The 107,598-nt window shown below is 63.7% G+C and carries 102 protein-coding genes and 1 tRNA gene (1 of these 103 only partly in view); 30 read left to right on the top strand and 73 right to left on the bottom strand.

The window, feature by feature from the left end; translation table 11 throughout:
* Positions 1-411 precede the first annotated feature (411 nt).
* From BUA05_RS09200 to BUA05_RS09145, 12 genes are all read right to left on the bottom strand, one after another.
* Positions 412-1,056, bottom strand: a complete 645-nt coding sequence (locus tag BUA05_RS09200) for an NrsF family protein (RefSeq protein ID WP_072674408.1) — start codon at positions 1,054-1,056, stop codon at positions 412-414.
* A 3-nt stretch (positions 1,057-1,059) separates the two neighbouring features.
* The gene (locus BUA05_RS09195) at positions 1,060-1,584 is read right to left on the bottom strand and encodes a sigma-70 family RNA polymerase sigma factor (RefSeq protein WP_072674407.1); all 525 of its coding nucleotides are present in this window, start codon (positions 1,582-1,584) and stop codon (positions 1,060-1,062) included.
* Entirely contained in the window at positions 1,581-2,042 is a 462-nt protein-coding gene (locus tag BUA05_RS09190; protein WP_245790151.1) for a DoxX family protein, read from the bottom strand. Before BUA05_RS09190 ends, BUA05_RS09195 begins: the two co-directional genes overlap by 4 nt.
* Positions 2,043-2,074: 32 nt before the next feature.
* Positions 2,075-2,788, bottom strand: a complete 714-nt coding sequence (locus tag BUA05_RS09185; RefSeq protein ID WP_178139164.1) for an HvfC/BufC family peptide modification chaperone — start codon at positions 2,786-2,788, stop codon at positions 2,075-2,077.
* 16 nt (positions 2,789-2,804) lie between these two features.
* Complete coding sequence (bufB, locus tag BUA05_RS09180) at positions 2,805-3,695, bottom strand: MNIO family bufferin maturase (protein ID WP_086616537.1); 891 nt, start codon at positions 3,693-3,695, stop codon at positions 2,805-2,807.
* A 50-nt stretch (positions 3,696-3,745) separates the two neighbouring features.
* Positions 3,746-4,033 (bottom strand): BufA1 family periplasmic bufferin-type metallophore, encoded by a 288-nt coding sequence (locus BUA05_RS09175; RefSeq protein ID WP_072674402.1) that lies wholly within the window; start codon positions 4,031-4,033, stop codon positions 3,746-3,748.
* Positions 4,034-4,177: 144 nt separating this feature from the next.
* Positions 4,178-5,578, bottom strand: a complete 1,401-nt coding sequence (locus BUA05_RS09170) for an alpha,alpha-trehalose-phosphate synthase (UDP-forming) (protein WP_072674400.1) — start codon at positions 5,576-5,578, stop codon at positions 4,178-4,180.
* Positions 5,575-7,392: a glycoside hydrolase family 15 protein gene (locus tag BUA05_RS09165; protein WP_084662560.1), complete on the bottom strand. Its 1,818-nt coding sequence runs from the start codon at positions 7,390-7,392 to the stop codon at positions 5,575-5,577. The genes BUA05_RS09170 and BUA05_RS09165 overlap by 4 nt, the downstream gene beginning before the upstream one ends.
* Positions 7,377-8,117, bottom strand: coding sequence for a trehalose-phosphatase (gene otsB / locus BUA05_RS09160; protein ID WP_072674396.1), 741 nt, complete (start codon positions 8,115-8,117; stop codon positions 7,377-7,379). The genes BUA05_RS09165 and otsB overlap by 16 nt, the downstream gene beginning before the upstream one ends.
* 79 nt (positions 8,118-8,196) lie before the next feature.
* On the bottom strand, positions 8,197-8,634 hold the full coding sequence (locus tag BUA05_RS09155; protein WP_072674394.1) for a DUF1330 domain-containing protein: 438 nt from the start codon (positions 8,632-8,634) through the stop codon (positions 8,197-8,199).
* Positions 8,635-8,658: 24 nt separating this feature from the next.
* Positions 8,659-9,165 (bottom strand): GNAT family N-acetyltransferase, encoded by a 507-nt coding sequence (locus BUA05_RS09150; protein ID WP_072674392.1) that lies wholly within the window; start codon positions 9,163-9,165, stop codon positions 8,659-8,661.
* Complete coding sequence (locus BUA05_RS09145) at positions 9,152-10,759, bottom strand: long-chain fatty acid--CoA ligase (protein ID WP_072674390.1); 1,608 nt, start codon at positions 10,757-10,759, stop codon at positions 9,152-9,154. The genes BUA05_RS09150 and BUA05_RS09145 overlap by 14 nt, the downstream gene beginning before the upstream one ends.
* Before the next feature lie 225 nt (positions 10,760-10,984).
* Between BUA05_RS09145 and BUA05_RS09140 the strand changes: the two genes are divergently transcribed.
* A complete protein-coding gene (locus BUA05_RS09140; protein ID WP_072674388.1) occupies positions 10,985-12,127 on the top strand; it encodes an OmpA family protein in 1,143 nt (380 codons plus the stop codon).
* Between the two features lie 77 nt (positions 12,128-12,204).
* Here BUA05_RS09140 and dnaE read toward each other — a convergent pair whose 3' ends face one another.
* The 5 genes from dnaE to BUA05_RS09115 form a co-directional block, all read right to left on the bottom strand.
* Complete coding sequence (gene dnaE, locus BUA05_RS09135) at positions 12,205-15,813, bottom strand: DNA polymerase III subunit alpha (protein WP_072674386.1); 3,609 nt, start codon at positions 15,811-15,813, stop codon at positions 12,205-12,207.
* A gap of 75 nt (positions 15,814-15,888) precedes the next feature.
* Positions 15,889-16,368: a glutathione peroxidase gene (locus tag BUA05_RS09130; RefSeq protein WP_072674384.1), complete on the bottom strand. Its 480-nt coding sequence runs from the start codon at positions 16,366-16,368 to the stop codon at positions 15,889-15,891.
* Between the two features lie 23 nt (positions 16,369-16,391).
* On the bottom strand, positions 16,392-16,679 hold the full coding sequence (locus tag BUA05_RS09125) for a hypothetical protein (RefSeq protein ID WP_072674382.1): 288 nt from the start codon (positions 16,677-16,679) through the stop codon (positions 16,392-16,394).
* A 55-nt stretch (positions 16,680-16,734) separates the two neighbouring features.
* On the bottom strand, positions 16,735-17,427 hold the full coding sequence (locus tag BUA05_RS09120) for an ABC transporter ATP-binding protein (RefSeq protein WP_072674380.1): 693 nt from the start codon (positions 17,425-17,427) through the stop codon (positions 16,735-16,737).
* Positions 17,420-18,673 (bottom strand): lipoprotein-releasing ABC transporter permease subunit, encoded by a 1,254-nt coding sequence (locus BUA05_RS09115; RefSeq protein WP_245790150.1) that lies wholly within the window; start codon positions 18,671-18,673, stop codon positions 17,420-17,422. The genes BUA05_RS09120 and BUA05_RS09115 overlap by 8 nt, the downstream gene beginning before the upstream one ends.
* A gap of 290 nt (positions 18,674-18,963) precedes the next feature.
* On the opposite strand from BUA05_RS09115, the gene purF reads away from it, so the two are divergent.
* From purF to BUA05_RS09100, 3 genes are all read left to right on the top strand, one after another.
* A complete protein-coding gene (purF, locus tag BUA05_RS09110) occupies positions 18,964-20,451 on the top strand; it encodes an amidophosphoribosyltransferase (RefSeq protein ID WP_086616538.1) in 1,488 nt (495 codons plus the stop codon).
* A gap of 3 nt (positions 20,452-20,454) precedes the next feature.
* Positions 20,455-21,171 carry an SDR family NAD(P)-dependent oxidoreductase gene (locus tag BUA05_RS09105; protein ID WP_072674378.1) on the top strand — a complete coding sequence of 239 codons (717 nt, stop codon included), beginning with the start codon at positions 20,455-20,457 and terminating at the stop codon, positions 21,169-21,171.
* A gap of 135 nt (positions 21,172-21,306) precedes the next feature.
* The gene (locus BUA05_RS09100) at positions 21,307-21,654 is read left to right on the top strand and encodes a PilZ domain-containing protein (protein WP_072674376.1); all 348 of its coding nucleotides are present in this window, start codon (positions 21,307-21,309) and stop codon (positions 21,652-21,654) included.
* Between the two features lie 19 nt (positions 21,655-21,673).
* Here BUA05_RS09100 and BUA05_RS09095 read toward each other — a convergent pair whose 3' ends face one another.
* From BUA05_RS09095 to BUA05_RS09085, 3 genes are all read right to left on the bottom strand, one after another.
* Positions 21,674-22,894: a serine hydrolase domain-containing protein gene (locus BUA05_RS09095; protein ID WP_072674374.1), complete on the bottom strand. Its 1,221-nt coding sequence runs from the start codon at positions 22,892-22,894 to the stop codon at positions 21,674-21,676.
* Positions 22,895-22,979: 85 nt separating this feature from the next.
* Complete coding sequence (locus BUA05_RS09090; RefSeq protein WP_072674371.1) at positions 22,980-24,365, bottom strand: cryptochrome/photolyase family protein; 1,386 nt, start codon at positions 24,363-24,365, stop codon at positions 22,980-22,982.
* Between the two features lie 112 nt (positions 24,366-24,477).
* Entirely contained in the window at positions 24,478-25,434 is a 957-nt protein-coding gene (locus BUA05_RS09085; RefSeq protein WP_072674369.1) for a metal-dependent hydrolase, read from the bottom strand.
* A gap of 110 nt (positions 25,435-25,544) precedes the next feature.
* Between BUA05_RS09085 and BUA05_RS09080 the strand changes: the two genes are divergently transcribed.
* The 3 genes from BUA05_RS09080 to BUA05_RS09070 are packed head-to-tail and all read left to right on the top strand — an operon-like array spanning position 25,545 to position 27,452.
* Positions 25,545-26,495 carry an alpha/beta hydrolase gene (locus BUA05_RS09080; RefSeq protein WP_072674367.1) on the top strand — a complete coding sequence of 317 codons (951 nt, stop codon included), beginning with the start codon at positions 25,545-25,547 and terminating at the stop codon, positions 26,493-26,495.
* Positions 26,492-26,986, top strand: a complete 495-nt coding sequence (locus tag BUA05_RS09075) for an RNA pyrophosphohydrolase (RefSeq protein WP_072674365.1) — start codon at positions 26,492-26,494, stop codon at positions 26,984-26,986. Before BUA05_RS09080 ends, BUA05_RS09075 begins: the two co-directional genes overlap by 4 nt.
* A 4-nt stretch (positions 26,987-26,990) precedes the next feature.
* Complete coding sequence (locus BUA05_RS09070; RefSeq protein ID WP_084662559.1) at positions 26,991-27,452, top strand: DUF6194 family protein; 462 nt, start codon at positions 26,991-26,993, stop codon at positions 27,450-27,452.
* A 12-nt stretch (positions 27,453-27,464) separates the two neighbouring features.
* On the opposite strand, the gene BUA05_RS09065 is transcribed toward BUA05_RS09070, so the two are convergent.
* The 5 genes from BUA05_RS09065 to BUA05_RS09045 form a co-directional block, all read right to left on the bottom strand.
* Entirely contained in the window at positions 27,465-27,965 is a 501-nt protein-coding gene (locus BUA05_RS09065) for a tetratricopeptide repeat protein (RefSeq protein ID WP_245790149.1), read from the bottom strand.
* A 62-nt stretch (positions 27,966-28,027) separates the two neighbouring features.
* Complete coding sequence (locus BUA05_RS09060) at positions 28,028-29,206, bottom strand: RsmB/NOP family class I SAM-dependent RNA methyltransferase (protein ID WP_072674361.1); 1,179 nt, start codon at positions 29,204-29,206, stop codon at positions 28,028-28,030.
* A 9-nt stretch (positions 29,207-29,215) separates the two neighbouring features.
* Positions 29,216-30,670, bottom strand: coding sequence for an IMP dehydrogenase (guaB, locus tag BUA05_RS09055; RefSeq protein WP_072674359.1), 1,455 nt, complete (start codon positions 30,668-30,670; stop codon positions 29,216-29,218).
* A gap of 85 nt (positions 30,671-30,755) precedes the next feature.
* Entirely contained in the window at positions 30,756-32,261 is a 1,506-nt protein-coding gene (locus BUA05_RS09050; RefSeq protein ID WP_072674357.1) for a M28 family peptidase, read from the bottom strand.
* On the bottom strand, positions 32,258-33,010 hold the full coding sequence (locus BUA05_RS09045; RefSeq protein ID WP_072674355.1) for a 3-hydroxybutyrate dehydrogenase: 753 nt from the start codon (positions 33,008-33,010) through the stop codon (positions 32,258-32,260). Before BUA05_RS09045 ends, BUA05_RS09050 begins: the two co-directional genes overlap by 4 nt.
* 98 nt (positions 33,011-33,108) lie before the next feature.
* Between BUA05_RS09045 and ypfJ the strand changes: the two genes are divergently transcribed.
* The 3 genes from ypfJ (at position 33,109) to BUA05_RS14355 (ending at position 36,480) form a co-directional block, all read left to right on the top strand.
* Positions 33,109-33,978, top strand: a complete 870-nt coding sequence (gene ypfJ / locus BUA05_RS09040; protein ID WP_072674353.1) for a KPN_02809 family neutral zinc metallopeptidase — start codon at positions 33,109-33,111, stop codon at positions 33,976-33,978.
* Positions 33,947-34,477, top strand: coding sequence for a hypothetical protein (locus tag BUA05_RS09035; RefSeq protein ID WP_072674446.1), 531 nt, complete (start codon positions 33,947-33,949; stop codon positions 34,475-34,477). The genes ypfJ and BUA05_RS09035 overlap by 32 nt, the downstream gene beginning before the upstream one ends.
* A gap of 374 nt (positions 34,478-34,851) precedes the next feature.
* The gene (locus BUA05_RS14355) at positions 34,852-36,480 is read left to right on the top strand and encodes an esterase-like activity of phytase family protein (RefSeq protein ID WP_178139163.1); all 1,629 of its coding nucleotides are present in this window, start codon (positions 34,852-34,854) and stop codon (positions 36,478-36,480) included.
* On the opposite strand, the gene BUA05_RS09020 is transcribed toward BUA05_RS14355, so the two are convergent.
* The 6 genes from BUA05_RS09020 to sdhC form a co-directional block, all read right to left on the bottom strand.
* Positions 36,434-37,468, bottom strand: a complete 1,035-nt coding sequence (locus BUA05_RS09020) for a C13 family peptidase (protein WP_072674351.1) — start codon at positions 37,466-37,468, stop codon at positions 36,434-36,436. The genes BUA05_RS14355 and BUA05_RS09020 overlap by 47 nt on opposite strands.
* 33 nt (positions 37,469-37,501) lie before the next feature.
* A complete protein-coding gene (locus BUA05_RS09015) occupies positions 37,502-38,125 on the bottom strand; it encodes a hypothetical protein (protein WP_143150283.1) in 624 nt (207 codons plus the stop codon).
* Positions 38,126-38,211: 86 nt separating this feature from the next.
* Positions 38,212-38,688: a hypothetical protein gene (locus BUA05_RS09010; protein ID WP_072674347.1), complete on the bottom strand. Its 477-nt coding sequence runs from the start codon at positions 38,686-38,688 to the stop codon at positions 38,212-38,214.
* Positions 38,689-38,761: 73 nt separating this feature from the next.
* Positions 38,762-40,630, bottom strand: a complete 1,869-nt coding sequence (gene sdhA, locus BUA05_RS09005; protein ID WP_072674345.1) for a succinate dehydrogenase flavoprotein subunit — start codon at positions 40,628-40,630, stop codon at positions 38,762-38,764.
* On the bottom strand, positions 40,630-41,016 hold the full coding sequence (sdhD, locus tag BUA05_RS09000; protein WP_072674342.1) for a succinate dehydrogenase, hydrophobic membrane anchor protein: 387 nt from the start codon (positions 41,014-41,016) through the stop codon (positions 40,630-40,632). The genes sdhA and sdhD overlap by 1 nt, the downstream gene beginning before the upstream one ends.
* Before the next feature lie 13 nt (positions 41,017-41,029).
* On the bottom strand, positions 41,030-41,410 hold the full coding sequence (gene sdhC, locus BUA05_RS08995; RefSeq protein WP_072674340.1) for a succinate dehydrogenase, cytochrome b556 subunit: 381 nt from the start codon (positions 41,408-41,410) through the stop codon (positions 41,030-41,032).
* 108 nt (positions 41,411-41,518) lie between these two features.
* Between sdhC and BUA05_RS08990 the strand changes: the two genes are divergently transcribed.
* A complete protein-coding gene (locus BUA05_RS08990) occupies positions 41,519-42,244 on the top strand; it encodes an SDR family NAD(P)-dependent oxidoreductase (RefSeq protein WP_072674338.1) in 726 nt (241 codons plus the stop codon).
* A 263-nt stretch (positions 42,245-42,507) separates the two neighbouring features.
* Positions 42,508-43,392, top strand: coding sequence for a 50S ribosomal protein L11 methyltransferase (locus BUA05_RS08980; protein ID WP_249025671.1), 885 nt, complete (start codon positions 42,508-42,510; stop codon positions 43,390-43,392).
* Between the two features lie 542 nt (positions 43,393-43,934).
* Here the strand turns inward: BUA05_RS08980 and BUA05_RS08975 are convergent.
* The 4 genes from BUA05_RS08975 to recN all read right to left on the bottom strand — a co-directional run bounded on the left by BUA05_RS08975 (position 43,935) and on the right by recN (position 49,909).
* Positions 43,935-45,137, bottom strand: coding sequence for an energy transducer TonB (locus BUA05_RS08975; RefSeq protein ID WP_158093697.1), 1,203 nt, complete (start codon positions 45,135-45,137; stop codon positions 43,935-43,937).
* A 340-nt stretch (positions 45,138-45,477) separates the two neighbouring features.
* Positions 45,478-45,996, bottom strand: coding sequence for a CinA family protein (locus BUA05_RS08970; RefSeq protein ID WP_084662556.1), 519 nt, complete (start codon positions 45,994-45,996; stop codon positions 45,478-45,480).
* Positions 45,996-48,242 carry an NAD-dependent DNA ligase LigA gene (ligA, locus tag BUA05_RS08965; protein ID WP_072674330.1) on the bottom strand — a complete coding sequence of 749 codons (2,247 nt, stop codon included), beginning with the start codon at positions 48,240-48,242 and terminating at the stop codon, positions 45,996-45,998. The genes BUA05_RS08970 and ligA overlap by 1 nt, the downstream gene beginning before the upstream one ends.
* Positions 48,242-49,909: a DNA repair protein RecN gene (gene recN / locus BUA05_RS08960; protein ID WP_072674328.1), complete on the bottom strand. Its 1,668-nt coding sequence runs from the start codon at positions 49,907-49,909 to the stop codon at positions 48,242-48,244. Before recN ends, ligA begins: the two co-directional genes overlap by 1 nt.
* A 56-nt stretch (positions 49,910-49,965) precedes the next feature.
* On the opposite strand from recN, the gene BUA05_RS15105 reads away from it, so the two are divergent.
* Positions 49,966-50,205, top strand: coding sequence for an FAD-linked oxidase C-terminal domain-containing protein (locus BUA05_RS15105; RefSeq protein ID WP_143150285.1), 240 nt, complete (start codon positions 49,966-49,968; stop codon positions 50,203-50,205).
* A gap of 287 nt (positions 50,206-50,492) precedes the next feature.
* Here BUA05_RS15105 and BUA05_RS08950 read toward each other — a convergent pair whose 3' ends face one another.
* From BUA05_RS08950 to BUA05_RS08940, 3 genes are all read right to left on the bottom strand, one after another.
* Positions 50,493-51,659 carry an acyl-CoA dehydrogenase family protein gene (locus BUA05_RS08950; protein ID WP_072674324.1) on the bottom strand — a complete coding sequence of 389 codons (1,167 nt, stop codon included), beginning with the start codon at positions 51,657-51,659 and terminating at the stop codon, positions 50,493-50,495.
* Between the two features lie 230 nt (positions 51,660-51,889).
* Positions 51,890-53,920 carry an NADPH-dependent 2,4-dienoyl-CoA reductase gene (locus BUA05_RS08945; RefSeq protein WP_072674439.1) on the bottom strand — a complete coding sequence of 677 codons (2,031 nt, stop codon included), beginning with the start codon at positions 53,918-53,920 and terminating at the stop codon, positions 51,890-51,892.
* Between the two features lie 13 nt (positions 53,921-53,933).
* Positions 53,934-54,740, bottom strand: coding sequence for an enoyl-CoA hydratase/isomerase family protein (locus BUA05_RS08940; protein ID WP_072674441.1), 807 nt, complete (start codon positions 54,738-54,740; stop codon positions 53,934-53,936).
* A gap of 224 nt (positions 54,741-54,964) precedes the next feature.
* On the opposite strand from BUA05_RS08940, the gene BUA05_RS08935 reads away from it, so the two are divergent.
* Positions 54,965-55,513: a pseudouridine synthase gene (locus BUA05_RS08935; protein ID WP_072674437.1), complete on the top strand. Its 549-nt coding sequence runs from the start codon at positions 54,965-54,967 to the stop codon at positions 55,511-55,513.
* 33 nt (positions 55,514-55,546) lie between these two features.
* Here BUA05_RS08935 and BUA05_RS08930 read toward each other — a convergent pair whose 3' ends face one another.
* The 3 genes from BUA05_RS08930 to BUA05_RS08920 all read right to left on the bottom strand — a co-directional run bounded on the left by BUA05_RS08930 (position 55,547) and on the right by BUA05_RS08920 (position 58,436).
* Positions 55,547-56,692: a cupin domain-containing protein gene (locus tag BUA05_RS08930; protein ID WP_072674323.1), complete on the bottom strand. Its 1,146-nt coding sequence runs from the start codon at positions 56,690-56,692 to the stop codon at positions 55,547-55,549.
* A gap of 11 nt (positions 56,693-56,703) precedes the next feature.
* Positions 56,704-57,033, bottom strand: coding sequence for a DUF6481 family protein (locus BUA05_RS08925; protein WP_072674322.1), 330 nt, complete (start codon positions 57,031-57,033; stop codon positions 56,704-56,706).
* A 608-nt stretch (positions 57,034-57,641) separates the two neighbouring features.
* Entirely contained in the window at positions 57,642-58,436 is a 795-nt protein-coding gene (locus tag BUA05_RS08920) for an outer membrane protein assembly factor BamD (RefSeq protein ID WP_084662555.1), read from the bottom strand.
* 210 nt (positions 58,437-58,646) lie between these two features.
* On the opposite strand from BUA05_RS08920, the gene BUA05_RS08915 reads away from it, so the two are divergent.
* Complete coding sequence (locus BUA05_RS08915) at positions 58,647-59,492, top strand: hypothetical protein (RefSeq protein ID WP_072674318.1); 846 nt, start codon at positions 58,647-58,649, stop codon at positions 59,490-59,492.
* Positions 59,493-60,839: 1,347 nt separating this feature from the next.
* Complete coding sequence (locus BUA05_RS08910) at positions 60,840-61,391, top strand: CC0125/CC1285 family lipoprotein (protein WP_072674316.1); 552 nt, start codon at positions 60,840-60,842, stop codon at positions 61,389-61,391.
* A gap of 150 nt (positions 61,392-61,541) precedes the next feature.
* Here BUA05_RS08910 and lepA read toward each other — a convergent pair whose 3' ends face one another.
* From lepA to BUA05_RS08890, 4 genes are all read right to left on the bottom strand, one after another.
* On the bottom strand, positions 61,542-63,359 hold the full coding sequence (gene lepA / locus BUA05_RS08905) for a translation elongation factor 4 (protein WP_072674314.1): 1,818 nt from the start codon (positions 63,357-63,359) through the stop codon (positions 61,542-61,544).
* 70 nt (positions 63,360-63,429) lie between these two features.
* The gene (locus BUA05_RS08900) at positions 63,430-65,598 is read right to left on the bottom strand and encodes a putative bifunctional diguanylate cyclase/phosphodiesterase (RefSeq protein ID WP_245790146.1); all 2,169 of its coding nucleotides are present in this window, start codon (positions 65,596-65,598) and stop codon (positions 63,430-63,432) included.
* A gap of 81 nt (positions 65,599-65,679) precedes the next feature.
* On the bottom strand, positions 65,680-65,859 hold the full coding sequence (locus tag BUA05_RS08895; protein WP_072674312.1) for a hypothetical protein: 180 nt from the start codon (positions 65,857-65,859) through the stop codon (positions 65,680-65,682).
* 38 nt (positions 65,860-65,897) lie between these two features.
* Positions 65,898-68,615, bottom strand: a complete 2,718-nt coding sequence (locus BUA05_RS08890) for an EAL domain-containing protein (protein WP_072674310.1) — start codon at positions 68,613-68,615, stop codon at positions 65,898-65,900.
* 217 nt (positions 68,616-68,832) lie between these two features.
* Here BUA05_RS08890 and BUA05_RS08885 point away from each other — a divergent pair, with 217 nt between their 5' ends.
* The 3 genes from BUA05_RS08885 (at position 68,833) to BUA05_RS08875 (ending at position 73,551) form a co-directional block, all read left to right on the top strand.
* Positions 68,833-70,530 (top strand): PHA/PHB synthase family protein, encoded by a 1,698-nt coding sequence (locus BUA05_RS08885; protein ID WP_072674431.1) that lies wholly within the window; start codon positions 68,833-68,835, stop codon positions 70,528-70,530.
* A 132-nt stretch (positions 70,531-70,662) separates the two neighbouring features.
* Complete coding sequence (locus BUA05_RS08880) at positions 70,663-71,526, top strand: alpha/beta fold hydrolase (RefSeq protein ID WP_245790145.1); 864 nt, start codon at positions 70,663-70,665, stop codon at positions 71,524-71,526.
* Between the two features lie 258 nt (positions 71,527-71,784).
* On the top strand, positions 71,785-73,551 hold the full coding sequence (locus BUA05_RS08875; RefSeq protein WP_072674308.1) for an N-acyl-D-amino-acid deacylase family protein: 1,767 nt from the start codon (positions 71,785-71,787) through the stop codon (positions 73,549-73,551).
* A gap of 22 nt (positions 73,552-73,573) precedes the next feature.
* Here BUA05_RS08875 and BUA05_RS08870 read toward each other — a convergent pair whose 3' ends face one another.
* The 6 genes from BUA05_RS08870 to BUA05_RS08845 all read right to left on the bottom strand — a co-directional run bounded on the left by BUA05_RS08870 (position 73,574) and on the right by BUA05_RS08845 (position 79,196).
* Positions 73,574-74,656: a DUF2855 family protein gene (locus BUA05_RS08870; RefSeq protein WP_072674307.1), complete on the bottom strand. Its 1,083-nt coding sequence runs from the start codon at positions 74,654-74,656 to the stop codon at positions 73,574-73,576.
* 31 nt (positions 74,657-74,687) lie between these two features.
* Positions 74,688-75,335, bottom strand: coding sequence for a glutathione S-transferase family protein (locus BUA05_RS08865; RefSeq protein WP_072674306.1), 648 nt, complete (start codon positions 75,333-75,335; stop codon positions 74,688-74,690).
* Positions 75,335-76,462 (bottom strand): DNA polymerase III subunit beta, encoded by a 1,128-nt coding sequence (gene dnaN / locus BUA05_RS08860; RefSeq protein WP_072674305.1) that lies wholly within the window; start codon positions 76,460-76,462, stop codon positions 75,335-75,337. The genes BUA05_RS08865 and dnaN overlap by 1 nt, the downstream gene beginning before the upstream one ends.
* Before the next feature lie 160 nt (positions 76,463-76,622).
* The gene (gene fabG / locus BUA05_RS08855) at positions 76,623-77,390 is read right to left on the bottom strand and encodes a 3-oxoacyl-[acyl-carrier-protein] reductase (RefSeq protein WP_072674304.1); all 768 of its coding nucleotides are present in this window, start codon (positions 77,388-77,390) and stop codon (positions 76,623-76,625) included.
* On the bottom strand, positions 77,390-78,328 hold the full coding sequence (gene fabD, locus BUA05_RS08850; protein ID WP_072674429.1) for an ACP S-malonyltransferase: 939 nt from the start codon (positions 78,326-78,328) through the stop codon (positions 77,390-77,392). The genes fabG and fabD overlap by 1 nt, the downstream gene beginning before the upstream one ends.
* Positions 78,329-78,365: 37 nt before the next feature.
* Positions 78,366-79,196 carry an LD-carboxypeptidase gene (locus tag BUA05_RS08845; RefSeq protein WP_072674303.1) on the bottom strand — a complete coding sequence of 277 codons (831 nt, stop codon included), beginning with the start codon at positions 79,194-79,196 and terminating at the stop codon, positions 78,366-78,368.
* Positions 79,197-79,251: 55 nt separating this feature from the next.
* Between BUA05_RS08845 and BUA05_RS08840 the strand changes: the two genes are divergently transcribed.
* The 3 genes from BUA05_RS08840 to BUA05_RS08830 are packed head-to-tail and all read left to right on the top strand — an operon-like array spanning position 79,252 to position 82,525.
* A complete protein-coding gene (locus tag BUA05_RS08840; RefSeq protein WP_072674302.1) occupies positions 79,252-80,679 on the top strand; it encodes a glutamate ligase domain-containing protein in 1,428 nt (475 codons plus the stop codon).
* Between the two features lie 35 nt (positions 80,680-80,714).
* Entirely contained in the window at positions 80,715-80,969 is a 255-nt protein-coding gene (locus BUA05_RS08835; protein WP_084662553.1) for a hypothetical protein, read from the top strand.
* Entirely contained in the window at positions 80,966-82,525 is a 1,560-nt protein-coding gene (locus BUA05_RS08830) for a class I adenylate-forming enzyme family protein (RefSeq protein ID WP_072674300.1), read from the top strand. Before BUA05_RS08835 ends, BUA05_RS08830 begins: the two co-directional genes overlap by 4 nt.
* A 364-nt stretch (positions 82,526-82,889) precedes the next feature.
* On the opposite strand, the gene BUA05_RS08825 is transcribed toward BUA05_RS08830, so the two are convergent.
* Positions 82,890-83,555 carry a hypothetical protein gene (locus BUA05_RS08825; RefSeq protein WP_143736631.1) on the bottom strand — a complete coding sequence of 222 codons (666 nt, stop codon included), beginning with the start codon at positions 83,553-83,555 and terminating at the stop codon, positions 82,890-82,892.
* A 293-nt stretch (positions 83,556-83,848) separates the two neighbouring features.
* Positions 83,849-84,472 carry a TetR/AcrR family transcriptional regulator gene (locus BUA05_RS08820; protein WP_158093698.1) on the bottom strand — a complete coding sequence of 208 codons (624 nt, stop codon included), beginning with the start codon at positions 84,470-84,472 and terminating at the stop codon, positions 83,849-83,851.
* Between the two features lie 46 nt (positions 84,473-84,518).
* Between BUA05_RS08820 and BUA05_RS08815 the strand changes: the two genes are divergently transcribed.
* Positions 84,519-85,436: an alpha/beta hydrolase gene (locus BUA05_RS08815; RefSeq protein WP_072674297.1), complete on the top strand. Its 918-nt coding sequence runs from the start codon at positions 84,519-84,521 to the stop codon at positions 85,434-85,436.
* Between the two features lie 69 nt (positions 85,437-85,505).
* On the opposite strand, the gene BUA05_RS08810 is transcribed toward BUA05_RS08815, so the two are convergent.
* On the bottom strand, positions 85,506-86,141 hold the full coding sequence (locus tag BUA05_RS08810) for a glutathione S-transferase family protein (protein ID WP_072674296.1): 636 nt from the start codon (positions 86,139-86,141) through the stop codon (positions 85,506-85,508).
* 10 nt (positions 86,142-86,151) lie between these two features.
* Positions 86,152-87,111 (bottom strand): DUF808 domain-containing protein, encoded by a 960-nt coding sequence (locus BUA05_RS08805; RefSeq protein ID WP_072674295.1) that lies wholly within the window; start codon positions 87,109-87,111, stop codon positions 86,152-86,154.
* Positions 87,112-87,323: 212 nt separating this feature from the next.
* Here BUA05_RS08805 and rpsF point away from each other — a divergent pair, with 212 nt between their 5' ends.
* The 5 genes from rpsF to BUA05_RS08780 all read left to right on the top strand — a co-directional run bounded on the left by rpsF (position 87,324) and on the right by BUA05_RS08780 (position 91,089).
* Entirely contained in the window at positions 87,324-87,689 is a 366-nt protein-coding gene (gene rpsF / locus BUA05_RS08800; protein ID WP_072674294.1) for a 30S ribosomal protein S6, read from the top strand.
* A complete protein-coding gene (gene rpsR / locus BUA05_RS08795; RefSeq protein ID WP_072674293.1) occupies positions 87,689-87,913 on the top strand; it encodes a 30S ribosomal protein S18 in 225 nt (74 codons plus the stop codon). The genes rpsF and rpsR overlap by 1 nt, the downstream gene beginning before the upstream one ends.
* Positions 87,914-87,926: 13 nt before the next feature.
* On the top strand, positions 87,927-88,544 hold the full coding sequence (gene rplI / locus BUA05_RS08790; protein ID WP_072674292.1) for a 50S ribosomal protein L9: 618 nt from the start codon (positions 87,927-87,929) through the stop codon (positions 88,542-88,544).
* 159 nt (positions 88,545-88,703) lie between these two features.
* Positions 88,704-90,167 (top strand): AMP nucleosidase, encoded by a 1,464-nt coding sequence (locus BUA05_RS08785; RefSeq protein ID WP_281247019.1) that lies wholly within the window; start codon positions 88,704-88,706, stop codon positions 90,165-90,167.
* Between the two features lie 154 nt (positions 90,168-90,321).
* Complete coding sequence (locus BUA05_RS08780) at positions 90,322-91,089, top strand: SDR family NAD(P)-dependent oxidoreductase (protein ID WP_072674290.1); 768 nt, start codon at positions 90,322-90,324, stop codon at positions 91,087-91,089.
* Positions 91,090-91,160: 71 nt separating this feature from the next.
* On the opposite strand, the gene rimK is transcribed toward BUA05_RS08780, so the two are convergent.
* Together rimK and BUA05_RS08770 are read right to left on the bottom strand one after the other, a co-directional pair.
* Positions 91,161-92,066, bottom strand: a complete 906-nt coding sequence (gene rimK, locus BUA05_RS08775) for a 30S ribosomal protein S6--L-glutamate ligase (RefSeq protein WP_072674289.1) — start codon at positions 92,064-92,066, stop codon at positions 91,161-91,163.
* A 24-nt stretch (positions 92,067-92,090) separates the two neighbouring features.
* Positions 92,091-92,534 (bottom strand): ATP-dependent zinc protease family protein, encoded by a 444-nt coding sequence (locus BUA05_RS08770; protein ID WP_072674288.1) that lies wholly within the window; start codon positions 92,532-92,534, stop codon positions 92,091-92,093.
* A gap of 424 nt (positions 92,535-92,958) precedes the next feature.
* Between BUA05_RS08770 and BUA05_RS08765 the strand changes: the two genes are divergently transcribed.
* Complete coding sequence (locus tag BUA05_RS08765; protein WP_211277618.1) at positions 92,959-93,537, top strand: phosphoribosyl-AMP cyclohydrolase; 579 nt, start codon at positions 92,959-92,961, stop codon at positions 93,535-93,537.
* 78 nt (positions 93,538-93,615) lie between these two features.
* Here the strand turns inward: BUA05_RS08765 and BUA05_RS08760 are convergent, their stop codons facing one another.
* From BUA05_RS08760 to BUA05_RS08685, 16 genes are all read right to left on the bottom strand, one after another.
* Entirely contained in the window at positions 93,616-94,368 is a 753-nt protein-coding gene (locus BUA05_RS08760; protein WP_072674287.1) for an alpha/beta fold hydrolase, read from the bottom strand.
* Entirely contained in the window at positions 94,361-95,017 is a 657-nt protein-coding gene (locus tag BUA05_RS08755; protein ID WP_072674286.1) for a 2-hydroxychromene-2-carboxylate isomerase, read from the bottom strand. Before BUA05_RS08755 ends, BUA05_RS08760 begins: the two co-directional genes overlap by 8 nt.
* 7 nt (positions 95,018-95,024) lie before the next feature.
* Positions 95,025-95,597 (bottom strand): hypothetical protein, encoded by a 573-nt coding sequence (locus BUA05_RS14760; RefSeq protein WP_072674427.1) that lies wholly within the window; start codon positions 95,595-95,597, stop codon positions 95,025-95,027.
* The gene (locus BUA05_RS08745; protein WP_072674285.1) at positions 95,594-96,214 is read right to left on the bottom strand and encodes a DUF2238 domain-containing protein; all 621 of its coding nucleotides are present in this window, start codon (positions 96,212-96,214) and stop codon (positions 95,594-95,596) included. The genes BUA05_RS14760 and BUA05_RS08745 overlap by 4 nt, the downstream gene beginning before the upstream one ends.
* Before the next feature lie 5 nt (positions 96,215-96,219).
* Positions 96,220-97,245, bottom strand: coding sequence for an aspartate-semialdehyde dehydrogenase (locus tag BUA05_RS08740; protein ID WP_072674284.1), 1,026 nt, complete (start codon positions 97,243-97,245; stop codon positions 96,220-96,222).
* 79 nt (positions 97,246-97,324) lie between these two features.
* Positions 97,325-99,565 carry a S9 family peptidase gene (locus BUA05_RS08735; RefSeq protein WP_072674283.1) on the bottom strand — a complete coding sequence of 747 codons (2,241 nt, stop codon included), beginning with the start codon at positions 99,563-99,565 and terminating at the stop codon, positions 97,325-97,327.
* A gap of 182 nt (positions 99,566-99,747) precedes the next feature.
* Positions 99,748-100,116 (bottom strand): 50S ribosomal protein L19, encoded by a 369-nt coding sequence (gene rplS / locus BUA05_RS08730; protein ID WP_072674282.1) that lies wholly within the window; start codon positions 100,114-100,116, stop codon positions 99,748-99,750.
* Positions 100,113-100,952 carry a tRNA (guanosine(37)-N1)-methyltransferase TrmD gene (gene trmD, locus BUA05_RS08725; RefSeq protein WP_072674281.1) on the bottom strand — a complete coding sequence of 280 codons (840 nt, stop codon included), beginning with the start codon at positions 100,950-100,952 and terminating at the stop codon, positions 100,113-100,115. Before trmD ends, rplS begins: the two co-directional genes overlap by 4 nt.
* A 282-nt stretch (positions 100,953-101,234) precedes the next feature.
* On the bottom strand, positions 101,235-102,224 hold the full coding sequence (locus BUA05_RS08720; protein WP_072674280.1) for a carbon-nitrogen hydrolase family protein: 990 nt from the start codon (positions 102,222-102,224) through the stop codon (positions 101,235-101,237).
* 22 nt (positions 102,225-102,246) lie between these two features.
* Entirely contained in the window at positions 102,247-103,062 is an 816-nt protein-coding gene (locus BUA05_RS08715; RefSeq protein ID WP_072674279.1) for a TIGR04222 domain-containing membrane protein, read from the bottom strand.
* Positions 103,062-103,607, bottom strand: a complete 546-nt coding sequence (locus tag BUA05_RS08710) for a glycine-rich domain-containing protein (protein ID WP_072674278.1) — start codon at positions 103,605-103,607, stop codon at positions 103,062-103,064. The genes BUA05_RS08715 and BUA05_RS08710 overlap by 1 nt, the downstream gene beginning before the upstream one ends.
* 4 nt (positions 103,608-103,611) lie before the next feature.
* A complete protein-coding gene (rimM, locus tag BUA05_RS08705) occupies positions 103,612-104,112 on the bottom strand; it encodes a ribosome maturation factor RimM (RefSeq protein ID WP_072674277.1) in 501 nt (166 codons plus the stop codon).
* An 8-nt stretch (positions 104,113-104,120) separates the two neighbouring features.
* Complete coding sequence (gene rpsP / locus BUA05_RS08700; protein ID WP_072674276.1) at positions 104,121-104,696, bottom strand: 30S ribosomal protein S16; 576 nt, start codon at positions 104,694-104,696, stop codon at positions 104,121-104,123.
* A gap of 61 nt (positions 104,697-104,757) precedes the next feature.
* Positions 104,758-106,236: a signal recognition particle protein gene (gene ffh / locus BUA05_RS08695; RefSeq protein WP_072674425.1), complete on the bottom strand. Its 1,479-nt coding sequence runs from the start codon at positions 106,234-106,236 to the stop codon at positions 104,758-104,760.
* Between the two features lie 130 nt (positions 106,237-106,366).
* Positions 106,367-106,442 (bottom strand) — tRNA-Ala (locus BUA05_RS08690).
* 86 nt (positions 106,443-106,528) lie between these two features.
* Positions 106,529-106,870 carry a TIGR02300 family protein gene (locus BUA05_RS08685; protein WP_072674423.1) on the bottom strand — a complete coding sequence of 114 codons (342 nt, stop codon included), beginning with the start codon at positions 106,868-106,870 and terminating at the stop codon, positions 106,529-106,531.
* A 184-nt stretch (positions 106,871-107,054) separates the two neighbouring features.
* Between BUA05_RS08685 and aroA the strand changes: the two genes are divergently transcribed.
* Positions 107,055-107,598, top strand: partial view of a 3-phosphoshikimate 1-carboxyvinyltransferase gene (gene aroA, locus BUA05_RS08680; RefSeq protein WP_072674421.1) — the start only. 776 nt of this gene lie beyond the right edge of the window; only the first 544 of its 1,320 coding nucleotides appear in the window; it begins with the start codon at positions 107,055-107,057; the stop codon falls past the right edge of the window.

Raw genomic sequence — 107,598 nt, 5'->3', positions numbered from 1 at the left:
GCCTGGAACAAGCTCATCGACCAGCCTTGGCGCATCATGACCATCGGCCGCCGCAACTGGGCACATGGGTCATGATCTATACAGGTTGGTATAAGGGGAATCGGCCGGAAACACGTCTTCCCAGAGCGCTTCAACGCCTGCAAAATGCCTGTGTTCGTAGGTGACCATATGAACCATGCGTCCTGATAGCGCAGGCATGCCACTCCCGAAAAGGGGGCGCTTCCCGAAGGAAGGCTCTTGTCTCCCTCAAGGGGTGAGCCGCCATTAATGCCCCGCCCCCGATCAGCCGCCCGGTTTTGCAGCCAGACTGACCGGTCCAGGTCTGCACATTGTGTTCGGGGATCATCCAGGCGCAAAAGGCCCCGCTGGGGCCGGGCAGATCTGCGCCACGTTTCAAACGCGGAACCATGCCTACCAGCGCACCAGCGGCGGCACCACTGCGCGACCGAGGCCTGCCATCAGCAGCAGCACAGCGCTGTGCCACAGGCCGATATGGACGATGTCATTATCGGCGCAATGCAACGAGAAGGCGAAGATTCCGAGGCTTCCGGCGGCGACGCCCGTTAGTAACCCGGCCCGGTCGGGCGATGTCGGCGCGCCCTTGCGCAGCCAGCCCACCAAGATGGCGAACACCAGCAGCGACGCGCCGCCGCCGATTATGAGGCATTCAAGACCGTGCGTCAGGCTGTCGCCCGACAGCATTGCGCGCCCGCTGCCAAGGCTGACGATCATCGCCGCCACCGGCAACAAAGCCACCATCGCGGCAGACCAGATCCAGCCCCCGTGATCACTGCCGACCTGCGGGCGGCTCATCACGATCACCGTCACTGCGGCCGCAATCCCCAGCACAAGAAACAGGCCGGTCGCGATCAGAAAGACCGGATCGAACTGGCCGGCCATCAGGTCGGCCCGCATACCGAACACCATGATAACCATCAGCGCTGACACGGCAGCCGCGGCCAGAGAATAGCCCAATCCCTTTGCAAAGCTGAGCGGCTTGACCGGCTTGAGATCGCCGACCAGATTGGCGATCAGGGTGTCGGGATTGTTTGTCATGTGTCAGGCTTTCTCGACCATGTGGGCCAGTTTCTTGAGACCGCGGTGAATATTGACCTTGATCAGGGATTCGCTTTGCCCGGTGGCTTGTGATGCCTCGGCAACGCTCAGGCCTTCGATCTTGACCAGTTCGATGGCCTGGGCCTGTGCGTCTGGCAACATGCCGAGCAACCGGTCAATGCTGATGCGGGCGGCAATTGCCGGTTCTTCATCCTGTCCGGCAAAGTCCGTGACCAGCTCGCATTCGTCAGCACGGTACAGGCGGCGCAGGTGATCCACCCAACGATAGCGCGCAATCGCCGCCAGCCACGGCAGGAACGGGCGCGAGTCATCCCAGGTGGCAAGCTTGTTGTGCAACGCCATCAAGGTGTCCTGCACCAGATCATCAAGCTGCGCCGGGGCAATACGGCGGCTGTAATAGCCGCGCAGCCAACGCTGGCATTCGCTCAACAACGTGGCATAGGCCTGCCGGTCGCCTTTTTGCGACATCACCATCAGACGGGCGAGCGAGGCCTCATCGGCTCTCATGCGGCGCCTCTCATCTTTAGCAGCGCGGCATCAAGGCTTAACTGCCCGCCCCCGCGTGTGATCACGATCAGCGCCAGCGCCGCCCAGACCGCGTGCACCGACCACCACGCCTCGGGATAGACGAAAATCTGGATCACCATCGTCATCCCCAGCAAGGCCAGCGCCGAAAACCGCGTGAACAGACCCAGCACCAGCAGGATCGGGAACACATGTTCAGACACCATGGCCATCGCTGCTGCCAGATCGCTCGGCAATGGGACACCCGAATATTCCTCGGCGAACAGGTAATAGGTGGTGTCGCTAATCGAAAACCAACTGTCTTCCTCGACCTTGGTGCGCCCCGAACGCCAGAAGATCCCGGCAAGCACGATGCGGGTCAACAGCAGTGTGAGGTTCTGCATGGAAGCGCCGCTGACCAAGGCGACAGCGCGATCATAGCTGGACAGAATACCGTTCACTTTGTTCCCCTTGCCCGTCTTGACAGCTGCGATCACGCTGGGATCAGCGCGCCGGCAGTGATGAGGGCAACCAGCGATTGCATGACCGCATCCACTTGCGCTGCTTCATCATCAGAGCTTTCGGTCAACCGTGCGAGAAGGTTACCAATGGTGATCTGATTTTCCGCCATGTTCATGACATCGGCCATCAGCGCGCTGGCCGGGGAGATCAGCACATCGGCGAAAGGCCGGGCAATCAGGATGCTATCCGTCTCGGCAAGTCCGGGAACCTCCGCCCCGATCAGATCATGCACCAGCGGAGCGAACCATCCCGCACGGGCCGCAGGGTGGCGCAGCAGCTGCTGATCAAGCAATGTTTCGGGCGTCAAGCCAGTCAGCGTGTCAAGCACGAGCGGCGCGGCGTCAGCGGCGTGATAGGCTTTTAGCCAAAGCCATTCGAACCGGGCCAGATCAGCAATACCCGCGCTTTCGCCCGCTTCGCGCAGGAACGCGCCAAAGCCCGCGCCAATTTCCGTAAGCGGCGCGGCGGTCGCTCCGGGTTGCTGGATAAATGTTCGGGAGCGCGCATTGAAGCGATCATCCCCCAACACGCTGCGGGTGCGGCCAAAAGTATCCTCCAGCGCCGCCAGCCGGGCATGCGAAATCGTGTTGGCGTGGACCTTCATGCCCGCCAGTACCCGCTCCTGGGCACCGGCAAAAAGCCCATCTGGCAGATATGCCGGCCCGTGATCGAGTGCCTGCATCATCGCCCTCTGGCCGCCATCAAGCCAGCGCATGGGGCCCCTGCGACAGAGCTTGGTCCTGGTGCGCTGTCCGCCCCATGATCGCGCCCGCGACTGCGGCTTCGGTCAGCAGCACGTCGAATGCGGGCACATCACTGTCCCATTCGATCAGCACCGGACGCGGACCGGCGCGCTGTACGAAACGTTCGAACAGCCGCCAGGTTTCGTCCGACACGGCCGAACCGTGATCATCGATCAGCAGCGCGCCATGCGCATGGTCTTCGCGAGAATGACCCGCCAGATGCACCTCGCCCACCAGCACAGGATTGATCGCATCCACCATCGCATCGGCATCCAGCCCGAGATTCGTAGCGGAAACCTCGATATTGTTGAGGTCGAGCAGCAAGCCGCAGCCAGCGCTGGCGCACAGCGCGTGCAGAAATGCAGCTTCGGACATTTCATCATCGGCGAAGGCCAGATAGCGCGAGGGGTTCTCGATCAGGATCATGCGGCCCAGCCGATCCTGCACCCGGACGACCTGCGCAGCGAAGTGATCAAGCGCCGCCTGAGTATAGGGCACCGGCAGCAGATCGGGATAGCGGTTGGAAGCACTGCCGCTCCAGCTCAGGTGATCGGACACAAGCGCGGGCGCATAACGATCACACAGCGCAGCAAGGTGCTCCAGTTCCTCAAGGTTCACCCCATCGGCGCTGCCCAGCGACAGGCCGACCGAATGGAAGCTCAGCGGCACTTTCGCGGCAAAGGCCGACAGCCAGCGGTGCGGCGGGCCGCCCGCGCCGAAATAGTTCTGCGGATGGACCTCGAACCATTGAGGTCGTCCGGCAAGAAAAGGGGTGCTGGCCGATATGGTTTCAAGCGCCTGCACATAGTGCTGGGGCTTGAGGCCGACTCCGACATGGGGGGGTGGCATGGGAGCCATCGGGGTGTTCATATCGACCAGCATCAAGCTTGCCAGCGGGGTCAGCCCTGCTGGGGAACCGGCTTGGTGTTGCCCTTCTTGACGGCGAGCGAGCCGCCTATCTTCACGCACTCGCCCTTGCCCACGAACTTCCAGGCATTGCCCTGATAATCGACAGTAGAGGTGCCGGCGCAGCTGGTGCCCGGCCCGGCGGCGCAATCATTCTTGCCCTTGAGTGCGATGCCGTAGCACTTTTCCTTGGCGCCCGAACTTTGTGCAGTGGCGGGCGAAGCAGCAAGCAGCGAAGCTGCGGCAAGCGAGGCAGCAGCAAGTCCGATGGTGGTTTTCATGAGGTTTCCTTTTCAGATCCAGCGTGTGCCTGATAGGCTCACATCGACCTGTTCGGACCCGCACACCGGATGGTTACAAGCCTGTCGCGGCAAGCTGCAAAACCCGCGACGATCCTTGCCGACCCCTGATCCCGCGTACCAGCATCAGCCGCCCGCTGTTGCCGCCAGATCATCGCAGAAGCGGCGCGTCCAGGTCTGCACATTGTCATCGCGGATCGTCCCGATCATCGTCTCGTAACGCGCCCGGCGCTCGGCCAGCGGCATGTCAAGCGCGACCCGGATCGCGTGGGAGATATCGTCAGGACTATAGGGATTGACCAGCACCGCGCCGGTATCATCCACCGCCAGTTGCTGAGCTGCCCCGGCAAAACGCGACAGTATCAGCACGCCCGGATCATCCCGGTCCTGCGCGGCGACATATTCCTTGGCGACCAGATTCATGCCATCGCGCAAAGGCGTTACCAGCCCGATCTTGGCGGCGCGGAAAAAGCCGTAGAGCTCGGCATGGGAATAGCCGCGATTGACATAGCGGATCGGCACCAGATCAACTTCACTGCGCGCGCCGTTGATCTGCCCGGCCTTCTGTTCGAGCGTCATGCGGATGTCCTGATAGCTTTCCACATCCTCGCGGCTGGGCGGGGCAATCTGGATGAATACCAGATCGCGCACCCGGTCGGGGTGCTGGTCAAAGAAGCGACCGATCCCGTCGATCCTTTCGGGCAGGCCCTTGGAATAGTCGAGCCGGTCGACCCCGATCATCGCCGAGCGGTCGCGGGTAGAGGATAGCAGACGCTGCTCGGCATGGCGGGCCTCCTCGCTCGCGCCCTGTGCCTGAAAATGGTCCCAGTCGATCCCGATCGGATAGGCCCGCGCTATCGCGGTGCGGCCTTCGAACCGGATCGTGCCTGTCGCCTCCTCCACCTCGGCGCCCAGTTCCTTGCGGCAATAATGCAGGAAGCTTTCGCGCCATTCGTCGGTCTGGAAGCCGATCAGGTCATACTCGAGCATCGTGCGCACCAGCCGTTCATGAAATGGCAGAGACACGAACAGCCGTGTGGGCGGCCAGGGGATATGGAGGAAGAATCCGATGCGGTTGGCAATGCCGCGCGCACGCAGCCGTTCGCCCAGGGGCAGCAGGTGGTAATCATGCACCCAGATCAGATCATCAGGTTCAATCAGCGGGCTGACGCAGTCGGCAAAGCGTTCATTGACCCGTTCATAACCCTTGCCGGTCTCGCGCTCGTAACGGGTCAGGTCGAGCCGGTAGTGGAACAGCGGCCACAAGGTCGAATTGGCATAGCCGTTGTAATATTCCTCGATATCGCGGGCTGACAGGTCGATGGTGGCAGTGGTCACGCCGTCGCTGCGCTGCAGGTGGATATTGCCCTCAGGGTCCTCGCTTTCCTGCCCCGACCAGCCGAACCAGATCCCGCCGTGATCCTTGAGCGCCGCATTGAGCGCGCCCGACAGCCCGCCTTGGGCACCCGCGACACCGCGCGCCTTGGGCACCGCCACGCGGTTCGAGATGACAACCAGCCTTTCTATCGGACCTCACTCCATGGTTTGGACAGCAATCCGGCGCAGTTTATCACGCCGACCAGCGAATAGGTCTGCGGGAAGTTACCCCACAGCTCGCCATTATTATAGTCGAGATCCTCGCTCAGCAGCCCCGACCGGGTGGTGTGGCTGAGCATGGTTTCAAACAGACGCCGCGCCTCGTCGCTCCGCCCGGCCAGATGCAGCGCCTCGATCAGCCAGAAGGTGCAGACGTTGAAGGCGGTCTCGGGCGTGCCGAAATCATCCTCGGCGGCATAGCGCAGCATGAAATCGCCGCGTCGCAGCTGTTTCTCGACCGCGGCGAAGGTGGAGAGGAAACGGGGATTGTCGGGCGCGAGGAAACGCAGTTCGACCATCTGAAGCAGACTGGCATCCAGATAGTCGCTTTCGAAGCTGGCACCGTAATGGCCGCCTTCCTCGCCATTCTCGACCCCGGAGTCGACCCACGCTTCAGCCTCGATCTTGTCGCGGATCGCATCCGCGCGGGCCCGCCACAGTGCGGCGCGATCATCCTTGCCGAGCCATTCCGCCGCCATTGCCAGCCGGTCGCACGCAGCCCAGCTCATCACCGCCGAATAGGTGTGGACTTCCTGCCTCGTGCGGAATTCCCACAGGCCGGCGTCGGGCTGATCGTGCATCGCCCAGGCCATCTCGCCAACCTGTTCGAGGCTTTCAAAATCGCGATCATCCGCCATCCGCAGCAACCGATGGTCGAGGAATCCCTGCACCGTGGGCAACACGATCTGGCCATAACAATCATGCTGGATCTGCTTGTAGGCGGCATTCCCGCGCCTGACCGGCCCCATGCCGCGATAGCCCGCCAGCCACGCCGCAGTTGTTTCATCCAGCTCGCATTCGCCCATCACCGAATACAGCGGCTGGATCTGTCCGCCCTCGGCATTGTCTATGATGTTGCGCAGATAGGCGAGATACTTCTCCAGCACATCCAGCGCACCCAGCCGGTTCAGCGCTTGCACCGTGTAATAGGAATCGCGGATCCAGCAGTAACGGTAATCCCAGTTACGTTCGGAATTGGGTGCTTCGGGGATCGAGGTGGTGAGCGCGGCAACGATCGCGCCGGTTTCCTCGTGCTGGCACAATTTCAGGGTGATGGCACAACGGATCACCTCTTCCTGCCATTGGAACGGGGTCGCAAGACTGCGCACCCAGTGCTGCCAGTATTTGCGCGTGGCCTGCTCCATCCGGCGAATTTCCTCGCGCAGGTTACCGGTAAAGGGTTCATCCGGTCCGAGGAAGAAATGCAGGTCGCCCTCGACCCGGAAGGTGCGCTGTTCGAGGATGTAGCCAACTGGCGCATCGGTACTGAGCCGCAGGGTGTGCGGGCCGACCTGATAGCGGATGTGGTTGGTGCCGTGGGTGGTTTCGGCAACGTGTGCGCCATATCCGTGCAACGGACGCAGGACCACGCGGATGCGCGGATTCCCGGCAACAGGGCGCACGATCCGGCCGATCGCCACCGGGCGATACATCCGGCCCTTGCGTTCATAGCGCGGGCAGAAATCGAGGATCTCGACCGCGCTGCCATCCTCTGCCTCCAGCCGGGTCACAAGGATCGGGCTGTTGCGGATATATTCCTGATGCGCGCTGACCTGTCCGACCAGTTCGAACCGCCAGACCCCCGCCTCGCGGTTGGTCCCGTTGAGCAGCGAACAGAACACCGGATCGCCATCGACGCGCGGCACGCAAGCCCATGCTACCGCCCCTTCGCGGTCGATCAGCGCGCTGACCTGGCAATTGCCGATTGGCCAGAGTTCGAGGTCGGGGGTCACAGATCCAGCCAAAAGTGCACGTCCTTTACGCTTGCGAGGGAATAACGGGCAGCGGTGGAAGGCCGTTCGCCCACGGCGATACCAAACCCGCCGAGCCGGGCGCAGGCAGCGAAACCATCTTCGTCGGTCACATCATCGCCGATAAACACTGGCATAGCGCCGGCAAAGGGTGGCTGCCCGATCAACAGGTCGACCGCGCCGCCCTTGTCCGCGCCCGGCCAGACCAGTTCGATCACGCATTTGCCCGCCTTGGTGGCCAGTCCGTGCGCCTCGGCAAGGCCGATCGCAAAACTATGGGTTTCGTCTTCAAGCTCGGGCCGTGCGCGATAATGCAGTGCGCCGCCATGGGCCTTTCGCTCGAACAGCAGCCCGAAGCTGGCGGCGAAACCTGCAAGGGCATTGGTGACAGGTTCGGGGAGCGGCTCTGCCTCGCGCAGCGCCGCTTCGTCCGGTGCCAGAACATGGCCGCCATGCGATCCGGCAAGGTGCAATTGCAGCGGGCCGAGAAACTGGTGGAGATTATCAATACTGCGCCCGGTCACCAGCGCCAGCGCCCCCCCGAGCCGGTCAGAAAGCCGCTGCAGCCCGCCAGCAAGCCGTTCCGGGACGATGATCACATCGGGCCCGCTGGCGATCTCCACCAGCGTCCCGTCAAAATCGAGGAACAGCGCTACGCGCCCCTGTTCCAGCAAGCTAGCCAGCGGTGGCGGAGCAGGAAGGCGGGGATGCGGTGCCATCACTCCAGCAATAGAGCCTCAGGCGCACGCGTCAAACGCCTCCTTCGCAGATGCAGCATCGCCTTTTGTCGTTGCAGGTCTAGCCGAAGCCCTCTCCCGCCTCTCCGGGCGCAAAGCGCACCAGGCGGCTGTCGACAAGGGCTGCGGTTCGGTTGACGACCGCCTGTCTGTAATCCGGGTCCTTGATCATCGCAAAGAACGCGCCCGCATCCGGGTATTGGGCGATAAAGCCATCGTGCCAGCATTCGCCATCGGGACCGGTCACCATTGTCTGAAAGGCGCCGCGCCACAGGATGGTGCCGCCCACGCGCTTGAATATCGGGCCACTGGTCGCGCCGTATTCCGCATAGGCGCGGCGGCCGCTCCAGCCTTTGCCCGAATGCTCATGCCCCGCGGGATATTCAGCGAGATCACGATAGAGCAGCAGGTTGAGCATCTGGATCGGCCGATCGCGCGGCAGGTTCTTGAAAGCCTGAAAATTTGCCGGGCTCGGGTCGATATAGGTTTCACAGGTCATGCGGCGAAATGCTCCTCGGTCAGGTCAGGTCAGGTCACGTTGCATATAGACCGTATCGAGCCTGCGCCCGAACTTGAAGCCGACATTGCGCAACCGGCCTGCATGGACAAAGCCGCATCTCGCATGGAGCGCAACCGAGGCCGGCTCACCCCCGCCGATCACTGCGATCATCTGTTCGAACCCGCAGGCGCGCGCAGCGTCGATCAGGTGCGCGAGCAGCCCCGTTCCGATCCCTGTGCCCCGTGCAGCCTCTGCGACATAGATGCTGTTCTCGCAGGTCCGCGCATAGGCGGCGCGGTCGCGCAAGCGGGCGGCGTAGCAATAGCCCAGCACCTCGCCTTCGCGCGCGGCGACAAGGAAGGGCCAACCATTTCCGGCAATCTCGCCGATCTTGCGCGTCCATTGTGCCGCGTCGGGTGCAATTGCGTCAAACGTGGCCGTGCCGTGCGCCACGTGGAAGGCATAGATGTCGCAAACCGCCTGCGCGTCACCTTCACGCGCAGGCCGGATTACAGTTTCAGCCAAGCGCATAGTCCGCAAAGCGGTCGCGCAGGTCCTTCTTCGAGATCTTGCCCGTGGCGGTGTGCGGAATATCGTCGACGAATTCGACCGCATCGGGCAGCCACCACTTGGCGATCAGCGGCTTCAAGTGGTCGATGATCTCGCCGCCGGTCACTTCCGCGCCAGCCTTCTTGACCACGAACAGCACCGGGCGCTCGTCCCACTTGGGATGATAGACCCCGATGCAGGCGGCCTCTGCCACGGCAGGGTGCCCCGCTGCGGCGTTCTCCAGTTCGACCGAACTGATCCACTCGCCGCCCGATTTGATCACGTCCTTGGTGCGGTCGGTCAGTTGCAGCGTGCCGTCAGGATGCAGGATGCCGACATCGCCGGTGTCGAACCAGCCTTCGTTGTTGGCCGCGTCCTGCTCGGCCTTGAAATAGCGCTTGATGATCCACGGCCCGCGGATCTGCAGCGCGCCGCTTGTCACCCCGTCGCGCGGCAGTTCGGTTGCCATGTCGTCAAGATCAACGGTGCGCAGTTCGACGCCGAAGATCGGGCGGCCCTGCATTGCGGTCTTCGCGACCTTTTCCTCGAAGCTGAGCTGGTCCCAGTCCCAGGTCGGCCCGCCGACGGTGCCGATCGGCGAGGTCTCGGTCATGCCCCAGGCGTGCTGGACGCGGGTGCCGTTCTTCATCAGCCGCTCAATCATGAACTTGGGCGCAGCCGACCCGCCGATGGTGGCGGCCTTCAGCGGCGGCAGGTCGAGGCTATTGGCATCGCAATACTGGAAATGGGCGAGCCACACGGTCGGCACGCCGGCGCTGTCGGTAACCTTCTCGCGGAGCATCAGATCATGCAGCACCGCCGGATCATTGACCGCAGAGAACACGAACTTGATCCCCGCCATCGCGCCGGCATAGGGCAGGCCCCAGCTCGCCGCATGGAACATCGGCACCACGGGCAGCATCACCGATGCCGCGCTGAAATTGAAGGCCGCCGGTTGCAATCCCGACATGGCGTGCATCACCGTGGAGCGGTGTTCATATTGCACACCCTTGGGATTGCCGGTGGTGCCCGAGGTGTAGCAGATCATGCATGGGTCGCTCTCCGGCCCGGTGACCCATTCGAAATCGCCGTCCTGCGCACCGATCCAGTCCTCGAACGCCGGGGCATGGGCGCCGGAATCGTAGCAGATATAATGCTCGACCGTGGTCCAGCGCGACTTCATCCGATCGACAATCGGCTGAAAAGCAGCGTCATAGCACAGCACGCGATCTTCGGCATGGTTGACGATATATTCGAGCTGATCGTCAAACAGGCGCGGGTTGACCGTGTGCAGCACCCCGCCCATGCCAGCCACGCCGTACCAGCTCACAAGGTGACGCGAATGGTTCATCGCAAGGCTGGCAACCTTGTCGCCCGGCTTCAGGCCCAGCGCCTGCAAGGCTTGCCCCATCTTCAGCGCATCGCGGCGAATACCGGCCCAATCGGTGCGGGTTTCCTTGCCATCGGCCCAGCGGGTAACGATTTCCCGCGTGGGCGCTTCGCGCGCGGCGTGATCAATTACCGCGGTCACCCGCATCGTCCAGTCCTGCATTGCCCCGAGCTTGCCTGCGGCCATGTGTACCTCTCCCAGTCTGCTGCGCCATGCTGCGCGTGTTATGATATCTCTGGCCTGCATCCATGCCTTGACCCTCGCCGGTTGGCAATCGTGCTTGCGCGTCATTCGCATCCTGCGTGGCTGTCCCCGGGAAAGTCCCGATGTCGTTGCCCCTCACAGCTGTCATATCCTCGCAATGGAAGCGGCCTGAAAACCGCAGCCATATCAACGACCCGGAGGGTGAAGATGAAATATACGGCAATTCTTCTCGCAGGCGCTGCAGCCAGCATCGCCCTGCCCGTGCAAGCACGCGAGGGGCAGTTTTACGTTGGCGTCAATGGCGGCGTCAGCTTTGAAGACCAGGCCGATGTCGATCTGGCCGATACCGACCCGCAGACCAACGCCGCCTTCGCCGATACCAACACCGGGCTCGATGTCGATGTGGTGATCGGCTATGATTTCGGGGCCTTCAGGCTTGAGGCCGAGGGCGGTTACAAGCGCAATTCCTATGACAGCCTGACCGTGGTCAATTCAGCGATCCTGCCGGGCGATGCCACCGTGCCGCCGGGAACGGTGGTGCAAAACCAGCGAGACCTCGAAATCTGGAGCGGGATGCTCAACGGTCTGGTCGAATTCGGCGATGACGACGGGGTGCAGTTCTTCGCAGGTGGCGGCGTCGGCTTTGCCAATGTCGATCTGCCGGTCGAGGTTGCGGGCGTCGGCACGGTGATCGATGACAGCGATACCGGTTTCGCCTGGCAATTGCTGGCAGGCGCACGCATGGCGATCAGCGACAATCTCGATCTCGGCCTCAAATATCGCTATTTCGTGGTCGACGGTTTCGCGTTTGAAGCCGCCAATGGCCGGTCGATCGAGGCTGATTATAGCGCCCATTCGGTGCTCGCCAGCCTCGTCTACAATTTCGGCGGCAGGCAAGCTCCGCCTCCGCCGCCCCCGCCACCACCGCAGCCTTCAACGCCAACGCCTCCGCCGCCGCCTCCGCCTCCGCCCCCGCCGCCCCCTCCTCCGCAGGCGCAGTGCAACACCGGGCCTTACATCGTGTTCTTCGATTTCGACCGGTCGGATATCACGGCGGAAGCGGCGACAATCCTCGACAATGCCATCACGGCCTACGCCGATTGCGGGATGGCGCGGGTGATGCTGGCCGGGCATACCGATACCTCCGGCAGTGCAAGTTACAACATGGGGCTGGCCCAGCGTCGCAACGCCTCGGTGCGCGGCTACATCACCGGACGCGGCATTCCCGATGGACGGATCGCCAGCGAGGCATTTGGTGAGAGCCAGCCGCGCGTCCCCACGGCAGATGGCGTTCGCGAGGCGCAGAACCGCCGCGTGGAGGTGACTTACGGCCCCGGATCCGGAATGTAGGTTTAAACCGGCCAGACGGGCGGCCAGAATGCAAAAGGGGGCGGCGCGATCTGCCCCCTTTTTCGTTCGTCCCGTGGCTAGGCGACCAGCCGCAATCCGGGACGGCTCTTTACCGGCACCAGTTCAACATTGGCGATGCCCGGCACTTCGGCCAGCCGCTCGGCCAGCACGCCGCTCAACAGGAAGCTGCGCCCAAGCCGCATCTGCACCTGCCCGCCACCTTCCAGCAACAGCCGCACCACCACTTCGCCATTGCCGACAAAATCGCAATCATCCTCGACATCGAGCTCGATCTTGAGTTCGAGCAACGCGTCGAGGCTGGCGATATCGGCTGTGAGCTGCATGGCGGTCGCCCCGCTGACCGCGGTCAGCGGGCGGGCGCTGCGCACGGTCAGGCGCGGCGGCTCATCAGGATTGGGCGCATCAAGCTCGACCGTTAGCAGCAGGCATTCGCCGTCCTCGGCCCAGCGTTCGAACTGCGGCACCAGCGCCTCTTCAAAGCAGGCGGCAGAGAACTGGCCCGAGGTATCGGAAAAATCGGCGCGCACGAAGGTGCCGCCCTTGCGGGTGCGGGCCTTGGTGATGCCTTCGACCAGCACCGCCATCACCGCAGAACCACGCCCACCAGCCGGTGCGCCCGCTTCCATCAGGCTCTGATAGGTGCGTGCGCCATTGGCCGAGGAGACATCGCGATATTGCTGCACCGGGTGGGCGGAGAAATAGAAGCCGAAATTCTCGCGCTCCTTGGCCATCCGCTCGTTGCGGTTCCACGGCTCGCAAGGCTGCAGGCGCAGATCTTCGGCTGCGTTATCATCGCCGCCGAACAGCCCGACCTGCCCGCTCGACCGCTCTCGCATGGCCGCATCAGCCACCGCCAGCAGCAATTCGGCGTTGGCATAAAGCAGCGCGCGGTCTGGTTCGAGACTGTCGAGCGCGCCCGCGCAGATCAGCCCTTCCAATTGGCGGCGGTTCATGCTGCCTTGCGGCAGGCGTTCGAAGAAATCCTTGAGACTGGCAAACGGCCCGCCCGTCTCGCGCTCGGCAACGATGGATTCCATCGCCTTTTCCCCGACGTTGCGAATTCCGGCGAGCGCGTATCGCACCGCGTAGCCCTTGTCGGTCTGCTCGACACTGAAGCGCGCTTCAGAGGCGTTGATATCAGGCGCCTGTACCGCAACCCCGCCCTCTCCGTTCGGATAGCGGCGCGCGTCGTCGACGAAGATATTGAGCTTGTCCGACTGGTGCAGGTCGAAACACATTGACGCAGCGTAGAATTCTTCCGGGTAATGCGCCTTGAGCCAGCCGGTCTGATACGCAAGCAGCGCGTAAGCGGCAGCGTGCGATTTGTTGAAGCCATAGCCCGCAAACTTGTCGATCAAATCGAACAATTCGTTGGCACGCTTGGCCTCAATGCCGGACACCGCCTTGCAGCCGTCAACGAACCGCCCGCGCTGGGCGTCCATTTCCGCCTGCACCTTCTTACCCATCGCGCGGCGCAGAAGGTCCGCGTCCCCGAGCGAGTATCCGGCCAGCACCTGGGCGGCCTGCATCACCTGTTCCTGATAGACGAAGATGCCGTAGGTTTCGGCGAGGATACCTTCCAGTTTCTCGTGCGGATATTCGATCGGGACAAGGCCCGCCTTGCGTTGGCCGAACAGCGGGATGTTATCCATCGGGCCGGGACGGTAGAGCGAAACCAGCGCGATGATGTCGCCGAAATTGGTCGGCTTGACCGCTTTCAGCGTGCGCCGCATCCCTTCGGATTCAAGCTGGAACACGCCAACCGTGTTACCCGCCTTCATCAGATCATAGACCGCCGCATCGTCCAGCGGCAGCGCGCCCAGATCAATGTCGATGCCGCGCTGGCCGAGCAGATCGACCGCCTTTCGCAGCACCGAAAGGGTTTTCAACCCGAGAAAGTCGAACTTGACCAGACCGGAGCTTTCGACATGCTTCATGTCGAACTGCGTCACCGGCATGTCCGAGCGCGGATCGCGGTAGAGCGGCACCAGCTCGGCCAGCGGCCTGTCGCCGATCACCACGCCCGCCGCATGGGTCGAGGAATTGCGCGGCATGCCTTCCAATTGCATGGCGAGATCGACGAGGCGCTTCACCTCGTTGTGATTGTCGTATTCGCGCTTGAAATCGGCCGCACCGTTCAGCGTGCGCGGCAGGGTCCACGGGTCAGTCGGGTGGTTGGGCACCATCTTGCACAGCCGGTCAACCTGTCCGTAGCTCATCTGCAGAATGCGTCCGCAATCGCGCAGCACCGCACGCGCCTTCAGCTTGCCGAAGGTGATGATCTGGGCGACGTGATCGCTGCCGTATTTGGCCTGCACATAGCGGATCACTTCGCCCCGCCGGGTTTCGCAGAAGTCGATATCGAAGTCGGGCATCGACACGCGTTCGGGATTGAGGAAGCGTTCGAACAGCAGCCCGAGCCGGAGCGGATCGAGATCGGTGATGGTCAGCGCCCAGGCCACCGCCGAGCCTGCGCCAGAACCGCGGCCCGGCCCCACAGGAATGCCCTGCTCCTTGGCCCATTTGATGAAGTCGGCCACGATCAGGAAGTAGCCGGGAAAGCCCATGCCCGCGATCACGTCGATCTCGAATTCGAGGCGGCGCTTGTATTCCAGCACCTCGGCAAACACCCCTGCCTCGCCCAGAGCGGCGAAGGAGGCTTCGGCTTCGGCCAGCGCATCGGCGGAGGCGAATTGCAGTGCCTCGTGCAGTTCGGCGCGGCAGGTCTCGGGGTAATAGGGCGCCAGCCGCTCCACCAGGCCTGCCCGCGAATCCTCGGCCAGCATCCGCGCCTCGCCCGAAAGATCGCCCGCAAGGCTCGGCAGGATCGGCTTGCGATAGGGCGGCGCAAAGGCGCAGCGCTGGGCGATGACAAGGCTGTTGGCGGTCGCTTCGGGCAGGTCGGCGAACAATTCCTGCATCATCGCCGCTGATTTGACGAAAGCCTGCGGGTTGGAATGCGGGCGGTCCTCGGCCTCGATTTGGGTCGAATTGGCGATGCACAGCATCGCGTCATGCGCGCGGTATTCATGCGGCTCGGCGAAATTGGCGGGATTGGTGGCAACCAGCGGCAGCCCGCGCGCATAGGCGAGATCGATCAGCGCCCCCTCGGCCCGCTCGCAAACCGGATCGCCGCCTCGCGCCAGTTCGACATAAAGCCGCCCGGCAAACAGCGATTGCAGCCCGTCGGCCAGCCGCGCCGCCGCTTCGACCTGGCCATCGGCGAGCAGACGCGTCAGCCCGCCCTCGCCCGCCCCGGTCAGCGCAATCAGCCCGCCGGTGCGCCCGGCAAGGTCGGCCAGCGTGACGTGCGGTTCCAGTTCCAGCGGGCGGTCAAGATGGGCCTTGCTGACCAGATGGCACAGATTGCCATAGCCCTCGTCATCCTGCGCCAGCAGCGGCAGGTAATCGATCGCCCGCGCGCCCGATCCTTCCACCCCTTCGCGCGCCACGCCCAGCAGCGCGCCGATGATCGGCTGCACCCCTTCGGCCTTGCACGCCCCGGCAAAGGCCATGATCCCGTAAAGCCCGTTGCGGTCGCAGATCGCGATGGCGGGAAAGCCGCGTTCTTTCGCCAGCTTGGCAATGGCTTTGGGATCGATCGCCCCTTCGAGCATCGAAAAAGATGACAGCACGCGCAGGGGAACGAAGGGGGCGAAGGACATGGCCGGCAGTTTAGGAATTTGCGCCGATTCCGGAAGCGCCCCTGCGGGTTAATTCTCCACAGGCTCGGGATAAATCTACAGCAGCTTCGCGATATCCTTGGCGATGGCAGCAGGCGTATCCTGCGGGCCGTAGCGTTTCACCACATGGCCTTCGCGGTCGACCAGAAACTTGGTGAAGTTCCACTTGATCGAGGTCGATCCCATCAGCCCCTTGGCCTCTTTCTTCATCCAGTCGAACAGGGGCGAGGCTTCGGGGCCGTTGACCTCCACCTTGGCCATCAGCGGGAAGGTGACGCCGAAATTGACCTTGCAGAATTCGGCGATCTCGTCGGCCTTGCCCGGTTCCTGCCCGCCGAACTGGTTGCAGGGGAAACCGAGCACCTCGAAACCCTTGTCCCTGAACTGCTGGTAGAGCTTTTCCAGCCCGTCATATTGCGGAGTGAAACCGCACTTGCTGGCGGTGTTCACCACCAGCAGCACCGTGCCGAGCTTGGCGGACAGGTCGAGGCTCTCGCCCCGGTTGGTGGTGACGGTGAAATCGGCAATCGTGGTCATTCAGCCCCCCGGTGGGTGTGGTATCAGCCGGGCTCTTGTGCGGGAAAATCAGGGTGCGAGGCAAGCGCCATCGCCTCATCGGCCGAATATTCCCGGTCGCCGGCCTTTTCGATGACATAGCCGGCGCGCTCTTCTTCGGGCAGCATGGCGAGGTGGCGGATCATCTCGGCGAAGGTGCCGCGCCCCAACGCCTTGCCGCCATCGAACACGCCGACGCCGTCGTCTTTCGCATGGAGTGCAGCGCGATCGTTCCACGCGGTCTCGCCGGTATTGAGCGTCTCGCCGCCGGACGTGCTGGGATGGTCGGCCATGGTCGGTTCCTCCTTGTTGTGACCTCTTGAATGTGGGGCCTTGCGGGGGGAACCGCTAGATCAGCACTCCGTCCTTCAGCCGCACCACACGATCCATTCGTCCCGCCAGCCGCTCGTTATGGGTCGCCACCAGCGCCGCGCTGCCCTCGCCGCGCACGAGCGCGAGGAATTGGGCCAGCACATTATCGGCGGTTGCCTCGTCAAGATTGCCGGTCGGCTCGTCGGCCAGCACCAGCGTGGGCCGGTTGGCAAGCGCGCGGGCCACGGCGACGCGCTGTTGTTCGCCGCCAGAAAGCTGACTGGGGCGGTGGGTCAGCCGCCCGCCGAGGCCGAGGCTGGTGAGCAGGCTGTCGGCGCGTTCCTCGCATTGGGCGCGCGGCGTGCCGAGAATCATTTGCGGCATCACCACATTCTCGCGCGCGTCGAAATCGGGCAGCAGGTGATGGAACTGATAGACGAAGCCCAGATGCTCGCGCCGCAGCCGGGTGCGCTGATCGGTGGCGAGGTCTTCGGCGCGCTCGCCCGCCACGCTGATCGATCCTTCGAACCCGCCTTCGAGCAGGCCGACCGCCTGCAGCAAGGTCGATTTACCCGAACCCGACGGCCCGAGCAGCGCCACGATCTCACCCGGCATGATGTCAAGATTCACGCCGCGCAGCACGTCGATGCGCTGCCCGCCCTGCTCGAACGAGCGTTTCAGCTCCTTCAGCGATACGATCGGAGCGCCTGGCGTCAGGGAGCTATTCATAACGCAGCACCTGCACCGGATCGGTATTCGCGGCCTTCAAGGCGGGATAGAGCGTGGCCAAGAAGCTCATCACCAGCGCCAGCATCACGATCCCGAAAACTTCCCAGGGATCGGTGCGCGATGGCAGGGTGGAGAGAAACCGCACTTCCGGATCCCAGATTTCCTGCCCCGTGGCAAAGGCGATGAAATCGACGATCGGTTCGCGGAAGAACAGCACGATCGCGCCCAGCGCCAGCCCGGCCATGGTGCCGATGGCCCCCACGGTGGTGCCGGTGGTGACGAAGATCTTGAGCAAGCTGCGCCGCGTTGCCCCCATCGTGCGCATGATCGCGATATCGCGGGTCTTGGCGCGCACCAGCATGACAAGGCTTGACAGGATATTGAACGCCGCCACCAGCACCATGAAGGAGAGCGCGAAGAACATCGCCACACGTTCGACCTGCAAGGCTTCAAACAGGGCCGAATTGATGGTTTTCCAGTCTGCGATCACCGCCTGTCCCGCAAGCTTGTCGGCAACAGGGGCGAGAATCTCTCCCACCCGGTCGGGATTATCGACAGTGACTTCGATCATGCCGATGGAATCGCCCATCAGCAGCAAGGTCTGCGCGTCCTTGATCGGCAGGACGACGAATTTCTCGTCGTAATCATAGATCCCGACCTCGAAGATCGCGCCGACCTCGTAGCCGACCTGACGGATCGACGTGCCGAAGGGGGTGCTGCGCCCCTGCGGATTGATGATGGTGATGGTATCACCCACCCGCGCGCCGATATTCTGCGCCAGCCGCGTGCCGATCGCGACCCGGCCCGCACCGCTCTGCGCCGAGGGCTGATACAGGCTGAGCATGTCGCCCAGCACCACCTTGTCGGCAAGATCGGCAATATCCTCGTCGGTCTGCCCACGCACGAACACCGCTTCCACTCGCCCGCCAAAGCTGGTGAGCAAGGGCTGCTCGATCAGCGGCGAAGCGTCGGTCACACCGGGGGTCTGCCTGACCTTGTCGAGCACGCTTTCCCAGTCATCCAGCCGACCACCATAGGCCTGCACGATGGCATGCCCGTTCAGCCCCACGATCTTGTCGAGCAGTTCTGCACGAAAGCCGTTCATCACGCTCATCACGATCACCAGCATGGCGACCGACAGCATCACCACGCCCACCGAAATCCCGGCGACAAGCGCAATGAATGCCTCGCCCTTGCCGGGCCAGAGGTAACGCTTGGCGATCATCCATTCGAAAGGGGAAAGCATGGGTGGTAAGGGCTGCCCGATAAATGCTGAACGCTGCCTGTAGTGCGCGCGCGCCAGCCCCGCAATCCCGGGAGTCGTTGTTCTCCTACCGCTGCGCTGCTTGAGGAGGGTGTGGTTGTCCTACCGCTTCACTGCATGAGGAGGGTGCCCCGGCCCTGCTCCGCTCGCCGCCTGTCACACGCCGGTCAGCAAAAAGGCGGCATCGGCCGTGCGCTTTCCCTTGTAATTGATCCGTCACATCGCCATTGGAGCGGTGCGCGGGCAAGCAACTGCCGCGGACAGGTCTGGTGATGCCGATGACACCCCTCAATGTGACCCACCCATTCCTCGATGCGGATGGCGACAAGCTGCGCGAGGAATGCGGGATTTTCGGCGTTATCAACGCTGCCGATGCTGCCGCGGCGACCGCGCTTGGCCTTCACGCGTTGCAGCATCGCGGACAGGAAGCTGGCGGCATCGTCAGCTATGATGGCAAGGAATTCTACTCGCGCCGCGGCCTCGGCCACGTGGCAGAGAATTTCTCATCATCCGAAGCCATCGCCGAACTGCCCGGCCATATGGCGGCGGGCCATGTGCGCTATTCTACCACCGGCGGATCGGGGCTGAGGAACGTCCAGCCGCTTTACGCCGACCTTGCCAGTGGCGGCTTTGCCGTGGCGCATAATGGCAATATCTCGAATGCCATGACACTGCGCTCCGATCTGGTGGGCAAGGGCTCGATCTTCCAGTCGACGTCCGACACCGAGGTGATCATCCATCTTGTGGCCACCAGCCGCTATCCCACCATCGCCGACAGGCTGGTGGACGCGCTGCGGCTGGTCGAAGGCGCCTATGCGCTGATCGTGATGACGCCCGAAGGCATGATCGCCTGCCGCGACCCGCTCGGCATCCGTCCGCTGGTGATGGGGCGGATGGGCGAATCCATCCTGTTCGCCTCCGAAACCGTCGCCTTCGACGTGGTCGGCGCCGAAGTCATTCGTGAGGTCGAACCGGGCGAACTGGTGCTGGCTGATTTTTCGGGCGAGATCCGATCGGTGCGGCCATTCGGCAGTCCCGCCCCGCGCCCCTGCATCTTCGAACATGTCTATTTCAGCCGACCTGACAGCGTCTTCGCCGGTCGCAGTGTCTATGAAGCGCGCAAGGCCATCGGTGCGCAGCTTGCGATCGAGGCACCGTGCGATGCCGACCTGGTTGTGCCTGTCCCCGACAGCGGCGTGCCGGCCGCGATCGGTTTCGCTCAGGCATCGGGCGTGCCGTTCGAACTTGGCATCATCCGTTCGCACTATGTCGGACGCACCTTCATCCAGCCTTCCGACGGCGCCCGCCATTCGAGCGTGAAGCGCAAGCACAACGCCAACCGTTCGCTGGTCGAAGGCAAGCGCATCGTGCTGATCGACGATTCGATCGTGCGCGGCACCACCAGCATGAAGATCGTCGAGATGATGCGCGAAGCGGGCGCGGCAGAGGTGCATTTCCGCGTCGCCAGCCCGCCGACCGCGCATTCCTGCTTCTATGGGGTGGATACGCCCGAACGTTCCAAACTGCTGGCCGCACGGATGGAGCTGGAACCGATGCGCCAGTTCATCAAGGCCGACAGCCTCGCCTTCATCTCGATTGACGGGCTGTACCGTGCAGTCGGGCGCGAGGGGCGTGATCCCGTTCGCCCGCAATTCTGCGACGCCTGCTTCACCGGCGATTATCCCACGTCGCTGACCGACCTTGCGCAGGCCGAACAAAAGACCGCCGAACTCCCTTTCGCTGATCCCAAGGCTGCGTAATCCATGACCGAAACCGAAAAACCGCTTTCCGGGCGCACTGCGCTTGTCACCGGCGCGAGCCGCGGGATCGGCGCGGCCACGGCCAAGGCGCTGGCTGCGGCAGGCGCGCATGTCATCCTCGTCGCCCGCAAGGTCAAGGTGCTGGAAGAGGTCGAAGATGCGATCCACGCCATCGGCGGCACTTCGACCATCGCCCCGCTCGACCTGACGGAACCGGACTCGATCACGCGGCTGGCCGGGGCCATCGCCGGGCGCTGGAATTCGCTGGATTATCTCATTCTGTCTGCGGCTTACCTGCCAGAGCTGACGCCACTTGCGCAAATTGAACCCAAGCAGTTCAATCAGGCGCTCCTAACCAATGTGGTCGCGACTCAGGCACTGATCGCCGGGTTCGATCCGCTGCTGAGGCAGGCCAAGGGCGCGCGCGTGGTTGGGCTGACCAGCTCCGTGGGTGCTGCCCCGCGCGCCTATTGGGGCGCATATGCCTCGACCAAGGCGGCATTTGACAACCTGCTCGAAACCTACGCCGCCGAGCGTGAGCGCGCCGGCGAGGTGGGCGTGGCAATCATCGATCCGGGCGCGACCCGCACCGAAATGCGCGCGCGCGCCTATCCCGGCGAAGATCCCGTAACGGTCAAGCCTCCCGAAGTTGTGGCCGACCGCATCGTCGCCCTGCTCACCGAGGGATTCGACAGTCTGCACCGGGAGCGGATCGACTAGAAATCTGCCGATAACCTGCTCTCACGACACTGCGTTAACCAACCCCCGCAACCGCTTTTTAAGCTGTGCGGCGGCATATCGGCTGGCAGAGTACGCTACGCGCTAAAGCTGCCAGTCCCAACGAGGTTGAACGCAATGCCTTCGGAAACCGATCGCTATCGCCTTGCCGCGCAGGAAGATCGCTGTGCGCCCCGTACCCGGCTAACAATCCCGGCAACGCTGCGCGCTTCGGGCGGCCGCGCCTTCCAGAGCGTGGTGCAAGACCTCTCGATCTCGGGCTTCTCGGCCGCTTCGATCAACCGGATGCACGAAGCCCAGATGTGCTGGTTGACCCTGCCCGGCCTCGAATCGCTCCAGGCCGAAGTGGTTTGGTGGGACAACTGCATCGTCGGTTGCGCCTTTACCGAGCTTTTGAGTCCGATCGTCCACGACAACATCCTGCAGCGTTACAGCAATGTAGGCGTGTACCGGCAGATGATCTGAACATCGCGGTGGCTGGCACCTAATCCAGGCTGCCCGCAATCTTCATTGCAACCGCGCCGGTCTTTTCGCGATAGGCGGAAGAGGTCGCAGTCGGCCAGTTGCTGACGACCGCCACCACCAGCTGCTTTTCCGGCACGAGCGTGATCGCCTGCCCGAAAATGCCTTGCGCGCCATAGGTGCCGCCGGGATAGGTCCACCACTGGTAGCCATAGCCATAGCCCGGCGCTCTGGGTGCGAAATCGACCTGTGCCTTGCCAGCCTCGGCGAACCAGCCGTCGGGCACCGTACCCTTCCCACCCTCGAGCGCGAAAAGGCCCATGCGCCCATAATCCGACAGCCGCAGTGAGAGACAGCACCCGCCGATATTGCCGCCGCGCGGGTCAACCATCCAGAACAATCCGCCTTCAAATCCGGCTGGCTCAACGATCTTTGCCTGCGCGTATTCGGCAAGCGGCAGGCCCACGGCGTTTTCCACCAGCACCCCGATAAGGTTGGTCTCACCGGTCTTGTAAACGAACTTGGACCCGGCAGGCGCTTCGCGGCCAAGCTCCTTCATCTGCGCGACGATCGCATCGGGGCCGAATTCGACCACGAAGCGATTCATCTGTGCCACGTCCGAATTGGGGTCGGTGTAGTCCTCGTTCCAGGCCACCCCGCTGGTCATGGTCGCAAGCTGGCGCACCGTCACCCCGTCATAGGCAGAGCCGGCGAGCCCGGGAATATAGTCGGTAACGGGATCAGACAGGCTCTTGATGAAGCCATCCTTCACCGCAGCGCCAAGCAGGGTCGAGGTAAAGCTCTTGGCGACAGAGAAGCTGGTCCAGCGATCCTGCGGGCCAAGCCCGAGACCATAGGCTTCGTAACGCACCTTGCCATCACGCAGCACCATGATCCCGGCGGCATTGGTTTGGGCCATCAACGCCCGCAGATCGTCTTGCAGTTCAGCACTGAGCGGTGCGCCATCGATTAGCGCACGCGGCGCCTTGGCAGCGGGGACTTCGTGACCCGCAAACCATTGCTCCATCGCGCGAAAGCGTTCGGACCGCTGGGCATCGTTCCAGAACAGGACCTGCAATTCGGACTGCTCACGCTGCGGCGGCTGGACGATAGCAACCTTGGCGGACGGCGGCGGAGCAGCTGCGACACCTTCGACCGGGGTATAGCTGCCGACGCAGGCTCCCAGCAGCGCCGCCAGTCCGGCGCCCGATACCATCTGCGAAATCCGCCGCAATCCCGTCATACCCCGATGCTCCTCTCGTCCTCTATCGGCAGAGTGCATAGGCGCGGGCGGGACGCGAGGGCAAGTCCCCCGGGGTTGCGGATCGTCAGCCGTCCTTCATCGCCTTCAAGGCCGCCAACGCGCGTTCGCGCGCCGCCTTGTGGGGCACGATCTTGCGCGGATAGCCAGCGGGCCGCCTTCCGAATTCCTCGGGATCGTGGATATGGGGTTCCTCCAGCTTCGCCAGTTCAGGCACGTATTCGCGGATATAGCGCGCCGCGTCGAATTTCTCGGACTGGGTAAGCGGGGCCATGATCCGGCTGAACATATTGGAATCGACCCCCGTCCCGGCCGTCCACTGCCAGTTGGTGGCGTTGGACGCGTAATCGGCATCCACCAGCGTATCCCAGAACCACTTTTCGCCCTCGCGCCAGTCAATCAGCAGGTGCTTGATAAGGAAGCTCGCAGTGATCATCCGCACGCGGTTGTGCATCCACCCGGTCTGGTAAAGCTGGCGCATCCCTGCATCGACGATGGGGTAACCGGTGCGGCCCTGCTGCCAGGCTTTCAGATCGCGCGCCGCGGCTTCGTCCGTCGCAGTATCGCGCCAGCCGAAGCGATCGAAGTCCTCGCGGTAATTTTTCGAGGCGTAGGCGGGGAATTGCAGGATCGCGTTCTGCGCATAATCGCGCCAGATGAGCTCGCCTTCGTAGGTGCGCCAGCCGTCCGAACGCATGTGCTTGAATTTGTGCCAGATCTGGATCGGGGAAAGTTCCCCGAAATGGAGGTGCGGCGACAGGCGCGAAACCTTGTCGACGCTGGGGAAATTGCGCTTGTCGTCATAGTCGTCGACGTGATCGAGCCACCATTCGAGGCGGTCATGCGCGGCATCCTCGCCGACCTGCCAGAAATCCGCGAGCCCGCCCGACCAGTCGGGTTTGGTGGGGAGCAGGTTCGAGTCAGCAAGAGTGTCGCTCGCCGGCCAGTGATCGGGCGAGGACAGGGTTTCGGGCGCAGGCAGTTCGTCGCGCGGGGGGAATTCGGCCCGGACGGCGCGGGAGAACGGCGTGTAGATCTTGTACTGCCCGCCGGTGCCGGTGGTGATGCTGCCCGGTAGCATCAGGAAATTGCCGTGGTGGAGTTTGAGGTCGAGGGACTTGGCCAGCTTGCGTTCGGCATTCAGCCACCACGGTTCGTAGTGGTTGTTGGCGTGGATGGTGGAGGCGCCCGTTTCCGCCGCCAGCTTGGTCAGTTCCGCCACCGCTTCGCCGCGCCGCAAGATCAGCTTGGAACCGCGCGCCTCGAGGCTTTGCGCCAGACTCGCGAGCGAATGATGCAACCACCACCGCGACGCGCCGCCATAGGCGTGGTGTTTGGGCGCATCATTGTCGAGGACGTAGACAGCCACCACCGGCCCAGCCTTGGCCGCATGGTAGAGCGCAGGATTGTCAGCCAGCCGCAGATCGCGCCGCAGCCATACGAGTTGGGTCATTGTGGTCTTTCAATCATTCGTCATTGCGAGGCGACGCAGTCGCCGCGGCAATCCATGGTGCAAGGTCAGTCCATGGATTGCTTCGTCACCTCAGGTTCCTCGCAATGACGAATCAGGGGGCGGGAAGTTCCTCACACTCCACATCCGGCAGCGCCACCGAGAACCGGTCCCTTGCACGCGGATCGTAGAAGCGGGCGTCGTAGAGGATCACCGAGCCATCCGCCGCACGCACCGCAAAGGGCGCGCGCGACCAGAAGAGGAAGGCGTTCAGCTGGGTGTCGGTGCGGCGGGCCTCGGTGAGGTCCGGCATCCTGCACTGCGAAGCCAGCGAATTGGCATAACCATGGCCGAAGTCCGCCCCTTCCCAATCGCTCGAAATCCAACGCCCGTTGTAGAATTGCGCGATCTGCTCTCGCCGCCAGAATGCGAAGGGCACGGGGGCTGAGATATAGGCTTGCGGATAGGGTTCCGTCATGGTTCCGCGCGTCTGGTGGTTGAGCCAGGTCAGCCCTGCGTTGGCCCCGATATACCCCAGCACCGCCATTATCCCTACCCGCGCAGGGTGCATCCAGTCTGCCCCCGCATTCTCCCGCCGCCGCGATAGCCACACACTGACAATCAGCAGCGCCCACAGCCACACGTCGATGATGAACAGCGTGTCGCCGTAGAACCATTGCGAGGAAAACGGCTCCAGCAGGCGGATGCCGTAGATATTGAGCCAGTCGAGCGCCGGGTGGCTAAGGCAGCCGATGAAGGCCATGGCATAAAGCCAGCCGAAGCGCACCGGCAGCCGCGTCTCGGGCCGGGTTCCGCGCCGGCTCTGCCAGCGGTCGAACGCCCACAACAGCCCCGCCAACACCAATGGCAGCAGCACCAGCGCTGGCGGGCCGTGGGTGATGCCTCTCCGAAACGCGAGGTGCTCGGTGCCCTCCAGCCAGACAAAACACGCCGCGTCCACATCCGGCAGGTTCGCGCCGATGATCAGCGCAGGCATGGCAAGGCCGGTGATGCGCTTCAGCCCCGCCTGCCCCAGCACCGCGCCGACAAGGCTATGTGTAAGATTATCCATTGCTTCCCCGCCTAGCCGTGCCGGGGCTGCCACGCGAGTGCAAATGCGCTTGGAAAGGACCCCTTCCCTCGCCTATCGCACCAGGAATGACCTTTCGAGAGAGACATCACATGACCGACCAGACACCCTATATCCGTCCAGACATGCAAGCCTTCCTCGACATGATGGCAGCGGTGGAAGGGCCAAAGCTTGTCGACATGACGCTGGAAGAGGCACGCGCTTCCTATCAGGCGATGCACAATATCGCCGACCGTCCGGCACGCGACCTTGCGGTTATCCGTGACCTTTCCTGCCCCGGCCCGAATGGTGACATTCCGCTGCGCCTCTACGACGCCCGCGAAAGCCGCGAAACCGGCCCGGTGATCATGTTCTATCATGGCGGCGGATTCGTGATCGGCGATCTCGACACGCATCACGCGCTGTGCAGCGAGATCGCCGCGCTGATCGATCTGCCGGTGGTCGCGGTGCATTATGCCCTTGCACCCGAAGCGCCCTTCCCCGCCGCAATCCTCGATTGCGAAGCAGCAACGCGCTGGGTGGCGGGCAGCCCCGCCGAACTGGGCCGCGAAGCGACCGGCCTGATCACCATCGGCGACAGCGCAGGCGGCAATGCGACCGTGGTGGTCGGCCAATTGCTGGGCGCGAACCCCGCTGCCGTGCCGGTGGTGCTGCAAGTGCCGATCTTCCCTCTGGTGGCCGATGCCAATGGCTCCGAAAGCATGGCGGCCTTTTCCGAAGGCTTCCTGCTCACCGCCGACACCATGGGCTTTTTCGATGCCGCCTACGCCGCTGACCGCGCCGACCCGCGTGGCTTTCCGATCCTTTCCGACCACAGCAGCGCCCCGCCGACCATCGTCGTGACCGCCAGCCTGGATCCGATCCGCGATTCGGGCCGCGCCTATGCCAAGGCGCTGATCGATGCCGGACGCGATTGCGTTTTCCTTGAAATGCGCGGGGTGACGCATTCCTTCACCAACCTGCGCGGTGCGGTGCCAAGCACCCAGAACGACCTTGAGCGGGTGATTGCGGCAATGCAATTCATGCTGGCGAACCCTGCATGAACCGCGAAGGCCTGCCCTATCGCCCCTGCGCGGGCTTCATGCTTGTGAACGCCGATGGCCTCGTCTTCGTCGGCGAGCGGATCGACAAGTCAGCACATGGCTTCTGGCAGATGCCGCAAGGCGGGATCGACAAGGGGGAGGATGTGCGCGATGCGGCGCTGCGCGAGCTGGAAGAGGAAACCGGGATCGGCGCGCATCTGGTCGAGGTTGTTGCTCCCGCCTCGCGCCCGATGCTCTACGACCTGCCGCCCGAGCTGCTGGGCAAGGTGTGGAAAGGCAAATATCGCGGGCAGGAACAGCACTGGTTCCTCGGGCGGTTCCTCGGCAGCGATGCCGATATTGATCTGGAAGCGCATGATCCGCCCGAATTCGCAGCATACCAATGGGTTGAGCCAGCACAGCTGCCCGATCTGATCGTACCGTTCAAACGTGACGTCTACGCCGCGCTCGTGGCAGAATTCGGTCCGCTGATCCAAGCTTGGAAAGGTTAACCCCATGTCTATCACCCCGGACGAAGTTTCCGCCCATATTGCAGGCTTGCCTGATGTGGTGGCGGCGAGTGCATGGGGCGAGACCGCGTTTTTCTACAATCCCGGCCGCAAATTCGCACGCGGCACCTATTTCGCTACGATCAAGCTGGCCGACGGCGATAACGACCGCGCATCTGACCTGACCCGCGCCGGGGTATGGCGGCTGAACATCGGAACACAGCGCGCGACCTTCGTTTCGGTCTTCGGGCCGCCCCCGGCGCGTCCGGCCAAGGGCGAGTGCATCAAAGGCCCATGGGATTTCACAGCGCTGGACGCGCTCACCCCGCACCCGGTCTATGGTTGGATGGCTTGGATGGCGATCCTTTCGCCCGGAGAGGCCCATTGGCAGCGGTGCCGCAGCCTGATTGCTGATGCCCATGCGCGGGCACAAACGACATTCGAACAGCGGCTGCGCCGGGCACGGTAGCCCAGCGGCGCGTCAGTTGCTGACAGCGGTGCCTTCAGCCGCGGTTTCTACCGCCAGCCGCGCCGAAGGGCCGCTGGCAAGAGTGCTTTCCAGCGCTACAGTTTCCGGGCAGGTTTCCCCGCACAGGCTTTGCAGGCGGGCAAGGTTGCGCTTGGCCTTTTCGACCGCGCCTTTTTCGGCCAGCGCCGCCCCTTCGCCCGAAATCGCAGCAAAATTGCCCGGCTCACGCTCCAGCGCTTCGCGGTAATAGCGGATCGCCTTGCCCTGAAGCCCGCTCTGCCGGGCGGCGTCGGCGAGGTCGATGAAGATCGCCGTATAGCCCGGATCAACCGCCAGCGCGGCTTCGAATGCATCAATCGCAGCCTGCGTCTCACCCGCCTGCAACGCCGCCTGGCCCTGCGCGATCAGTGCTGCGGCACGCGGATCGGGCGCATCACCGCGTCCGGCGCTGGTAATGCTCGCAGTCATTGCGAAACACAACGACAAGGCAGCGGCAGCGGGCGCGAAACGCATGAGAAGCTCCTTCAGTGCAAGAGACCGGGAACCGGAAGGCTGGGCCATAAGTGGCCATACTATCATGGTGAACGCAAGCCTGCGACGAAAAAACCATCCGTGCTGTCATGGAACGGGTCAAGTCGCCAGCCTTGCCCCCGTGCGCGGCCAAGCGGAAAGGCCAGCGGCTCAGCCTGCCAGCCGGGATGACGGGCCAGAAAGGCGGCAATCCGCTCGGTCCCTTCGGCATCGAGCACCGAACAGGTGACGAAGACCAGCGTCCCGCCCGGACGCACAAGATAGGAGCCGATATCCAGCACATGGTCCTGCAGCGCGTTCAATCGCTTCAGTTCAGCCGGATCAAGCCGCCAGCGGCCTTCGGGGCTACGCCGCCACGTCCCGCTGCCCGAACAGGGCGCATCCACCAGCACGTGATCCGCCTTGCCCGCCCAATTGCCGAGCGCGCGCATTTCGCGGGTCGGATCGAGCAGCAGAACATGGTCGATCTGCGCCCCTGCCCGCTCCGCACGCGGGGCCAGATTGCCGAGCCGCCGCTTGTCGGTATCGGCGGCAATAATGCTCGCCGCATTGCCGAGCCTTGCCGCCAGCGCCAGCGTCTTGCCGCCCGCACCCGCGCACAGATCGATGATGGTATCGCCCGCGGCGACCGGCAGCGCCTCGATGATCAACTGGCTGCCATGATCCTGCACCTCGATCAGGCCTTGGGTATAGACATCCCACTGTTCGACCTGTGTGCCCGAGGCAAAGCGAAGGCCTTGCGGTGCGGCCAGCGGTTCGCCTGTTTCGGGCAGCGCAATGGTAGCGCGGTCGGCCTTGAGCGCATTGACCCGGATATCGAGCGGTGCGCGGCCCATCAGCGCGGCCATCTCCGGCCCGCCCAGTCCGGAAGTCCGGAGCGCGGCGGCGAGCCATTTGGGCGCAAGGCCGGTCTTGGCGACCGGATCATCCTCGGTGCGCGGCGCGGGGCCGTGGGGCGATCCATCGAACAGCGCCGCGATACTTTCGTCCTGCGCCGCCACCGCCAGCATCGCGGCGCGCCCGTTCACCGGCACCGGGCCGCACAGGCGGATCGCGTGATAGACCAGGTCGCGCACCGCCCGCCGGTCTTTCGATCCGGCATAGCGGCGCGCGCGGAAATATTCGGCGATGATCCGATCAGCCGGCGCGCCTTTCCCGCGCGCGGCGGGGATGATCACATCTAGCAACTCGATCGCCGCTTGAACGCGGGCGGCGGGAGTCATGAAAAAGACCTAACGGGTTGGATAATTGGGTGCCTCTCGGGTGATGGCCACATCATGCACATGGCTTTCGGACAGCCCGGCATTGGTGATCCGCACGAATTGCGCGCGGCTTTGCAGGTCGGCAATGGTCGCAGAGCCGGTATAGCCCATCGCCGCCTTGACCCCGCCAACCAGCTGGTGAACCACGTCGGAAGCAGGCCCCTTGAACGGCACCTGCCCTTCAATGCCTTCGGGTACCAGCTTCATCGCGGACACGTCCTGCTGGAAATAGCGGTCGGCGCTGCCGCGCGCCATCGCACCGACAGAGCCCATGCCGCGATAGGCCTTGTAGCTGCGGCCCTGATAGAGGAACACCTCGCCCGGGCTTTCGGCGGTGCCTGCCAGCATCGATCCGATCATCACGCTGGAAGCGCCCGCCGCCAGCGCCTTGGCCGCGTCGCCCGAAGTGCGCAGGCCGCCGTCGGCAATCACCGGCACGCCCGATCTGGCGGCTTCGGCAGCGCTTTCCATGATCGCGGTCAGCTGCGGCACGCCCACGCCTGCGACCACGCGGGTGGTGCAGATCGACCCCGGCCCGATCCCGACCTTGACCGCATCGGCGCCTGCATCAACCAGCGCGCGGGTCGCCTCGGCGGTGGCGACATTGCCCGCGATAACCTGCACCGCATTGGACAGCTTCTTGACCCGCTCAACCGCGCGGGCGACTTCGATATTGTGCCCGTGAGCGGTGTCGATCACGATCACGTCGACCTCGGCATCGACCAGCGCCTCTGTCCGCGCAAAGCCGGTATCGCCGACGGTGGTGGCCGCCGCGACGCGCAAGCGGCCAGCGCCGTCCTTGGTCGCGTGGGGATAATTCACCGCCTTTTCGATATCCTTGACTGTGATCAGGCCGATGCAGCGGAACGCATCATCGACCACCAGCAGCTTCTCGATCCGGCGTTGATGAAGCAGACGGCGCGCGTCCTCTTGCCCGGTGCCAAGCGGCACGGTGGCGAGGTTTTCGGTGGTCATCAGCTCGCGCACCGGCTGCATCGGGTTTTCAGCAAAGCGCACGTCGCGGTTGGTGAGAATGCCCACCAGTTTGCCATCGCGGTCAGTCACCGGAATGCCGCTGATGCGGTGCTGCGTCATCATCGCCTGCGCTTCGCCCAAAGTGGCATCGGGCCCGATAGTGATGGGGTTCACCACCATACCGCTTTCATACCGCTTGACCGCGCGCACAGCAGCGCATTGTTGATCAATGTCGAGATTGCGGTGCAACACACCAATTCCGCCCAGCTGCGCCATCGCGATCGCCATGTCAGCCTCGGTCACCGTGTCCATTGCCGAGGACAGCACCGGGATATTCATCGCAATGTCGCGCGTCAGCCGGGTCGAGGTATCGGCCATGCTCGGCAACACACCGCTTTCCGCCGGGCGGAGCAGCACGTCATCGAAGGTCAGGCCAAGCGGGATATCCATGGGTACCACTTTCTGCATCGCGAGAGGGGTTCTCCACCAAAGGGAGAATCGTGGCGGCCCATGTAACCGCGGTTTCACGATTGCGCTAGGGCTGCACCGCGCTCTGGCCAGAATAGCGCGCCGGATCGGCAAAAATGCGCACCAGCGCCTCGTGCAGCAGCAGATCGTCGATCGCCCCGCCCAGTTCGATCGACCCCGCTTGGTCCGAGGGATGGTGATAGCCGCTGTCGAGGAACGGGCGCAGCACCGCGCGGCTGCCAAAGGCGCTCGACAGCAACACCGTGGGCACGCCCTGTTCGAGCAGCGCCCAACCATCCTGCCGGGTGACGAAACTCTCCGCCAGCAGCTTGTCGCCGGTGCTGCGTCCGCTGCGCGCAATTTCGGCGAGGATCACGTCATCCAGCTGGGAACGTCCGCGCCCGATGAAGCCTACCGGCGCGCCCGCAGGGGCCAGCGCCAGCATGTCAAGATTGAACGCCGCGGCAATGCTGCCAAGCGGCAATGGCGGCGCCTTGGCAAAGGCGCGGGTGCCAAGCAGTCCGGCTTCCTCCGCGCTGGTCGCCAGCACATAGATATCGCGGTCCAGCGGCGGACCGTCCTTGAGCCGCCGCGCCAGTTCAAGCATCACCGCCAACCCGCTGGCATTATCGACTGCACCGTTGCAGATCCGGTCGATGGCATCGGGCGGGCCGCATTCACCCAGGTGATCCCAATGCGCCAGCAGCAGCACCGCGCCCGTGCCCGATGCCTTGCCGGGTATAAGGCCCACAAGGTTGCTGCTGACAAATTCGCGCCGCTCTGCGCTGGCCTCGATGGTGATCGAAAGCTGGATCTCGATCGGGGTGAAATCCGCTTCCCTGCTGCGGGCCTTCAGGCGCTGCCAGCGTGCCTCGCCCAGCACGCGGCCGAGTGTGGCCTCAGTGATATAGGCAGATAGCGTGTCGACCTCTTCGCTCGCCAGCCGCAGCGTTTCAGTGGCATTCGCGGCGCGCAGATCGGCAATGGCCTCGGGATCGGGCAGCACCGTCAGCACTGCGGTCGCCCGCTCGCGGAAGGGTTCGGCCATCCGCGAAGGTTTGGGCCCACGTGCGCCCAACATTACCACCACCGCGCCTGCGACGCTATCGGGGGAAACCGGCCCTTCGCCATCGCCGACAAACACCACCGGCACGCCGGTTGCCGGGCCACCTGCTGCCAGCGCGCGGCGGCGGCGGGTGAAGGCAATGCCTTCTTCCTCGGGCACCACCAGCGCGTTGCGCCCGAGCGCCATCAGCAGGCGGCTCGATTTCGGCGTGGCCGCGACCAGATCGACTGGCGCCCGCCAGTAACTGCCCGGATCGCCGGTGCCAGACAGCAGCCCGGTCTCGGAAAACCGCTGTTCAAGATAAGCAAGTGTCGCTTCCTCGCCCGCCGTACCGGGCTTGCGCCCACCGAAGTTATCACTCGCCAGCATCGCGATATCGGCGCGCAGGCGCTGTTCAATTTCGATCCGTTCCGATGGCGGCACGCTCGCCACCGGCGTCCGCGCGCAGCCGGCAAGCACCAGACTTGCCAGCAGAACAACCAACAGCCGCGGGCGCAACAGGCTCATTCGGCGGTCCAGCCCCCGTCGATGGTATAATTCGCGCCGGTGATGCCCCGCGCCGCATCCCCGCACAGGAACAGCGCCAGCGCGGCGACATCTTCGGGCAGGACAAAGCTCTTGGTCGGCTGCTTCGCCAGCAGCACATCATTCATCACCTGATCGCGGGTCATGCCCCGCGCGGCCATGGTGTCGGGGATCTGGTTTTCGACCAGAGGCGTCCAGACATAGCCGGGGCTGATACAGTTCGCAGTGACGCCGTGGGTGGCGAGTTCCAGCGCGATGGTCTTGGTAAACCCCGCCATGGCGTGCTTGGCCGCGACATAAGCGCTCTTGAACGGCGAGGCGGTGAGCGAATGGGCGCTGGCCGTGGCGATGATCCGGCCCCACCCCTTGGCCTTCATTTCCGGCACGGCGAGGCGCGTGGTGTGGAACGCCGCCGACAGGTTCAAGGCCAGTATCGCATCCCATTTTTCGGGCGGAAACTCCTCGACCGGGGAGACGTGCTGCATCCCGGCATTGTTGACCAGAATATCGACCGGGCCGATGTCCGCCATCATCTGCGCTATTTCATCGGGATTCATCAGGTTCGCGCCATTATGGGTCGCGCCCATCTCATCGCAAAGCGCAGCAATCTCATCGGGATCGCCCAGTCCGTTGAGGATCACCTCGGCCCCTTCGGCTGCCAGCACGCGGGCAATCGCCAGCCCTATGCCCGAGGTCGAGCCGGTGACGAGGGCGCGCTTTTCCTTGAGCATTGGCGGGAACTCCTGCACTGAATCATGCCGCTGACGTAACGCTTTTGCCGCCTGTCCGGCGGCTGTCCAGCAATTTGAACGGACGGGAGGATACACGGGTGCGGCTAGGGCCCTTCGACACGTCGGATATCGAGGTTCGCTCAAGCAGAGGCGGCGGCGGGGTGCGCCGCGCGGGCGGGATCGGCTGCGGCACGCTGGTGATCGCGGCAATCGGGGCGCTGGTGTTCGGGATCGACCCGATGCAGACCATTGGCGTGATCGATAGCGTCCAGCAGCAGGCCGCCCCGGCTGCAGCAGGCGGCGGCGGCGGCGACATGAGCGAGGCCGAAGTCTGCAACAGCAGCGCCTATGCCACCGAAGCCTGCGCCGCGCTCGCCAGCCTCAATGCCACATGGGAAACGACCTTCCAGCGCGACAATATCCCCTTCGTGCGCCCGGTGCTCGATCTCTATCGCGGCGGGCAGGTGACGACCGAGGGCTGCGGCAGCGCGTCATCGGCGGTCGGGCCGTTCTACTGCCCGGCGGACAAGGGCATCTATATCGACACCAGCTTCTATGACCAGTTGGCGCAGATGGCGGGCACCGGCGGTGATTTCGCGCGGCTTTACGTGATTGCGCATGAATATGGCCACCACATCCAGAATATCACCGGGCTGGCCGCACAGGTGCGTGCGGCCCAGCAGCGCAATCCATCGCAGTCCAACCGGCTGCAGGTCGCGATGGAACTGCAGGCCGATTGCTATGCCGGGATGTGGGCGGGCAAGAACCGCGAAAGAATCGAACGGGGCGATCTGGAAGAAGGCCTCGCCGCCGCCAGCGCAATCGGTGACGACACGCTGATGCGCGGCGCCGGACAGCGCATCAACCCTGAAAATTTCACCCACGGCACCAGCCGCCAGCGCATGGCAGCGCTGAGGCTGGGACTGGAGAGCAATGATGATACAGTCTGCAACGTCTTTTTCGAATAGGCTCGCGCAGGGTCTGGGCGCCTGCGTGCTGGCGGGCGGGCGGGCCTTGCCCGCAACCGCCCAGGTCATGCCCGATCCCGATGCCGAAGAAGTCGCCAAGACCCCGCTTCGCGATCTCAATATCGACGCGCGCGACATTCCGGAACCGCTACGGTTCGCGGTGCGCGACCCCTACGAGACCGCACGGATGACGAGTTGCAACGCGATCGTCGCGGATATTGCCGTGCTCGATCAGGTTCTGGGGGCGGATTACGATATTGCCGCAACCGATGCCGACGGAAAGAAAGGCCTGCCCGATGTCAACATGGGAAAGCTGGGCCAGAGCGTGGTCGGATCGATCATCCCCTTCCGGGGGATCGTGCGCGAGGTATCGGGCGCGGCCGATAGCGAACGGCTGTTGCGCGCCGCCTATACGGCGGGAATGGCGCGGCGCAGCTTCCTGAAAGGTCTGGGCATGGGCCGTGGGTGCAAATATCCCGCGCGGCCCAAGCCCGAATAACGCCTGGCCCTCCGCCATTTTCCATGGGGCAATCTGCCCGTCGGCTTGGTTGAGCATGCGGCGCCTGATCGCCCCGGACAGGTCTCGGCTGCGGGAAGTTTCGCCGCGCGCCTGCTCGATGCCCCTAGAGCGGGAGGGCATTTGCAACACCGAAAGGCTCCTCAGGCGGAGGATGATGGAATTCTCGCCCAGCACCGGACGCGACAGCGGCGCGGTGATGCCGGCGGTGATGGCAAGCTGTAGCGCCGGCTATCAGGTGCGGCGGCAATCGCGCCTTTCTGCACGGGGCGCGAAAGCAGAGCCTTGACCCCGGCGAGGTTCCAGCCGCGCTTTGCCCGCTTGCGCACCGATAAAGCGCCGATATGTTCGGACCGATGACAATCCGCGTGCTCCTGTCCGCCATCTTCCTCGCTCTTGCCGCACCAGCTCTGGCGCAAGCCGAGGAGTTCCTGCCGCTCACCACCCCGGTCGAGCTGGCGACAGGCGAGCCTGACTACGAAGTCGGCGATCTGATCTTTCGCGGCGGTGTGGAAATTGCGCCCGACAAGGCGAATATCGGTGGCATATCCGGGCTCGATTGGTGGGACGGCCAGCTTTATGCCGTGGCCGATGACGGGCGCTGGCTGGTGCTGACCCCGGAGGATGTGCAGGGGCGGCTGGTCGATGTCTCGCTGGTGCGGATCGGCAACCTGCTTGACGAAAAAGGCAACAAGCTTGGCGGCAAGGCGCGCAGCGATGCCGAGGCCATAACGCGGCAACCGACGGGCGAATGGTTGGTCGCATTCGAGCAGGATCACCGCATCTCGCAGTATGCTGCGCTTGGCGGCCCGGCTACAGACACCGGCGCGCGGGACGATCTCGGTGCGGCTGTGGAGCTGATGCGCACCGCCAAGCCCAATGGCGGCCTCGAAACGCTGGCGATAGGCGAGAACACCCTGATCGCGTGCGGCGAGTGGGCCGGAACCGAACGCCCGAATTGCGTTCACGCCTCGATGGGCGGCGTATTCCCCTTCAACCTCCCTGCCCCGGAAGGGATCGCAGAATTCGGCGGTGTGCCGACCGATGCGGCCTGCAAGCCGGACGATACCTGCTATGTCCTGTTCCGCAGTTACACACCGGGCGTGGGCAACCACGCGGCGATTGTTGCGCTGCCCCTCGATGGCGAGCCGCAAACCCTCGCCATCCTTGCCCCGCCGCTGCTGCTCGACAATTTCGAAGGACTGGCCGTGCGCGAGGAGGCTGGGCGCACCTTCCTCTACCTCGTCTCGGACGACAATTTCCGCAATTGCGATGGAGGCCAGCGCGCCGGATGCCAGCGCACGCTGCTGATGAAGTTCGAGGTCAAGGGCACCGCCCCGCCCCCTGGCGCGCCCACCGTGATCGCCGCCGCGCCCGCCACCAAAGCGACCGAGCGCCCCGGCACCCGCCCCTTCCCTGAGGCGACCAGCGTCGGCGTGGTGCTGACCACCGAAATGGGCGACATCACCATCGCGCTGGAAACCGAACGCGCGCCCGTCACCGCCAGGAACTTCCTGCGCTATGTCGACGAGAAACGCTTTGACGCAACGGTGTTCTACCGCGCGATGCGGCTGGACCGCGAACCCCGGCCCAACGGCTTGCTGCAAGGCGGCACCCAGTTCGATCCCAAGCGCATTTTGCCCGGCATCGCGCATGAACCCACCAGCCAGACCGGCCTCACCCACACCCACGGCGCGCTGTCGATGGCAATGGGCGAGCCGGGCAGCGCCAATGGCGATTTCTCGATCATGATCGAGGACCAGACCGGGCTGGACGCCGATCCTTCGGCAAGCGATCCGGTGTGGCACAATGGCTATGCGGTGTTCGGTTACGTGACCGAAGGGATGGACGTGGTTGCCGCGATCCATGCCAGCGCGATCGCCCCCGACAAGGGCGAAGGCTGGATGAAGGGCGAGATGTTGGCAAAGCCGGTCAGGATCATTTCCGCCCGCCGCGCACCTTCTCCGCCACCACCGGCGGAGTGAAGGCCGCCGGATCGAAGGCGGGCCGCCCCACCGGCGCGCTGGCGATGCGCGGCATCCCGGCCTCGATCTGCGGCAGCCAGCCCTTTGCCCCCGCTCCGATGCTGGTCTGCGGCAGCGATGCGAGGACACGCGCCGTGGTTTCCCATTCGGCCACCGACCGCCCGGCCAGCCGCGAGGCATCCTCGAGCGAGACAGGCTGGCGCAGCGCGCGGTTGATCAGCGCGTCGCCGAAAAAGGTCCAGTCATTCTCCGCCGCGCAGCCGAACGAGGTGCGGGTGCTGGCCGCGGCGGTCAGGATCGCGGTGTCCGGCCCGGCGAGCAGCGGCACGAACACGCCCGAATAACACGCCGAAAGGATCAGCACGCGGCGCCGGATGCCCGCCTCCTCCAGCGCGGATTTCAGGCGCGCGGGCGAGAGGATGCCGTAGCCCGTATCGCCGTAGTGATAGGCCAGCCCCAGATCCATCCCGTGACTGGTGGTGTAGAGCACCAGCACATCCTCGGACGGTTCCATCAGGCTGCCGATATGGCTCAACGCCAGCACCAGCGCGGAGATCGAGCCGTGGGGTGCATCATCTCTTGCGCCGTCCGGCCCGGCCAGCACCAGCGTGCGCCCCCCGGCCCCATAGCGTGCCGCCAGCACCCGCCCCGCCTCGCGCGCCTCGCGGGCGAAGACCGGATCGCTGTCGAGCGCGACGGTTACCACGAAGGCGTCAGGCGTGCCGGGCGTGTGCGGCTGAAGCGCGACGAGCGCGGCATCCAACCGCCGCTGCTGCTCGCGCATTTGCACCGCGGACACCCCGCGCTGCAATTCCGGCCCCATCTCGTAGGACTTGCGCCGCTCGGCCCGCCCCTCTCCGCTGCCGAGATCGGGAAACGGCGCGGTGTGGGGCGGCGGCTGGGCGGAGTTGGCAGGCGGAGATCGCGGAAGCGCCGGGGCCGCGAGCAATGCCGCCAGCATCCCTGCGATGATCCAGCCCCTGTTCATCGGGTAAGAAGCTGCCTGCCCCCCGTCGCCTCGTCAAGCGGCCTGTCGTTTCTGCCTCGCTGCGCGCCATGCCGCCAGATCCACCGCCATCTTTGCGGGACGAAAGCCCCTGCCGGTAATCAGCCGCTGAAAATCGGGCCAGTTGTCGAAATGCTGGAGCTGGCGGTGGTAGTAGTTCACATATTCCGCGAGCGCGAGCAGCGCTGCAATGAGCACAGCCCAGCGTTCACCCCCGTCGCTTTCCCGAAGCGGCGGGATAAAGCCCGCTGCCGCCAACAGGCAGGCAGCGATGGTGAGCAGCAACAGCGGCCGGTCGAACCGGTCGGCCACGGCCAGCGCCTTGTCCAGCGCGGCCTTGTCGCCCTGCAAGGCATGGAGCTTGCCGCGCCAGTACAGCCCGCCGATGATCAGCAGCCCGCACCCCGGGACCAGCGCGGCGAAGGTCGGCCAGCCCAACCTCGCCCCATTCAGGTAGGCAATGATAACGAAGCCAGCCGGAACCAGAGCGGCATTGGCGATTTCGACCTGCCAGTACCACGACAGCCGCTTTGCGACCTTGCCACCGGGGGGCATCAGCCATGCCTCGCGCGGGCGGGCGCAAGCAAAGGTGCGAGCAAGGGACGGGTTTGGTTCATCAATGGCCGTAGCTGCCTGCATGGCGAAAGACGGTCAAGTGTCGGGTCGGGGCGAGCATCCTGGCCGCGCGAGATAGGCAGTCGGATCGCAATGGGCTGGCCCAATCCCTAGCGGCGTGCGTAGCGCCTGCGGCGCGAAGGGCGCGGCAATAGGACCATGGCCAGAAGCGACACGACGGCGAGCATGATCAAGGCGACCCAGAACAGGAAGCCTTCCGGATTGTGGTCGCGCAGCAATGACGTTTCGGGGTGATCCCGGTTCACCAGCACGGCGATGGTGCTGCCCGGCGCGATTTGGCCGAAGTCCCGCTTGCCGACCTTGCCTTCTATTTCGACCGGTCTCCCGTCATAGGCGAACCGGACGACCAGATCCGTGTGGCAATTGCTTCTCGGTCTTGCGAGGCATCGTTCGAGAAAAGCCTCGAATTGGGCGCTCCCATATCCGCCCTCGACAAAAATCTTGCGCGAACAGCGAATACCACCGCAGCGATAGAGCCGGTGGCCGACCACCTCGCCCGTGACGACAGACCCGGTCTCTTCGAGATAGAAGCGGTAAGCCCGCTCGCCGATCCCCTTGTAGGCCATGGCGGCCAGCCCTGCGGCGAAGAACGCCAGCAGGGCATAGCCGGCCCAAGGGGGAAGGACGACCTTCCCTATCTCAGTAGACCCGCGCCTTGGGCTCGATATAAGCAATATCGTCCGACAGCGTGTACTCATGCACCGGACGATAATCGATGCGGCTGTTGCTGCCGCGCCCGCCCCAGCCGTCGAACCATGCGATGGTGTGCTTCATCCACTCGGCATCGTTGCGATCGGGGAAATCCTCGTGCGCGTGGGCGCCGCGGCTTTCCTTGCGGTTCGCGGCCGATGCCATCGTCACGTTGGCCTGGCTCATGAGGTTGTCGAGTTCCAGCGTTTCGATCAGATCAGAGTTCCAGATCAGCGACTTGTCGGTAACGTGGATGTCCTCCATCCGCTTGTTCTGCTCGGCCAGTTTGGCCACGCCTTCGTCCATCAGCTTCTGATCGCGGAACACGGCGCAGTGCTTCTGCATCGCCTTCTGCATTTCGCTGCGGATCTGCGCCGTGGGCGAGCCACCTTGCGCATAGCGGAAGTGGTCGAGCCGGGTCAGCGCGAAATCGGCGCTGTCGGCGGGCAGTTCGGGCTGCTTCGCGTTCGGCTTGATGCTGTCACGCAGGTGGTGGCCGGTTGCGCGGCCGAACACCACGAGATCGATCAGCGAATTCGAGCCAAGGCGGTTGGCCCCATGCACCGAAACACACGCCGCTTCGCCCACGGCGTAAAGGCCGGGGATCACGTGATCGGGGTTGCCGTCCGGGCCGAGGGTCACGACCTGTCCGTGATAGTTACAAGGAATGCCGCCCATATTGTAATGCACCGTCGGGGTGACGGGCAGCGGCTGGCGGGTCAGATCGACGCCTGCAAAAATCTTGCCGCTTTCGGTGATGCCCGGCAGGCGCTGGGCCAGCACATTGGGGTCAATGTGATCGAGGTGCAGGTAGATGTGGTCGCCATCCGGCCCCACGCCGCGCCCTTCGCGCATTTCGAGCGCCATCGAACGCGATACGACATCGCGGCTGGCCAAATCCTTGGCTGAGGGCGCATAGCGCTCCATAAACCGTTCGCCTTCGGAGTTGGTGAGATACCCGCCCTCCCCGCGCGCGCCTTCGGTTATGAGAACGCCTGCGCCGTAGATTCCGGTCGGGTGGAACTGCACGAACTCCATGTCCTGCAACGGCAGGCCCGCGCGCAGCACCATCCCGCCGCCATCACCGGTGCAGGTGTGCGCCGATGTGGCAGTGTAATAGCAGCGGCCATAGCCGCCGGTCGCCAGCACGACCGACTGCGCGCGGAAACGGTGGATCGTGCCATCATCCAGACACATCGCCATCACGCCGACGCACTTCTTCTCGCCGCCCACGTCCGACATGATCAGATCAAGCGCGAAATATTCGATGAAGAAATCCGCGTCGTATTTCAGGCTCTGCTGATACAGCGCGTGGAGCATCGCGTGGCCGGTGCGGTCAGCCGCGGCGCAGGTGCGCTGCACCGGGGGGCCGGCGCCCATGTTCTGCATGTGGCCGCCAAACGGGCGCTGATAGATCGTGCCATCGGCGTTGCGGCTGAACGGCACACCAGCGTGTTCCAGCTCATAGACTGCCGCCGGGGCCTCGCGCGCGAGATATTCGATCGCGTCCTGATCGCCCAGCCAGTCAGACCCCTTGACAGTGTCATACATGTGCCAGGTCCAGTGATCGGGCGAATTGTTGCCAAGGCTCGCCGCGATGCCACCCTGTGCCGCCACGGTATGGCTGCGGGTCGGGAACACCTTGGAAATATTGGCCGTGCGCAGGCCGCTTTCGGCTGCGCCCATGGTAGCGCGCAGGCCGGAACCGCCTGCTCCCACGACCACGACATCATAGGTGTGATCGATGATCGTATAGGCACCCTTGAGGTGGGCCCCGCCCACATCATTGGCGGTGCCGCTTGCTGCTGACGTAGCCATCAGGCCTGTCCTCCGAATGCGAGCGCGGCAACGCTGAAAATGGCAAAGGCGCCGCCGCCGATAGTTGCGAGATTGAGTACCGAGATGGCTGCGAATTTGGAGCCAGTATCGTGGAGGTAATCCTCGATCACCACCTGCAGGCCAAGCCGCGCATGCCAGAACAGGCTGATCACCAGCAGGATCATCGGCACCGCCGCAATCGGCTGGGCAAGCCACGCGCTGACGCTGTCATAGCCGAAATCGCCGAGCATGGCGAAGCTGACCAGCAGCCACGCCATCAACACCAGATTGCCGATCGCGGTGGTGCGCTGCACCAGCCAGTGATGCGCGCCTTCGCCCGCCGCGCCAAGACCGCGCACGCGCCCTATGGAAGTTCCGTTACCCATTGTTCCGCCCCCTTCAGCGCAGCAGCATCAGGGCCCAGAAGCCCGCAGTGAGACAGATGGCGATCACCGGCGAGGCGATCGACCACATGCGGTTGGTATCCAGTTCATACCCCGCACCAATATCGAGCACGAAGTGGCGCAGCCCGCTCATCATGTGGGTGAAGAACGCCCATGACAGACCCACCAGCACCACCATACCGGGAATCGAACCCATGATCGCCTGGAAATTAGCATAGGCTCCCGGCCCGCTGGCCAGCGCCCCCAGCCACCACACCAGCACGCCGAGGCCCACCAGCGCCATGCCGTCACCGGTTGCACGGTGGAGAATCGATACCAGCATGTGCGGCCCCCAGCGCCACACCTGCAAATGGGGAGAAAGCGGTCTTTGGTTCATCGTGATCCCAACTGGTCCCTGTTATATGCCTCCCACTTAGCGTTCTCGCTGCATGAGGCAAGCGGTGAGCGGTGGACACAGCTTGCAAAGTTTCGGATAGGCGATTGCATGGGATACATTCTGGTCACGGGATCGAGCCGGGGAATCGGCAGGGCGGCATTGGCAGCGCTTGCGACGCGCGGGACGAAAGTGATCGGCCACGCCTCACGCCCCCAATCGGAAGTGGCGGGCAACGTGCCGATCATCGCCGCCGATTTCAGCGATCCGCTGAGCGTTCAATCGCTGTGGGAACAGGCACTTGATCTGGCCGGCGGTGAAATCGACGCTGTGGTTAACAATGCCGGGCGGTTCGAGGCGAGCCGGCTCGATCGTTCCGACATCGAATGGCTCGATGCGTGGGAGGATACCTTGCGGGTCAACCTTACCTCTGCTGCCCAACTTTCGCGGCTGGCGGTGCTGCACTGGCAAAAACGCGGTTTCGGCGGGCGGTTGGTCAATGTCGCCAGCCGCGCCGCCTATCGCGGGGATTCGCCCGCGCACTGGCATTACGCAGCGGCCAAGGGTGGGATGGTGGCGATGCACAAGACCATTGCGCGCGCCTATGCGAAAGACGGCATCCTGAGCTTCGCTATCACGCCGGGGTTCACGGATACCAGCATGGCGGGCGATTACCTGGCAAGCCGCGGCGGGCCGGGGCTGCTGGCGGATATTCCGCTGGGCCGGGTCGCCACGCCTGACGAGATCGCTGCCATCATCGCCTTCTGCGCGCTCGACGCCCCGCCCAGCATGACCGGCGCGGTAATCGACGCCAACGGCGCGAGCTTTGTGCGCTGACTGGCCGCCGCCATTGCGGCCCGCCCTAGCGCGACCAAGCTCCGATCATGCCCGCTGCCAATTGTAATTTTTTTGCGCGGTCGCAATTTGCCGTGACCTTCTCGCGTCCATCATCGAATAACCGCGGCGCGCTGGATCTTTGTCTTTGGCAAGATCGGCACAGGCCGAATTGATTTTGCCTGCTTTGGGGGGAGCATGGGCCAGATGCCGCAGTGCAGGAATGAAAAGGGGATGGATCGGTGACAACAACTTGGAAACTTTCGTTGCACGAACGAAAGCAGCAAGTGCAGGCAGCGCTGCTGGCGCATGACAGAATCGACGACTGGGATGGCGAACTGGTCATTGCGGGGCGCGAGGTCGCCGAAGACAGGCCGGACGACTGGGTGCTGGAAGGATGGTATCCAAACAAACCCGGCAAGGCGCAGAAAACCGCCCTTGCCGCATTGTTCCAAGGCAAGGCGCCCAAAATCACGATCGAGGAACTGCCAACTGAAGACTGGGTGACGCTGAGCCAGCAGGGCACGCCGCCGATCCGCGCTGGCCGGTTCCATGTCCACACGCCCGATCACCCCGCAGACCCGGACACCATCGACTTCGTCATTCCCGCCAGCCAGGCCTTCGGCACCGGCCAGCACCGCACCACTTCAGGGTGTCTCGAAATGCTGGGCGCAATGAAGGCCCGCGGCGTGCTGGCGCGCAATGTTGCCGATATCGGCACCGGCACCGGGCTGCTCGGCTTCGCCGCGCTGGCGCTGTGGCCGCGGGCGAAAGTGACCCTCACCGATATCGACCCGGTCTGCGTGCCGGTGGTCGAGGACAACGCAGCGCTCAACGGGGTTCCGCTAGGCCCGAAGCCGGGCGAAGCGGTGATGGTGGTGGCCGAAGGGATGGACGATCCGCTGATCACGGTGCGCGGGCCTTACGACCTCCTGATCGCCAATATCCTAGCCGGGCCGCTGGTCGAACTGGCGCCGGACTTCGGCAAGGCGGTGATGCCGGGCGGCAGCCTGCTGCTGGCAGGATTGCTGGCAGGCGAGCAGGAGGCCGCCGTCAGACGCGCGATGCGGCTGGCAGGTTTCCGCCTCGGCGCGCGGCTGCAACGCGGCGACTGGGCGATCCTGTGGCTGCGGCGGCGGCGGATGCGTTAAGCGAACGGCCTATCCCAATGCTCGATGAGCTTGACTCATCGGGCCTTGGTTAAGCCCATGCGGCGTTTGAGCATTTCCAGCGCGTGATGCGTCAGCATCTTAGCGCGCTGGTATTAGTCCCGGACTGCCTGAAACGGTCAGCCCAGACTTGAGCAATGACCGCTTTTGGAATGACCATATCGTGCGTGCGATGACAGGGTTTGGGTGGGAAGGCGACAACCCTATTTATCGTTTCCCCGGACTTGATCCGGGGCCCCACTGCCTTTCGATGCAAGACAAGAAAGAAGCGGGGTCCCGGGTCAAGCCCGGGAAGGCGTGAGTGCTGAACGACCGCATTGGGGTCTGAACCTGAAAGGCAGGAAATATTCAGGGCAGAGGCAAAGCCGCCGCGCCGCTTTCGGGATCGTGCGTCGGTCTGGCTCATGACCGGGTCTGGGTGGAAAGTTGAAAGTCCGCTATCCCGGACCGCATACAAAAAACTGCCGGGCAATCACCTTAAAAGACCGGGTCGCGCACGAAAGCGGTTCGCTCGTTCAGGTGCACTAGCTTTCGGGAGCCGCGCTCTTTGGCTTGCTGATTGCGAATCTAACCCGCTCGATGCAGCGGGTTTGTGCCTCGTCGTCTCGTTCGAAGCTTGCTGATTGCAGCACGGCCTTACCGGCAGCACCGAATTCCTCGCTGGGCTGGGCTGACAAAACGGTGATGTTGCTGATCGCCCCGTCCGCACCGATGTCAAACCCCAGCACTGCCCAGCCTTCTATCGCGCGCTCGTTGTAGGATTGCGGGAATGTGAGTTTGGGAGCAACAGCCCACTGGCGGTGCGCACTACAATCTTGGTATTCCCTAAACGTGCTGTCCTCTGGCAATGGAGGTGCGGGGATCACACCTGGATTGCGCCACCACGGCGTAGCGCATCCGGCGCGCTTACCTTCAGCGAAGCGATTTTGGCTGATCGCACGCAGGCTTTCCCGATCGAGATCGTCATGCCCCGAAGAAGCAATGACGGTGACGTTGATCGGCACGCCTTCTTCATCAATATCGAAGCCAATCCAGTTCCACTTGCGTGCGCCATCGCGTGCCGTGATCGCCCGCCAATCGGGATAAGCGCGAAGCGAATAAGCGGGCCATCCCACCGTATTGCAATCGCCCTCGGCAAGCTGATCATGTTGCGAGGAACCAATCTTTATCCCCGGAACGGCGGCAATCCTAGCGAGCTCACTCCGAGGGAGGTCCGCCGTTGCAACATACTCAGGTGCGTAGGTGACGCGGCAGCCGGTTTGCGGTGCATCCATCGCGAAGCGGCTGGCGCGCAGGGAAGGCATCAGGTCGCGAACTGAAAGGCTCTCAAGGAGTTTGTCCGCCGAAAGTTTCAGTGTGTTCTTCTCTGGGTCTAAGGAGGCTTCCAACTTGCCCGCGACATAGCCGCCCTCAAGAACCCTGATATCGACCGCTCGGCCCTTTTCGTCGATCGCAAATCCGACGGTTACAGGGTATTTGCTTAGCTCCTTTTTTGAGAATTGCAGATGGGGAGCGACCCATTCCGCCGCCTCCACCACGCCGCTGTCGCACGTGACAGTGCCGTTGTTCCATAAGAGCACGAGATCCCCTGACGCCATCGGCGTGACCTTAATCCTCACTGGGTTCATGCTTCGAGGTAATGGCAGCCCAGACTGTGCGGCACCGGGAGTCTGCGGCGCGAGCACACAAGCCAAGGCAGCGGCGCTGGCGGTTGCGATCCTGATCATCCAAGCACCCTTCAGTTTCCGAGCGATCATGCTGCAATGTAGCAGAAGCACGCTACCCTTTGAAGTCCCCAACAAATCTCTGGGCTGAACTGCGCCCACCGGCCCGATTGGTCCTTCAATCAAGCTTCTGTCCCAACCGGGCTTCGGCGGGCGAAAACGTAGGCTCGTCCTAAGAGCCACCCACGTCAGCTTCGGGGTCGTTTCCTGAACGGCAGCTTTTGGCGGCCAGACGGTCAAGGCCGCCATGCCGTATTTGGGATTGCACCAATCATCCGTTATAGCCTGAACGAATCGCAAGTACTTGAATCGGAATGGCAAAGTCCGGCAATGCTTGTGAAATTCATTCTTTGATTGCGCGCTCGCCAGCGCCGCGCAGGGCATCCTCGAAGGCCTCCAGCGCATTGCGGGTGAAGGCGGCCATGTTGGCGATCCGGTCGTCACTGGCGGTTTCGAGCAGGCGGGTGCGCTCCCCGTCCGGCCCGGTCAGTGCCGCCACGCTGCGTCCGGCGGGCGCGCCTGACGGGTGAGACGATCCGCCCACCGATCCGCTTTCCGCCAAGCCCCATTGGCTGTGGAAATTGTCGCGGATCGCACGGGCTTGCAGCATCGCATAGTCCGCGCTCGCACCCCGCATTCCCTTGTAGGCATCCCGCGGGAGAGCGAACAGCACATCGCGGGCGCGCAAGGAATAGACCACCCCGCCGCCGACGAAGAAATCGAGCGCGCCCGGAACAGTGAGCAAGGTTGCGGCGATCAAGCCCCCGGTTGCGCCATCGGCCACCGCGACCTTTTCGCCCCGCGCCCGGAGCAATGCGGCGATGCGTAATGCCTGCGGATGGAGTTCGTGCAGGAGATCCATCAAAGGCCCCCTTCCCCTCCAAGCGCCTCGGCCACAATCGCCGCCCAGCCGGCCTCGTCCACCACTTCGATCCCGAGCTCGGCGGCTTTCTTTATCTTCGACCCCGCCCCCGGCCCGGCGACCAGCAGATCGGTTTTCGCGCTGACGCTGCCCGCCGCCTTGGCGCCCAGCCGTTCAGCCTGCGCCTTGGCCTCGTCGCGGCTCATGGTTTCAAGCTTGCCGGTGAAGACAACGGTTTTTCCGGCGACCCTGCTGGCAATGGTTTTGACTTCATATCGGGGCGGTTCGACGAGAGAGAGCAAGTCTTCCCAGACCGCAACATTGTGCGGTTCGTGGAAAAAATCGCCCAGCGCCTCGACCACGGCCGGGCCGATGCCGTCGATTGCGGTGAGTTCTGAAAGGGCCTGTGCCGCTACATCCCCGTTCATGTCGAGCGAAGTCGAGACACGTTCGCGCATCTGCCTCTCGACTTCGCTCGAGGCGAACGGCAGGCGGGGCGCATTGGCAAGCATCGCCATGGCCTGAACCAGCCGCAATTCATGCAGATGTTTCATCAGGTCGCGCGCCGTCACCTCGCCGACATGCCGGATGCCGAGGCCGAACAGCAGGCGGGCGGCATCAGGGGTGCGCTTGGCCTCGATCGCGGCGAGCAGGTTGTCGACCGACTTTTCCTGCCAGCCCTCAAGGCTGAGAATATCGCTGCGCCGTTTGCGCAGGCGGAAGATATCCGCCGGGCTTTCGAGCCACCCGAGCGCGAAAAACTGGGCGATAGTTTTCTCCCCCAGCCCCTCGATATCCAGGGCCTTGCGGCTAACGAAATGTTCCAGCCGCTGGGTGCGCTGTGCGGGGCAGATCAGGCCGCCGGTGCAGCGCACATCGACCTCGCCTTCTTGCGCCACGGCCTCGCTGCCGCATTCGGGGCAGTGATCGGGGAACGGGAACGCGGGGCGCGCTTCTTCGCGGGTGAGGTTCTCGACTACCTGCGGGATCACATCGCCCGCGCGCTGGATCACCACTCGGTCGCCGATGCGGAGGCCCAGCCGGGCGATCTCGTCGCGGTTGTGGAGCGTGACGTTGGTGACCGTCACCCCGCCCACCAGCACCGGAGCGAGTCTGCCGACAGGGGTCAGCTTACCCGTGCGGCCAACCTGAATATCGATCCCCTGCACGGTGGTTTCGGCGCGCTCCGCCGGGAACTTGTGCGCCAGCGCCCAGCGCGGAGCCTTGGCGACAAAACCGAGCCGTCCCTGCCAGTCGAGCCGGTCGAGCTTGTACACCACCCCGTCGATGTCATAGGCCAGCGCCGGACGCGCTGCGCCGATGGCGTTGAAATGCGCGATCAGTTCGTCAGCATCGCCCTCGATCCGGGTGAACAGCGGCGAGACGGGGAAGCCCCACGCCTTGAGGGTTTCAACAACCTCGGCCTGGGTGCGGCCCGGAACTTCCGAAGCCGCCCCCCAGCCATGCGCCCAGAACCGCAAGGGGCGTTTTGCAGTGACGCTCGCATCCTTCTGCCGAAGGCTTCCGGCAGCCGCATTGCGGGGGTTGGCAAACAGCTTTCCCCCCACTTCATGCTGCGCAGCATTGAGTGCGGTAAAGGCCTGTTTTTCCATATACACCTCCCCGCGCACTTCGAACACTTCGGGGCCGTCCCATGTGCCGTCCCCTTGATCGTTCGCGTCGAGCGAAGTCGAGACGCCTTCTCCAGCCGAGTCTCTCGACTTCGCTCGAGACGAACGGAGTGTTTGCGGGATGTCGGGGATATGCGCGACGTTCGCCGTCACATCCTCGCCCACCTGTCCATCACCCCGCGTCGCGGCGCGCACCAGATGGCCGTTTTCGTAACGCAGCGAGCAGGATAGCCCGTCGATCTTGTCCTCAGCGGTGATGGCCAGAGGCTCACCTTCGGGCAGGTTCAAAAACCGCCGCATCCGCGCCAGCCATTCCGCGACTTCATCGGGCGAAAAGGCATTGTCGAGGCTCATCATCCGAACCTCGTGGGCGACCTTGCCCAATGGTGAGGCGGCGATGGCATGGCCGACCTTGCGCGAGGGCGAGTCCTCGCGGATCAGGTGCGGAAAGGCGGCTTCCAGCTCCGCATTGCGGCGCACCAGCGCGTCATATTCCGCATCGGAAATCTCGGGCGAGTCCTCGGCGTGGTAGAGCCGGTCGTGTTTGGCGATGGCACGCGCCAGCCGCATCAGTTCATTGGCGGCTTCGGCTTCGGTGAGGGTCGCACCGCCCATCACACCCCCTCCAGCAACCGATCCGCCTGCGCCCGCGCCTCTGGCGTGACTTCTGCGCCCGACAGCATGCGTGCGATTTCTTCCTGCCGCCCGGCGCTATCGAGCAGCACCACGCTGGTTTTTGTCACGATCCCGCTGGAGGCCTTGGCGATCAGGTAATGCTGCCCGCCCCGCGCCGCGACCTGGGGTGAGTGCGTCACCGCCAGCAATTGCCCTTCCTGCGCCGCCAGCCGCGCCAGCCGCTCGCCGATGGCAGATGCCACCGCTCCGCCCACGCCGCGGTCGATCTCGTCGAAGATGATCGTCGCCGCCCCGCCCTTTTCCGCCAGTGCGACCTTCAGCGCGAGGATGAAGCGCGACAATTCTCCGCCACTCGCGATCTTGCCCAAGGGCGCAAAATCCGCGCCGGGGTTGGTCGAAACCAAAAATTCCACCGCGTCCATGCCCGATGCATTCCAGCGATCCTCGGGCAGCGTCGAAACCTGCGTCAGGAACCGCGCGGCATCCAGCTTCAGCGGCGCAAGCTCGGCGGCCACCGCCTTGTCGAGCTTTCCCGCACCTGCCACCCGCGCTGCGTGCGCCTTCTCTGCCGCCGCGACATAAGCGCTGCGCGTTTCCTTGGCGGCGGCTTCCAGCGCATCGAGCTGCGCCTCGCCCCCCTCGATCGCGTCCAGCCGGGCGCGCATGGTGCGGGCCAGTTCGGGCAGATCATCGACCTCGCAGCGGTGCTTGCGGGCGGCGGCGCGCAGTTCGAACAGGCGGGTTTCGGCGCGATCAAGTTCATGCGGATCGTGGACGAGCGCCTCGGCCGCAAGGCGCAGCTTGTCTTCAGCCTCGCTCGCCTCGATCACCGCGCGGTCCAATGCGGCCAGCGCCTCGGTCAAGAGCGGGTGCTGATCGGCGATGCGGTCAAGCTTGCGCGCGGCCACCCGCAGGCTCGCCAGCGGCGAATCCGATCCGTCCCACAGATGACGCAGCGCTTCGAGCTCGCCCGCCAGCTTCTCGCCCTTCTGCATATCGGCGCGGGTCAGGGCGAGGCGCGCTTCCTCGCCCGCGACCGGTTCCAACGCAGCAAGTTCAGCCAGATACGCGATGAGCAGATCCTGATCGGCCCGCGCCTGCTCCACCGCCGCGCGCGCTTCGGACAATTGCGCCTCGGCCCTGGCCCATTCGGCATAGGCGCGCTCCAGCCCGGCGGCATCGGTGCTGGCATAACGATCCAGCAGCACCCGGTGCCCGCGCGGGTTCACCAGACCGCGGTCATCGTGCTGCCCGTGCAGTTCGACCAGCGCCGGGGCAAGTTCGCGCAGCAGCGCGACGCTGGCGGGTTGATCATTGATCAAGGCTTTTGACCGGCCATCGGCCTTGACCTGCCGCCGGATCATCAGCGGCTCGCCCGGTTCGATGGCAATTTCTGCGTCATCCAGCGCGGTAGCAATGCCAGCGGGCAGTGCGGCAAATTCAAAGCTGGCGGTGACGGATGCCTTATCCTCCCCGGCGCGCACAAGGCTGGTTTCCGCCCTGTCGCCAAGGATCAGCCCCAAGGCATCAAGCAGGATCGACTTGCCCGCCCCCGTCTCCCCCGTGAGCACACCCAGCCCGCGCACGAAATCAAGATCGAGCGCTTCGATGAGGACGATGTTGCGGATCGAAAGCCGGGTCAGCATGGGTGCAGAGGCGATAGCGCAGCGTCCGCGCCCCGTCACGCTTCAAGCGATGGGCAATCCCCAAGCCTAGCCATCGGGACCGGGCGGGTCCCCAGCGCGCCGCGCGCGACTATGCCGATGAGCTGAAGGGCGCGATCATCGACCTCTATCAGGAATTTGGTGCCGCCCACTTCCAGATCGGTCGCGCCTATCCCTATGCCAGCAGGCTCAACCCGCAGGCACTGGCGCTGCTGCAAGCGATCAAGCGGCAGCTTGATCCGCACAGTCTGATGAACCCCGGCGCCCTTGGCTTGTAGGATCGGACGCCCGGAACCGGCAATGTCGGCAGCCATATTGGCTGGATGCAGAAGCGCACTGGCGAATGGCGCAGCAGAGCGCGAAAGCGGCGTGGTCGCCTGCGGCCCTTGGGATTCGTCCTGCGAACGGCCCTTGATGGGCGATCCCGGCCGCCTCGGCATCAACCGCGATATCCTGCCGCCCGGCTCCACGCCGGGCTGAACCGGGTCGCCGCTGCTCATACCAATGCCCATGCGGCGCCTGAGCATTTCCAGCGCGTGATGCGTCAGCATCCTGGCGCGCTGGTTCAGTCGCTGGTGCCCAGCAGATTGCGCGCCACCACCCAGTTGTGGACCTCGCTCGGCCCGTCATAAATGCGCATCGTGCGCAGCTTGTTCGACATCAGGTACAGCGGCAGTTCGCGGGTCATGCCCATCCCGCCAAACAACTGCATCGCGTGATCGACGATGTCATAGGCGCTTTCGGTGCAGAACGCCTTGATCATCGAGATTTCGCTGCGGGTGTCGCGCCCCTCGTCGATCTTCCACGCGCAATCATAGGTCATCAGGCGCATGGCGTGGATTTTCGTCGCGGCGTCGCTGATCCAGTTCTGCACCGTCTGGCGGGCGGACAGGGGCTTGCCGAACGTGCTGCGCTGGGGCGCGTATTCCACCATCATTTCCATCGCCCGCTGCGCCATGCCGATCGACCACGACGCCATTTCGATCCGGCGCGTGCCCAGCCGCACCTGCATCGGCGCAAAGCCCTGCCCGCGCTTGCCCAGCAGTTTCCACCCCGGCACCCGGCAATCATCCAGCGCGATTTCATAGGTCGCGGTGCCATCGATCATCGGGATCTTGCGCAGCACGTTGAAACCGGGGGTGCCGCGATCGACCAGAAAGGCCGACATGCCGTTGCGGCCATTGGGGTTCTTGTCGGTCACCGCCATCAGGATGGTGAAATCCGCTTCGGCCCCCTTGGTGATCCAGATCTTACGGCCGTTGATGATCCAGTCATCGTCATCCTGCACCGCGGTGGTGGTCATGCCTTGCGGATCGGCCCCCGCGCCGGGTTCGGAAATGCCGATCGCCGAGATGGTTTCGCCTCGCACATAGGGTTCCAGATAGGCAACGCGCTGACGTTCATCGGCGGCGACCATCAGCATGCGCAGATTGGGCGAATCAGGCGGCAGGTAATAGGGCACCACGGTGCGGCCCAGTTCCTCGCCCACGCCGACCATCGCCACCATCGGCAGGTTCATCCCGCCCACTTCCTCGGGCGCGTCCAGCCCCCACAGGCCCATTTCGCGCGACGCGGCATCAACCCGCGCCGTTTCCGCCTGATCGAGATAGGCGCCCTGCCCCGCCGTTTCGCGGGCCATCACGCTGGCTTCAAGCGGCATCAACTGGTCGCGCACAAATCTGGCGACGAGATCCTTGAGCATCTGGTGCTCGTGCGGGAGCTCGAAATTCATCTGTAACTTGTCCTTGGATTGTTGCACGTGGGTGCGCCGATCAACGCAGCGCCCGGTGTAGCGGTTCCTCACATCACATGTCAGCGCCGCTGTCACCATCGGATCGCAAATCCCTTACCGGCTCCAGCCGCCAGCCATGAACGGGTTGCGGATCAATTCCGCCCCCCGGATCAGCGCGAACGAGCAGGCCGGACCGGACGGCGTTGGCCAATCGGCACCGCGCGGCCCGATCAGACCGCGACAGCCAGTTCGGTCGCCTGTTTGATCGCGCGTTTGGCATCCAGTTCGGCCGCTTCATGCGCGCCGCCGATCAGATCGACATTGCCCCCCCGGGTCAGCAGTTCATCATACAACCCGCGCGCCGGTTCCTGCCCGGCGCACACGATCACGCTATCCACCGCCAGCGTGCGCGGCGCGCCATCGATCAGGATATGCAGGCCATCGTCGTCGATCCGCTGATACTCCACCCCGGCGATCATCTGCACCCCGCGCCGTTGCAGGGTGATGCGGTGCGTCCAGCCGGTGGTGCGGCCCAGCCCCTTGCCCACCGCGCTGGCCTTGCGCTGGAGCAGGAACACCTCGCGCCCGTTGGAGGCGACCTCGGGCACCACCCCGGTCACCCCGCCGCGCGGGTGGTTGCGGAAATCGATCCCCCATTCGCGCGCAAACACATCAATATCGAGCGCTGCCGAAGTTCCGGCATGGGTGATCAGTTCCGCAACATCAAACCCGATTCCGCCTGCCCCCATGATCGCCACTGTCTTGCCGACAGCGGCCTTGCCGGTGATCACATCGACATAGCTTGCGACCTTGGGATGGGTGATCCCGTCAAGCTGCGGCGTGCGCGGAGTGATGCCGGTGGCAATCACGATCCGATCATACCCGCCCGCCAGCAGATCATCCGCCGACACCCGCGTGCCGAGCCGCAAGTCCACCCCGTGGAGTGCGATCATCCGCCTGAAATAACGCAGGGTTTCGTCAAATTCCTCCTTGCCGGGAATGCGCCGCGCAAGGTTGAACTGCCCGCCGATCGCATCGGCGGCATCGAACAGCGTGACCTTGTGCCCGCGTTCCGCAGCGATGGTGGCAAAGGCAAGGCCCGCAGGCCCCGCCCCGACCACGGCGATTCGCTGGGCTGCGTCTGCGGGACGGATCGCGATCTCGGTCTCGCGGCAGGCCCGCGCATTGACGAGGCATGACACCAACTGGCCAGTAAAGGTGTGATCAAGGCAGGCCTGATTGCAGCCGATGCAGGTGTTGATTTCATCCTCGCGGCCCGTCCGGGCCTTGTTGACCAGTTCGGCATCGGCCAGCATCGGCCGCGCCATCGACACCAGATCGGCATCGCCGCGCGCCAGCACCGCTTCGGCCACGTCGGGCATGTTGATGCGGTTGCTGGTGATCACCGGGATCGACAGGTGCTGGCGCAGCCGCCCGGTCACCCCGGCAAAGGCGGCGCGCGGCACCATCGTGGCGATGGTGGGCACCTGGCTTTCGTGCCAGCAGAAATGGGTGCTGATCACATCCGCGCCCTCAGCCTCCAGCGCCTTGGCAAGGCTGACGATCTCGTCCCACGCCATGCCGCCATCCAGCATGTCCATCGCGGCAATGCGGAAGATCAGGATCATGTCGGGGCCGATCGCAGCGCGCACCCGGCGCACCACTTCGACGGCAAAGCGCATCCGGTTGTCCCAGCACCCGCCCCACCGGTCGCTGCGCTGGTTGGTCTTTTCGACAAGGAAGGTGGAGATGAGATAGCCCGCCGATCCGATGATCTCGACCCCGTCATACCCCGCCGCGCGCGCCAGGGCGGCGCAATTGGCAAAGGCGGCGATCTGTTCCTCGATCCCGGCTTCATCCAGTTCAATCGGGGTGCGCGGCGACAGGCGCGATTTGACCGGCGATGGGCCGACCGGCTCTGCAACATTGGCAATCGGGCCGGAATGCAGGATCTGCATGCAGATCTTCACCTCGGGATCGGCGGCGTGGACCGCATCGGTCACCGCGCGGTGCATCGGCACTTCGTCAGGCTCGCTCAGCTTGGCACCCCTGCCGCCGCTGGGGTGGGGGGTAATGCCACCCGTGATGATCATGCCGACCCCGCCCTTCACCCGTTCCACGAAATAGGCGGACAGACGCTCGGCAGCGTCAGGCACATCCTCAAGCCCCGAATGCATCGAACCCATGATGATGCGGTTCTTGACCACCTGCTTGCCCAGCCTGAGCGGTGAGAAAACGTGTGGGTAACGGGGATGCGTCATCGTGGTGTCCATCTCAGTCAGGCTTGTATTGTGGAGCGCGCTTTTCGAGAAAGGCGTTCATGCCTTCCTTGAAATTGGGGCTGGCGGCAGTCATCAGCTGGTTGCGGTTCTCGATCGCCATCGCCGCCTCAAGGCTCGGCGCGTCGATCGCGAGGTTCAGCCCTTCCTTGGTCATCCGCAGCCCCATCGGCGATGCCGCCAGCAGATCATCGACATAGGATTGCGCGGCGGCTTCCAGTTGATCATCGGGCACCACCTCGCTGACCAGACCCGTGGCAAGCGCACGCGGAGCATGGATGAACCGCCCGGTCAGCATCAGTTCGGCCGCAACCGATCCGCCCACCAGCCGCGGCAGGAAATAGCTCACTCCCATGTCGCAGGATGACAGGCCGATCCTGATGAAAGCGGCATTCATCTTTGCGCTTTCTCCTGCGATGCGGATGTCGGATGCCAGCGCAAAGGCAAACCCCCCGCCACAAGCCGCCCCGTGGACCAGCGCGATGATCGGCTGCGGGCAGCGGCGCATCTTCACATAGACATCCGCCAGATGCCCCTGAAACCCGAACCCGCCGCCATAGGGATCATCAGCCCGATCGCTTTCGCTGCGATCCTTGATGTCCAGCCCGGCGCAAAACGCCCGCCCGGCCCCGCGCATCACCACCACCCGCACCGAACGATCATTGTAGAGGCTGCCGAAATAATCGCTCAGCTCATCCACCATCGTCAGCGACAGCGTATTGAGCGCATCGGGCCGGTTGAGCGTCAGCCAGTCAGTCGCGCCGCGCCGTTCGACAATGATGGTGGTGTAGTTTCTGGCCATGGCGTTCTCTCCTGCAACTGCCGTGCTGACCGCGGCCATTTGCATACTGAACAGCATCCGGCATGCAACCACGCCAGCAGGCTAGACGCTTGCGAACGCATCTTGAAGGCAGCAGATATGATAGGCCCGGAACGGCGTGGCCCGGGTGGCCGGGGCACGCAACCAGCGCCGATGCGGGCACGGACCTGAAGACATGGCCGCAAACCATCATTATGGACACGCGGATGGCCCGGCTGATCCTGTTCAACAAACCCTTTGGGGTCTTGTCGCAATTCACCGATCGCGGATCGGAGACAGTGCGTTCGACCCTATCGGATTTCATCCCGGTCAAAGGCGTTTATCCCGCCGGACGGCTTGATCGCGACAGTGAGGGGCTGCTGTTGCTGTGCGACGACGGGCGGCTGCAGGCGCAGATCGCCGATCCGCGGTTCAAACTGCCCAAGACCTATCTTGTGCAAGTGGAAGGCGACCCGCAGGAACAGGATCTGGAACCCTTGCGAAAAGGCGTCCGGCTGAAAGACGGCATGACCCTGCCGGCAGAGGTTTCCCGCATTGACGCGCCCGACCTGTGGCCGCGCGATCCGCCGATCCGCCAGCGCAAGTCCGTGCCCGATAGCTGGCTTCAGCTCACAATCCGCGAAGGACGCAACCGGCAGGTGCGGCGCATGACGGCGGCGGTGGGCCTGCCCACCTTGCGGCTGGTGCGCTGGTCGATCGGCGATTGGACTGTCGCCGGGATAGCGCCGGGCGCGTTCGCGGAGATGTCTGTCTAGGCGGGTGTTCCAGCCTGCGGCATCGCCATGCCCTCAATCCTCCAGATCAAAGGCAAGGCATCCTGTATTGAACAGCGCGGTGATCAGCTCCAGCGTTGCCGCTGAACTGTTGGGGGCCACGGCAAGTTGCGCTTCGCCGCAGATCGCTTGCGCAAAACCGGCCGTATCCTCGGCGCAGGCAAAACACTGCCCGTCGGCAAACAGCATGATCGATGATGCCGTTTCGCGAATGAAGGAAAACCGGCTGGCGGGATTGCGGACCAAAGGCCTGCCCTCTGACAGCCACTGCCTGATCTCGTCGACACCGGCCGGATGGTCAGGCCGCCAATCGATCTCGGGGTTTTTCGGGGCGGTGTTGAACTGCCCGAACCAGCGGGCGAACCGGCTGCGGTCAAGCAGCGTCTCGGCGATCATGTGTTGCAGCCGCGTGATGGCTTCGGCGCTGATTTCCCCGGGATTGTCCTGCTGCGCCAGATGCGGATCGGTATAACGGTCACTGTCGGACAGTTCGGGCACCATGTCATCGGCCCAGGCCTCGATCAGCTCGCCGCGCGAAGGCGCACGAAAGCCGATCGAATAGGTCATGCAATCATCGCCGATGGCCGTGCCGCGGTGGGCGACGCGCGGCGGCACGTAGAGAATATCTCCCGGCTCCAGAATCCATTCCTCGGTGGCCCTGAAATCGGCCAGCAGGCGCAATCCGTCATGCCGCAGCAAGGGCGTTTCATCATCGCACAGCGGCCCGATTTCCCAGCGGCGCCGGCCCAGACCCTGCACCAGAAACACGTCATAGTGATCGAAATGCGCGCCAACCCCGCCGCCGTCGACGGCATAGCTGACCATGACATCATCGACCCGCCAATTGGGCACAAAGCGAAACTGGTCGAGCAAGGCCGCGACGCTGGCAACATGATGGTCAACCGACTGGACCAGCAGCGTCCAGGGGTCCCGGCCCGCCTGCGCAAAGCGGCTTTCCGCAACCGGGCCATGTTCGAGCTCCCAGGCGTGTTCCCGGCGCGTGATGATGCGCGATTCGACCAGCGGTTCGCAGGCGAGGCCGGCCAGTTCGTCAGGCTCCACCGGGTTGGACCAGCCATCCCATGGCGATCTGATCAACAGCGGTTTCTGCTGCCAGTAATCCTGCAGGAAGGCGGCAACATCGAAATCCCGCAAATCCATCCTTGCGGCTGTCACTTGCGGTTTTTGCGTGCGGCATAGCGCGCATCGCGCGCCGCCTTCAGCTCCGCTTCGGTGCGCTTTGCCGGGGCAGGCTTTTCGCTTTCGCGTCTGGCCTCTGCCTTCTTTTCATCGGCCAGGCGCTGCTTTTCCTGTCGCGCCTCACGGACTTTCGCGGCCTTGGCCTCGGCCAGCGCTTCGCGTTCGGCGCGCCGTGCTGCCCGCTGGGCCAGTTCGGCTGCGTCCGGCTGGGGCGCTGCCTTCATCTTTGCCAGAGCCTTTTCCTTCGCCTTGGACGAGGCAGCTGCCCTGTCCTGAAAGCTTGGCGCCTTGTAGCCTTTCATGGATATCTACTCCTGCCGGGGTGCGGATCGCAGCACGGCGTGTTCATGGGAAATTCGGTAATTCACGTGACGGGCAGAAACCTTGCCACTGGGGGTTTTTGGGGTCTGGTGAAGCCCGGTAATGCCCCACCATCATCGATCGCCCATCAGACAAGCACCGCCTGACGTCAGCCGGTGGCAGCGACGATCAACACGCCCTGCGCCCGCCACTAGCGCAAGAACGCTGGAAGGTGAAGGCCAGCGTGCAGAACCGGCCCAGCCTTGCGATCCTGTGCGTGACGGGCCGGGGGCGGGTTGGGTTGCGGACGTTGCGAAGACCCGATCGCAATCCTTTATGGACGCGCTTTCTTACCACTGATAAGATTTTGAGTGTCCTGCGGTCGCGTGCACGGCGTCTATCCAATGACGCTGCAAATCATTCCGTCATTGGGCGTAATACCAATGTTCGATGAGGTTGACTCATCGAACCTTGGTATAGGCCCGTGCGGCGCTTAAACATTTCCAGCGCGTGATGCGTTAGCATCTTGGCGCGCTGGTATAAGGCATCGACACGGGGAATTCCGGTCCGGCACGCAATCGGTTGCAGCCGCCGGCCAGCGGTCCGGCAATCAGGACGCGGTGACATCCTCGGCGTGCTTGTTCACCAGCTTGAACGCCTTTTCATACCACTCGGTGCCGGGATAATTCGCCCCAAGCACCGCGGCATATTTCACCGCTTCTTCCGGAATGCCCAGCGCAAGGCTGGTTTCGGTCATGCGGTAAAGCGCCTCGGGCGTGTGGCTGGTGGTCTGGAACGTCTCGATCACGTTGCGGAACCGCATGTCAGCGGCGAGCCACAGGCCCATGCGCTGATAATGGCGCCCGATCTCCATCTCCTTGCCCGCAAGGTGATCGACCACCAGATCAAGCTTCAGCCGCGCATCGGCGGCATATTCGGTCTGCGGAAAGCGCCGGTTAACCTCGCGCAGCGCGGTCTGCGCCTGTTCGGTGATCTTCTGGTCGCGGTTCACATCGCTGATCTGCTCGTAATAGCTGAGCGCGATCAGGTAATAGGCGTAGGGCGCATCCTTGTTGCCCGGATGGATCGACAGGAACCGCTGCGCGTTCTGGATCGCCTTGTTGTAATCGCGCGCGATGTAATAGCTGAAGGCGCTCATCAGCTGCGCGCGGCGGGCCCAGGGCGAATAGGGGTGCTGACGCTCCACCTCGTCGAACAGGGCTGCGGCGACAAGCGTGTTGCCCCGGTCAAGCCGCCGCTGCGCCTCGGCATAGAGCGATTCGACATCTCGCGCGACATAGGCGACGTCCTTGCCAGCGGTGCTTCCCCCGCAGGCCGAAAGGGTGGCAAGGGTCGCGCCCAGCAGGGCCGCGCGCGCGATACGGGAGTGGAACAAGGTCGCCATGGCGCGCTCTATAACGGGCTGCGCGCTGAACGCCAAGTGAAGGCGCACCGCCCGCGCGCCCCTCCCCCGATTTTCCTACTCGGGCGTTTTGTGGTGCAAACGGTTGCGACAGCAACCGCAAGGGCGACTGCCCGCCCGCAGCGGGTGCAGCTCTGCTGCACGCATAGCGAGGATGCGCCCGTGCAGGCGGGTGCACAAACAAGGACTCCCATGACCCGCAAAGCCGATCCCCGCGCCGCCCGCCTCCCCGTTCCTGCGGGCGAGCTGCCCCCCTTCGCCCCCGTCCCGCGCCAGTGCCAACGCCACGATGGCTGGACCCCGGCCCGCCAGTGCGCCTTCATCGAGGCCCTCGCCGACACCGGATCGGTCGCCGCCGCGTGCAAGGCGGTGAACATGAGCGAGCGCGGCGCCTACCACCTGCGCCGCCAGCCCGGTGCCGAGGAATTCCGCCACGCCTGGGACATCGCGCTCGACCTCGGCGTGCGGCGGGTCGAGGACGTGGTGATGGACCGCGCCCTGAACGGCGTGCAGGAACCGCTCTATTCCTATGGCAAGCTGATCGGCACCCGCACCCGCTATAATGACCGGCTGCTGATGTTCATCCTGCGCAACCGCGCGCCCGACCGCTTTGGTGCGCGGATCGACGGCGGCAGCGCCAGAGGCCTCAACGCGGTCGGCAAGATGGAGGCCGAGCGCCTAAAACAGCAATGGCGCAAGGAATGGGAGGCAGAGCAGGCGCGCGTCTCCCCGCAAGAGGTGCGCGCCAGCATCGACCGCAAGATCGCCGATATCCGCGCCCGCAGCGAGGCCAGGTGGCAAAGCGAATGGGAAAGCCTCTCCGAGGAAACCCGCGCCGCATGGACCGCCTTCGAGGCCCTGCGCAACCGCGACCTCGACGCCATGCGCGCCGACGAAGACCTGCGCCGCCGGCTGCGCTTCGGCCCGAAAGAGGATGTGCCCGCGCTGCGACCCGAGGATGTTCGGCGCGTGCAGCCGCCGGAGCCGGAGGTGGCTAAGACGCGGTGGACGTTGAAGGATGAGAATTTCGATCCTTGATGCGACGCAATCCTCCCCTGCAAGGGGGAGTCGAAGACGGACCGCTTGCGGGTCAGCGGGACCATTCAAGGATGGTGGAGGGGCGGGTGAGGCTGCTTGCAAGCCGGAGGAAGCAGCGTGCGAGTGGAGGGGTGTGCCCGTCTAGTCGCACGCTGCAGTTTCGAAACAACGAAGGGGAGGCAAGCGGCCTAGCGCTTCTGCCCCTTAGTCTGGTCTTGCCCAAGTGCAGAAGCGGCAACGCTTTTGATCTGGGCCTTGGTCGGATTGGCGATTTTGCCAGAGAGAATGCCTGACGCGACAGTTGAGACTTTACTTGAGGTCTGACGTGGTGGCGGTTTGGCCATGATAAATGCTCCATATTTTGACATTGATAAACTTATCGCTGTAAACGGAGCCGCGGTCACGTCGCGAAAGCGACGCGCCCACGGTCCTTAGCTTAGGCTAATCTCCGGGCCATAGACCACATGGCGCACCTCCTTTCCTCCGGGAAGGACTCTCGCGCGTTGCCGCCAAGCATTGGCGCGCGAAGTCAGGGATAACGGGGCGGCTGACGATTATTCGTCAGCCGCCTTTTTCGTGTCTGTGCAAATCATGTCGGAAGTTGTCTCCTCCAAGAACTGAGACAAATCCAAGAACTGAGACAAAACGCTAGGGGTCCGATTTGCGCCGAACCACTAGATGATGAATCAGTGGACGACTCCCGTCAACGGGCGATTAACGCTTAAGTCACCATGCCAGACCGGTGAAACCCAGGTGTCACACCCGCGACGCGTGGAACAAGCTTGAGTCGCGAACGCCGCAAGCCCCAAATTGAATCTGTGAAGAAATATATGGTGAATGAATCATTCGAATCCACCGATGAGTCTTTTGCACCGAGAGCGGCAAGAATCTTGCGGTGCGCGATAAATAGGCTTTGCGACTAGTCGACCATTTACTTATCGAGATCGGTGATTGCGCATCCGATTATGTGCTCGATTGTTTGTAGAGATGTTGGCAAAGAGCCGTTGTAAAGACAATCCTTGCGCGCACGCCAGATTCAGGCCCACCCCCGGGCCCCTCCCGCTAGCGGGAGCGGAGAAGTGTGGCATCGTCTTGCCTTCATCTAACAAAACTGGCGCTGCGAGCCTTGCGCGCCCCTCCACCACCTTTGGTGGTTCCCCTCCCCTTGAGGGGAGGATCAAAGGTCAGCCACGACAAAGCCGCGGCCATGACGTCGAAGGGCTCGGTCGGGCTTAGGCGCGGGGCTTCACTCATCCCCCATCCGCCACCGCTCGTCCGCTCTGGCGGAACAGCCCCCCGCACTGCCCCGTTCCTGTAAAAGCAACAGCAATTACAGGAGCTTATATTATGTTACTAACACGAACCCCGCTCGCCCTTGCCGCCGCGCTCGGCTTGTCCGTATCGCTTGGCGCGTGTGCCACCTCCACGCCCTACCAATCAGCGGAAGTCGCCGGGCAGGAGTTTGGCTACTCGAGCGAAATGCTCGGCGCGGACCGTTACCGCGTCAGCTTTTCCGGCAACGAAGCGACTTCGCGCGAGACGGTCGAGAACTATCTGCTCTACCGCGCCGCCGAACTGACCCGCCAGAAGGGGTATGACGGCTTTTACATCGTGCGCAATGAGACGCAGGCCGATGTCGATATCGATACCGTGCCGACCGCCTATCCCGGCTGGGGACCGACCTGGAACTATTACGGCGCGGGCGTTGGCTGGAACACCTTCGACCCATATCTGGGCACGGCCTTCCCGCTCCAGCGTGTCACCGCGAGCGACCAGTACAGTGCCTCGGCAGTGATCGAGATGTATCGCGGCCAGCCGCCGATGGGCGCGGACAACCCGATCTCCGCCAGCGCGGTGATGGCACGACTGGGCGATAACGTGCAGATGCCGGAAGCCTGATCGCAGGCAAAATGAAAGAACGGCAGCCACGGCAAAGCCGCGGCCATGACGTCGAACGGGCTGGCCTGCGGCCACCCGCCGGCCGGAGTTACAGCCACTCGCTTCTAGCTAGTCGATTGCTGCGCAATCGCCTGCGCTAGGCGCGGGGCTTCACTCTTCCCCCATCCGCAGCGCAGCAATAAACGCCTCCTGCGGAATGCTCACATTCCCATACTCGCGCATCCGCGCCTTGCCCTTCTTCTGCTTGTCCAGCAGCTTCTTCTTGCGCGAGATATCCCCGCCGTAACACTTGGCGGTCACGTCCTTGCGCATCGCGGCGATGGTTTCGCGGGCGATGACCTTGCCGCCGATCGCGGCCTGGATCGGGATCTTGAACAGGTGGCGCGGGATCAGGTCTTTCAGGCGTTCGCACATGCCGCGCCCGCGTTCCTCGGCCACGTGGCGGTGGACGATCAGGGACAGGGCGTCCACGGCTTCCGCGTTGACGAGGATGTTCATCTTCACCAGATCGCCTTCACGCAGGCCGATCTGTTCATAGTCGAAGCTGGCATAGCCGCGTGAGATCGACTTCAGCCGGTCGTAGAAATCGAACACCACTTCGTTCAAGGGCAATTCGTAGGTCACCTGCGCGCGGCCGCCCACATAAGTCAGTTCGGTCTGGATGCCGCGCCGGTCCTGACACAGTTTCAGGATAGAGCCGAGATATTCGTCGGGGGTGTAGATCACCGCCTTGATCCACGGTTCCTCGATCACCTCGATCCGGTTCACATCGGGCCAATCCGCGGGATTGTGGATGTCGATGACCTTGGCATCCTCCATCTTGGTGTGGCCAAGGTGGATGCGATACACCACCGATGGCGCGGTGGTGATGAGGTCAAGATCATATTCGCGGCTGAGGCGTTCCTGAATGATTTCAAGGTGCAAGAGGCCAAGGAACCCGCAGCGGAAGCCAAATCCCAATGCGGCGCTGGATTCCATCTCGTAGGAGAAGCTGGCGTCGTTGAGCCTGAGCTTGCCGATGCTCTCGCGCAGTTTTTCAAAATCCGCCGCGTCCACCGGGAACAGGCCGCAGAACACCACCGGCTGCACTTCCTTGTAGCCCGGCAGCGCCTCTGTCGCGCCGTTTTTCACGGTGGTGATGGTGTCACCGACGCGGGCCTGCTCCACCTCCTTGATCTGGGCGGTGATGAAGCCGATTTCGCCGGGGCCAAGCTCACCCAGGTCGGTGCGTTTCGGCGTGAAGCAGCCGACCCGGTCAACAAGATGCTGCGTCCCGCCCTGCATGAAGCGGATGTTGAGGCCCTTGGTGAGCTTGCCGTCGATCACGCGGACGAGGATGACGACGCCGAGATACGGGTCGTACCAGCTGTCCACAAGGCTGGCGGTGAGCGGCGCGTCGATCCGGCCCTTGGGCGGGGGGATGCGGGTGACCACCGCTTCGAGCACGTCTTCGATGCCGATGCCCGATTTGGCGCTGGCCAGAACGGCGTCAGAGGCATCGAGACCGATGATCTCCTCGATCTCGTTGCGCACTTTCTCCGGCTCGGCAGCGGGAAGATCGATCTTGTTGATGACGGGGACGATTTCGTGGTCGTGATCGATCGACTGGTAGACATTGGCCAGCGTCTGCGCCTCAACCCCTTGCGCCGCGTCCACCACCAGCAACGCGCCCTCGCACGCGGCAAGGCTGCGGGAGACCTCGTAGGCGAAATCGACATGGCCGGGGGTGTCCATCAGGTTGAGCTGATAGGTCTCGCCATCCTTGGCGGTGTAGTTGAGGCGCACGGTCTGGGCCTTGATGGTGATGCCGCGCTCTTTCTCTATATCCATGTTATCAAGGACTTGCGCAGACATCTCGCGCGCGGTGAGACCCCCGGTGAACTGGATCAGCCGATCGGCAAGGGTCGACTTGCCATGGTCGATATGGGCGATGATGCTGAAATTGCGGATCTTGGAAAGGTCGGTCATTATCAAACGCGATTAGCGCCGCACCGCAGCGATGTCATTCGAGAAAAACGCAACACTCCAGGGCTGCAATTCAGGCGAACTCGCCGCGCGCCGTGGATGCATAGCAGAACTTGGGCGCGCCGCCCTGATCGATCAGCCCTCCCATCATGCCCTGATAGCTGCCCGGTGCCAGCGCGGCGAGCGGCGCTCCAGCCGAGGCCAGCGCATAGGGCGAAACCCGGTTGCGGGTGCATAATCCGCCCGATCCGTCATCGACCAGCGACTGTTCGAATTCGAGCCCCTGCGTATCGCCGCTCGATCGGATGACTGTCGCCACGGCAAGCTGCCCGCCGCCAAGATCGACCACGAACTGCGTGCCCTTGGGCACATCCGTCAGCCCCTGGATCAGCGCGCCGGTCCGCGACAGGTTGCGCAAGGTCACCTCATAGGCATAGTCATCGTGGAACACCTGGATCTTGCGGAACACGGTACGCCGCCGGGCGCGGCGGGTGCGGCGCTCGCCGGGATCGATCTTCCACATGTCTCCGGCCATTTCCTGTTCGACAATCCCGGCATCGACAGGCTCGCAGAAGATCGGCCCCTGCAGGTAACGCACGCCGCATTCGCCAAGCGCGGTCAACAGGCTGGCGCTTTCGATACCATTGGCGATCGTATCCATCTGCAGCGCGCCTGCCAGCGCGACGATCGCCCGCACCAGCCCCAGTTCATGGCTATCCTGGCGCTCGGCCTCGGCGACCAGCTTCTGATCGATCTTGATCATGTCGAACGGCGCACGGCGCAGATAGGCGAGCGACGAATAGCCTGAGCCGAATTCGTCGAGCGTCAACCGCACACCAAGCTTGAACAGACCGCCAAGCGTGCGGTCGACAATACTGCTATCGCCGAAGAACACCGCCTCGCTGATTTCCAGTTCGATCCGTGAGGCGGAAAGGCCGGCGGCCTCGATCGCCTCGCTCACCTGCTCGACAAAGCCATCGGCCAGAAACAGCGGCACCGGCACATTGACCGCGACGCGCACACTATCGGGCCACAGCGCCGCGCGGCGGCAGGCCTCGGTAATGGCCCATATCCCGACCTCGCCGATCTGGCTCGATCCTTCCACGATCTGGGCGAATTCCTCCTCGTCAATGACCCCGCGCGTCGCATGGTTCCAGCACACATGGGCTTCAAGCGCCTGCACCGATTGCGAGGCGGCATCGACGATCGGTTCGAACCGCAGGAACAACTGGTCTTCACGCAGCGCCTCTCCGAGGTGCTGTTCGAGCCGGCGGCGGAAAATGGTCTCGTTTTCGAGTTCGCCCGAGAAAAAGCGAAACTGTCCCCGTCCGCCATTCTTGGCGGCATAAAGCGCAAGATCGGCGGCGCGCACGATTTCATCGCTGGTGACGCCGTCATGCGGTGCAATGGCAATACCGACCGAGGCACCGATCACACAGCGCCCTTCCTCAAGGCTGTAGGGCTGGCGCAGCATGGCAATGATCCGTGCCGCAAGCTCGCCCAGCACCCCGCGATCATCAATATCGGGCAGCATCACCTGGAATTCGTCGCCGCCCAGCCGCCCGATCTCGCATTCGCGATCGATCGCGCGGGTCAGGCGTTCGGCCACCTGCTTGAGCAGTTCATCACCCGCCGCATGGCCCAGCGTGTCATTGACGTGCTTGAACCGGTCAAGATCGAGCATCATCACCGCGCAATTGCGTTTGGTCGCCTTGAACGCGGTCAGCGTGGTTTCGATCTGGTGCGCCATGCGATGGCGGTTGGAAAGCCCGGTGAGCGAATCATACCGCGCAAGGCGGGCGGTCTCCTCCTCGCGGTGGAATTCATCGGTGATGTCCGCGCCCGTCCCGCGGAAGCCTGCGAACCGTTCGCCCTGCATGAACACCGGCTGCCCGGCAAGGCGCAGCACCGGCCCGCCGGACTTGTGCGCGGCGCGCACTGCAAAACCGGAAAATCCCTTGTGCGCCCCGAGCATGAGCGAGAGCGAATTGACCCGCCCCTCGCGCTCGGCAGCGGTGAAGATCGCATTGACCGGCTGGCCCAGCATTTCGGCCAGCGGCATGTCGAGCCGTTCGGCAATGGCAGCAGAAATATAGGACAGGTTGCCGGCTTCATCGCTTGCCCAGAACCAACCGAGGCCGGATTTCTCGAGTTCGTCGAGCATGGCCAGCCGCTCGCCGTCCGACAAGGCCGAACCGACTTCGCTGCGCTGCGGACGAAAAACCCCGCTGCGTGATGACAAGAGACCCTTGAGGGACACCTTGAGCCAGACCTCCAAGCTTCAGACAGCCTCCGCGCGGTTGCGGATCCTGCCTTGCGTCACTCAGGGGTAAAGCCGGATGGTTATTTTTCCGCTAAAATCCGCGCCTGAAGGATATTGCCAACCGGCAAGCAGGGCGTTTTTGTTCAAGCTGAAGCGGGCGGAAAGGCAATGCCAAAGCGCCGCGCGGGCTGTTTGCGCCTTGCCATCCCCTTTGGCTTTGCCGTCCCCTTTGATCGCCAAGCGCCGTGACCTTTGCTGCTGAGGCGGGCGGGCGGCAATTACGCCGCGGTGGTTCCGGGCAGGGCCTCACGGTTCCTCAGCAGTGCATAAGAGCCATCGTTACGGCGCTTGAGCGGAAGGTGAAATTCAATCCCGACGCAATTTTCGCTCGACCAGCGCACCTGTCCGGTGATCGACTGGGTGGCACTGAAATCGACCCGCAGCACCTGACCCTGGGCCATGCTCCACAGCCCTTCGATCATCGCCCCGCCTTCGGAAATGTTGCGCAAGGTGGCGTTGTGGCGGACCCCCTTGTGCATCACCGCGACGCGGCGCAGCAGCACCTTGCGCTCGGCCCGCGCGGATTGCGGCCCGCTGGGTTTGGCGATCAGGCTGCCCGATGCCAGCGCGCCCGCTTCGGCTGCGTTCATCGGCGTGAAATAGATATGCCCCTGCACATGGCTGCAGCCGAGCAGTCGCACCAGTTCAAGCTCGTCATGGGTTTCCACCCCTTCTGCGGTGGTGTCCATCTGCAGCACTTCGGCAAGGCTTGTGATCGAGGCGATGATCGCGCCGTTGCGGCTGCCCTGCTCGCTCGCGCCGCGCACGAAGCTGCGGTCGATCTTGATACGATCGAAAGGCGCCTTGCGCAGATAGCCGAGCGAGGAATAACCGGTGCCGAAATCATCGAGGGCGAGCCGCACCCCCAGATCCTTGAGCGCCCGGAACATCGTCTCGATCCCGGCGGTATCGTTCAGGAACACGCTTTCGGTGATTTCCAGCTCAAGCCGCGCCGGATCAACGCCGCTATGCGCCAGCGCATTGGCGATGATGGTCGGCAATTCGGGATTGGCGAATTGCAAGGCGGAGACATTGACCGAGCAGGAGATGTTCTCCGGCCATTTGGCAAGGTCAGCGCAGGCCGTGCGCAGCGCCCATTGCCCAAGGCGGTCAATCAGGCCCGCATCTTCGGCAACCGGCACGAACTTGGATGGCGAAAGCGCGCCGCGCGTCGGGTGTTGCCAGCGCATCAGCGCCTCGAAGCCGACGATGGTCTCGCTCGCGGCATAGACCACCGGCTGATAGAATAATTGCAATTCGCCGCGCGCAACCGCGTCGCGCAGGTCCTGTTCCAGCGCGGCGCGTTCCTCCACCGCCGCGTGCAGATCCGCAGCATAGAACCGGCAACAGCCGCGCCCGGCATCCTTGGCCGCATAAAGCGCCAGATCGACATTGCGGATGATTTCATCGCAGGTCGTTCCGTCAACCGGTGCGCGCGCAATCCCGACCGAGGCACCGATCACCACGCTCTGGCCATTGACGCTGTAGGGTTTTGAAAGGCTGGTGATGATCTCCTGTGCGATCATTTCCAGCCGTGTGCGCGGCTGTTCGCCCGCAATGATCACCTTGAATTCGTCCCCGCCCAGACGCCCGCAGCGCCCCTGCGCGCCGATCACCCGTTCAAGCCGCTGGGCAACCTGTTTCAGCAGCGCATCACCCGCCGGATGGCCGAGGGTGTCGTTGACCTGCTTGAAGCGGTCGAGATCCAGCATCAGCACCGCGCAGGCGCGCTCGCGCCGGGCCGGCGCGGAAAGGATCTGCTCAAGCACCTGGCTCATCTGCACGCGGTTGGCGAGGCCGGTCAGCGAATCATAATGGGCAAGGCGCGTGACCTGCTGCTCGCTCCGGCGCTGCTCGGTCAGGTCGGTGCCATGGCCGCGGAAACCACAGAAGTTGTTGTAATTATCATAGACCGGGCGGCCGGTCAGCGCCCACCAGCGTTCTTCACCCGGCGCGGCAGCGCGGACTTCGACATCCTCGAAGGCGGAACGCGCGGAAAGGTGGAAGGAAAGCGTGCGCTCGGCCTCCAGCCCGCTGGCTCCCGGATTGACGATGATGCCGAGCGGCTGCCCGACCATTTCCGCCTCGCCGCGACCCAGCACCCGTGCGACCTTGGGGGAAATATAGGTCAGCAGCCCACGACGGTCGCTTTCCCAGAACCAGCCCTGCCCGCTTTCCTCGAAGCTTCTGAGGATATCCTCGGCGCGCGCGGCCACCCGTTCGCGGGCATCGCGCAAGACCCGGCGCCGTTCGGCTGCGCGCCATTCGATCCGCGCAATCAGCGCCAGCGTCGCCGCCATCCCCGCCAGCGCGGCCCAGGTGACAAGACCGGGCGCGGCCATTGCAAAACCCGCCCAGCTGGCAAGCTTGGCACAGAACAGCGAAACCATCCGTCCGGAAAACAGGATAGCGGCTGCCGCGTTGATGCACACCAGTGTCGCCACCGCCCATTGCCACGGCACCCCGGCCCCGATCCCCATCGCCAGCGCAAAGCCGGCACAGGCCATGGGCAGAACCACCGCAACCGCGACCAGCATGGTCTGCAACACCCGGTGCTTGCCGGAATGGCGCTCGATCGCGGAGAAGATGCCCCCGGCAGCGAAAATCGTGACGGCGACAAGCGCGGCCAGCGCCATCGGCAACGACGGCATCTCCCGCATCATCACCGTGCCAATCGCTAGGGCGAAGAATATCGACACCGCCAGACCATGCATCTGGCGGGGAAGGTAGAATGGCCGGTCGAGCCCCAGTCCGGTCGCGTCCGTGCGCAGCCCCGCCACCTGCTCGGGCAGAAGCCGGTCCGGGGTACGGCGATCCTCCTGACGGCGCGGCCCGGACTGCTTGTCCCCGGCATCCGCCACCAGCGCCAGCGGGCGCCGTTCCGCGAGCGGAGGCGCCGCGCGGTTATGATCAGTGCGAAGGGTTGACCCTGACATGGGCGGGCAATGCCCTGCCACGCCTTGGAAAAGCGTGAATCGAAAGGGTAAACAAGACCTTTCTTGTGGCGCGGAGACCCAAATCTTGCGGCGCGGAGACCCAACCGCAGGGATTGACAGGTCACAGGCGCGTGATGCTTGCAAGTTGGGCAAGCTGGCTGCATCGTGTCAGTGGCGCAGCGCCGCACAAGAAAAACAGGCAGGAAAAGGGGATCCGATGGCAGACAGCGAAGTACGGCTCGAGAACGAGGCAGCCCAGTCGACCTCTGCGCTTGGGCCACTGATCGGCGTCGCCCGCGAGGATTTCGTCAGCGCGGTCGCGCTGCTGCTGCGCGAGACTGCCTCCGATCCGACCCGATTCATCCGCCACTCCACCGCGATGGCGCAGGACATGGTCAAGATCCTGACCGGCAAGAGCGAGCTCGCCCCCGACCCCAAGGACAAGCGGTTCATGGACCCGGCCTGGGCATTCAACCCGTTCTTCCGCGCAGGCGCGCAATATTACCTCGCGGTGCAGAAGGGGATGCGCAGCTGGCTCGAGGAGCTGGAGCTCGACGAGCTTGAGCGTAACCGTGCGAATTTCATCGCCAACATCATCCTTGATGGCCTTGCACCGACCAACACCCTCGCCGGCAATCCGACCGCGCAAAAACGGCTGATCGATTCCGGCGGGCTGAGCCTGATCAAGGGCCTCCAGAACGCCTATAATGATCTCGTCCATAACAAGGGCATGGTCAGCCAGGTCGACAAGCGCCCGTTCAAACTGGGCGAGAATGTCGCCACGTCCAAGGGCGCCGTGGTGCTGCGGACCGAGATGATGGAGCTGATCCACTACGCCCCGACCACGGACGACGTGTACGAAATCCCCCAGCTCACCATCCCGCCGCAGATCAACAAGATGTACATCAACGATCTGTCGCCCGATAAGTCGGTGGTGAAATGGCAGGTCGACAACGGCATCCAGACCTTCGTCATATCGTGGCGCAACCCGACCAAGGAGCAGGGCCGCTGGGGGATGACCGATTACGTCCATTCCTGCCGCGAGGCGATGGAGGCGGTCGCGGCCATCACCGGGGCGAAGAAAGTTAATGTTTCGGCCGGCTGTTCGGGCGGGCAGACCGCCGCGATGCTGGCATCGAAGCTCGCCGCCGACGGATCCGACCTGCTCGGCACCCTGACGCTGATGGTCTGCGTGCTGCACCCCAAGGCAACCGATATCGAGGCCGGATCGCTGGTGTCCGAAAACGGCATGAAGCTCGCCCGCCAGCGCGCGCAGAAGGCCGGCGTGATCAAGGCGGATGATCTGGCGCGGGGCTTTGCTTGGCTGCGTCCCAACGATCTGGTCTGGAACTATGTCATCAACAACTACCTGCTCGGCGCCGATCCGCCGGCCTTTGACGTCTTGTTCTGGAATGCCGACGCGACCAACCTCTCGGCCAGCCTGATGGGCGATTTCCTGACGATCTACGAAACCCTCGCCTTCACCAAGCCGGGCGAGGTCGAGATGGTGGATCACAAGATCGACCTCAGCAAAGTCACATCCGATCTGTTCATCCTCGGCGGGGTAACCGATCACATCACCCCGTGGAAGGCGACCTATCGTTCGACCCAGCTGTTCGGTTCCAAGGACGTGACCTACGTGCTCAGCCAATCGGGCCACATGCAGGCGATCCTCAACCCGCCGACCAATCCCAAGGCCAAGTATTACGTCCAGAAAAAGAAGGGCAAGCTCCCCGCCACCCCCGACGCATGGCTGCAGGGCACCGAAGAGGTGAAGGGCAGCTGGTGGCCGGCATGGATGGAATGGGTGCAGGCGCGCTCTGGCAAGACCAAACCCGCGCCTGAAGCCCTGGGCAATGACACATATCAGCCGCTCGACCCGGCACCGGGACTCTACGTTATCGAAGAAGTCTGATATTGCAGTGCAGCGCAAGCGGTGCCGAGGGGGCAGCGCGGGCGTGAAATTTGATGTGGGCGCGCGCGTTAAGGGATCAACGCGCGCGCCCGACCCGCGCCGCATCAGGCGCACAGAAAGGACGGGTTTTTCGTGGCCAATGCAATGGACGACGCGGTCGTCACGATGGAAGAAGTGGGCGGCCGGACGCTACGGACTGCGGCATGGCGCCTCAATATGCCGTCCGATCATCTTCCGGTCCTGTTCTTCAACGGCATCGGCGCAAATATCGAGGCCGTGGCCCCGCTTGCCGCTGCCATGCCAGAACGCGGCTTCATCATGTTCGACATGCCGGGAACGGGCGAATCACCCGATCCGCTGATCCCCTACAACCCCTTCACCATGAGCTGGACCGCAGCCCAGTTGCTGGGGCGATACGGGCTTGAGGAAGTCGACGTCATGGGCGTTTCGTGGGGCGGCGCGATGGCGCAGCACTTTGCGCTGCAGCATCCGATGCGCACCCGCCGGTTGACGCTGATCGCGACCACGCCGGGCATGGTGATGGTGCCGGGCAATCCGGCGGCCTTCAGCAAGATGGCCGACCCGCGCCGCTATATCGACCCAGAATTCATGAACGAACATTTCGCCACGCTTTACGGCGGGGTCGACAAGGACGGGGCCGAACATCAGAAAGACAGCCATATCGGGCGGCTGAAGCCCCCTTCCCCGCGCGGCTACATGTATCAGCTTTTGTGCATGATGGGTTGGTCCAGCCTGCCTGCCCTGCCCTTCATGAGCAAGCAGACGCTGATCATGATGGGGGAGGATGACCAGATCGTGCCGCTTGCCAATGGCAAGATCCTGAAGGCGATGATACCCAATTCGCGGCTGCAGACATTCGAAGGCGGTGGCCACCTGTTCCTGCTGACCCACGCCGATGAAAGCGTGGCGGCAATCCGCGAATTCCTCGATGCGCCGGAAACGGAAAAAGAGGCGCGGCGAATGGCGGCGGCGTAAGCCAGCGGCGCGGGCTGCGCTTGGGCCGAGCCTGATGTTTTGCGTTGCAAGATCGTGTGATGCGGGTTTGCGCCAGATAGCCCGCTAGGCGACGGCGTTTGGCGCGTCGCAAGCGGCTGCGCTGTGTCTGACGTTGGGTGATTTTCTGTCGTTCTCCCACTTGTCGCCCCGTGCATGACACAAGGCTTGGCTTTCCGACGATCTTGCAGGCCAGCACGCTTTGCGACATGATCCGGGCCAATAAGGGAGAGAGAAAACATGGCGCATTACGACCTCATCATCCGGGGCGGCACGATTGTTGACGGCACCGGCGCACCCGGCTTCACCGGCGATGTTGCGGTGAAGGACGGGCTGATCGTCGCGGTCGGCACCATCAACGGCACCGCCGCCGAGGAAATCGACGCGACCGGCAAGGTCGTCACCCCCGGTTTTGTCGACATCCACACCCATTATGATGGGCAGGCCACCTGGGATCAGGAAATGGCCCCTTCAAGCTGGCACGGGGTGACCACCGTCGTCATGGGCAATTGCGGGGTCGGCTTTGCGCCTGCCAAGCCCGATCGCCACGAATGGCTGATCAGCCTGATGGAAGGGGTGGAGGACATCCCCGGCACCGCGCTTGCCGAAGGGATGACGTGGGACTGGGAGACCTTCCCCGAATATCTCGACGCGCTGGAGAAACTCCCCCGCACTGTCGATGTCGGCACCCATGTCCCGCACGGCGCGGTGCGGGCCTATGTGCTGGGCGAACGCGAACAGCCGGGCGCTGTGCCGACCGCCGAGGATATCGCCGCCATGTCCGCCATCGTCGAAGAAGGCGTGCGCGCAGGCGCGCTGGGCTTTTCCACCTCGCGCACGGTGCTGCACAAATCGGTCGATGGCGAGCTTGTCCCCGGCACCACCGCCACGCCCGAAGAATTGGTCGCCATCGGCAAGGCGATGGGCCGCGCCAAGGCCGCAGGCGGCCATGCCGTGTTCGAGATGGCGAGCGACCTCAAGCGCGAATGGAACGAATTTGCATGGATGGGCAAGCTGAGCCGCGAGGCCGGCATCCCCGTCACCTTCGCCGCGCTGCAATCCATCGCCAAGGAAATGCCGCTCGATGAACAGATCGCCCTGATGCGCGCCGAAAACGACAATGGCGCCAATATCGTCGCCCAGATCGCGCTGCGCGGCAATGGCATCATCATGGCGTGGCAAGGCACGGTGAACCCCTTCGCCTTCCGCCCGAGCTGGCAGGCGATCAAGGACCTGCCTTGGGATGCGCAGAAGGCGAAACTGCTCGACCCGGCGTTCAAGGCGCAATTGCTGGCCGAGGCCAATGATTATTCCGAGGCCCCGATGGACATCATCGGCGTGGTCATGGTGATCACCCAGGGTTGGGCGCTGCAATATGAGATGGACCCGGATTTCGATTACGAGCCAGCGCCCGAGGCAAGCGTCAACGCCCGTGCCCGCGCGGCGGGGATGGACGCGCAGGAATATGCCTATGACCTGCTTTGCGCAGGCGATGGGAAGGGATTCATCTACCTGCCGATCCTCAATTATGCGGAAGGGAACCTCGATTTCCTGCACCCGCTCCAGCACGCAGAAGACACGGTGAATTCGCTGTCGGATGGTGGCGCGCATTGCGGGACGATCTGCGATGCGGCCTCGCCCACCTTCATGCTGGAACATTGGGTGAAGAGCCGCAGGCGCGGGGAACGGATCAGTCTGGAGCAGGCGATCAAGCGGCAGTGCCGCGATACCGCACTGCTGTACGGGCTGGAGGATCGCGGGGTTATTGCGCCGGGCTATCTGGCTGACTTGAACGTGATCGACATGGATGCACTGAAGCTGGGCAAGCCGTGGCTCGCCTTTGATCTGCCCGCTGGCGGCAAGCGGTTGCTGCAGAAGGCCGAGGGCTATGTCGCCACGATCAAGTGCGGCGCTGTGACCTTCCGCGGTGGGGCTTGGACCGGCGAAACCCCCGGCGGCTTGATCCGCGGCCCGCAGCGGGTCGAGATGGCCGAAGCGGCGGAATAATCCGCCGCTTCGCCGCGCCCTGTCAAGGCTCGATCACGATCCCCTTGGCCGGGTCAACCTTGCCGCCGAGCATTTCGAGGAACACCGCGCGCGCCTCGCCAAGACCCTTGTGACGCTCGATCGTGATGGTGCCATCCGCCGCCGCGAGGAATTCGCGCCATGCGGCCGCGACCAGCTTGCCGCCTTCTTCGGCCCCGTGCGCCTTGAAGAAGGCGACGGCGTGATCGGGCGCGAAGAACAGGGCGGGTTTCGGGCCCGGCAGCGGTTCCCCGCCGCCAAAGGTCGAGCGGGCTTCGATATGGGTCACGCCGACCAGCGCCGAATGGGCAAGGGCATCTTCGAAGTGGCGGTGCACCCGCGCCAGCAGATCGGCATTGCCCGCAAAATCAACACTGACGCTGCGCAGCACGGGCAGGCGTTCCAGATCATCATAGGCGATGACATCGTCATACAGCCCGCTCGCTTCGACAAAGGTGACATTGCCCTTCGATGTGAGTCCGATACGCCGGATGCCGGGCGATTGCTGCCGCGCCACGCTGGCAAGGCCCATCGCGGTCTTCGATGAGGCGCTGGTGACCACCAGTTGCTCGGCCCCGAACCAGTTCTCGCCGCGCAGGAAGTATTCGATCAGGAACCCGGTGCGGAACAGCGGGCCGAAGATCATGCGTTCGGCCTCATGCGCCGGGTCATGCTCCGGGTCGGCCGCAAGTCGGGTGTAGCTGTTATAGACCGGGCTCATCGGCTGGCGGTAATCGGTGGTGTCGAGAAATCCGCCGGGGCTGATCTTGCCGGGCCGCACATCCAGATGGCTCGCCATCGGCAAATAGCCATAGACCCGCTCGCCCACGGCGATATCGGGGTGCCGGCTTTCGATCACCTGCGCATGACCCCACATCGGCACGATGCCCATGCCGGCGGGAGCAGGAAAGAAATCCCAATATTTGAACCCGTCGCCCACCACCGCATAGGTGATGTTGTTGGCAGTGACCGAGAAACTTTCCACCGCGAACCGAACGGCGCCTTCGGCCAGAGGGGCGAGCGGCACTTCGGCCAGCGTCGCATCGTTCAGAGCGGCTTTGCGGACATGGACTTGAGTGATGGTCATTTTGGTCTCCTCTTGCCCCCGCTCTAACCGCTTACGGTTCGCTTTCCCAGCGGGTTGCGATGATCGACGGGCGCGCACGGCAGGTGCCGAGCCAGGCATGAAGTCGGTCACACTGGACGATGCCAGCCCCGCCCTGCGGAGTCAGTTCCAGCCCACGCAGCACCGGATAAAGAAACACGTCGGCAAGCGTGAATCCATCCAGCGCCGTCCACCCACCATCAATGCTCAACTCGGCTTCGAGAAAGCCCAGCGCGCGGCTGATCTGCGGCAAGGCCCGGTCGATTGTGTCACGATCAAGCGGAAAGCCGCCAACGCGGTGCATGATCCAGGGCATGACCAGCCCATGTTCGAACAGTGGAAACAGGTAGTTGTTGGCAATCGCGATCCACTTGTCCATCAGCGCCCGCGCAGCAGGGCCTGCGGGCTGGAGCGCGCCTGTGTTGTGGGCATTGTCGATATAGTGGGTGATCGCGACGCTCTCGATAAGCTCGAGCCCGTCGACCTCCACCACCGGCACCTTGCCGAACGGATGGCGATTGGCGGTCGAATGCGCGGCGGTGGCCGTCACCGCATAGGCAAGCCCCGCTTCCTCGCAGGTGATCTGGATAATGCGGGTATAGGTCGAAATGACCGTACCGAAAATCCGAACCTGCGGGACGGCTTCGGCGCCTGCGGGCATCACACCCGCATCGGCATCAGCACGTAAAGCGCCGGGCTGGCCTCGTTCTCGCGGATCAGGGTCGGTGCGCCGGCGTCCGCGAGGTGAAGTTCAACCGTCTCGGCATCGATCTGACCGAGGATATCCTTGAGATAATTGGCGTTGAACCCGATCTCCATGCCTTCGGCCTTGTAGTCCGCTGCCAGTTCCTCGGCCGCGGTGCCGTTGTCGGGCGAGGTGACCGACAGCGTCACCCGATCATGGTCGAGCCCGATCTTGACCGCGCGGGTTTTCTCGGTAGCGATGGTCGCCACGCGGTCCACGCCCGAGAAAAACAGCTTGGGATCAACCTTGAGCAGCTTGTCATTGGCGGTCGGGATGACGCGGCTGTAATCGGGGAAGGTGCCGTCGATCAGCTTGGAGGTCAGCATCACGCCGCCCTCGCCGCCAAGCGCGAAGCGGATCTTGCTGGCCGACAGATCGATCAGCACATTGCTGTCCAATGCTTCATCCAGCAGCTTGCGCAATTCGCCCACGGCTTTGCGCGGGACGATCACGTCGGGCATTCCGGCAGCGCCTTCGGGGCGCGGCAGGGTGAAGCGGGCAAGCCGGTGGCCATCGGTCGCCGCGGCCTTGAGCAGCGGCTCGTCCTCGTCGGTCACATGCAGGAAGATGCCGTTGAGATAATAACGTGTTTCCTCGGTTGAGATAGCGAAGCGAGTGCGGTCGATCAGCTCGGCCAGCACGCGGGCGGGCAGCTCAAAGCTGGTCGGCAGATCGCCTTCGACGATCACCGGAAAATCATCGCGCGGCAAGGTTGGCAGCTTGAAGTTGGAACGGCCCGCCTTGACCTCCAGGCGGTTTTCGCTGGTCGTCAGGCTGACCTGGCTGCCTTCGGGCAGCTTGCGGGCAATATCGAACAGCAGATGCGCCGAAACGGTGATCGCGCCCGGTTGATCAACCGAGGAGGCCGACATCGTCTCTACCACCTGCAGATCGAGGTCGGTCGCCATCACGCGGACAGAGCCGCCGTCGCTTGCGTCGATCAGCACGTTAGAGAGGATCGGAATGGTATTGCGCCGCTCTACCACCGATTGAACATGGGAAAGGCACCGCAGCAGCGTCGCGCGTTCGATCGTGGCCTTCATCGCTTGTCCCTATCGTTCCTGTGTGTGGCGCAGGAGCCGCGAGGAATCGCACCCAAGCGCCGGAAAGTGCATGAAACCTTAGCGCAGCCGAGAATACGGGCAAGCTGGCGGCTTTACGAGGGGCCACGCGGCTGGGGATAAGGGGAAAACACTGCCCATCTTAATACCCCAGCATCGCCATCCCGCCGTTCACGTGCAACGTCTCCCCCGTGACATAGGCGGCTTCGCGGCTGGCGAGGAAGGCGACAGCTGCGCCGATCTCGCTGCCTTCGCCCATCCGGCCCATCGGGATGCGACCATTGATGGCCGCCTGCTGCTTTTCATCAAGCGCCGATGTCATTGCGGTGCGGATGAATCCCGGCGCGACGCAATTGGCCGTGATCCCGCGACTGGCGACTTCCTGGGCAAACGCCTTGGTCATGCCGGTGAGGCCCGCCTTGGCCGCGCAATAGTTCATCTGCCCCGGATTGCCGGTCGCACCAACCACGCTGGTGATGTTGATGATCCGCCCGAACCGCGCCTTCATCATCGGCTTGGCCGCGGCGCGCATCAGGCGAAAAGCGGCTTCGAGGTTGATGCGGATCACCTGATCCCATTCATCATCCTTCATCCGCATGCCCAGATTATCGCGCGTGATTCCGGCATTGTTGACAAGGATGTCCATCGTGCCGAGCGTATCGAGCATCGCCGGGATCAGCTCTTCGACCTGCGTGGTGTTGCCCAGATCGCAGGTAATCTCGACATGGCCATCATGATCGTGGTGAGCATAGGTTTCGTTGAGTTCATCGCGAAACGCCCGCAGCTTGGCCGCGTTGGAGCCCGACAGCGCCAGACGCGCGCCCTGACTGGCGAGCGCGTGGGCAATGCTCGACCCGATCCCCCCGCTCGCGCCGGTGACCAGCGCATTCATGCCTTTGAGTGAGAACATCACGCCATCTCCTTCGCAAACGCCTCAAGTTCGGCCATCGTGACGAGGCTCGTCACCTGCGCCTCGCGGTCGATCCGGCCGACCATCGGCCCCACCACCTTGCCGCCCAGTTCGACGAAGCTTTCCACCCCATCGGCGCGCATGGCAAGCACGCTTTCGCGCCAGCGCACCCGGCCGGTGACCTGTTCGACCAGCAGCGCGCGCTCCGCATCGGGGTCGGTAACGGGCGCGGCGGTGACATTGGCATAGAGCGGCAGAGTGAACGCCGCAGGCGGCGTTTCGGCCAGCGCCTCGGCCATGCGCGCGGCGGCCGGTGCCATCAGCGAGGAATGGAATGGGGCCGAGACATTGAGGATCATGCCGCGCTTGATCCCGTATTCCTTCACCAGCGCCACCGCCCGTTCGATGGCGGCAGTATGCCCGGACAGCACGACCTGCGAGGGGTCATTGTCATTGGCAACGTCACACACGTCACCCTGTGCCGCCGCCTCAGCCAATGCCTTGGCCTGGTCGATATCGGCACCCAGCAGCACCGCCATGGTGCCTTCGCCCAGCGGAACGGCGGCCTGCATCGCTTGCCCGCGAAGCTTGAGCAGGCGCGCTGTGTCAGCGAGGCTGAAAGCCCCGACCGCGCACAAAGCGGTGTATTCCCCGAGCGAGTGGCCCGCGACGCAGTGGCCCTGCGCGGTCAGCGCCACGCCGAAATCGCGCTCCAGCACGCGCACAGTGGCCATTGCATGGGCCATGATCGCAGGCTGGGCGTTCTCGGTGAGGGTGAGCTGATCTTCCGGCCCTTCGCGCATCAGCGCCGAAAGCTTCTGCGACAGCGCTTCGTCGACCTCGCCAAACACATCGCGGGCGGCTCCGCTCGCTTGCGCCAGCTCAGCGCCCATGCCGACTTTCTGGCTGCCCTGTCCGGGAAAAAGAAACGCGCGCATCATCGACCCCGTTTTTGCTTTGTTTTGGCGGGCGCGGTTACGTCTGCGCGGGCGGGCTGGCAAGCCCGAAGGGCACAACCCTGTTGGCAGAATTGTGCCCGATCAGCGCGCGACCCAGATAGGGAATGCCGGCCCGGTCGCACCAATAGCGGGCAATGTCTTCCTCGTTCTGGCCGAATTCGACATAGTTTTCCGGCACGTCGGTAACCGCGCCAAGACGCAGGCCCGCGACCCGCGGAAGGGTTGCGGCGAGGTGGAAGAACAATCGGTCGATGGCATAGAGATGTTCCGACACTTCCTCGACCATCACCACGTGGCCGGTGAGATCGGGCATCATCGGCGTGCCGGCAATCATCGCCAGTGTGATCAGGTTGAACGCTGCCGCGGGCGTGCTGCCATCAAGGCTCGGTTCAACCCCGCTGGTATCCCCGCCAAGCCAGTGCAGCACCCGCCGGATCGCCTCGCGCCCGCCTTCGGAACGCGCGCTGACCGGCATCGAACCATGCACGCTCTGCCCGATTCCCGCCCGGTAAAGCGCGGCGAGCAGATAGCCGCAGTCGGAAAACCCGACATAGGTCTTGGCCCTCGCACTCAGGTTCATCCGCGCCACGGCGGCTTCAGCGATACGGTTGGAGCCATAGCCGCCCTTGGCAAACCACACGACATCGTAAGCCGGATCATTGGCGCATTCGAGCAGCGCGGTAAGCCGAACCAGATCATCCCCGGCAAAATGGCCTTGCCGTTCAAAGCACTGGTCGTGAAACGTCACCCGGTGCGCAGGGAATTCGGCAGCGACCAGCGCCTCTAGCGCTTCGGCTTGCTCGCGGGTGATCGGGGTTGCTGGCGCACAGATCGCGATATTCGTCATATCCCTTGCCTATGTCGCTTGTCAGGCTTGGCGCAAGTCAATAACCTTGCTCAACATGGATAACGGGCTTGAGGCCGGGACGCTTGCAGGGCGACCGCTGTTTTTTTGCGGCATTGGCGGGTCGGGCATGCTCCCCCTCGCACAGATTGCGCATGGGCTGGGTCATCCCGTCGCCGGGTCGGATCGCAGCCGCGATTCCGGCAGGACGCCTGAAAAGTTCGCATGGCTCGAAAATCACGGCTTTGCGCTGTTTCCGCAGGATGGCAGCGGAGTGACCTCGTCCGATCAGGTGCTGGTCGCCTCAGCCGCGATCGAGGACAGCGTGCCCGAAGTGGCGCGGGCGCGGGAGCTGGGCTGCGACAGGTTAAGCCGGGCCGAGCTGCTTGCGGCGCTGTTCAATGATGCAGGATTTGCGATAGCGGTCGGCGGCACATCGGGCAAATCAACCGTCACCGGAATGATCGCCTGGATCCTGCATGAAGGCGCATATGATCCCACGGTGATGAACGGCGCGGTGATGAAGAACTTCGCCAGCCCGGCCAACCCCTTCGCCAGTGGACGCGTCGGCAGGCCCGAACTGTTCATCAGCGAGGTGGACGAAAGCGATGGTTCGATCGCACTTTACCGTCCGACCGTGGGCGTGCTGCTCAATGTCAGCCTCGACCACAAGAGCATCGAGGAACTGCGCGTGCTGTTTGGCAATTTCGTCGCCAGATCCGGCACCGCCGTCATCAATCTCGACAGTCCGGAGGCAGGCTATCTGGTGCCAAGGGCAAGCCAATGCGTGACCTTCGCGGTAGGCAACGGCGATGCGGACATAACCGTCGAACCGGATTCGATCGATCAGAGCGAACTCGGCATCCGCGCGGCCGTGATCGACAACCGCCGGCGCGAGGTGTTCCCGCTGATCCTGCCGATGCCCGGATTGCACAACCTTTCCAATGCGCTGGCAGCGATTGCAGCGGCAAGCGCAGCGGGGATCGGGATCGGCCATTCCACCTATGCATTACGCAGTTTCGCCGGGTTGGCGCGGCGGTTCGATGTGATCGGCACCTCGCCGGGCGGCATTACCGTGATCGACGATTTCGGCCACAACCCCGAAAAATGCGCCGCAACCTTGCGCACGCTCAAGGCCAGCCATGGACGGGTGATCGCCTTCTTCCAGCCCCATGGCTATGGCCCGCTGCGGCAGATGGGGGCCGAGCTTGCCGCCACATTCGTGCGTGAACTGGGCCCGGATGACATCACGATCATGTGCGATCCGGTCTATTTCGGCGGCACGGTTGACCGCAGCGAGGGAAGCGAGCGGATCGTGCGCCTGATCAACGAGGCCGGAGGAAATGCCGAGCACATTGCGGCGCGCGCGGATTGCGGCACCCGGATTGCCGCGCTCGCCCGGCCCGGTGACAGGATCGTGGTGATGGGCGCGCGCGACGATACGCTGGCGGAGTTCGCGCAATCGCTGCTCGACCGCCTGCCCTGACACTTTACGCCCGGGCTGTTCGCCATGCGTGGCGCATGCTGGCAGCGCTGGCGCTGGCGGTCTTGCTGGTGGCGGTGGTGGACCGTTTTCATGGCCATTCAAGCCTCGCCTTTGCCGCCGCCATCATCCTGCTGATGGTCGCCAATGCGCCGATGCTGCGGTTCAACTGCCCGCGATGCGGCAAGAATGCCTTTTTTTGCGGGATCTTCGTCATACCCTGGCCCAACCGCATCTGCACCCGCTGCGGGCAGGATCTGGGCGCCGGGCATGGCAAAAACGCTGATGGATGAAAGGCCTGCGCATGGTTAGCGTGCCGTCCATGCACCCGCGTGATTTTTCCCTCGACACGTTGCTGGCCAATTGCGCCGCGCGCCACGCCCACCGTCTCGCCGCGGTTGACGGCCCGCAGCGCCTGACCTGGGCCGCGCTTGAAACCCGCGTCGATAATCTCGCCCACTGGCTGCTGGCACGCGGCATCGCCCCGGGCGACCGGTTAGCGCTGCTGCTGACCGACGGGACGCCATTTCTCACCACGCTGCTCGCCTGCGGCAGGATCGGCGCGATCGCGGTGCTGCTCAACTGGCGGCTGGCCCCGGGCGAAATCGCATGGATCATCGGCAATGCCGAACCGGCGATGACTTTCGTCAACCCGCGCTTTGCCGGGCTGCTGGCCGAGGCCGAAGCGGGCGAGGTGATCGCGGTGGATGAACGCCACGATCCGCATGGCGCGTTCGAAACGCTGGCCACCACCGCCCTGCCCCGCGGCACCATGCCCGATCTTGCGCCCGATCGGCCGCTGTACATGATGTATACCAGCGGCACGACCGGCCGGCCCAAGGGCTGCCTGCAGGCGGGCAGCGCGGTTGCCGCATCGGCGCTTGGCTTTGCACAACATCGCGGGTTCTTGCACAGCGAACGCCTGCTCTCGGTCAATCCGCTGTTTCATGTCGTTGGCATGCAGCAGGTTGCCGCAATGCTGGCCTGCGGGGGCACATCGGTGTTCGCGGGCCGCGATGATGACAATGCCGCGATCCTCGATCTGCTCCACCGCGAAGGCTGCACGACCACCAGCGCCTTTCCCACCATTGCTTTCCCGTGGCAGGCGATGGAGCCGATCCGCAATGGCGTGATGCCGCTTACCAATTACACCGGGGGCGCGGGGATGGGCCGCCCGCAGATCTATGAATTCATCGAACAGCAGTGGGATGCGCGGGTCATCGGCGGTTATGGCCAGACCGAAATCTGCGGCTTTGCCACCTTCATCGACTATCCCGACATGATCGAAGCGCCCCGGTCGATCGGCTGGACGCTGCCGCATGTGACGATGACCGTGCTCGACCCGCAAGGCCATCACCTGCCCCCCGGCGCGGAAGGCGAGCTTGCCTTGCGTGGCCCCTCGGTCATGCTCGGCTATTGGCGCAACCCTGAAGCGAGCGAGGCCGCGCTTGGGCATGGCTGGCTGCGCACCGGCGACCTTGGCACGATGGACGAACGCGGGCGCGGTTACCTGCTCGGCCGCGCCAAGGAACTGATTAAGACCGGCGGCGAGAATGTCTACCCGGCTGAAGTCGACGCCATCTTCGCCGCCATGCCCGAAGTCGCCGATGCAGGCTGCTGCGGCGTGCCCGACAGGCAATGGGGTGAAGCGGTCAAGGCGTTTGTGGTGCTGAAACCGGGCATGGAATTGACCCGCGCGGTCATCACCGCCCGTTTCAAGGGGCAGATCGCGGGTTACAAGCGCCCGCGCTATATCGAATTCGTCGACAGCCTGCCGCGCGATCCGATCGGCAAGCTGCTGCGGCGGGAATTGTCAGCCCGGCCGGTAACCCCCGATCAGGCGGCCTGATCCCTTCGCAAAGTGCACAAAGTACACACCCTGCGCACTTTGCTGATCCTGTTATTCAATATGCATTTCAGTTGCTTACCATTCACCCCTCCTCGCGGACGGACAAGGTGTGCGCGCGCAAAAAAGGGTTGCAGCGGGGTTGCGGGCGCCCCCGTGACGCCGCCTTTAGAACAATGTGAAAGAGCAGCGCGGATCATGGCGCCCGGGCCGGGCGTAGGAAATCCTGGCGCATGGTGGGCCCAAATTGGGCAGGCGCAAATTGGGCTGGCGCCCCCGTCGCACACATGTCCTGCTCAAGACATTCGGGCACCAGCGCCGCCGACCTGTTGTCTGGCGCAATTCGCCAGCCTTCAGCCTTCAGCCCTTAATCGTCATGAACGAAGATGACCTGGTCTGCATCGGCGACGCGCACCCACACCTGATAATATCCCACCTCATGCTCACCGCGCTTGTTGGCGGTAGGCCGGGGCGATCCGATATGCGAATCGATCCATTGCAGGCGGACCTCGCCATCTACCGCAATCCGCCGACCGCCCAGCCGCTGCATCATCGTGAACATGTTGAGATCGGAAACCCCGCCGGAGCGGCAGCCTTTCACGTCGATCTGTCCCTCGATCACACTGGCCGCCCCGCACACCCGCGCGCGTTGCAGCAGCCCACGCAGCGCATCAGGCTCGAAGGCGATGGTCAGCGTGCCGAGCGTGGCGTAATCCTGCCGCGAATTGACGAAGAACAGCGTTCCAAGCTCCCCGTGGATGCTCTGGCCGCCGCCGCGTATGTCGAGCAGAAAGCGCCCCGGCCGCGTTCCCTCCTCGCCAGTGGCAAAGGCCATTGCGGTCGCCTCGTCAGGGGTGATGCAGCCCGGCTCGCATTCAGGCAGCAATCCGCGCACCGCCTTGAGCGCGGCATCCACCTCTCCGAGGCTGACAGGCTCGCTGACCTCGGCCGAAACCCCGGATGCCTGCAAAGGCGCAAGTCCGGATGCCTGCAAAAGCACAAAGAATGGCAAAGCCGCGCGCAACAGGCTCAATCTCCTTGCATTTCCAAAGCCCAAGGCATGGTCACCATCATTCTTTGCAGCATCCCATGAACGTGGGATGAGCGCGCAAACCGATCCTGCATCAGCCTTTTGGGTGACCGGTTCCGGCCTTTCGCTGCACCACATATCGCGCGATCTTGCGCCCATCACCGCGCCTTTTTCACCAACTTGCCGATAACCTCATTCCCCGATCTGCCGGAAGCGGGAATGCGCCTGCCGCCCCTTGCTGTCATTCGCCAGCCTTGCGCAAGCCGTTCAATCTTCTTGCAGGGGGGCCGCCAGCTTTACTGCGTGAGGTAGGATCGCAGCATCTGCCGCAGTTCCTGCGTCATTTCATCGGGACGCGCGGGGACGCCTTGTTCATCAACGAACCATCGATGGGTCAGGGCGTCTGCGGCATCGATCATCATCGCGGCCTTGAGCTGGGGGCGCGCGGCTCTTCCATTGAGCAGGTCAGCCAGCAGGGCGATGGCCCGGCTGCGGATGTGATTGATGCGATCACGCTGTCGATCTGAAATTGGCACTTCTGCCGAAAGCACCCGGTGCAGCTTCGGATTGTCTTGGTGAACGGCAATGAAGCCTTCGACCAGCAAGCGGACGATTTCATCGAGCGAAAGCGCATCGGAGGCAATCCCGGCCAGACCTGCGATCTGCGCCTCACCACTGGCAAGGTGACGATCGAGCAAGACGTCGAGGATGGCCTCCTTGTTGGCGAAATATTCGTAGACCGATCCGATCGACACACCGGCAATCCGGGCGACCGCGTTGGTGTTGAAGGCCGCCCAGCCATCGGCGGCCAAAATCCGAGCAGCAGCTTCAAGAATGACCTCGACCGTGTTGCGCGAACGCGCCTGCACAGCCCGTCTTGCGGGCTTTCTGGCGGGGCTGGCTGCGGTTTGGCGGGGCATGGGAACCCGAGTTTCACAAATCGAGCGATTATTCAATAATTCGCGCATGCAGACATTTTCCGAACTGGCCTCGTGGACGGCCTACCGAACCATCCTTGCCGAGGAATTCGGCATTGATCTGAAAGCCACGCCGGACGAGCGCTTTGTTCCGGTTAGCGGGCATGATGTCCGGATCGACGAATGGGCGGCCGTGGGGCCCTGCCGGGGCACAGTCATTCTGGTTCATGGCGGCGGCGGCAACGGGCGCATTCTTGCCCCCTTTGCCGAACCGATCGCACAGCAGGGCTGGCGGGTGCTCGCACCCGATCTTCCGGGATTCGGTCTGACCACGCCGTCTGCGACTTTTGACTGGGATTATGCCGAATGGCCGAAAGTCATTGCCGAAATCGCCAACGCACAAGCCGAACCGGTCGTGCTCATGGGCCTCTCGCTCGGTGGGATGACCTCCGTCTTCGCCGCGCAGCAGAGCGCCAATGTTGCCGGCGTGATCGCAACGACCTTGCTCGATGCTTCAATGGGCCGGAATTTCGTTCAGGCCACGCGGTGGCGCTGGCTTGGGCGCCTCAGCCTCATGGGCATGGCGCTTGCCCCTGCCATTCTGGACCAGATCAGGCTGCCGCTCAGGCTGGCAGTGCCGCTTGCCAAGATGAGCGCGAACAAGCGCATGGCCGGGTATTTTTCGGCCGATCCGCTGATCGGCGCAAGCTGGAAGCCGATCAGGTTTTTCCGGACAGTGCACGCCTTTGCGCCGCAATCGCTCAGGCTGGATTGCCCGTTGCTGCTGGTCCATCCCGGCGCCGATGCCTGGACCCCGACCGATATCAGCCTTGCGGCCTTTGACCGGATCGAAGCCTGCAAAACATTTGTCGAATTGCGCAACGGCTCGCACCTGCCGCTTGAACAACCAGCCTACCGCGAGTTGACCGGACACATCGCCGCATTTCTCGGCCGCATCGCTGGTTGACCGAAACCCGCCCAATCCCCGGCATCCAAACCCCGGCAGGCGTTCCGGGCCTTACCCGCGGCGAGGGGGCTAGAGCGCCTTCCTGCCCTCTTCCTCACGCGTGAAGGCCCGCTGGTAGGAAGGGCGGGCGGTCAGGCGGGCGCGGTAATCCTTGAGGCTTTGCGGCACGCCCTCGTCCAGCCCCACACTCTGGGCAAGGACCAGCGCATAGCCGATGCAGATATCGGCCACGGTAAAGCGGTCCGCGCACAGGAATTCGCGGCCCTCAAGCCGCTGCTCGACCTTGACCAAGCGCTTGTGAAACCACTTGGCATAGGCGTGCCCGGCTTCGGCCCATCCCTTGTCCTTCTCGAAGATGGCAAAGCGCATGTAGACCGTCTGCGGGAAGGTGATCGTCGCGTCGGCGTGGTAGGTGTAGTCGAGATACGCGCCATAATCCTCCTCGCCCGGCGCAATGGCGAGCGGGGTGTAACCCTCTCGCGTGGCGAGGTAATGGGCGATGGCGCAGCTTTCGGTCAGGCGCGTTGCGCCGTCCACCAGCAGCGGCACGGTGCCCAGCGGGTTCAGGTCGAGATATTCGGGTGCCAGATAGCGCGGCGGGAACGGCAGGATCCTGAGATCGATATCGACGCCGGCCTCTTCCGCCGCCCAGGTGGCGCGCAGGCCGCGTGAACGGGCGCAGGTATGAAGAACAGGTTTCGTCATTCGATCAGGCTTAGTGTCCTTCTGCTTTACCGACACCCAGCACTTTGTGCAGGACAAGAGCGATAACGCTGCCCAGCACCAGCGCCACCACTGCCGATAGGGCCGCATAGGTCACCCAGCCCAGCACGCCGCCGACCACGCTGCCTGCCGCGCCGGTCATCGCCGCCGCCGCATATTCCGCGCCGTGGACAATATCGTAGATCGCATGGAAACCCACTTCATGCGTGCCGTGAACAATGATCCCGCCGCCGACCCACAGCATCGCGATGGTGCCGACAATCGACAGGAAGGTGAGCAGCTTTGGCACGAACCGCAGCAGAAAGTGCCCGACAGCCTGTTTCGCCGCGTTGGCCTGTTGCGTAAGGTAAAGCCCGACATCATCGATCTTCACGATCACCGCCACCGTGCCATAAACTGCCACGGTGACCACCACCGCCACCAGCGCCAGCGCCAGCCCGCGTTCCCACCACACATCCAGATCGAGCGCGGCCAGCGTGATCGCCATGATTTCGGCTGACAGGATCAGGTCGGTGCGGATTGCGCCCGCCACCCGCTTGTTTTCGAACGCGACCGGGTCGCGGATTTCGTCTTCCAGCGTCGCGCCGTGTTTGCCCAGCCCCAGCTTTTCCAGCACCTTTTCCGCGCCTTCATAGCTCAGAAACGCCCCGCCCAGCATCAGCAGCCAGATGATCGCCCCGGGCAGAAATTCCGATAACAGCAAGGCGCCGGGCAGCAGGATCAGCAGCTTGTTCTTGAAACTGCCCTTGGTGATCTTCCAGATGATCGGCAATTCGCGCGCCGGAGAAAGGCCGGTTACATAGCTTGGCGTCACCGCCGCATCATCGATCACCACGCCCGCGGTCTTGCTGCCCGCCTTGCCCGCAGCAACCGAGACATCATCGAGCGAGGCCGATGCCGCCTTGGCAATCACCGTGATATCATCGAGCAGCGCAACCAGACCTGATGGCATGTCTTCATTCCCCTGGTGCGAATCGCTGGCACCGGATTGCGCGCCTGCACCTCCGCCTGCCCGCCGACAAGTCTTGCAATTGACGCGGGAAGCTGTAAGGGCCGCGCTCTTCGCAAGGGAACCGCCCTCGCGATTATCGAAGAAAGCCGGAGGGGCCCCGTTCAGCCGAACGGATCAGCCAGCGATCGGCAGGAAAGTGAAAGGATACGCGGATGGCGCTCTATGAGCACATCTTCCTTGCGCGTCAGGATCTGAGCCAGGCTCAGGTTGACGCGCTGGCGGCGCAAGCCACCGAAATCATCGAGGCAGGCAGTGGCAAGGTCATCAAGACAGAAACCTGGGGCCTCAAGTCGCTCGCCTACAAGATCGAGCGCAACCGCAAGGCGCATTTCGTGATGCTCAACATCGATGCACCCGGCAACGTGGTGGCCGAGCTTGAGCGTCAGACCCGTATCAACGAAGACGTCATCCGCTACCTCACCATCCGCGTGGAAGAACACGAGGAAGGCCCGAGCGTGATGATGCGCAAGAACGAACGCGAGCGTAAGCGCCGCGTCGAACGTGAGGAGCGCGACTGATGGCCCGCCCGTTTTTCCGCCGCCGCAAGTCCTGCCCGTTCGCGGCCAAGGATGCCCCCAAGATCGATTACAAGGACGTGCGCCTGCTGCAGGGCTTCATGTCTGAACGTGGCAAGATCGTGCCGTCGCGCATCACCGCCGTTTCCGCCAAGAAGCAGCGCGAACTCGCCAAGGCGATCAAGCGCGCACGCCAGATCGGCCTGCTTCCCTTCATCGTGAAGTAAGAGGAGAAAGACCATGGATATCATTCTCCTTGAGCGCATCGAGAAGCTCGGCTCGATCGGTGACGTTGTCACCGTGAAGGACGGCTATGCGCGCAACTTCCTGCTCCCGCAGAAGAAGGCCCTGCGCGCCAACGAAGCCAACAAGAAGGTGTTCGAGGCCAATCGTGACCGGCTGGAGGCAGACAATGCCGAGCGCCGCGCCGAAGCTGAAAAGCAGGGCGAAAAGATTGCCGGCGCACAAGTGGTGCTGATCCGCGCCGCTTCGAACGCCGGGCAGCTTTACGGTTCGGTCAGCGTGCGCGACATGGTCGCCGGGCTTGCCGATCAGGGCCACGACATCGACAAGCGCATGGTGATCCTCGGTGCACCGATCAAGAATATCGGCATGCATGATGTGACCATCGCCCTGCACCCCGAAGTGCGCGTCATGGTGAAAGCCAATGTCGCGCGTTCGGACGACGAAGCCAAACTGCAGAGCGAAGGTGTCGACGTGCTGGCGCAGATGTTCGAAGATGAACAGCGCGCGATCGAGGAACAGGTCGATGCCACCCGCATCGAAACCAGCCTTGAGCCGGGCGAAATCCCCGCCGAACTGCTTGAAGAACGCAGCGAGGAAGACGGCGAGGATTAAGCCCGCCGGGCCTGATCAAACCGGCCTTGCGGCCAAGATTTTGCGGAAGGGCGCGGGGATCGGATGCGATCCTCGCGGCCCTTCTTGTAAACAGGCCGTGTGGTACACAGTCTGCCTTGCAAACAGGGCTGTAACCGGGCCAAAGCCTGTCGCTGAACGATAACGACAAAGGAACAAGCTGCTGCCATGATCGATATTCCGACCATCCTCGCCCAATTGCAGCAGCATTACGACGCGGCGGTCAGTGCCTTGCGCGAAGATGTTATCGCCTTTGGCAAAAGCGGCACCCTGCCCCCGCAGCGCAAGCGCGAGGATGGCAGCTATTCCTACCCCCAGATCACCCTGCGCTATGGCGGCAATGGCAGCCCGCAGGATCGCAGCCGCGCTTTCGGCAGGCTCGAAATGCCGGGCACCTACACAACCACCATCACCCGGCCCGATCTGTTCGCCTCCTACCTGACCGAACAGCTGCAACTGATCGCGACCGAATACGAGATCGATGTGAGCATCGAGCGTTCGCGGCAGGAAATCCCCTTCCCCTATGTCCTCGATGGCGAGGCCGGGGCGGCGATGGTCGGCATCGCGCCGCAGGACATTGCGCAATATTTCCCCTCCACCGACCTTGCCCTGATCGGTGACGAGCTGGCTGACGGGATCGAATTCGATGAAGCGCAGGACATGCCGCTGTCGCTGTTCGACGGCCTGCGCACCGATTACTCGCTGGCCCGGCTCAAGCACTATACCGGCACCGAAGTGAACGATTTTCAGGACTTCATCCTGTTCACCAACTATCACCGCTATGTCGATGAATTCGTGAACTGGGGCGCGCAGCAGATCGGCAAAGACGGTTATGTCGCGCTGACCGGCGCGGCGGGGCTGGATATTCGCGAGAATACCCTTCAGGCGCAGGATCAACTCAACGACACCGCGTGGCGCAAGCACCAGATGCCCGCCTATCACCTGATCCGCGAGGACGGGCGCGGGATCACACTGGTGAATATCGGCGTCGGCCCGTCCAACGCCAAGACGATCTGCGATCACCTTGCCGTGCTGCGGCCCCATGCATGGATGATGATCGGCCATTGCGGCGGGCTTCGTTCCACCCAGAAGATCGGCGACTTCGTGCTCGCCCATGCTTACCTGCGCGATGATCACGTGCTTGATTGCGTGCTCCCGCCCGAAGTGCCGATCCCGCCGATTGCCGAAGTGCAGCAGGCGCTTGCCGGCGCGGCCGAGGAGGTTTCGGGCGTGCAGGGGGCCAACCTGAAACAGCGGATGCGCACCGGCACGGTCGTCACCACCGATGATCGCAACTGGGAGCTGCGCTATTCCTCCTCGGCCAAGCGGTTTTCGCAAAGCCGCGCGATTGCGATCGAGATGGAAAGCGCCACCATCGCCACGCAAGGCTATCGCTTCCGCGTGCCCTATGGCACGCTTCTGTGTGTCTCGGACAAGCCGCTGCACGGCGAAATCAAGCTGCCCGGACAGGCCAACAAGTTCTACGAAGAAGCCATCGCCGCGCACTTGCAGATCGGCATCGTCGCTGTCGCCCGTCTGCGCGACGAAGGCGACCGGTTGCACAGCCGCAAACTGCGCGCCTTCAACGAACCGCCGTTCCGGTGATGGTGGCTCACTCCTTGCCGTGATGCGAAAGGTGTTTCGTCGCCCCTTGCCTGCCCCTTCGCAGGCCTGAACCAGACGGCATGAAGCAGCGATCAAAGTTCAGGGTGACGCGCGGGCTTGTGGTGGCTAGCGTCGGTGCGAAAAGGAACCCCTTGTGTCACATCCCAACCGTTCCCGTTCGATCACCGGACGCGTCGCGATCATCACCGGCGCAGCCAGCGGCATGGGCCGCGCCACTGCCAGATTATTCGCTGCCGAAGGCGCGCAGGTTGCGCTGATCGACATTGATCTGTCGGCCTGCGCAGCGGTTGCGGCGGAATGCGGCGACACTGCCCGCGCCTATGCGCTCGACGTGGCGGATGGGGATGCGCTTGCCCGCGTCGTTGCACAGATTGCTGCGGATTTTGGCGGGATCGATATCCTCGTCAACAATGCCGGTGTGTCGAGCTTCTGCGCGCTTGATAATCCGGTTTACGAAGATATCTGGCACCGCGCGCTGGCAGTCATGCTGACCGCGCATCAGCGCATGGTGCGCGCCGCCCTGCCATGGCTGCGGCAGAGCGACGCGGCGCGGATCGTCAACATCGCCAGCACCGAAGGCCTTGGCGCGACCCCGGGCGATACGCCCTATGTCGCGGCCAAGACCGCCGTTGTCGGGCTGACACGCGGCCTTGCGGTCGATCTTGGCCCGGAAGGCATCACCGCCAACTGCATCTGCCCCGGCCCGATCCGCACCGCGATGACCGACGGCGTGGCAGACGAACACAAGACGATCTTCGCCAAACGCCGCACGGCGCTCAAACGCTATGGCGAGCCGGAGGAGGTGGCGCACATCACCCTGTCGCTGGTGCTGCCGGCGGCGAGTTACATCACCGGGGTGGCAATCCCCGTCGATGGCGGGCTGATGGCGCGGAACGCCTAGGGATTTAGTCACCCCCCCCCTGTTCGTCACCCTGTGTTTGACGAGGGGTAACACCAGCCAAAGGGTTTGCCCTACCCCCGCCCCTTGGTCTTGGTCTGCCCGTCCTTTGCGTTCGCCGCGATGAAATCGATGATCTGGCCGGCGATATCCTTGCCGGTCGCGCTTTCGATGCCTTCGAGGCCAGGGGAGGAATTGACCTCCATGATCACCGGGCCGTGATTGCTGCGCAGCATGTCCACCCCGCACACGTTCAGCCCCATGCGCTTGGCCGCGCGCACCGCGGTTGATCGTTCTTCCGGTGTGATCTTGATCACCTGCGCGCTGCCGCCACGGTGGAGGTTGGAACGGAAATCATCCGCCGCGCCGGTGCGCTTCATCGCCGCGACCACCTTGCCGCCCACCACCAGCGCGCGGATATCGGTGCCGCCGGCTTCCTTGATGAATTCCTGCACGAGGATGTTGACGTTCGCCCCGCGAAACGCCTCGATCACCGATTTGGCGCTGCTCATGGTTTCGGCCAGCACCACGCCGATGCCCTGCGTCCCCTCGATCAGCTTGATCACCACCGGCGGGCCTTTGACGGCGCGGATGATTTCCTCGGCCTGCTTAGGATCATTGGCATAGGCCGTCAGCGGCAGCCCCAGCCCGTGCTTGGCGAGGATCTGCAAGGACCGCAGCTTGTCGCGGCTGCGACCGATGGCGACGCTTTCATTAAGCGGCCAGCACCCGCGCATTTCGAACTGGCGCAGGATCGCAAGGCCATAATTGGTGATCGAGGCCCCGATCCGCGGGATCACCGCGTCATAGGCGGGTACTGGTTCACCATTATAAAACACCTGCGGGCGGTGGCTGGCGATATGCACCGTGCAGCGCAGCGTGTTGAGAATGTCGAATTCATGGCCACGCGCCTCGGCGGCCTCCTTCAGGCGCCGGTGCGAATAGAGATTGGCGTTGCGCGCCAGCATCGCGATTTTCATGAAGTACCTTTCAAGTCCGGCGATCTACCGGCGGCCCGGCCCCATATCCGCATTTCCACCCGATTGCAGCCACGAATGACCGCTATCGACGACGAAACGACGCCTGAGTGCGGTGCGCCCGATCAGCATCGGAAATTGCATCTGGGAACGGTCCGCGAGGCTGAGCTCCGCCCGGAAGGTGAGATTACCGATCATCAGCGGCGTCTTGATGACAAAACGTTCCTGCTTTTCGCCATTGGAACTGGTGATGCCGCGCAGATCGACATGCACCGCTTCGCAGCAATGGCGCTGGCCGCCCCAGTCCACCGCGAAGCGCACGAGGCGTTGCCCGTCGCGGGTGAAATCATCGAGCACTTCGGCGTGGAGCGAGGACGTGCGCGCACCGGTGTCGATCTTTGCCGGGATACCCGCAAGGCCAAGCTCGGGCAGGCTGACCAGTTCGCGCCAGCCGAGCACGGTGCCAGGCATGGGGGACAATGGCCGGGCTGGCATCAGGGCCGGGTGCCGCCAGCGGGATAGGCCCCCGAAACCATGGCGCCGCACGCAGCAACAACGTATGGTTTCAGCGTCTTGTCTGCCGCGCCCGGCTTCCGCGCGGCCGCCGATGGCGCAGCGCCGCCATGCAACGCGGCGCACAAAGCAACCGATCCGGCAGCCCTGTCGGGCACTCTCATGGGCAATCCTGCGTCATCCTTTGCGGGACATAGCGAAAGCGGAGAAAAGTCCCAAGCCTCGTCGTTGCAAGTCGCTCGCAACAAATTGACGAGGCAGCAAAACAGGATAAGATTGCAGCCGTGCGCACAGAGGCCTCGTGCCTCGGCTCCGGGGGACCGGACCGAGCATTTTCGGCGAGGCGCGCACCGCCCCGTTCGGCGCAGGAAAGGGAGAGAAAATGAAGACAATCCGCATGATCGGCCTGATGGCCGCCCCCGCATTGCTGGTGGCCTGCAACGCAGCCGGCGATGGTAATGGCGAACCGGCTGGCGCTGCTGCCGGAAAAAGCCCGATCACCCCGGCCGAAGTCGAATCCGCCCACAAGGCCTGGGGCGAAGGCATCGTCACGATCGGCAAGACCTTCATCGAAAAGGGCGACCACCGCCAGGCGGCAACCGATCATATCGACCGCTTCTACGCCTATGACATGTCCGATACCGTGTTGTTCAAGCCGACGCTTGCCGCCGAGACGCAGTTCCGAGGCAGCGAGGAAGCCGCGCTCGACTATTTCGTCGGCAAGGAAGGCACCGAGGACAAGGGCTTCGCGCTTGCGCCCTATACCAATGTTCGCTGGGAGAACGAAGGCACCGTCATCGACGAGGATGGGGACAAGGCGGTCGCCATGGGCAATTACTACTTCACCGGCCCGGACGGCAATGAAACCAAGGTCGAATACACCTTTGGCTACGTGAAGGACGACGCCGGCAACCTCAAGATCACCGTCCACCATTCCTCTCTGCCGTTCAGCGGCGGCTGACCCGGACGCACGCGCAGGGCCGCCGCCTGATTCGGGACGGCGGCCCGTTACGCCGGCAAGCACCCATTCACACGCTGATCAGGCTTGCAGGAAACCCACAATCGCCTCGCCCATCTCGGGCTTGGTCACGCTGCTCATATGGCTTCCGGGCACTTCGATATAGGTCGCATCGGGCAGCATCGCGGCGAGTTCCTCGGCCGAGCCATTGTCCTGATCCTCCGCCCCACAAATCGCCGCGGCGGGCATTCTGATTGCCGACAAGCGCGCCAGATCGAAATCATCCATCGCATCCAGCAGCAGCCGCGCCGCGACCCGGTCCACGCCCTGCGATTTCAGGAAGGTGCGCGCGACATAGGCCGGATCGCCCGGCCCGATCGTGTCGAATTCGTCGATCACCCGCTTGAAGAAGCCCGCGCGCCGTTCCCATTCGGCCAGCCCCGCAACCCCCATGCCGCAGATCGCCAGCCGCCGCGGCTCCAGAATACCGTAAGCAACCGCGTGGATCGCGGTGCGCGCGCCAAGCGAAAAGCCGACCAGATCGAACTCTCCCGGCAACAGCCCAAGATGTTCCACCAACGCCGCGACATCACGCACCAGCACGCCCACAGGATAGGCCGCCGGATCATGCGGCGCATCGCTGTCTCCATGGACGCGGAAATCGGGCATGATCGCGCGGAAGCCCGCCGCCGCGAGGCGCTGCCCGTGGCCCCACTTCATCCAGTTCATATGGGCCGAGGAAAACAGCCCGTGGAGCATTATGACCGGGCGGCCTTCACCTTCGGTGTGAACCGCGATTGCCGTGCCGTCGAAGCTGTTGAAATGGTCAGGCATGGCGCCGCGTCAGCCCCTTCTGTTCCATCCGCCAGCGCGCCATTGCGATCCGGTCCTGCCCGAAAAACGGCTCGCCCTCGAACACCAGCGTCGGCACGCCCCAGTGGCCCGCCGCATCGAGCGCGGCCTGATTGGCGGCGATTTCGGCATCCAGCGCCTCGGCATCGGCCTGCGCTTCGGCATCGAGTTCGGCAAAGTTCAGCCCCGCGCGCGTCGCTGCCTCAGCGAGATGATCGCCTTCGTGCCAATCATCGGCCATGCCCGACCAGATCACCTTTGAAACCTCGTCGGCAAAGGCCAGCCCGCTTTCTCGACGCGTCGCCGCCTGCCCCATGCGGCACAGGCGGTGGATATGCGGCTGATCCGCTGCAATTTCGCGCGTGGCAAGGTTCTGCACCACCGGATCGGGGCGCGGCCAGCGATAGGCTATGCCGAGCATCTGCGCGCTGCGCGCCGCATCGATGAAGATGTAGCGCCCGGCATTGGGATTGCCGGTGAACAGGATTCCCGGATCGCGGATCGCAATCGGCAAGACCGTGCGCAGGGTGATGGCGAGGTCATATTCCTCTGCCATGGCGCGATACCGGCCGACGGCAAGGTAAGAATAGGGCGAACGGAAGCTGAAGAACAGGTCTGCGCGAAGGGTCATGTCTGCCTCACCGGAAAAAGCACTGGGTGCCAGCGTAGAGCATCTCCACCGCATCGCCCGCAATGAAGCCGCCGATGCTCTGGCCCAGCGCAAATTCCTCGCCCAGCGTGCTCCCTTCGAGGGGCGCGTAACCGGACGCGGCTTGGGCAAGGCTGCGGGGGCTGCCGACCTCCACCGCGCCCGCCAGCCTGATCGTGCCGGTCGCCGGTGGATCGCCTTCCTGCGGGCCATGCCAGTTCCACCCGACCAGACGCCCTTGCTGGAAATGCGCGGTCAGCCCGCCGGAAAAATCGGTGAAGGTGACCGGCCCTGCCCCGCATTCATTGTTCGATCCCTGCCGTAGCGGCGCGCCGAGCGCACGCCCAAGCGCGGTTTCGACTTCCTTCTGACCGGCGGCGAAAAAGAACGCCTCAGGCCCGGCTGCCAGCCCTTCGGGACGCAATTCGACCACATCGGCAGCGATGGGTTGCTCTGCCGTCTGGCCCTGCTGCCGCTCAGCCGGGCTTGGCACATCGCCGCTGTCACAGCCAGCCAGCACGAACGCACCAAACAGCGCAAGCAACGCGTAATTCCGGATCATGACTGCCTCCCTTTCCACCACGCGCCGCGCCATGCGAAGGGCGCGGCCAGAATTGCCCCCAACCCGGCTAGCGCCATATCCTTCTGCGCGTCAAACATGTCGCCTTGCTGGCCATTATAGGCCCCTGCCGCTTCGGGCGGGAGCGTGAGTGTCAGGCACCATTCGAAAATCTCGTAAAGGCCGCCAACCGCCAGCACGAACATCAGCGCAAGGGCAAGCGCCATGCGGCGCGACAGATCCCCGTAACGCAGACCCAGTTCGACCATCGGCGGCATCGCCAGAACACCGAACACGAAATGTACCAACCGGTCGAACATGTTCCGTTCAAACCCGAAAGTGGCGCTCAACCCGCCCGGAACCCACTGATCATAGGGCACGAAACTGTAGGACCAGCGCGCCGCGAACAGATGCAGCAGCACAAACCCGGCAATGCATCCGGCGGAAAGGTTGCTGACCGGCCAGCGTCGCAAGGCCCAGTAAGCCAGCGGAACAAGCAGCGCGACCGGCCCGACCTGAAGCCAGGTGTTGGCCGGATAGATCGCGCCCCACGCGCTCAGCGGAACGCCCAGAGCCACCGCCGCCAGCATCCAGCCTTGCGCTTTTGCCAGCGGCGACATGCGCCCTACCCCTTTTTCAGGTGCCGCCGTCCGAGCAGTTCGGCGATCTGCACCGCGTTCAATGCCGCGCCCTTGCGCAGGTTGTCAGACACACACCACAAGGTGATGCCGTTTTCCACGGTCGGGTCGTCGCGCACGCGGCTGATAAAGGTCGCGGCATCGCCGACGCATTCGACCGGCGTGATATAGCCGCCATCTTCGCGCTTATCGATCAGCATCACGCCGGGGGCTTCACGCAGGATGTCCTGCGCCTGTTCGGCCGAAAGCTCGTTTGCGAACTCGATATTGACCGCTTCGGCATGGCCGACGAACACCGGCACGCGCACGCAGGTCGCAGTCAGCTTGATCTTCGGATCGAGAATCTTCTTGGTCTCGACCATCATCTTCCATTCTTCCTTGGTCGATCCATCATCAAGGAAGCTGTCGATATGCGGGATGACGTTGAAGGCGATCTGCTTGGTGAACTTGGACGGTTCCACCGCATCGCCAACGAAGATCGCGCGGCTCTGCTGGAACAGTTCATCCATGCCCGCCTTGCCCGCGCCCGAGGTCGATTGATAGGTCGACACCACCACCCGCTTGATCGTGGCGGCATCGTGGAGCGGCTTCAACGCCACCACCAGCTGCGCGGTCGAGCAATTGGGGTTGGCGATGATATTGCGCGCGGTGTAGCCGTCGATCGCGTCGGGGTTCACTTCCGGCACGATCAGCGGCACGTCCGGATCCATGCGGTAGAGCGAAGAATTGTCGATCACGATGCACCCGGCGGCTGCGGCCTTGGGCGCATATTCCTTGGCCGGGCCAGACCCAGCCGAAAACAGCGCAATATCCCATCCGGCCCAGTCGAAATGCTCGATATTCTTGCACTTGAGCATTTTGCCGGTGTCGCCGAATTCAACCTCGGTGCCGACCGAGCGCGACGATGCCACCGCCGCGACTTCATCGCATGGGAAGTTGCGCTCTGCCAGAACCTGCATCATTTCGCGCCCGACATTGCCGGTCGCGCCGACCACTGCCACCCGGTAACCCACTAGACGTTCTCCTTGGACCTAGGCTGCGCGAGATAGCGTGCGCTTGGCCAAGCGCAACCGCTATCCGCCGATTACAGACCTATTCCTTGCTCGGAGGCGTTACGCCGTGCGCCTTGAGGAAGCGAAAGATGGAACTCCACACGTGCGGGCCAATGTTTTCACCCGACACGCGGTGGGTGTAGCCGGGATAGAGCATCATCTCGAACGGGACATTGTTTTCCTGCAGGACGGAGATCAGTTCGGAGGAATTCTCGAACACCACGTTATCGTCTGCCATACCGTGGATCAGCAGCAAGGGATCGCTGATCTTGGTGGCTTCGGGGATCGCGCTGGCTTTCTCGTAAGCCTCGGGCACTTCGCGAGGGTCGCCCATGTAGCGTTCGGTATAGTGGGTATCGTACAGCTCCCACCGCGTCACCGGCGCACCGGAAATGCCCGCAGCATACAGGCCCGGATCGGCCTCCAGCTGTTTCAGCGTCATGTAACCGCCATAGGACCAGCCATAGATCGCGATCTTGTCGGCATCGACGAAATCGAGCGACTTGAGGAACTCCGCCCCCGCCTTCTGGTCGCGCACTTCGACCCCGCCCATTGCGCGGTAGAGCGGCTGTTCGAAATCCACCCCCCGGTTGGCCGAGCCGCGATTATCGAGCATGAAATAGATATAGCCCTTGTCGACAATCGACTGCGCGAGCGCGCCGTTCCAGCCTTGCGTCACTCTTTGCGGACCCGGCCCGCTGTAATGGCTGTAGAACACCGGGTAACGCTTGCCCGGCGCCATTGCGGGCTTCAGCATCATCCAGTGCAGCGGCGTCCCGTCCTCGGCGGCGATCGTGCCGTATTCTGGCATGACATGGCCCGCAAGGTACGGCCCATAGGGGTGTTCACCAGAAACCGCGTTTTCCTCGATCCACGCGACCTGCTGGCCATCGGGCGTCGCGAGATAGGACTGCGGCGGCTGCGTGGGACTGGAGCGGGTGACGTAAAGCAGCCGCCCCTTGCCATCCATGCTCGCAGAATTGGTGTAGGCCGGATCGGTAAGGCGTTCCGGCATGCCTGACCCATCCAGCCGCGCGCGGTAGACCTGTTGGGTCAGCACATCCGCCGTTGCCTGATAGGTGAAGGTGCCCGCGTCCTCGTCCACACCAATCAGCGTGGTGGCGGGCGAAGTGCCGCCGGTCAGCGGCGACCAGCGACCATCGGCGTAAAGATAGAAATGGCCGTAGCCGTCCCGCTCGGACCACCACAGCAGGCGACCATCCTTCAGGAACCGGTAATTGTCGCTGAGGTTCACCCAGTAATCGGGCCGTGAGGCGGTTTCGGTGAACCACACCTGCGATGCCCCGGTGGCGGGATCGACCCGCAGCATGTCGATCCTCGTCTGTGCGCGGTCCTGCCGCTGGACATAGATCGCAGAGCCATCGGGCGCCCAGTCAACGCGGGCAACGTAGATATCGAGATCGAGCCCGAGATCGATCTTGACCTTGTTCCCGCCATCGGGGTCCATCACGAACAGTTCGACCACGGCATTATCGGTGCCCGCAGCCGGGTAGCGCTGATCGAACACCTTGGTCCCTGTCGCGCCAATCGCGGCGCGGGTCACAATGCCGACGCTTGCCTCGTCAGTGCGCTGCACGACGATGCGACTGTCATCGGGGGACCACCAGTAGCCCTGAAGCCGCCCCATTTCTTCCTGCGCGACGAATTCGGCTTCGCCCCAGCGGATCGTATCGCCTTCCTCGGGCGTGATCGGCACTGCCTCGCTGCCCGCGTCGCTGGCAATGGGGCCGACCCACAGCCGCCGGTCGCGCACGAAACTGACATAGCCGCCCTTGCTCGATAGCTTGGGGTTGAGCTCGGTGCCTTCGGTGTCGGTCAGCCGGGTGACCGTGCCGTCAAGCCGGGCAAGGTAAAGATCGCCATCCAGCGGCACAAGCACGCCAGACCCGTCGCTCGCCCATTGATAGCTGATGATGCCTTTGAGGCTGCCGACGCGCGCCCGCTCACGCTGCATCTTCTCGTCTTCGGACAGTTCACGCCCCGATCCGAGCGCCTGCGAATCCACCAGCATCCGCCATTCGCGGGTGTCGATGTCATAGCCCCACAAGTCATAGCGCTCGCGATCATCGGCACGGTTGCGCAGCAGGGTGAGATAGCGCCCATCGGGCGACAGCTTGACCTGCCGCGGCGCCGGGCCGTCAAGCGCGGGCGAGGCGAACACGCGTTCAAAGCTGAGGATCGGGACCGCGTCAGGCATGGCGTCCTCCGCAGCAACAGGGATGGCAAGACAAAGGGCAACCGCAGCCAGAACCGAACGCATCCAAAAATCACCTCGCCATTGCGCGCCGCCCAAAGGCGGGGCGGCAATCCAGCATCAGACGCTTCCGTTCCGGATTGCTTCGTCACCTCCGCTCCTCGCAATGACGACGGCAATTGGCAAGAGGCGCATAGCAAAAGGGCGGCCCCGCAGGACCGCCCTCACGAATTGCTGGCTGAAACGCCTTACGCCTTGGGCGCGAAATCGCGGCGTTCAGCGATACGTGCGCTCTTGCCGGTGCGGCCGCGCAGGTAATACAGCTTGGCACGGCGCACCACGCCGCGGCGGACCACGGTGATGCTTTCGATGATCGGCGAGTAGAGCGGGAAAACGCGCTCGACGCCTTCGCCGAAGCTCATCTTGCGCACGGTGAAGTTCGAACCCATGCCGCGGTTCGAACGGGCGATCACGACGCCTTCATAGTTCTGAACACGCTCACGGTTGCCTTCCTTCACCTTCACGCCGACACGGACGGTGTCGCCTGCGCGAAAATTCGGGATGTCCTTGCCGGACTTGGCGATTTCTTCGGCTTCGATTTGCTGGATCAGGTTCATGGCCTGCGTTCCTTGTCTTTTCGCCGCGCGCCAGAGGCAGGCTGGACCCGAGCGCCCTCATGGCGCTCCCACAAGTCCGGCCTGCGTAACCGTGTGTCAGATTCGCTTTGCAGCTTTCGCCACGCCGCGATTTTCGCATGATCCCCCGATCGCAGCACTTCGGGGATCGTGCGCCCTTCCCATTCCTGAGGTCGGGTATAGTGCGGGTATTCGATGAGGCTTTGTTCAAAGCTCTCGTCATCCCCGCTGGAAGTCGCGCCCATTACGCCGGGAAGCAGCCGAATGCAAGCGTCAAGGATGGTCAGCGCCGCCATCTCGCCACCCGACAGGACGATGTCGGCGAGGGAGACCTGTTCGATCTCGGGTCTGGCCTCAAACAGGCGCTCGTCAAAGCCTTCGAACCGACCGCACAGGATGATGACACCGGGGCCTTCGGCGAGTTCGCGGATGCGGGCCTGCGTAATGGGGCGGCCGCGCGGGGTCATGGCGAGAATGGGCCGCGCAACCCCTTCCCCGTTCGTGTCGAGCGAAGTCGAGACACCTTCGCCTGGTGCAAGGTCGCTGTCTCTCGACTTCACTCTAGACGAACGGAGTTCATCGGTCTGCTGCACACTATCCAAAGCCCGCGCCAGCACGTCGCATTTCAGCACCATCCCCGCCCCGCCGCCCGCAGGCGTATCATCGACCGTGCGGTGCTTGTCGGTGGCAAAGTCGCGGATCTGCACCGTCTCGCAGGCCCACTTGGCATCAGCCAGCGCGCGCCCCGCGATGGAATGCCCGAGCGGCCCGGGGAACATCTCGGGGTAGAGAGTGAGGATGGTGGCGGCGAAGGTCATTTGCCCGACCGTGTATGCACGCTCCGGAAAAGCCATTCCTCAGCCCACTCAGGTTCTAGTGGCTTATGCGACCAAATAATCTGGATTTCGCATCCATCAGCAAACGACCAACGGTGGCCGGTAACGCGAACAGTGAACGTCGGCTCTCTGGCAAGTTCAGCGCAAGATTGCTCTTTCGCGTCGGCATACAGGTCCCAACCGAACAAACCAACAAGCACGACAAGACATATAGCGATGACCTTAATCCAAGGGCTAGTCGTGCCAAATCCTAAAACCGTTCCCTCATTCATCCCAGCGCACCCCATCCCTTGCTCTTGTATCCACCGTAAGCTCGAACACATCGGGCCGCGCATAATGCCCGTCGGTATCGAGGTTCGCCAACCCCTCGGCTACTTCCGCAAGGTCGAGTTCCGCCAGCAGCGTCTCCTCCCCCTCCCCCGCCTGCGCGATCACGCGGGTGTCGGGGGCGGCGATCAGGGAGCCGCCGCGGTTGAGCACCTCGCCGGGGATCGCCTCCAGCAACTCGCGTGCCGCACCGAGATTCTTTGTTGCGCTACCGCCTTCGGCTACTTGAGCGCTGGCAACCCGCTCCAATCCATCCAGCAGATCATCCTTCCTCTGCACCAGCCCCGCCGCCAGCACGAAGCAGCGGCCCTCCATCGCATAATGGCGCGAGGCGATCGCGTGACTCTCGCGCACCGTCGGCCATGCGGCGATGTGCACATCCTCGCCGAGATTGTGCATGGCCGCGCGGGCGAGCGGCATCCAGTGCTCCCAGCAGATCAGCGTGCCCAAGCGGCCCCACTCGGCCTGATGCACCCCCAGCGTCGAGCCATCGCCGCGCGCCCAGATCAGGCGCTCGCCATGCGTCGGCACCAGCTTGCGGTGGTCGAGTACCGGCAGGCCGGGGCGAAAGGTCAGCTGGTTGTTCACAAGGCTGCGCCGCACCCGCTCATGAGCGCCGATGCTGATCACCGCACCGCTCGCGTCGGCCAGTTCCTGCAAGGGCAGCAACCGCTCGTCATTGGCGACCACCGCCTGTTCCAGCATGATCGCATGCAGCGCGCGCGTTCCGGGATGGTCCCACAGCGCCGCACCGGGCGCCTCGTCAAGCCATAGCGGATAGCCGCCCAGAAAGGTCTCGCCAAACGCCACCACCCTTGCGCCGCCATCGATGGCCTCACGCGCCAAACGCAATGCCTTGTCGATGCCCGCAGCGAAATCGAGCGGGATCGGCGCGGCTTGGCAGATAGCGACAGATAGCTTCGTCATGGCGTGCGCTTACGCCGGGAAATCAGCCCCCGCAACCACCACAGCCACCGTCTCCGCCGCCGCTATTGCCGTTGTCGCTGCTGCCGCTGCCATCCCCGCTGCCTTGCTGGCGCAGGGCATGCACCGGCTCCCATGGCGTGCCGACCAGCACGCCGGTGCCGAACAGCGCCACCGCCAGCGCGGCTTCATGCGGCTGCGGCGCGCGGCGCAGGCGTTCTGCCGTGTCGCGCATCCGGTGGAGGGTTTCGATCCCGCCCGCCGTGCGCGAATCCAGCGAGACGAAGCGGATCACTGCGGCCACCGCGGTCGCCACCAGCAGTCCCACCAGCCCTTGGGTCGGCTCGTTCAGCGCGCTGCCCGCCCGTTCGCGATAAAGGCCCATCACGAACAACGCTCCGAAGGGCGTGATAGCCAGCAAGCGCAGCCGGTTGATTTCTTCCGCAAAGGCAATCAGCCCCTGACGCCGCAGACGCGCCGTCACCCGCTCGGCATGAACGGCAAGCGCGGAACGGGCCGCAGCGATGCTGAAAGGCCCATCAAGCGCCAGCACAGCCTTGCCCGCGACGGTTGTCGGGATGGCCGTGTTGACCACGGCAAGCGCGCCGTCCCCGACATCGGCCAGCCCGCCTTGGGCATAAAGATCGGCGATGATCGAATCGGCATGGCGCTGCGGGCCGCCCGCCAGCAGGGCAAGGCTTTCCGCATCGAGCGTGTCGTCGCGCCTCCCGCCAGGGCGCAGCTTGAGCGGTATCCAGCGGGAAACTGCGACAGAAAGCCCCAGCAGCACCCCGTAAAACAACAGAAACTCGCCGCCCGCCCAAGACGAGAACAGCTGCATCACATAATCCTTCCCACGAGCCAGCCGGCCACAAAGGCAAGCAGACCCAGCGCCAGCGCGACCCGGCGTCTGAGGATGATAACATCGAAGAAGTTAATGCGCACACCTTGGGGATCAACGGCAAAACGCCTGCGCGCTTCAGGCCAGATATCGCCCGGCGGCGGTTCACCGAAGCTTGCCTCATACGCCGCCAGTGTCGCGGCATATTGGCGATAATAGCGATCGCGCGCGATCGCGCCGCCATTGGTCGGGCCGTGATGCAGGTCTGCCCTCAGCACTTCGGGGCAGAACACCTGCCAGTAATCGCGCGAACAGGTGAGGTGCAGATGCCACGCCTGATCCACCGCATCGGATGGTGTAACCTCGTGCCCGGCGGTCATGGCGAGATAGCAGAACCGCTTGTATTCGCCGATAACGCGGTCGGCATGGGGCTGGCTCCAGCGGTTTTCACGCGCGAGGCGGGCGGCGAAGGTCAGGGGTGCATTTTCGGGGCCAATCGCGTGGCCCGCGATCCGCTTCCACAATTCGGTGTCCAGCGCCTTCACCCGCCTAGTCTTCGGCGAAGGCTCCCGCGATGACAAGCCGGTGTTCGTCCCATTCGATCACCGCCGCCGGGATCATCGGCACCATGAAGGTTTTCGGGCCTTTTTCAGGCGCGGGCTCACGGGCGATTTCGATGATGTCGGTCGCGCCGAAATTCTCGATGGCGCACACGCTGCCCACGGTCTCACCAGCATCGGTCACCACCGCAAGGTTCAGCAGATCGGCGTGGTAGAACTCGCCCGGCGCAAGCGGGGGAAGAGCCTTGCGCGGAACGGTCAGCACGGTGCCGCGCAGCCCTTCGGCATCGGCGCGGCTAGCGCTTTCGGCAAGCCGGGCGATCGCCCCGCCCTTCCCGTCGTCACGGAGCTTGAGCAGCGTGATCGCGCCGTCATTGAAGCTTGTGTGGCCAGCAAGCGTGGCGACACCATCCCCGAACAGCTTCAGGCGCACCTCGCCCGCCACCCCGTGTGCGCCGGCAATCGCGGCAAGGGTGACGGGCTTGGTCATCGCCGTGTTCAGCCTTCAGCCTGCTCTTCGGCAGCCGGAGCTTCATCAGCAGCCGGGGCTTCTTCTGCGGTAGCTTCTTCGGCTGGGGCTTCTTCGGCTGGGGCTTCTTCTGCGGCAGCTTCTTCGGCTGGCGCTTCTTCAGCAGGCGCTTCTTCGGCAGCAGGTTCTTCAGGGGGCGCTTCCTCAGCCGGGGCAGCAGCGGCGGCCTTGGCTTCTTCTTCAGCCGCGCGGGCAGCTTCTTCGGCCTCGGCGATCTTGGCCGCACGCTCCTCGGCTCGCTCCTTGGCCTTCTCGCCCGGCTCGGCCTTCTTGGGGTTCAGGCGTGCGGCACGCTCCTGGATGCCGGCAGCATCGAGGAAACGGGCGACACGATCGGTCGGCTGCGCACCGACGCCGAGCCAGTAACGGGCGCGATCTTCGATCAGCTTCACGCGCTCCGGGCTGTCCTTGGCGAGTAGCGGATTGTAGATGCCGATCTGCTCAAGATACTTGCCGTCGCGCGGGGAACGGCTGTTGGCGACGACGATGCGGTAATAGGGACGCTTCTTGGCGCCGCCGCGCGAAAGCCGGATGGAAATCGACATGAGATGTTACCTTTCGATTGGAATAATATGACAAAAACGATGTAAACTATTGAACTGAAACCTATTTCCTGCCTCGTGGAGGGCCGCCGAGGCCGGGCAATCCGCCCATGCCCCCGCCGCCGAGACCACCGGGGCCGCCAAGCCCGGGAAGGCCGCCTGCGCCGCCCATTCCGCCGCCGGGGCCGCCCATCGGACCACCACCGCCGCCGAACATCGCGGCAAGGCCCTTCAACCCGCCCATCTTCTTGATCTGCTTCATGGCGCGGGCCATTTCCTGATGCATCTTCAGCAGCTTGTTGACCGTCTGCACATCGGTGCCGCTACCTGCCGCAACCCGTTTCTTGCGCTTGGCATTCATCAGGTCGGGATTGGCGCGCTCCTTGGCTGTCATCGAACCGATGATCGCTTCCATGTGGACCAGCACCTTGTCGTCCATGCCCGAGGACGCCATCGCCGCCTTGGCCTTCTTCATGCCCGGCATCATGCCCGCCAGCATCCCCAGCCCGCCCATGCTGCGCATCTGGCGCAGCTGCATGGAGAGATCATTGAGGTCGAACTTGCCCTTCTCGAAATTGCGAGCGAGCTTTTCGGCGTCTTCTTCCTTGATCGTCGCCGCCGCCTTTTCGACAAGGCTGACGACATCGCCCATGCCGAGAATGCGGTCGGCGACTGAGCCGGGGCGGAACACCTCGATCGCGTCGAGTTTCTCGCCGGTGCCTGCAAACTTGATCGGCTTGCCGGTCACCGCCCGCATCGACAGCGCCGCGCCGCCGCGGGCATCGCCGTCCATCCGGGTCAGCACCACACCGGTCAGCGGCACTTCGCCGCTGAAGCTTTGCGCAACGTTGACCGCGTCCTGCCCGGTTAGCGAATCCACCACCAGCAGCACTTCATTCGGGGCCGAGACACCCGCGACAGCCTTCATCTCGGCCATCAGCGCATTATCGACATGCAGTCGGCCTGCGGTGTCGAGCAGCAGCACGTCGAAATTCTGGAGCCGCGCGGATTCCATCGCGCGCCGGGCAATATCAACCGGCTGCTGGCCCTGCACGATCGGCAGGGTGGCGACATCGACCTGCGCGCCCAGTACCGCGAGCTGTTCCTGCGCCGCCGGACGGTTCACGTCGAGCGAGGCCATCAGCGCCTTCTTGCCGTGGCGTTCGCGGATCAGCTTGGCGAGTTTTGCGGTGGTGGTTGTCTTGCCCGAACCCTGCAGACCCACCATCATGATCACGACCGGCGGCTTGGCGTCGAGGTTCAGCCCTTCGGTTTCTGCCCCGCCGAGCGTTTCGATCAGCTCGTCATGGACGATCTTGATGACCTGCTGGCCCGGCGTGACCGAACGCAGCACATCCTGCCCCACCGCCTTTTCGGTAACCGCATCGATGAAACGGCGAGCGACGGGCAGCGCGACGTCGGCTTCAAGCAGCGCGATCCGCACTTCGCGCATGGCATCGCGCACATCCTGCTCACGCAGCGCGCCGCGACCTTTGAGCTTGTCAAAGACCCCGCCGAGACGGTCAGACAGCGTGTCGAACATCGCCAACTTCTCCTGCCGGGAACCGCAGCGCCCGGAAAATGCGAAAAACGCCGGCGGACGAAACCTCGTCAGCCAGCGTTGCGGAAGATTCCCCATCTGGGGATGATTTTCCGACTTTGATCGAAATGACTGGTGGAGCCTAGCGGGATCGAACCGCTGACCTCAACACTGCCAGTGTTGCGCTCTCCCAGCTGAGCTAAGGCCCCCAGACAGTCATCATGCGAACCGGGTTTTCACCCTGCTTGCGGGAGGCGCCCAATATAGGGGCAGCCCTCCCATTGCAAGAGCTAAATCAGCTCTCGTCGTCGTCGTCGTCGCCCTTGCCCTTGGATACGCCAAGGTCATCATCGCCGCCGAGATCGACATCATTATCGGGCGAATCGCCGTCGTCATCAATGTCCTCGATGTCATCCAGTTCATCGACATCATCGCCGCCGAGATCCGCATCGGCCTCGACATCCTTCTTCTTCTTTTCTTCCTCGAACGGGATCGGCTGCTTGGACTTCAGCACCGGCTCGGGCGTCCATGTCTCACCGCATTCGATGCAGGTGACCGGGTCTTCCTTGCCAAGGTCGTAGAACCGCTCCCCGCATTTGGGACAGGTACGCTTGGTACCCCATTCGGGCTTTGCCATTTTCATTCCTCAAAACAGGCCGGCCCCGGCAGGGGCGGGCGAAACGGGTGCACAATCACGGGTGACTTGTTCAGGATTTGTGGGTTCCGGCAAGCTCTTTATCAAGAGCATGATCAAGAGCGTCCCGGCCCGCGCGCGGCGCGCCTTGCCAGAAGCGCGGGGCGCTGTCAAAGACCGCCGCCTGATGACCAGCCATAGCTTTGCAGCCCACGGCCCCTTGCGCGGGACAATCCGCGTTCCGGGCGACAAGTCGATCAGCCACCGCGCGCTGATGTTCGCCGGGCTTGCCGTAGGGCAGAGCCGCATCACCGGCCTGCTCGAAGGCGAGGATGTGCTGGCGACGGCGGCCGCCATGCGCCAGTTGGGTGCCAGCATCCTGCGCGGCGCGGATGGCAAATGGACCGTGCACGGCGCAGGGGTCGGCAGCCTGCTCGAACCGAAGACCGCGCTCGACATGGGCAATTCAGGCACCTCGGCCCGGCTTTTGATGGGGCTGATCGCCAGCCATGCCATCACCGCGACATTCACCGGCGATGCCAGCCTATCGGGCCGGCCGATGAAGCGGGTGATCGACCCGCTGATGCAAATGGGCGCAAGTATCGAGGCGTCGCCGGGCGGCACCCTCCCCCTGATGCTGAGAGGCGCACAGCCCGCCGTGCCGATCACCTACCGGCTTCCGGTTGCCAGCGCGCAGGTCAAGAGCGCGGTGCTGCTGGCCGGCCTCAACA

The sequence above is a fragment of the Erythrobacter sanguineus genome, assembly GCF_900143235.1.
Classification (GTDB): domain Bacteria; phylum Pseudomonadota; class Alphaproteobacteria; order Sphingomonadales; family Sphingomonadaceae; genus Erythrobacter; species Erythrobacter sanguineus.
The sequence above is the reverse complement of the archived record's forward strand: the minus strand, read 5'-3'. Positions and strand labels throughout refer to the sequence as shown.

What these genes read in the sequence shown, in the direction of transcription:
- BUA05_RS09200 (WP_072674408.1), bottom strand. Translation starts at nt 1,056, where the DNA reads ATGACAAACAATCCCGACACCCTGATCGCCAATCTGGTCGGCGATCTC.
- BUA05_RS09195 (WP_072674407.1), bottom strand. Translation starts at nt 1,584, where the DNA reads ATGAGAGCCGATGAGGCCTCGCTCGCCCGTCTGATGGTGATGTCGCAA.
- BUA05_RS09185 (WP_178139164.1), bottom strand. Translation starts at nt 2,788, where the DNA reads ATGATGCAGGCACTCGATCACGGGCCGGCATATCTGCCAGATGGGCTT.
- bufB (WP_086616537.1), bottom strand. Translation starts at nt 3,695, where the DNA reads ATGCCACCCCCCCATGTCGGAGTCGGCCTCAAGCCCCAGCACTATGTG.
- BUA05_RS09175 (WP_072674402.1), bottom strand. Translation starts at nt 4,033, where the DNA reads ATGAAAACCACCATCGGACTTGCTGCTGCCTCGCTTGCCGCAGCTTCG.
- otsB (WP_072674396.1), bottom strand. Translation starts at nt 8,117, where the DNA reads ATGGCACCGCATCCCCGCCTTCCTGCTCCGCCACCGCTGGCTAGCTTG.
- BUA05_RS09155 (WP_072674394.1), bottom strand. Translation starts at nt 8,634, where the DNA reads ATGACCTGTGAAACCTATATCGACCCGAGCCCGGCAAATTTTCAGGCT.
- BUA05_RS09150 (WP_072674392.1), bottom strand. Translation starts at nt 9,165, where the DNA reads ATGCGCTTGGCTGAAACTGTAATCCGGCCTGCGCGTGAAGGTGACGCG.
- BUA05_RS09145 (WP_072674390.1), bottom strand. Translation starts at nt 10,759, where the DNA reads ATGGCCGCAGGCAAGCTCGGGGCAATGCAGGACTGGACGATGCGGGTG.
- BUA05_RS09140 (WP_072674388.1), top strand. Translation starts at nt 10,985, where the DNA reads ATGAAATATACGGCAATTCTTCTCGCAGGCGCTGCAGCCAGCATCGCC.
- dnaE (WP_072674386.1), bottom strand. Translation starts at nt 15,813, where the DNA reads ATGTCCTTCGCCCCCTTCGTTCCCCTGCGCGTGCTGTCATCTTTTTCG.
- BUA05_RS09130 (WP_072674384.1), bottom strand. Translation starts at nt 16,368, where the DNA reads ATGACCACGATTGCCGATTTCACCGTCACCACCAACCGGGGCGAGAGC.
- BUA05_RS09125 (WP_072674382.1), bottom strand. Translation starts at nt 16,679, where the DNA reads ATGGCCGACCATCCCAGCACGTCCGGCGGCGAGACGCTCAATACCGGC.
- BUA05_RS09120 (WP_072674380.1), bottom strand. Translation starts at nt 17,427, where the DNA reads ATGAATAGCTCCCTGACGCCAGGCGCTCCGATCGTATCGCTGAAGGAG.
- BUA05_RS09115 (WP_245790150.1), bottom strand. Translation starts at nt 18,673, where the DNA reads ATGCTTTCCCCTTTCGAATGGATGATCGCCAAGCGTTACCTCTGGCCC.
- purF (WP_086616538.1), top strand. Translation starts at nt 18,964, where the DNA reads ATGCCGATGACACCCCTCAATGTGACCCACCCATTCCTCGATGCGGAT.
- BUA05_RS09105 (WP_072674378.1), top strand. Translation starts at nt 20,455, where the DNA reads ATGACCGAAACCGAAAAACCGCTTTCCGGGCGCACTGCGCTTGTCACC.
- BUA05_RS09100 (WP_072674376.1), top strand. Translation starts at nt 21,307, where the DNA reads ATGCCTTCGGAAACCGATCGCTATCGCCTTGCCGCGCAGGAAGATCGC.
- BUA05_RS09095 (WP_072674374.1), bottom strand. Translation starts at nt 22,894, where the DNA reads ATGACGGGATTGCGGCGGATTTCGCAGATGGTATCGGGCGCCGGACTG.
- BUA05_RS09090 (WP_072674371.1), bottom strand. Translation starts at nt 24,365, where the DNA reads ATGACCCAACTCGTATGGCTGCGGCGCGATCTGCGGCTGGCTGACAAT.
- BUA05_RS09085 (WP_072674369.1), bottom strand. Translation starts at nt 25,434, where the DNA reads ATGGATAATCTTACACATAGCCTTGTCGGCGCGGTGCTGGGGCAGGCG.
- BUA05_RS09080 (WP_072674367.1), top strand. Translation starts at nt 25,545, where the DNA reads ATGACCGACCAGACACCCTATATCCGTCCAGACATGCAAGCCTTCCTC.
- BUA05_RS09075 (WP_072674365.1), top strand. Translation starts at nt 26,492, where the DNA reads ATGAACCGCGAAGGCCTGCCCTATCGCCCCTGCGCGGGCTTCATGCTT.
- BUA05_RS09070 (WP_084662559.1), top strand. Translation starts at nt 26,991, where the DNA reads ATGTCTATCACCCCGGACGAAGTTTCCGCCCATATTGCAGGCTTGCCT.
- BUA05_RS09065 (WP_245790149.1), bottom strand. Translation starts at nt 27,965, where the DNA reads ATGCGTTTCGCGCCCGCTGCCGCTGCCTTGTCGTTGTGTTTCGCAATG.
- BUA05_RS09060 (WP_072674361.1), bottom strand. Translation starts at nt 29,206, where the DNA reads ATGACTCCCGCCGCCCGCGTTCAAGCGGCGATCGAGTTGCTAGATGTG.
- guaB (WP_072674359.1), bottom strand. Translation starts at nt 30,670, where the DNA reads ATGGATATCCCGCTTGGCCTGACCTTCGATGACGTGCTGCTCCGCCCG.
- BUA05_RS09050 (WP_072674357.1), bottom strand. Translation starts at nt 32,261, where the DNA reads ATGAGCCTGTTGCGCCCGCGGCTGTTGGTTGTTCTGCTGGCAAGTCTG.
- BUA05_RS09045 (WP_072674355.1), bottom strand. Translation starts at nt 33,010, where the DNA reads ATGCTCAAGGAAAAGCGCGCCCTCGTCACCGGCTCGACCTCGGGCATA.
- BUA05_RS09035 (WP_072674446.1), top strand. Translation starts at nt 33,947, where the DNA reads ATGATACAGTCTGCAACGTCTTTTTCGAATAGGCTCGCGCAGGGTCTG.
- BUA05_RS14355 (WP_178139163.1), top strand. Translation starts at nt 34,852, where the DNA reads ATGACAATCCGCGTGCTCCTGTCCGCCATCTTCCTCGCTCTTGCCGCA.
- BUA05_RS09020 (WP_072674351.1), bottom strand. Translation starts at nt 37,468, where the DNA reads ATGAACAGGGGCTGGATCATCGCAGGGATGCTGGCGGCATTGCTCGCG.
- BUA05_RS09015 (WP_143150283.1), bottom strand. Translation starts at nt 38,125, where the DNA reads ATGCAGGCAGCTACGGCCATTGATGAACCAAACCCGTCCCTTGCTCGC.
- BUA05_RS09010 (WP_072674347.1), bottom strand. Translation starts at nt 38,688, where the DNA reads ATGGCCTACAAGGGGATCGGCGAGCGGGCTTACCGCTTCTATCTCGAA.
- sdhA (WP_072674345.1), bottom strand. Translation starts at nt 40,630, where the DNA reads ATGGCTACGTCAGCAGCAAGCGGCACCGCCAATGATGTGGGCGGGGCC.
- sdhD (WP_072674342.1), bottom strand. Translation starts at nt 41,016, where the DNA reads ATGGGTAACGGAACTTCCATAGGGCGCGTGCGCGGTCTTGGCGCGGCG.
- sdhC (WP_072674340.1), bottom strand. Translation starts at nt 41,410, where the DNA reads ATGAACCAAAGACCGCTTTCTCCCCATTTGCAGGTGTGGCGCTGGGGG.
- BUA05_RS08990 (WP_072674338.1), top strand. Translation starts at nt 41,519, where the DNA reads ATGGGATACATTCTGGTCACGGGATCGAGCCGGGGAATCGGCAGGGCG.
- BUA05_RS08975 (WP_158093697.1), bottom strand. Translation starts at nt 45,137, where the DNA reads ATGATCAGGATCGCAACCGCCAGCGCCGCTGCCTTGGCTTGTGTGCTC.
- BUA05_RS08970 (WP_084662556.1), bottom strand. Translation starts at nt 45,996, where the DNA reads ATGGATCTCCTGCACGAACTCCATCCGCAGGCATTACGCATCGCCGCA.
- ligA (WP_072674330.1), bottom strand. Translation starts at nt 48,242, where the DNA reads ATGGGCGGTGCGACCCTCACCGAAGCCGAAGCCGCCAATGAACTGATG.
- recN (WP_072674328.1), bottom strand. Translation starts at nt 49,909, where the DNA reads ATGCTGACCCGGCTTTCGATCCGCAACATCGTCCTCATCGAAGCGCTC.
- BUA05_RS08950 (WP_072674324.1), bottom strand. Translation starts at nt 51,659, where the DNA reads ATGAATTTCGAGCTCCCGCACGAGCACCAGATGCTCAAGGATCTCGTC.
- BUA05_RS08945 (WP_072674439.1), bottom strand. Translation starts at nt 53,920, where the DNA reads ATGACGCATCCCCGTTACCCACACGTTTTCTCACCGCTCAGGCTGGGC.
- BUA05_RS08940 (WP_072674441.1), bottom strand. Translation starts at nt 54,740, where the DNA reads ATGGCCAGAAACTACACCACCATCATTGTCGAACGGCGCGGCGCGACT.
- BUA05_RS08935 (WP_072674437.1), top strand. Translation starts at nt 54,965, where the DNA reads ATGGCCCGGCTGATCCTGTTCAACAAACCCTTTGGGGTCTTGTCGCAA.
- BUA05_RS08930 (WP_072674323.1), bottom strand. Translation starts at nt 56,692, where the DNA reads ATGGATTTGCGGGATTTCGATGTTGCCGCCTTCCTGCAGGATTACTGG.
- BUA05_RS08925 (WP_072674322.1), bottom strand. Translation starts at nt 57,033, where the DNA reads ATGAAAGGCTACAAGGCGCCAAGCTTTCAGGACAGGGCAGCTGCCTCG.
- BUA05_RS08920 (WP_084662555.1), bottom strand. Translation starts at nt 58,436, where the DNA reads ATGGCGACCTTGTTCCACTCCCGTATCGCGCGCGCGGCCCTGCTGGGC.
- BUA05_RS08915 (WP_072674318.1), top strand. Translation starts at nt 58,647, where the DNA reads ATGACCCGCAAAGCCGATCCCCGCGCCGCCCGCCTCCCCGTTCCTGCG.
- BUA05_RS08910 (WP_072674316.1), top strand. Translation starts at nt 60,840, where the DNA reads ATGTTACTAACACGAACCCCGCTCGCCCTTGCCGCCGCGCTCGGCTTG.
- lepA (WP_072674314.1), bottom strand. Translation starts at nt 63,359, where the DNA reads ATGACCGACCTTTCCAAGATCCGCAATTTCAGCATCATCGCCCATATC.
- BUA05_RS08890 (WP_072674310.1), bottom strand. Translation starts at nt 68,615, where the DNA reads ATGTCAGGGTCAACCCTTCGCACTGATCATAACCGCGCGGCGCCTCCG.
- BUA05_RS08885 (WP_072674431.1), top strand. Translation starts at nt 68,833, where the DNA reads ATGGCAGACAGCGAAGTACGGCTCGAGAACGAGGCAGCCCAGTCGACC.
- BUA05_RS08875 (WP_072674308.1), top strand. Translation starts at nt 71,785, where the DNA reads ATGGCGCATTACGACCTCATCATCCGGGGCGGCACGATTGTTGACGGC.
- BUA05_RS08870 (WP_072674307.1), bottom strand. Translation starts at nt 74,656, where the DNA reads ATGACCATCACTCAAGTCCATGTCCGCAAAGCCGCTCTGAACGATGCG.
- BUA05_RS08865 (WP_072674306.1), bottom strand. Translation starts at nt 75,335, where the DNA reads ATGCCCGCAGGCGCCGAAGCCGTCCCGCAGGTTCGGATTTTCGGTACG.
- dnaN (WP_072674305.1), bottom strand. Translation starts at nt 76,462, where the DNA reads ATGAAGGCCACGATCGAACGCGCGACGCTGCTGCGGTGCCTTTCCCAT.
- fabG (WP_072674304.1), bottom strand. Translation starts at nt 77,390, where the DNA reads ATGTTCTCACTCAAAGGCATGAATGCGCTGGTCACCGGCGCGAGCGGG.
- fabD (WP_072674429.1), bottom strand. Translation starts at nt 78,328, where the DNA reads ATGCGCGCGTTTCTTTTTCCCGGACAGGGCAGCCAGAAAGTCGGCATG.
- BUA05_RS08845 (WP_072674303.1), bottom strand. Translation starts at nt 79,196, where the DNA reads ATGACGAATATCGCGATCTGTGCGCCAGCAACCCCGATCACCCGCGAG.
- BUA05_RS08840 (WP_072674302.1), top strand. Translation starts at nt 79,252, where the DNA reads ATGGATAACGGGCTTGAGGCCGGGACGCTTGCAGGGCGACCGCTGTTT.
- BUA05_RS08835 (WP_084662553.1), top strand. Translation starts at nt 80,715, where the DNA reads ATGCTGGCAGCGCTGGCGCTGGCGGTCTTGCTGGTGGCGGTGGTGGAC.
- BUA05_RS08830 (WP_072674300.1), top strand. Translation starts at nt 80,966, where the DNA reads ATGAAAGGCCTGCGCATGGTTAGCGTGCCGTCCATGCACCCGCGTGAT.
- BUA05_RS08820 (WP_158093698.1), bottom strand. Translation starts at nt 84,472, where the DNA reads ATGCCCCGCCAAACCGCAGCCAGCCCCGCCAGAAAGCCCGCAAGACGG.
- BUA05_RS08815 (WP_072674297.1), top strand. Translation starts at nt 84,519, where the DNA reads ATGCAGACATTTTCCGAACTGGCCTCGTGGACGGCCTACCGAACCATC.
- BUA05_RS08810 (WP_072674296.1), bottom strand. Translation starts at nt 86,141, where the DNA reads ATGACGAAACCTGTTCTTCATACCTGCGCCCGTTCACGCGGCCTGCGC.
- BUA05_RS08805 (WP_072674295.1), bottom strand. Translation starts at nt 87,111, where the DNA reads ATGCCATCAGGTCTGGTTGCGCTGCTCGATGATATCACGGTGATTGCC.
- rpsF (WP_072674294.1), top strand. Translation starts at nt 87,324, where the DNA reads ATGGCGCTCTATGAGCACATCTTCCTTGCGCGTCAGGATCTGAGCCAG.
- rpsR (WP_072674293.1), top strand. Translation starts at nt 87,689, where the DNA reads ATGGCCCGCCCGTTTTTCCGCCGCCGCAAGTCCTGCCCGTTCGCGGCC.
- rplI (WP_072674292.1), top strand. Translation starts at nt 87,927, where the DNA reads ATGGATATCATTCTCCTTGAGCGCATCGAGAAGCTCGGCTCGATCGGT.
- rimK (WP_072674289.1), bottom strand. Translation starts at nt 92,066, where the DNA reads ATGAAAATCGCGATGCTGGCGCGCAACGCCAATCTCTATTCGCACCGG.
- BUA05_RS08770 (WP_072674288.1), bottom strand. Translation starts at nt 92,534, where the DNA reads ATGCCTGGCACCGTGCTCGGCTGGCGCGAACTGGTCAGCCTGCCCGAG.
- BUA05_RS08765 (WP_211277618.1), top strand. Translation starts at nt 92,959, where the DNA reads ATGAAGACAATCCGCATGATCGGCCTGATGGCCGCCCCCGCATTGCTG.
- BUA05_RS08760 (WP_072674287.1), bottom strand. Translation starts at nt 94,368, where the DNA reads ATGCCTGACCATTTCAACAGCTTCGACGGCACGGCAATCGCGGTTCAC.
- BUA05_RS08755 (WP_072674286.1), bottom strand. Translation starts at nt 95,017, where the DNA reads ATGACCCTTCGCGCAGACCTGTTCTTCAGCTTCCGTTCGCCCTATTCT.
- BUA05_RS14760 (WP_072674427.1), bottom strand. Translation starts at nt 95,597, where the DNA reads ATGATCCGGAATTACGCGTTGCTTGCGCTGTTTGGTGCGTTCGTGCTG.
- BUA05_RS08745 (WP_072674285.1), bottom strand. Translation starts at nt 96,214, where the DNA reads ATGTCGCCGCTGGCAAAAGCGCAAGGCTGGATGCTGGCGGCGGTGGCT.
- BUA05_RS08735 (WP_072674283.1), bottom strand. Translation starts at nt 99,565, where the DNA reads ATGCGTTCGGTTCTGGCTGCGGTTGCCCTTTGTCTTGCCATCCCTGTT.
- rplS (WP_072674282.1), bottom strand. Translation starts at nt 100,116, where the DNA reads ATGAACCTGATCCAGCAAATCGAAGCCGAAGAAATCGCCAAGTCCGGC.
- trmD (WP_072674281.1), bottom strand. Translation starts at nt 100,952, where the DNA reads ATGACCTTCGCCGCCACCATCCTCACTCTCTACCCCGAGATGTTCCCC.
- BUA05_RS08720 (WP_072674280.1), bottom strand. Translation starts at nt 102,224, where the DNA reads ATGACGAAGCTATCTGTCGCTATCTGCCAAGCCGCGCCGATCCCGCTC.
- BUA05_RS08715 (WP_072674279.1), bottom strand. Translation starts at nt 103,062, where the DNA reads ATGCAGCTGTTCTCGTCTTGGGCGGGCGGCGAGTTTCTGTTGTTTTAC.
- rimM (WP_072674277.1), bottom strand. Translation starts at nt 104,112, where the DNA reads ATGACCAAGCCCGTCACCCTTGCCGCGATTGCCGGCGCACACGGGGTG.
- rpsP (WP_072674276.1), bottom strand. Translation starts at nt 104,696, where the DNA reads ATGTCGATTTCCATCCGGCTTTCGCGCGGCGGCGCCAAGAAGCGTCCC.
- ffh (WP_072674425.1), bottom strand. Translation starts at nt 106,236, where the DNA reads ATGTTCGACACGCTGTCTGACCGTCTCGGCGGGGTCTTTGACAAGCTC.
- BUA05_RS08685 (WP_072674423.1), bottom strand. Translation starts at nt 106,870, where the DNA reads ATGGCAAAGCCCGAATGGGGTACCAAGCGTACCTGTCCCAAATGCGGG.